Annotated in this window: 82 protein-coding genes and 5 pseudogenes; 40 read left to right on the forward strand and 47 right to left on the reverse strand. The window is 58.2% G+C overall.

All coding sequences use genetic code 11. The features are described 5' to 3' along the window. The coding region (locus EA797_RS20445) for an Arm DNA-binding domain-containing protein (protein ID WP_147456828.1) at window positions 1–374 on the reverse strand (374 nt) is incomplete at its 3' end. Window positions 375–1211: 837 nt separating this feature from the next. Between EA797_RS20445 and EA797_RS20450 the strand changes: the two genes are divergently transcribed. Next, entirely contained in the window at window positions 1212–1517 is a 306-nt protein-coding gene (locus EA797_RS20450; RefSeq protein WP_122168645.1) for a DUF736 domain-containing protein, read from the forward strand. 112 nt (window positions 1518–1629) lie between these two features. Here the strand turns inward: EA797_RS20450 and EA797_RS20455 are convergent, their stop codons facing one another. The 3 genes from EA797_RS20455 to EA797_RS20465 are packed head-to-tail and all read right to left on the reverse strand — an operon-like array spanning window position 1630 to window position 5002. Continuing rightward, window positions 1630–2538, reverse strand: coding sequence for a plasmid partitioning protein RepB C-terminal domain-containing protein (locus EA797_RS20455; RefSeq protein WP_122168647.1), 909 nt, complete (start codon window positions 2536–2538; stop codon window positions 1630–1632). After that, a complete protein-coding gene (locus EA797_RS20460; protein ID WP_122168789.1) occupies window positions 2538–3422 on the reverse strand; it encodes a plasmid partitioning protein RepB C-terminal domain-containing protein in 885 nt (294 codons plus the stop codon). The genes EA797_RS20455 and EA797_RS20460 overlap by 1 nt, the downstream gene beginning before the upstream one ends. A gap of 26 nt (window positions 3423–3448) precedes the next feature. Then, window positions 3449–5002 (reverse strand): recombinase family protein, encoded by a 1554-nt coding sequence (locus tag EA797_RS20465; protein ID WP_425275596.1) that lies wholly within the window; start codon window positions 5000–5002, stop codon window positions 3449–3451. A 118-nt stretch (window positions 5003–5120) separates the two neighbouring features. Between EA797_RS20465 and EA797_RS20470 the strand changes: the two genes are divergently transcribed. The 3 genes from EA797_RS20470 (at window position 5121) to EA797_RS20480 (ending at window position 7420) form a co-directional block, all read left to right on the forward strand. Beyond that, window positions 5121–5477 (forward strand): hypothetical protein, encoded by a 357-nt coding sequence (locus EA797_RS20470; protein WP_122168651.1) that lies wholly within the window; start codon window positions 5121–5123, stop codon window positions 5475–5477. Between the two features lie 135 nt (window positions 5478–5612). Beyond that, the gene (locus EA797_RS22200) at window positions 5613–5858 is read left to right on the forward strand and encodes a DUF1652 domain-containing protein (RefSeq protein ID WP_122168653.1); all 246 of its coding nucleotides are present in this window, start codon (window positions 5613–5615) and stop codon (window positions 5856–5858) included. Between the two features lie 413 nt (window positions 5859–6271). Next, entirely contained in the window at window positions 6272–7420 is a 1149-nt protein-coding gene (locus EA797_RS20480) for a hypothetical protein (protein WP_122168655.1), read from the forward strand. 201 nt (window positions 7421–7621) lie between these two features. On the opposite strand, the gene EA797_RS20485 is transcribed toward EA797_RS20480, so the two are convergent. Continuing rightward, window positions 7622–10720: an error-prone DNA polymerase gene (locus EA797_RS20485; protein WP_122168791.1), complete on the reverse strand. Its 3099-nt coding sequence runs from the start codon at window positions 10718–10720 to the stop codon at window positions 7622–7624. Between the two features lie 97 nt (window positions 10721–10817). Between EA797_RS20485 and EA797_RS20490 the strand changes: the two genes are divergently transcribed. Beyond that, window positions 10818–11240: a hypothetical protein gene (locus EA797_RS20490; RefSeq protein ID WP_122168657.1), complete on the forward strand. Its 423-nt coding sequence runs from the start codon at window positions 10818–10820 to the stop codon at window positions 11238–11240. Window positions 11241–11343: 103 nt separating this feature from the next. Here the strand turns inward: EA797_RS20490 and EA797_RS20495 are convergent, their stop codons facing one another. After that, the gene (locus EA797_RS20495) at window positions 11344–12141 is read right to left on the reverse strand and encodes a GntR family transcriptional regulator (protein WP_122168659.1); all 798 of its coding nucleotides are present in this window, start codon (window positions 12139–12141) and stop codon (window positions 11344–11346) included. 66 nt (window positions 12142–12207) lie between these two features. Between EA797_RS20495 and EA797_RS20500 the strand changes: the two genes are divergently transcribed. The 4 genes and pseudogenes from EA797_RS20500 to EA797_RS20515 all read left to right on the forward strand — a co-directional run bounded on the left by EA797_RS20500 (window position 12208) and on the right by EA797_RS20515 (window position 16349). Further along, window positions 12208–13965 (forward strand): IlvD/Edd family dehydratase, encoded by a 1758-nt coding sequence (locus EA797_RS20500; RefSeq protein ID WP_122168661.1) that lies wholly within the window; start codon window positions 12208–12210, stop codon window positions 13963–13965. Window positions 13966–14039: 74 nt separating this feature from the next. Further along, a complete protein-coding gene (locus EA797_RS20505; RefSeq protein ID WP_122168663.1) occupies window positions 14040–15392 on the forward strand; it encodes a GntT/GntP/DsdX family permease in 1353 nt (450 codons plus the stop codon). Between the two features lie 226 nt (window positions 15393–15618). After that, window positions 15619–15841 (forward strand): annotated as a pseudogene (locus EA797_RS22075) (DUF2188 domain-containing protein). A gap of 139 nt (window positions 15842–15980) precedes the next feature. Next, window positions 15981–16349, forward strand: a complete 369-nt coding sequence (locus EA797_RS20515; RefSeq protein ID WP_122168665.1) for a DUF6968 family protein — start codon at window positions 15981–15983, stop codon at window positions 16347–16349. A gap of 290 nt (window positions 16350–16639) precedes the next feature. Here EA797_RS20515 and EA797_RS20520 read toward each other — a convergent pair whose 3' ends face one another. Together EA797_RS20520 and EA797_RS20525 are read right to left on the reverse strand one after the other, a co-directional pair. Next, a complete protein-coding gene (locus tag EA797_RS20520) occupies window positions 16640–18304 on the reverse strand; it encodes a sensor domain-containing diguanylate cyclase (RefSeq protein WP_122168667.1) in 1665 nt (554 codons plus the stop codon). A gap of 146 nt (window positions 18305–18450) precedes the next feature. Further along, window positions 18451–18609, reverse strand: a pseudogene (locus EA797_RS20525) (ATP-binding protein); the annotation flags it as partial. A 281-nt stretch (window positions 18610–18890) separates the two neighbouring features. Here EA797_RS20525 and radC point away from each other — a divergent pair. Further along, the gene (gene radC, locus EA797_RS20530; RefSeq protein ID WP_122168671.1) at window positions 18891–19397 is read left to right on the forward strand and encodes a RadC family protein; all 507 of its coding nucleotides are present in this window, start codon (window positions 18891–18893) and stop codon (window positions 19395–19397) included. A gap of 136 nt (window positions 19398–19533) precedes the next feature. Beyond that, the gene (locus EA797_RS20535; protein WP_369426646.1) at window positions 19534–20178 is read left to right on the forward strand and encodes a DUF4256 domain-containing protein; all 645 of its coding nucleotides are present in this window, start codon (window positions 19534–19536) and stop codon (window positions 20176–20178) included. Between the two features lie 172 nt (window positions 20179–20350). Here the strand turns inward: EA797_RS20535 and EA797_RS20540 are convergent, their stop codons facing one another. After that, the gene (locus tag EA797_RS20540; protein WP_167468839.1) at window positions 20351–20557 is read right to left on the reverse strand and encodes a carbon storage regulator; all 207 of its coding nucleotides are present in this window, start codon (window positions 20555–20557) and stop codon (window positions 20351–20353) included. Window positions 20558–21007: 450 nt separating this feature from the next. On the opposite strand from EA797_RS20540, the gene EA797_RS20545 reads away from it, so the two are divergent. Together EA797_RS20545 and EA797_RS20550 are read left to right on the forward strand one after the other, a co-directional pair. Next, window positions 21008–21448 carry a hypothetical protein gene (locus EA797_RS20545; RefSeq protein ID WP_122168677.1) on the forward strand — a complete coding sequence of 147 codons (441 nt, stop codon included), beginning with the start codon at window positions 21008–21010 and terminating at the stop codon, window positions 21446–21448. A gap of 203 nt (window positions 21449–21651) precedes the next feature. After that, complete coding sequence (locus EA797_RS20550) at window positions 21652–22350, forward strand: hypothetical protein (protein WP_147456829.1); 699 nt, start codon at window positions 21652–21654, stop codon at window positions 22348–22350. A gap of 794 nt (window positions 22351–23144) precedes the next feature. Here EA797_RS20550 and EA797_RS20555 read toward each other — a convergent pair. The 3 genes from EA797_RS20555 to EA797_RS20565 all read right to left on the reverse strand — a co-directional run bounded on the left by EA797_RS20555 (window position 23145) and on the right by EA797_RS20565 (window position 29156). Continuing rightward, window positions 23145–25010 (reverse strand): polysaccharide deacetylase family protein, encoded by a 1866-nt coding sequence (locus EA797_RS20555; RefSeq protein ID WP_167468840.1) that lies wholly within the window; start codon window positions 25008–25010, stop codon window positions 23145–23147. 197 nt (window positions 25011–25207) lie between these two features. Further along, entirely contained in the window at window positions 25208–26389 is a 1182-nt protein-coding gene (locus EA797_RS21730) for a hypothetical protein (RefSeq protein WP_147456830.1), read from the reverse strand. A gap of 1639 nt (window positions 26390–28028) precedes the next feature. Then, window positions 28029–29156: an MBL fold metallo-hydrolase gene (locus EA797_RS20565; RefSeq protein WP_244214177.1), complete on the reverse strand. Its 1128-nt coding sequence runs from the start codon at window positions 29154–29156 to the stop codon at window positions 28029–28031. A gap of 17 nt (window positions 29157–29173) precedes the next feature. Between EA797_RS20565 and EA797_RS20570 the strand changes: the two genes are divergently transcribed. Together EA797_RS20570 and EA797_RS20575 are read left to right on the forward strand one after the other, a co-directional pair. Beyond that, window positions 29174–29722: a TetR/AcrR family transcriptional regulator gene (locus EA797_RS20570; protein WP_122168685.1), complete on the forward strand. Its 549-nt coding sequence runs from the start codon at window positions 29174–29176 to the stop codon at window positions 29720–29722. A gap of 10 nt (window positions 29723–29732) precedes the next feature. Next, entirely contained in the window at window positions 29733–30599 is an 867-nt protein-coding gene (locus tag EA797_RS20575; protein WP_122168687.1) for an SDR family oxidoreductase, read from the forward strand. 252 nt (window positions 30600–30851) lie between these two features. Here EA797_RS20575 and EA797_RS20580 read toward each other — a convergent pair whose 3' ends face one another. From EA797_RS20580 to EA797_RS20610, 7 genes are all read right to left on the reverse strand, one after another. Then, entirely contained in the window at window positions 30852–31190 is a 339-nt protein-coding gene (locus EA797_RS20580; RefSeq protein ID WP_122168689.1) for an antibiotic biosynthesis monooxygenase family protein, read from the reverse strand. Window positions 31191–31218: 28 nt separating this feature from the next. Further along, on the reverse strand, window positions 31219–32208 hold the full coding sequence (locus EA797_RS20585) for a zinc-dependent alcohol dehydrogenase family protein (protein WP_122168691.1): 990 nt from the start codon (window positions 32206–32208) through the stop codon (window positions 31219–31221). Window positions 32209–32356: 148 nt separating this feature from the next. Next, window positions 32357–32659 (reverse strand): ArsR/SmtB family transcription factor, encoded by a 303-nt coding sequence (locus EA797_RS20590; RefSeq protein WP_122168693.1) that lies wholly within the window; start codon window positions 32657–32659, stop codon window positions 32357–32359. Window positions 32660–32716: 57 nt separating this feature from the next. Continuing rightward, a complete protein-coding gene (locus EA797_RS21735; RefSeq protein WP_147456831.1) occupies window positions 32717–32986 on the reverse strand; it encodes a hypothetical protein in 270 nt (89 codons plus the stop codon). 427 nt (window positions 32987–33413) lie between these two features. Further along, window positions 33414–34256, reverse strand: a complete 843-nt coding sequence (locus EA797_RS20600) for an isocitrate lyase/PEP mutase family protein (protein WP_122168697.1) — start codon at window positions 34254–34256, stop codon at window positions 33414–33416. A 646-nt stretch (window positions 34257–34902) separates the two neighbouring features. Next, complete coding sequence (locus tag EA797_RS20605) at window positions 34903–35307, reverse strand: type II toxin-antitoxin system VapC family toxin (RefSeq protein ID WP_122168699.1); 405 nt, start codon at window positions 35305–35307, stop codon at window positions 34903–34905. Window positions 35308–35328: 21 nt separating this feature from the next. Beyond that, a complete protein-coding gene (locus EA797_RS20610; RefSeq protein WP_122168701.1) occupies window positions 35329–35580 on the reverse strand; it encodes a type II toxin-antitoxin system Phd/YefM family antitoxin in 252 nt (83 codons plus the stop codon). Window positions 35581–35735: 155 nt separating this feature from the next. Here EA797_RS20610 and EA797_RS20615 point away from each other — a divergent pair, with 155 nt between their 5' ends. Then, window positions 35736–37268 (forward strand): Fic family protein, encoded by a 1533-nt coding sequence (locus EA797_RS20615; RefSeq protein ID WP_122168703.1) that lies wholly within the window; start codon window positions 35736–35738, stop codon window positions 37266–37268. Between the two features lie 126 nt (window positions 37269–37394). On the opposite strand, the gene EA797_RS22170 is transcribed toward EA797_RS20615, so the two are convergent. The 5 genes from EA797_RS22170 to EA797_RS20645 form a co-directional block, all read right to left on the reverse strand. Further along, window positions 37395–37607, reverse strand: coding sequence for a type II toxin-antitoxin system Phd/YefM family antitoxin (locus EA797_RS22170; RefSeq protein WP_122168705.1), 213 nt, complete (start codon window positions 37605–37607; stop codon window positions 37395–37397). A 62-nt stretch (window positions 37608–37669) separates the two neighbouring features. Next, a complete protein-coding gene (locus tag EA797_RS20630) occupies window positions 37670–38722 on the reverse strand; it encodes an asparaginase (protein WP_122168707.1) in 1053 nt (350 codons plus the stop codon). 243 nt (window positions 38723–38965) lie between these two features. Further along, complete coding sequence (locus tag EA797_RS20635) at window positions 38966–39235, reverse strand: hypothetical protein (protein WP_122168795.1); 270 nt, start codon at window positions 39233–39235, stop codon at window positions 38966–38968. A gap of 100 nt (window positions 39236–39335) precedes the next feature. Further along, window positions 39336–40037 carry a hypothetical protein gene (locus EA797_RS20640; protein WP_122168709.1) on the reverse strand — a complete coding sequence of 234 codons (702 nt, stop codon included), beginning with the start codon at window positions 40035–40037 and terminating at the stop codon, window positions 39336–39338. 648 nt (window positions 40038–40685) lie between these two features. Then, window positions 40686–41189: a ProQ/FinO family protein gene (locus EA797_RS20645; RefSeq protein WP_122168711.1), complete on the reverse strand. Its 504-nt coding sequence runs from the start codon at window positions 41187–41189 to the stop codon at window positions 40686–40688. Window positions 41190–41406: 217 nt separating this feature from the next. On the opposite strand from EA797_RS20645, the pseudogene EA797_RS20650 reads away from it, so the two are divergent. After that, window positions 41407–41791, forward strand: a pseudogene (locus EA797_RS20650) (nucleotide pyrophosphohydrolase). A gap of 20 nt (window positions 41792–41811) precedes the next feature. After that, on the forward strand, window positions 41812–43668 hold the full coding sequence (locus EA797_RS20655; RefSeq protein WP_122168714.1) for a DUF2075 domain-containing protein: 1857 nt from the start codon (window positions 41812–41814) through the stop codon (window positions 43666–43668). Between the two features lie 113 nt (window positions 43669–43781). Here EA797_RS20655 and EA797_RS20660 read toward each other — a convergent pair. Further along, window positions 43782–44678 (reverse strand): annotated as a pseudogene (locus tag EA797_RS20660) (phospholipase effector Tle1 domain-containing protein); the annotation flags it as partial. 159 nt (window positions 44679–44837) lie between these two features. Between EA797_RS20660 and EA797_RS22080 the strand changes: the two are divergent. Genes EA797_RS22080 through EA797_RS20685 form a run of 5 tightly spaced genes read left to right on the forward strand, consistent with a single transcriptional unit; the run spans window position 44838 to window position 49674 of the window. After that, window positions 44838–45314: a hypothetical protein gene (locus tag EA797_RS22080; RefSeq protein WP_234463466.1), complete on the forward strand. Its 477-nt coding sequence runs from the start codon at window positions 44838–44840 to the stop codon at window positions 45312–45314. Window positions 45315–45342: 28 nt separating this feature from the next. Then, window positions 45343–46302 carry an MvdC/MvdD family ATP grasp protein gene (locus EA797_RS20670; protein WP_122168718.1) on the forward strand — a complete coding sequence of 320 codons (960 nt, stop codon included), beginning with the start codon at window positions 45343–45345 and terminating at the stop codon, window positions 46300–46302. Further along, window positions 46290–46952, forward strand: coding sequence for a hypothetical protein (locus EA797_RS20675; protein ID WP_122168720.1), 663 nt, complete (start codon window positions 46290–46292; stop codon window positions 46950–46952). The genes EA797_RS20670 and EA797_RS20675 overlap by 13 nt, the downstream gene beginning before the upstream one ends. Window positions 46953–47000: 48 nt before the next feature. Next, entirely contained in the window at window positions 47001–48599 is a 1599-nt protein-coding gene (locus EA797_RS20680) for an ATP-dependent nuclease (RefSeq protein WP_122168722.1), read from the forward strand. Further along, on the forward strand, window positions 48592–49674 hold the full coding sequence (locus EA797_RS20685) for a UvrD-helicase domain-containing protein (protein WP_122168724.1): 1083 nt from the start codon (window positions 48592–48594) through the stop codon (window positions 49672–49674). Before EA797_RS20680 ends, EA797_RS20685 begins: the two co-directional genes overlap by 8 nt. A gap of 227 nt (window positions 49675–49901) precedes the next feature. Here the strand turns inward: EA797_RS20685 and EA797_RS20690 are convergent, their stop codons facing one another. Then, window positions 49902–50408 (reverse strand): hypothetical protein, encoded by a 507-nt coding sequence (locus EA797_RS20690; RefSeq protein ID WP_122168726.1) that lies wholly within the window; start codon window positions 50406–50408, stop codon window positions 49902–49904. Between the two features lie 311 nt (window positions 50409–50719). Here EA797_RS20690 and EA797_RS20695 point away from each other — a divergent pair, with 311 nt between their 5' ends. From EA797_RS20695 to EA797_RS22085, 3 genes are all read left to right on the forward strand, one after another. Further along, window positions 50720–55594 (forward strand): NACHT domain-containing protein, encoded by a 4875-nt coding sequence (locus tag EA797_RS20695; RefSeq protein WP_122168728.1) that lies wholly within the window; start codon window positions 50720–50722, stop codon window positions 55592–55594. Next, window positions 55591–56994 carry a hypothetical protein gene (locus tag EA797_RS20700; RefSeq protein WP_122168730.1) on the forward strand — a complete coding sequence of 468 codons (1404 nt, stop codon included), beginning with the start codon at window positions 55591–55593 and terminating at the stop codon, window positions 56992–56994. The genes EA797_RS20695 and EA797_RS20700 overlap by 4 nt, the downstream gene beginning before the upstream one ends. Before the next feature lie 604 nt (window positions 56995–57598). Further along, the gene (locus EA797_RS22085; protein ID WP_244214178.1) at window positions 57599–57778 is read left to right on the forward strand and encodes a hypothetical protein; all 180 of its coding nucleotides are present in this window, start codon (window positions 57599–57601) and stop codon (window positions 57776–57778) included. A gap of 99 nt (window positions 57779–57877) precedes the next feature. Here the strand turns inward: EA797_RS22085 and EA797_RS20710 are convergent, their stop codons facing one another. Both EA797_RS20710 and EA797_RS20715 read right to left on the reverse strand, forming a co-directional pair. Beyond that, entirely contained in the window at window positions 57878–58390 is a 513-nt protein-coding gene (locus EA797_RS20710) for a hypothetical protein (RefSeq protein ID WP_122168734.1), read from the reverse strand. A 137-nt stretch (window positions 58391–58527) separates the two neighbouring features. Beyond that, a complete protein-coding gene (locus tag EA797_RS20715) occupies window positions 58528–59241 on the reverse strand; it encodes a DUF5710 domain-containing protein (RefSeq protein ID WP_244214181.1) in 714 nt (237 codons plus the stop codon). A 320-nt stretch (window positions 59242–59561) separates the two neighbouring features. Between EA797_RS20715 and EA797_RS20720 the strand changes: the two genes are divergently transcribed. Continuing rightward, window positions 59562–61358 carry a DNA/RNA helicase domain-containing protein gene (locus EA797_RS20720; protein ID WP_122168738.1) on the forward strand — a complete coding sequence of 599 codons (1797 nt, stop codon included), beginning with the start codon at window positions 59562–59564 and terminating at the stop codon, window positions 61356–61358. Window positions 61359–61640: 282 nt separating this feature from the next. Here EA797_RS20720 and EA797_RS20725 read toward each other — a convergent pair whose 3' ends face one another. Genes EA797_RS20725 through EA797_RS20740 form a run of 4 tightly spaced genes read right to left on the reverse strand, consistent with a single transcriptional unit; the run spans window position 61641 to window position 64481 of the window. Continuing rightward, a complete protein-coding gene (locus EA797_RS20725; protein ID WP_122168740.1) occupies window positions 61641–62369 on the reverse strand; it encodes an amino acid ABC transporter ATP-binding protein in 729 nt (242 codons plus the stop codon). Next, a complete protein-coding gene (locus EA797_RS20730; protein ID WP_208644478.1) occupies window positions 62356–63006 on the reverse strand; it encodes an amino acid ABC transporter permease in 651 nt (216 codons plus the stop codon). The genes EA797_RS20725 and EA797_RS20730 overlap by 14 nt, the downstream gene beginning before the upstream one ends. Beyond that, complete coding sequence (locus tag EA797_RS20735) at window positions 63003–63668, reverse strand: amino acid ABC transporter permease (protein ID WP_122168744.1); 666 nt, start codon at window positions 63666–63668, stop codon at window positions 63003–63005. Before EA797_RS20735 ends, EA797_RS20730 begins: the two co-directional genes overlap by 4 nt. A 27-nt stretch (window positions 63669–63695) precedes the next feature. Further along, window positions 63696–64481, reverse strand: coding sequence for a transporter substrate-binding domain-containing protein (locus EA797_RS20740; RefSeq protein WP_122168746.1), 786 nt, complete (start codon window positions 64479–64481; stop codon window positions 63696–63698). A gap of 458 nt (window positions 64482–64939) precedes the next feature. Between EA797_RS20740 and codB the strand changes: the two genes are divergently transcribed. Genes codB through codA form a run of 3 tightly spaced genes read left to right on the forward strand, consistent with a single transcriptional unit; the run spans window position 64940 to window position 68687 of the window. Then, the gene (codB, locus tag EA797_RS20745; protein ID WP_122168748.1) at window positions 64940–66220 is read left to right on the forward strand and encodes a cytosine permease; all 1281 of its coding nucleotides are present in this window, start codon (window positions 64940–64942) and stop codon (window positions 66218–66220) included. After that, window positions 66217–67455 carry a PucR family transcriptional regulator gene (locus EA797_RS20750; protein ID WP_122168750.1) on the forward strand — a complete coding sequence of 413 codons (1239 nt, stop codon included), beginning with the start codon at window positions 66217–66219 and terminating at the stop codon, window positions 67453–67455. Before codB ends, EA797_RS20750 begins: the two co-directional genes overlap by 4 nt. Beyond that, window positions 67452–68687 (forward strand): cytosine deaminase, encoded by a 1236-nt coding sequence (gene codA / locus EA797_RS20755; RefSeq protein ID WP_122168752.1) that lies wholly within the window; start codon window positions 67452–67454, stop codon window positions 68685–68687. Before EA797_RS20750 ends, codA begins: the two co-directional genes overlap by 4 nt. A 212-nt stretch (window positions 68688–68899) precedes the next feature. Here codA and EA797_RS20760 read toward each other — a convergent pair whose 3' ends face one another. From EA797_RS20760 to rutR, 8 genes are all read right to left on the reverse strand, one after another. After that, on the reverse strand, window positions 68900–69826 hold the full coding sequence (locus EA797_RS20760; protein WP_122168754.1) for an ABC transporter permease: 927 nt from the start codon (window positions 69824–69826) through the stop codon (window positions 68900–68902). After that, window positions 69826–70962 (reverse strand): ABC transporter permease, encoded by a 1137-nt coding sequence (locus EA797_RS20765; protein ID WP_122168755.1) that lies wholly within the window; start codon window positions 70960–70962, stop codon window positions 69826–69828. Before EA797_RS20765 ends, EA797_RS20760 begins: the two co-directional genes overlap by 1 nt. After that, window positions 70955–72529 carry an ABC transporter ATP-binding protein gene (locus EA797_RS20770; RefSeq protein ID WP_122168757.1) on the reverse strand — a complete coding sequence of 525 codons (1575 nt, stop codon included), beginning with the start codon at window positions 72527–72529 and terminating at the stop codon, window positions 70955–70957. Before EA797_RS20770 ends, EA797_RS20765 begins: the two co-directional genes overlap by 8 nt. Beyond that, on the reverse strand, window positions 72526–73629 hold the full coding sequence (locus EA797_RS20775) for a BMP family ABC transporter substrate-binding protein (protein ID WP_122168759.1): 1104 nt from the start codon (window positions 73627–73629) through the stop codon (window positions 72526–72528). The genes EA797_RS20770 and EA797_RS20775 overlap by 4 nt, the downstream gene beginning before the upstream one ends. A gap of 27 nt (window positions 73630–73656) precedes the next feature. Next, window positions 73657–74043 (reverse strand): VOC family protein, encoded by a 387-nt coding sequence (locus tag EA797_RS20780; protein WP_122168761.1) that lies wholly within the window; start codon window positions 74041–74043, stop codon window positions 73657–73659. Next, on the reverse strand, window positions 74040–75050 hold the full coding sequence (locus EA797_RS20785) for an isopenicillin N synthase family dioxygenase (RefSeq protein ID WP_122168763.1): 1011 nt from the start codon (window positions 75048–75050) through the stop codon (window positions 74040–74042). Before EA797_RS20785 ends, EA797_RS20780 begins: the two co-directional genes overlap by 4 nt. Before the next feature lie 323 nt (window positions 75051–75373). Next, complete coding sequence (locus tag EA797_RS20790; protein ID WP_122168765.1) at window positions 75374–76030, reverse strand: cysteine hydrolase family protein; 657 nt, start codon at window positions 76028–76030, stop codon at window positions 75374–75376. Between the two features lie 33 nt (window positions 76031–76063). Beyond that, window positions 76064–76738 (reverse strand): HTH-type transcriptional regulator RutR, encoded by a 675-nt coding sequence (gene rutR, locus EA797_RS20795; protein ID WP_208644479.1) that lies wholly within the window; start codon window positions 76736–76738, stop codon window positions 76064–76066. A gap of 330 nt (window positions 76739–77068) precedes the next feature. Here rutR and rutA point away from each other — a divergent pair, with 330 nt between their 5' ends. From rutA to rutF, 6 genes are all read left to right on the forward strand, one after another. After that, window positions 77069–78157 carry a pyrimidine utilization protein A gene (rutA, locus tag EA797_RS20800; protein WP_122168799.1) on the forward strand — a complete coding sequence of 363 codons (1089 nt, stop codon included), beginning with the start codon at window positions 77069–77071 and terminating at the stop codon, window positions 78155–78157. Continuing rightward, window positions 78157–78903: a pyrimidine utilization protein B gene (gene rutB, locus EA797_RS20805; protein ID WP_122168767.1), complete on the forward strand. Its 747-nt coding sequence runs from the start codon at window positions 78157–78159 to the stop codon at window positions 78901–78903. The genes rutA and rutB overlap by 1 nt, the downstream gene beginning before the upstream one ends. 62 nt (window positions 78904–78965) lie before the next feature. Further along, window positions 78966–79352: a pyrimidine utilization protein C gene (rutC, locus tag EA797_RS20810; RefSeq protein ID WP_025243723.1), complete on the forward strand. Its 387-nt coding sequence runs from the start codon at window positions 78966–78968 to the stop codon at window positions 79350–79352. A 105-nt stretch (window positions 79353–79457) separates the two neighbouring features. Next, entirely contained in the window at window positions 79458–80255 is a 798-nt protein-coding gene (rutD, locus tag EA797_RS20815) for a pyrimidine utilization protein D (RefSeq protein WP_122168769.1), read from the forward strand. Window positions 80256–80267: 12 nt separating this feature from the next. After that, a complete protein-coding gene (locus tag EA797_RS20820; RefSeq protein ID WP_122168771.1) occupies window positions 80268–80858 on the forward strand; it encodes a malonic semialdehyde reductase in 591 nt (196 codons plus the stop codon). 13 nt (window positions 80859–80871) lie between these two features. Continuing rightward, a complete protein-coding gene (gene rutF, locus EA797_RS20825) occupies window positions 80872–81399 on the forward strand; it encodes an NADH-dependent FMN reductase RutF (protein WP_122168773.1) in 528 nt (175 codons plus the stop codon). Window positions 81400–81799: 400 nt separating this feature from the next. On the opposite strand, the gene EA797_RS20830 is transcribed toward rutF, so the two are convergent. Next, the gene (locus EA797_RS20830) at window positions 81800–84001 is read right to left on the reverse strand and encodes a TonB-dependent siderophore receptor (protein ID WP_122168775.1); all 2202 of its coding nucleotides are present in this window, start codon (window positions 83999–84001) and stop codon (window positions 81800–81802) included. 448 nt (window positions 84002–84449) lie between these two features. Between EA797_RS20830 and EA797_RS20835 the strand changes: the two genes are divergently transcribed. Together EA797_RS20835 and aldA are read left to right on the forward strand one after the other, a co-directional pair. Then, the gene (locus EA797_RS20835) at window positions 84450–86606 is read left to right on the forward strand and encodes a PQQ-dependent dehydrogenase, methanol/ethanol family (protein WP_122168777.1); all 2157 of its coding nucleotides are present in this window, start codon (window positions 84450–84452) and stop codon (window positions 86604–86606) included. 16 nt (window positions 86607–86622) lie between these two features. Beyond that, on the forward strand, window positions 86623–88059 hold the full coding sequence (gene aldA / locus EA797_RS20840; protein WP_122168779.1) for an aldehyde dehydrogenase: 1437 nt from the start codon (window positions 86623–86625) through the stop codon (window positions 88057–88059). Window positions 88060–88148: 89 nt separating this feature from the next. Here aldA and EA797_RS20845 read toward each other — a convergent pair whose 3' ends face one another. Together EA797_RS20845 and EA797_RS20850 are read right to left on the reverse strand one after the other, a co-directional pair. Then, window positions 88149–90062 (reverse strand): sigma-54-dependent Fis family transcriptional regulator, encoded by a 1914-nt coding sequence (locus tag EA797_RS20845; protein ID WP_122168781.1) that lies wholly within the window; start codon window positions 90060–90062, stop codon window positions 88149–88151. 159 nt (window positions 90063–90221) lie between these two features. Then, window positions 90222–91613, reverse strand: coding sequence for an MFS transporter (locus EA797_RS20850; RefSeq protein WP_244214179.1), 1392 nt, complete (start codon window positions 91611–91613; stop codon window positions 90222–90224). 61 nt (window positions 91614–91674) lie between these two features. On the opposite strand from EA797_RS20850, the gene EA797_RS20855 reads away from it, so the two are divergent. Next, window positions 91675–92115, forward strand: a complete 441-nt coding sequence (locus EA797_RS20855) for a helix-turn-helix domain-containing protein (RefSeq protein ID WP_122168785.1) — start codon at window positions 91675–91677, stop codon at window positions 92113–92115. A gap of 184 nt (window positions 92116–92299) precedes the next feature. On the opposite strand, the gene EA797_RS20860 is transcribed toward EA797_RS20855, so the two are convergent. Then, window positions 92300–92623 (reverse strand): hypothetical protein, encoded by a 324-nt coding sequence (locus EA797_RS20860; protein WP_208644475.1) that lies wholly within the window; start codon window positions 92621–92623, stop codon window positions 92300–92302. A 392-nt stretch (window positions 92624–93015) separates the two neighbouring features. Between EA797_RS20860 and EA797_RS20865 the strand changes: the two genes are divergently transcribed. Next, entirely contained in the window at window positions 93016–94272 is a 1257-nt protein-coding gene (locus tag EA797_RS20865) for a sensor domain-containing diguanylate cyclase (RefSeq protein WP_122168787.1), read from the forward strand. Between the two features lie 35 nt (window positions 94273–94307). Here the strand turns inward: EA797_RS20865 and EA797_RS22090 are convergent. The 3 genes and pseudogenes from EA797_RS22090 to EA797_RS21920 all read right to left on the reverse strand — a co-directional run. Further along, window positions 94308–94591: pseudogene (locus EA797_RS22090) on the reverse strand (MFS transporter); the annotation flags it as partial. A 59-nt stretch (window positions 94592–94650) separates the two neighbouring features. Continuing rightward, window positions 94651–98046: a PAS domain S-box protein gene (locus tag EA797_RS21915; protein WP_244214182.1), complete on the reverse strand. Its 3396-nt coding sequence runs from the start codon at window positions 98044–98046 to the stop codon at window positions 94651–94653. 628 nt (window positions 98047–98674) lie between these two features. Then, window positions 98675–98916, reverse strand: a 242-nt coding sequence (locus EA797_RS21920) for a hypothetical protein (protein WP_208644477.1), incomplete at its 5' end; no start/stop codon positions are given.

A 98916-nucleotide genomic window follows, 5' to 3' on the forward strand; every position in this document is an offset into this window, starting at 1 on the left:
TCCAGGTAACGTCGTGCTTGTGCGGCCGAACCCTTGCGGCCCTGCGTGAGACGAGGAGTTCGAAAGGCGTCCCAATCGTTCGCAACTTGTCGAAAGGACACCAAGCGCGGCGATTGTTCCGGCTGTGCCCTAGGATCAATCCCAGCTGCAACCTTCCGCCGAGCCTCCTCTCGGCGCAACCGCGCGTCCTTGAGCGACACTTCAGGGTAAGTGCCTAGCGAGACGCGGTGGGCCTTACCGCTTGCTCGGTACCGGAAATACCAGTACTTGCCGCCTCGAGGATGGACGAACAATGCCAGTCCATCTCCGTCAGCGACTGTGTACGCCCTGTCCTTGGGCTTGGCTTGGCGTACTGCCGTATCGGTGAGCGCCATGTGTACATCTCCAGAACTCGAACTCGTGATGTACGCATTTTTGTACCTAATGTGCCGCCTTGGTACAACCTGCTACGAGGTGCTCTGAGAAAACAACAGGCACAAAAAAGCCCCTATTACGGGGCTTTCAAGGATTTCCGAGTCCTCATGAGAGGCCAGGAAACCATTAGATGGTGCGGACGGAGAGACTCGAATAATTAGTGTAAGCTACTGAATTTAAAGGTAATAAGCAAAGTCCAGCTGTAGTTAGGTACACATTTTCGTACACATGAGGGCACGCTGGATACGAGCGCTAAATCACTAACCTGCTGCTTTCTCCAACCCTACGAGCTGCGCCTTCTTGACGCATGCTACGCCGACGTTCAGCTGTTCACTTCGGAAACGATTACCACCGCACCGCCATTGGATTTCCCTCTTAATACGCCCAGCCTAGATGGAGTTAGCCTCACTAGGTCGCTGTTACAGCCATGGTCGATGAACATTGGCCGCAGAGACTGTTAGGGCTTCTCGCAGGCGAGATTCTCCTAAAGGCACAGGCTCGAGCAACCACTTCGGAATGTGGCGAAGACCTGAGAGATGGCCTGGCCCAATTCGGTTGGTCAGCCCCTGCGTCCTTGAGTCGTCGTGAATCCTGGCAGGATCGTGCCTGGGCCCACAACCGTTCGCGCCGAACATTTTCCCCGCCGGCGAGCGGCTTCCTCGCGCGACAAATTGTTCGGTGCTCACGGTCCTTCTCTACGTTTCGGCTGCCACGGCAGTGCGTCCGGCCCTCCCCCGCCGACCGGTTCACAACAAGGACGCGATGGGCGCGACCTTGAATCCGAAAGGAGTAACACCATGGCCAACATCGGCACCTTCACCCCGTCCAAAGATGGCTTCATTGGCACTCTGCGCACCCTTACGCTTCAAGCGAAGGTCAACATCGTTCCAAACAACAAGAGCAGCGACAACGCTCCGGATTATCGAATCGTCGCAGCTGGCGGGCACGACATCGGCGCCGCTTGGGAAAAGCTCAGCCAATCCGACCGCCCCTACCTTTCGGTCAGCATAGATGACCCGGCACTCCCTGCTACCGTCTACGCTAACCTCATCGAGGGCGACGATGGTAGCCACTCTCTAATCTGGAGCCGAAAATCCGAATAGTCAGCATCCGCGCCCTGTCACAACAGGGCGCGCATACAAATAAGGCAAGGCGGACATGAAACGAACCACATCTTAAGTCGGCTGCAGACTGTACTGTCAGGACTTTTCCTCATCACTCCCGTTCCAGATGCCGTGCATCAGAACTGACCGCTTCCATGATCGATACCAGTTCTTCCAATAAGTCGGCGTGGTGTTGCTGCAAATAAGCCGCAATTGCATCATTGCGCAGGATGCGTAACAAATATCCCTTCGCGACCACCAGAATCAGCATCGTCTCACCCAAGGTGTCTTCCACCTGCTTGTAGTCGTGCTGGAGATTTTCCATCTCCCGTTCCATACGCGCGATGTCCAGGGCGCTGGTCTCTGCAGACGGTTTTTTCCGTTGTTTGTCGACCAACATTTCCGGTCGAGTCGCCGCGAGCACCATCTGTGCGTAGCTGAGCGTAAAGCAATTGGCCGAGATCATCATTTCGACCGTTTCGATCTGCCGCATCGGCTTCATCTTTCTCAACACGCGAAATATGTCCTGCGCGACCATTCTGACCTTCAGCATCTCAACGACTTCTGGTGCGATGCCTTCCAGCAGATTGCGTCTGTGGTGGATGCGCGCGACATTTACACCGAGTACTCGGGCAATCCGTGCCGGATCAATTCCTTTTTTCAGCGCTGCAAGAATCATCTTGTGTTCTTGAATGGGCGTTAACCGATTGATCTGACGGTTATAGGTGAAGCCTTCATCATCGGTTGATATCAGGCACAGCGCCTCGACCCCACCAAGCTGCTTAAGCGCCTCCAACCTGAGGTGTCCATCGAGCAGGATGTAGGATGCAGCGCCTTGATCGAAAACCGGCTGCGGGTGCACAGCCAACGGCTCTACAACGCCAAGTTCACGGATGGAGCTAAGAATGCAGGCGTACTTCTTGCTGCCTTGGATCCCCTTGTCCATCTGCCGTGTCGGCAATATGCGATCCAGCGCGATCGAGACGATCTGCTGCTCGAAGCCCTGCTTCACCTGTCTCATCAGCAAGCCTCGCCATGGATACGATCGGCCAATGGTCGAGGCATATCCTGGATATCTTGATTACGAAGCAGTGCAGTGAAATAGTCATCGGCCAGCAGTTTTCTCACGGCTGTGACGATAATCAGCAAGCGCTGCTCATTGATATCCGCCTTTTTGATCATCACCTTCTGGCGTCGGACTTCGGCCTGGTAGGTGCTGAGTAGTTTTTGAGGCGTGGTAGGTCGATCCGTATGCCCGTGTTGCCCATAGCGCTTGCCAAGTGCGCTGCGCCTGTCGATCAATCGTCGCACCTTGATCAGTTGTTCACCCTTGAGCACGCCGGTCTCGTAAGCCTCGATCATCGCCCGCTGAATTTCCCCATCATCAGAACGGGCGATTTCCGCGGCGATTTTGATTGGCAGCCATCCCTTTTCAACCGCTGAGATCAGTCGCTCTTCTCCCTGGCGCAGCAACAGCAGGATGCAGCTGACATAGGTGTGATCTAGACTCGTTTTGCTCGCGATATCTTTAACCGAGTAGCCCCGCTCCGACAGAATCTGAATTGACATCAGCAGGTCGCGATTGGAATGTTTTCTGCGAGCGAGATTTTCAACAAGGCTGATCAGGAAGCGATCAGCCTCGCTTGCGCTCACGACAATGCAGGGGATGCTTTCTTCACCAAGTGCCTGGAACGCTTCGAGACGCCCCTGCCCGCAGACGACCTCGAAGTGTTCACTGCCTGCAGCGTCGTTGACACACGTCACCGTGATAGGCCGTTTGAGCCCTATCGTGGCGATGTTTTCTACTAGCTTGGCGAACACTTGCTTGTTGCGTACGCGAGGGTTAAGCACCTTGATCTGTTCTAACGGGATAAGCCTGATAGTTGAGGCATCGGAAATATGCAGTACCTTCTTGGTCGATAAGGGGGTCGTCACGCTGCCCTCCTGTGCGCACTGCGGCGTGACAATTGCGCAATAATTTCCAGAGAATCGAACCGATAGATCTCTACGTCCGCACGGTTGTTTTCGGCGACTCGCAATTGGGAGGCCGTCATGTCAACTGTTGGAAGCACGTAATAATCAATCGCGCGTTGCTCACCTTCGCTCATCCGCACCGCAACCGTCAGATCAGGTCCCAATCCCAGATCAAACCGAATCTTCCATCGTCTGGCCCCTGCAGAGGTGAATTGGCATCTACACAAAACGATAGAGAGCCGGATTTCCTGGTTGATTGCCAGCATCCCGGTATCGGGCTCAATATCAACACGCCCTCCTACCGCGCGAATCTGTTCGATCGTCTGCTGTAGAAGATTAGGATGTAGCAGGCGCAGCCGTCTGTTGGCTTCCAGGTACTGATAGTCCCGGCCGGGGCTGTAACCGATCAGTGAATAGCAGCGCAGCAGACTGCCGAATCGGTATGTGTAAGCACTACTCGATGGGCAGCCCTCTGCCTCGTCAATAACGAGCCCTGACAAGCAGCCGCAGCGCTCATGAATGATTTTGAGCAGGCGGAGCATTTCCTCATCCGGCATACGGTAAGAACGCCCATTAATGATTTCTCTCGCGGCCCTGAACTGCAGCTCGCTCACGATCGGTGGGAAGGTTCCATCGGCCCTGACCCAGTTCTGTGGGTCGTTTCGCTTACGTGCTTGCTTGAGTTTGAAGGACGTGCGATTCCATACGTTGTTGCCAATGTACTTTTCATTGATCAGCACCTGGTGAACAGCGCCGCGCGTCCATGGCCGCGACCGATCGGTCAGGACGCCGCGAGCATTGAGCCGCTGCGCGATTTCGCGCTCGCTTCGGCCTTCATCAACAAATAGCCTGTAGATTTGCCGGACGACGTCCACCTCCTCCTTTGGGCCGGGCACAAGTATCACTCGGTCAGTCTGAATACTCTTGTGCTCGCCTAGTTCCAACTCGTACTTCGGAACCCCGGCCGCATCGACCAATTGACGACGCAATCCGTATCCGGCCGGGCCTCCCTGTCTATAACCCATTTCGATCAGCCGAGACTGTCCTGCGAAAACCTTCACCGAGAGTTCCCGGCTGTACTCCCCGGCCATCATCCGCTTGACGCTTTTAATGATATTGGACACAGGGGAGCCGTCGTTGCTGAACTGCTCGGCGCAATATTGAACCGAAACGCCCATTTGACGGCATCGGACCTCGTAGCTGGCGCTGATATCAGGGTCTTGAAATCGCCCCCAACGGCTGACGTCATAGACCAATATCGTCGTATAGCTGGCCTGTCCACTTTCAACGTCTTGAAATAGCTGCTTCAGGGCATCGCGGCCTTCCAGTAGAAGCCCGCTCTTGCCTGCGTCCGTGTACACCCTCGTTATTTGCATGGCATGGGCGGCCGCATAGAGCTTGATCGTGTCGAGCTGGTTTTCGGTTGAGTACTGCTGGTGTTCAGTCGACATCCGCACATACGCGGCTGCTAGCAACGGCCGAGGCATATCGCCTGTGGCTTCAACGGTGATAGTTGGCATCGACAACTCGCTCCCGACAGGATCATCGTCTCGGTAACGGCATAGGTATTTGTCAGTCGCCTCGAGCCGTTTATAGCTTTCGAAACGATAGAAGACCGAGGGCGGAAAAATGAGTACGAAAACGGGCAAAGTTTTTCTGAACCATGAGCAGTACGCGGTGGACATCGCCACAGCGCTACGAAAAGAGCTTGGCAGCACTCACCAGGCCGCCAAGACCTTAATGCGATGGACTAATGCAAACGAGCGGACCGTAAAGAACTGGATGGCGGGCGCAAGTGGGCCCCGTGGAGAGCATCTAATCGCACTGATCAAACATTCGGACGTCGCTCTGGCGGCAACCCTGGCAATGGCCGACCGCCCATTCGCTGGAACAGTTCTAGAGTTACCACTGCTTCGAAGAAAGCTGCAGGCAGCTGTAGAAGGTATTGACGCCTTTCTTTATCTGGGTGGCGTGCAGGTGCGATGAGCGTAATAAGACGCCTAACTTGAAGATCTGAATGCCCCTGGACGTTCGAACGCCTCACAGCCTGAGCGGGACGCGCTTTACCTGCTGGCTGTTGGCCGCTACCTTGCCGCGCTTGGACAACACGGAGGTTTTCCAATGATAACGAGTCGTCAATCCTTGGCCGCACGCGTCGAACTTCAGCGCGCATTTTCGCCGCTTGCATGCAGCTATCTGCATGAACGGTCGAGCGTTCGACTGCGGTTCTATGAGCGTGACACTGGCCAGACGCAACTGATCGTGGCGGGAATTCCAGTATCACAAGTTGCAACGAGCCAAGGTTTGGCCAAACTGATTCTTGAACTGCGCTATGAGCTTGACGGCTCAACATTCGATCGTCGCTAGGCTTCTTAGTCGTCCTCCCTGCGCAACAAGCTCGGCGAATCGCAATGGCGCATAACCAGTTTTCAGCAACCCTTAACAGTGCTCCGACTTAGAAGATGGGCGCATTAGAAAGGGAGTCTGAAACAAGCGATCCATTCGGGTTACGGTCACCTGGCAAAACCGATCTTTCGGATGATCCCCCAACGGGCTCGTCGGTTCAGTATTCATTTGCGGACCAGATGTTATTGGTAAGGCCACCTATTAGCCCCTCCTTACCCAACCTCGCAAAATTTAGGCTGGGCCTTTAAAGCAATACTCAGATGGGCGCAGGGGCCTCATGGGTCAAGCAGCAGTAGACGCTACAGCCAATACCCAAATTCCGACCGGTTCGAGTATGTGCGAATAAGCAGGACACTCCCAATTGGAGAAACACCATGCTCAGTTCAAAGATGCTGGCACTTGCGGTTATCGCTGCAAGCTCGACTCAAACTTTTGCTCAGGACAACCTTGTAGTCGTCGAGCAAACCGGAATCAACCTAACTGCAACAGCCTCCCAAATTGATGGTGTCGGCAACGCAATCAGGCAGTTTCAGGTCGGTCGGCTAAACGGTGCAGAAGCCACTCAGGACGATGGGTTGGATAACGCTATCACCCAGTCTCAAGGTGCAGAGTCGAATATGGCGTTTGCCAGACAAACCGGCGGCGCCGATAACCTTATTCTTCAATACCAGGCGATCGGCTCACATAACGAGACGGGTGCGTTTCAACGGGACGGGACTGCAGCAAGCACAGTTTCATTCGGTCAGCATGGTAATGATAACTATGCCAGCGCCACGCAGGCGCGAGTGCGCAGCTCTGCCACCCGTGCGCTGCAGGTCGGAGCGGACAACGCCTTCTATAGTGTTCAGCTATCCAGTACGGATGCCCAAGGAAGCGTCCGCCAGCGCGGCGATTTCAACTATGCATCCATCGGTCAATCGCTGAGCGCCAACGTTGACGTCTCCATATGGCAAGAAGGCAATTCGAACCAGACCACAATCTGGCAACTTAGCGCTAGTGAAGCTAATGCCGATACCGAGGTTTTTGGTGATAGGAACATGGCGTCCATTGTTCAGGGTGGCAGCCATCTGGATGCGACGACGCAGGCTTATGGCCGAGGCAACAGCGTAATTATCTCTCAGTCCGGAACACATATTGAGACGACGGGTGAGCAGCGGGGAAACGACCACTCTATGTCGGTCACCCAATCAGGCGACCGGCTGAGCAGCGCGTCCCGCCAATTTGGGAGCGACAACACAATAACTATCGCCCAAACGGGCGGCGATTTGACCGCAGACCTCGAGCAACAAGGCGGTAGCAACGACGTCCTTGCCAATCAGATGGGGACAGCCCAGGTACTGGAATTGGCTCAGGATGGGGAGCGCAACCTGATCAACGCTACCCAGCTCGGGTCAAATAATAACGCCGCGATAACACAGATAGGCGCTCAAAACGCGGCTGAAATCGGACAGCTTGGCTCCAACGATACCGCCAACATTGCTCAAAGCGGTACAGGCAATTGGGCTGGCGTGATTCAGCGTTGATGGAGCAGCGCGGCAGTACGCGACTGCTGGCCAGCGTGATTGCCTTTTTCGTGCTTCACACAGCCATAGCTCGCTAATCACGTAGTTGATACCGGAAGAGCTGCCAAGACCGGTTCCACGAACTAGCTAGCGGGCCAAAGCGCACGCAAGTTGAGCCAACCTCATTGCTCGACATTCGCCCTATCATCGCCCGATTTCAAATCACTGGAAATTCCGGCTGCGCACGTCAAGGCCGGTGAGCAGGTGGGTCAGGTTTCGCATCCTTCCGGCGATGATATGCCGCACACCGCTCTGGTACTCCAAGCGTCCGTTCACCTGCATAAGCTGCGACTCCAGAAGCTCGCGTCGCTGACGCTCTCCGAGGTCAGCCCAAACCACGACGTTCATCATCCCGTGCTCGTCTTCCAAGGTAACGAAGATCACACCGCTTGCAGTCGAGGGTCGTTGCCTGCCCGTGACGAGCCCGGCCACCGCAATATGACGGCCATGCTCGACGGCGGCCAAATCGCGCGAACTTTTGCAGCGCATTGATCGCAAAGTCTCCCGCAACAGGGACAACGGGTGCGGGCCAAGGGTGGTGCCCAGGGTGGCGTAATCGGTATACAGGTTCTCGGCGACCGAGGGTGCCGGAAGCGCAACATCTGTCTCCGGCTGACTGTCTATGGCGGCGAAAAGAGGCAACTGCGGTTCAATACCAGCTACGCCCCATCTAGCCTGATGACGGTGCCCTGCCAGCCCTTGTAGCGCACCCGCGTCGGCCAGCTGTGCGCGAGCACGGTTATCAAGCTGGGCCCGTACACAGAGGTCTGCAGTATCCAAAAAATTCCGCTGTGCCCTGACAGCCTCAATACGACGCGCATCCTCCTCTCGAAACCCTCGAATCATCCTCAGTCCAAGGCGGATGGCGGGTTGTTCGCCCTCATCGGGCTCGAGCGTGCAATCCCAGTCCGAGTGAAGTACATCAACGGCGCGCGTTGAGATTCGGTGCCGGCGGGCATCCTGAAGAATTTGATCCGGGCTGTAGAAACCCATGGGCCAGCTGTTGATCAAGGCGCAAGCGAAGGCCGCCGGCTCGTGGCATTTGAGCCAGCAGCTGGCATAGGTCAACAGCGCAAAGCTTGCGGCGTGCGACTCGGGAAATCCGTAGCTGCCAAACCCTTTGATCTGTTCGAAAACCTTCTCGGCAAATTCGACAGGGTAACCACGCGCAAGCATGCCCTCCATCAGGCGCTTCTGGTGCGGTTCAAGGCCACCGTGGCGCTTCCATGCCGCCATGGACCGGCGCAGCTGGTCTGCCTCCCCCGCACTGTAGCCTGCGGCAACAATGGCCAACTTCATCACCTGCTCTTGAAACAGCGGAACGCCCAGGGTTCGCTCGAACACTTCCTTGAGGTCCTCGGATGGATAAACGACCGGCTCCTCCCCGTTTCTACGCCGCAGATAGGGGTGGACCATGTCACCAACGATGGGACCTGGACGTACGATAGCCACTTCGATGACCAAGTCGTAAAAGGTTTTGGGTTTGAGCCTCGGGAGCATGGCCATCTGCGCTCTGGATTCGATTTGAAACACCCCGACCGTATCGGCCCGGCTGATCATCCGATAGGTGTCCGGATCCTCGGAAGGAATCGTCGCAAGCGTCAGATCACGCCGATCGTAGCGGCGCAGCAAATCGAGCGTTCGGCGTATGGCAGTCAGCATCCCGAGCGCGAGCACATCAACCTTCAGCAACCCTACGGCATCCAAGTCATCCTTGTCCCATTGAATGATCGTACGTTCAGGCATCGCTGCGTTTTCTACCGGAACCAGGGTGTCTAGCGGCTGTTCAGAAATGACGAACCCGCCCGGGTGCTGCGATAGGTGACGAGGGAAGCCGATCAGCTCATTGGTGAGCACCAGTACCCGATGAAGGACTGGGCTGTCCGGATCGAAGCCGGCCTCTAGAAGACGTTCAACTGGCGGCAGCCGATCTGTCCAGCGGCCACCGCAGTCGGCCAGCATCTTGACCTGTTCGGCAGGCATACCCAGTGCTTTGGCGACATCCCGAACCGCACCAGCAAAATGGTAGGTGCTGGCCACCGCGGTCAGTGCTGCGCGCTCGCGTCCGTAGCGCTGGTAGATGTACTGAATGACTTCCTCGCGCCGCTCGTGTTCGAAATCGACGTCAATGTCTGGCGGCTCGTTACGCTCTCGAGATATGAACCGTTCAAACAACATGTTCATCCGAGATGGGTCAAGCTCGGTAATACCCAGAGCAAAACACACTGCCGAGTTTGCTGCCGATCCACGACCCTGGCAAAGAATCGATCGCCCACGGGCGAACTGAACAATGTCCCTGACAGTAAGAAAATAGCTTTCGTAGCCAAGCTCGGCGATGAGGGTCAGCTCGCTTTCAAGCTGGGTACGGGCTTTGTCAGGGACACCTTCAGGCCAGCGCCAGCGAGCCCCCTCCTCGGTCAGCTGCCGCAACCAGGCGGTCGGTGTGGTATTCGCGGGGACGACTTCGTGAGGGTACTGGTAGCGCAACTCACCAAGATCGAAGGTGCATCGTTTCGCAATGCGAAGCGACTCGACAAGCATTTCGCTGGGGTAGAGTTCAGCGATATCCGCAATTGGTCGGAGGTGCCGTTCACCGTTCGGATAAAGGTGGCAACCCGCTTCGGCCACCGGCACGTGATGGCGGATGGCAGTAATGGTGTCCTGGAGTGCGCGCCTACCTCTGGCATGCATATGAACGTCGCCCGCAGCGACCATTGCGATGCCAAGCGCACGCGCCACAGCGTTCAACTGTGACAGGCGTGACGCATCGTCTGGGCCTCTGTGTAATTCGACGGCAAGCCATACCCGACTGGGGAACCGCTCAACCAACCATCGTCCCTGCGCATCACTGCCCCCATCGATGGGCACCCATAAGCAAAGCAGCCCCTCAAGTGGCGATGTAAAGTCGTCAGGCCTCAGGCTGTAACGGCCTTTATCGGAACGGCGACGAGCAAGGGTTATCAGTCGACAAAGCGCCTGGTACCCGGCCAGGTTTTCGACCAGCAAAATGATCTTGAGTCCGCCAACCAGCGTGAACTCGCTGCCTATGATTAGCGGCAGTCCTACTTCCTTAGCCGCCTGCCAAGCCCGAACGATGCCCGCCAGCGTGCACTCATCGGTAATTGCCAGGGCGGCATAACCGTGGAGCTTGGCCCTATCGAATAGTTCTCGGGCACTGGACGCGCCTCGCTGGAAACTGAAGTTCGACAGACAGTGGAGTTCGGCGTAGCCCAGCGCGCCGGTGGAGTTAGAAAGCGTCATGGCAACCGACATCTAAACTGTATGGATATACAGTAGATCGAAATCTGCTATCTCCGGTCAAACGAAAGAATCGTGTTCAAGACAGCCGGAGGGGACCATGTGTGGGGGCGTTGAAGCGCGGGATGCTGAGAAAAGTTACAAGGTGTATTTCCCATCTCCCAAGGCTGCCATCCCTGTACTGGGTCAAGGTGGCGAGGATCTGGGGTGGGTGCGCTGGGGCCGACGCAAGGGCGAACCTGGGGCAAGCCCAGAAGGTGGATGGGCGAAACTTGAGACCATTGAGCGTGGGGGTTGGGAACGCTACAAGCCCCAACGGGTATTCGGTATGGTTCAGGGCTACATGGAGAAGGACGCCGCTCGCACTTCGCATTGGTTTGACGTGGAGCCAGGGCACGCATTGCAGTGCCTGCTCGTAGGCGAAGGAGATGATCGCAGGCTCTATGTTGTGACGAGCTCCCCTCCCTCCGAATACTCCTGGATCCATGATCGCTGGCCGTTGGTCAGCCCTCTTCCCCATTGAATCCGATCATCTGTAACGAGCCGAAAGGTGCATCCCTCAGCATTAATGCAATGTCACGGCTGCGGACTGTTGCTTGGGTCTACTTAGCTCGAATACAAACGCCCTAGCTGTTAGAGCTGGAAAGTGCACCAATTGGCTTGGCGCGTAACCTTTGCGCTTGAATATAGGCGTCCTTTGACGGGGCCAGATGCTCTCGACATAGCCCCACCAGGCACTCCCTATCGGCACCGCGTAGGGCATCTATCAGCTGCCAGTGCTCCTGACGAGAGCGCTCCAACTGCGCTGGCATGACGATGGTCGATGAACGTATGGAATGCGCTCGCTGGGCATGGCTGGTGATGGCTTCGACAAGCACGGGATTGTCAGCAAGGCTAAAAAGCTCACGGTGAAATCGTACATTTAGCCGAAACACCTGCCGCAGGTCGCCCTGCCTGACCGCATCATCGTGAGCAGTCTGTATAGCCAGGAGCGGCTGGAGCCGCTCTTCAGAAACGGGCAAATTGATCAAGCGCATGCAGTGAGTTTCAAGTAGCTCACGAACTTCGTAAAGGTGCTCAACCTCCTCTACCGTGTACGCCTTCACCAGGGCGCCGACGTTTCGCTTGCGTTCGACTAGCCCCATTTGCTCAAGCTCACCGAGGACGTTACGTACCACATGACGCTTGAGGCCGAACCGGGCCATTAACTCATCCTCAACCAGCCGCTCGCGTGGGTGAAGTGAGCCAAGCACGATCTCCTCCTCAAGCGTAGCGATTACCGATTCCGGACTGCACGGCCCCTCTGGGGGCGTTGATGTCTGCGTTTCATTCAAGGTCGCATTCCAGGTTTCATAGCTAACGGGCCGACTATAGAGGGATTCTGGAGGCTGCTCAACGAACAGTCCGGAGCGGGTTGTCAGCATCTACAACTCATGGCTAAATGGGCCCTCACGATTATTGATAATAATATCAACAAAAGGTAAAGCCTGATGGTGGACAAAAAAACTGACGGCGCCGTAGTTACTCCTACGGGGCTTCGCAAAGGTCTGACGAACTATGGAGATACAGGATTCTCCCTTTTCCTTCGCAAAGCCTTTATCAAGGGCGCGGGCTACACCGACGATGCGCTGGACCGCACCATCGTTGGCATCATTAACACGGGAAGCGGATTCAATCCCTGTCACGGCAATGCGCCCCAGTTGATCGAGGCCGTTAAACGCGGCGTGATGCTTGCCGGTGGCCTGGCCATCGATTTCCCAACAATCTCGATTGGCGAGAGCTTCTCGTCCCCTACGAGCATGTATCTGCGCAACCTCATGTCGATGGACACCGAGGAGATGATTTGTGCGCAGCCCATGGACGCCGTCGTACTCATTGGTGGATGCGACAAGACCGTACCGGCGCAGCTGATGGGGGCAGCATCGGCAAATATCCCTACTGTTCAGCTGATCACCGGCTCCATGCTTACAGGCGGTCATCGCGGCGTTAGGGTTGGTGCCTGCACCGACTGCCGCCGCTATTGGGGACAGTATCGGGGCCAGGAGATTGACGAGGCGGAGATCGTCGAGGTGAATTCAAGGCTCGTCGCCAGCGTCGGGACCTGCTCGGTAATGGGTACTGCAAGCACAATGGCCTGTATAGGCGAAGCGCTTGGCATCGTGCTCCCCGGCGGCGCGACGCCGCCGGCGGTTACCTCCGACCGCATGCGAATCGCCGAACTCACCGGAAAGCAGGCCGTCGAGATGGCCCGGACCGGACTTACGCCAGACAAGATCCTTACGCCCAAGGCTTTTGAAAACGCCTTGCGCGTGCTGCTGGCCATCGGCGGCTCGACCAATGGAATCGTGCACCTGACCGCAATTGCCGGGCGCATGGGCTACGACGTTGACCTGGAGGCCTTTGACCGAATGAGCAGGGATACCCCTGTGCTCGTGGATCTGAAGCCGTCCGGCCAACACTATATGGAAGATCTACATCGCGCAGGCGGTTTGCAGACAGTGCTTCGCGAGCTGCGCCCGCTGCTTCACCTTGATGCGCTCACCGTTACCGGCCGCACTCTCGGCGAAGAGCTGGACGATGTGCCAGCTTTTACCCAGGAGGTGGTGCGTAGCGTAAATGATCCGATCTATCCGGTCGGCGGCATCGCGTTCTTGCGCGGAAGCCTCGCCCCAGAGGGGGCCATCATCAAGCAGTCGGCTGCCGATGCGACACTGATGGAGCATGAAGGCCGTGCGGTCGTCTTTGAGAACTCCGAAGACCTGGCACTTCGACTGGATGACCCGGATCTCGACGTCAATGCTGACGACATCCTGGTGCTCAAGAACATCGGTCCAATTGGTGCTCCCGGCATGCCCGAGGCGGGGTACCTGCCTATCCCCAAAAAGCTCGCGCGAGCGGGTGTAAAGGACATGGTGCGCATATCCGATGGCCGCATGAGCGGCACCGCCGCCGGCACCATTGTTCTGCATGTAACACCTGAAGCGGCGCTGGGCGGGCCTCTGGCTCTCGTACAGAGCGGCGACAAAATTCGGCTGAGCGTTTCGCAACGCAGCATTGATCTGTTGGTGGCCGATGAGGAATTGAAGCGCCGTCGCGCCGCACTCGTGTTGCCAACGCCCCAGAATGCCGAACGTGGCTACCGCAAGCTGTTCTTCGAGCAGATCACGCAGGCAGATAAAGGCTGCGATTTTAAGTTCCTGCGCCCGCCAACCATGCACGGCCGAATCCCCACCACCCCGCACGACTGAAATCTCCAAAACCTTCCTGGCGCGCCGGCCTATCCGGCGCCTTTACGCTCCTCACAATAACAATCGGAGTTTGTATGGAAAGCAACGCCCTAATACTGACGGTCACTGCATCATCGATCGTCGCGCTGCTCCTGTTGATCGTAAAATTCAAGCTGCAGCCTTTTCTTGCCCTGATCCTCGTTAGTCTTGGAGCGGGCCTAGCCATCGGTATGGCGCCACAGAATCTGCTCGATTTCGTCGTCAAATCCATGGGAGGCACACTGGGCTTCGTTGCATTGATCATCGGCCTAGGCTCCATGTTTGGGGAGATGCTGCGCGTCTCCGGGGGCAGCGAGCGCTTGGCCCTGACGCTGATAAATAAATGCGGCGATCGCACTGTGCCCTGGGCATTGGGACTTGTTGGTTTTCTCGTCTCGATCGCGGTATTTATCGATGTAGCCATCGTTATCTTGGTACCGCTGATCTATGGCATTGCCAGGCGCACCGGCAAATCGTTGCTCTACTACGGCATTCCGCTGTGCGCAGGGTTGAGCGTCACCCATACCTTTCTGCCGCCTACGCCCGGCCCGATCGCTACCGCAAGCATCCTTGGCGCAGACCTAGGCTGGGTCATCATCTGGGGCGTAATTGCGGGACTACCAGCGATGGCTGTTGCCGGCCCGCTGTTCGGAAAATTCATCTCCAATCGAATCTTCGTGCCGGTGCCCGAGTACATGGTGCAGGGCGAAAGCAAGTTCGATGACCCAAGCAAGCTTCCGGCATTCAAAGGCGTTGTTCTCACCTTGCTCCTGCCACTGGCATTGATCCTCGGTAACACCTCGGCCGAAATGCTGTTGGCCGAAGGCAACCCGTTGCGCGACACATTGATGTTTATCGGAAACCCGATCATCGCGCTCCTTCTGACCACGCTCCTAACCTTCTGGGTATTCGGACACAACCGAGGTTACTCGGCCGACCAGCTGCAAAAAATTGCGACCAAGGCGCTGGAGCCGGCCGGGATCATTATTCTGATCACGGGTGCGGGCGGTGTGTTCGGCAAGGTTTTAGTCGAGTCAGGCGTGGGCAAGATCCTGGCTGACGCCATGCAGGACATGAACATGCCACTAGTACTTTTCGGCTTTACCACCGCAGCCATCATGCGCATTTCGCAAGGGTCGGGCACGGTGGCAATGATCACTGGCGCAAGCCTGACCGCACCAGTCGCGCAGCTACTTGGCGCCAGTCCCCAGATGCTTGCCCTATGCACTATTGCCATTGCCTGTGGCGGGGCCGCCTTCTCCCATGTCAATGACTCGGGGTTCTGGATGGCCAACCGGTACTTCGGGATGAGCGTCTCAGACACCCTCAAATCCTGGACCGTAATGAAGACACTGGTCGGGCTTACCGGGTTATGCATATGCCTGGTGATTAGCCTATTCATTGCATGAAAGCTAGCGGTTGGCATGCCCTCAGCGATGAGCGATTGCGAATCTGTCGTTTCGGCGCGATAGCCCCAAAAGCGAGAAGCCGTGCTCAATGCGCGGCATTGCTTGCCGGTGCTATCTGCTGTTTCGTTTGCTCAAAGACATGGCGAATACGCGGTTTGCATCCTGTGTCCGGACAACCATAGCGCTCAGAGCTCTGTTGATACACGACCGTCCAGAGGACCACATGATGGACAATTACCATATCTACCCACTGGCGCTGGCTGGGAGCTGCGAAAGGCAGGGGCAGCTAAAGCATCCAAAACAGCCAGCACTAAGGGCGAGCTAATCACGCTCTTGGTTTTTTTTATCGAAGGTGAGACCGCGTCGATCAAGATTCATAGAAAGATGGCGCGATTCAGGAAGAGCGCACCTATCACAGGCAGGGGATCTTCGTCAGACGGAAAAGCTGACATGGCGTTTAATCCATCATGCTCTGCTTAACGGTGCGTCAGTTTATTCATTATTTTAGTCCGGTGAACATAACGGCACCCCTCGCCTCCCACTTCTGCGTGGGATGTAATTACGAACGCTATACGAGGCCCTAGGTTGATGAACACCCTTCCCCCGGTCCCTAATACATTCACCCATGTGGTCGCCAGTAGAACGTTCGAGAGTAGTAATCCAACTAATCCGCGCTATCTGTTACTGGAGATCGGCCTTCCAATCCAGGACGTCGTAACGGCGTCGGGCAACGATTGGAGGTGTCCGATTCGTGTTACTGAAACAGAACTTGAGAGCGTCGTTTCGGTATGTGGGGTGGATTCGTTCCAGGCGCTGCACCAAGCCTTCAGATGGGTGACGGCTGAAGTGCAGAAACGCGAGCACGACACGGGGTTGCAGCTGCTGTTTCTTGGGATGCCGTACGATCCCGAAACACACCTTCCTAAGACCGCCACACCTAAACCCGATCCCAGTTAACGGCTGCTACCGCGCCTACGGCTTGGTGGCTACTGCCATACGGCACTTCGCCAACCACGCGAACCGCCGTATGGCAGCACCTGCAGTAGCCGTATAACAACGGCGCAACCCTGAACCTGGGCAAGTGCATCGCAAAGCCATTGAGGTGTGCAACGGGCAACACGATGCATAAATTGCATCACCACCAGGTCAACGCGTATCAGTCCCGATCTTCAAATCGGATGTTAGAACGGCCATCAGGAGTGCGTACTACTTTGAAGCCATAACGTTACAGGCTTCACCGCCGCTTGCTAATACACTGACGCCTCGGCCAGTGGCTCCTTGTCTGATCGAACGGTCATTCGGTGAAATTGGAACTGTGACTTGCCTGCGCGTTTTGCTTCATAAAGCGCTGCATCAGCCTGAGCCAATACCTCATCGAACTCGTTGTTAGTCCATACTGCACCGCCGACGCTGCAACCGACCTTTACGAGCTGGCCGCCCAGCGTTACCGGCTCCGCCAGCTTCAAGATGATACGTTGCGCGGTACGCTGAACGCTGTCAAAGGTGTCGCCAGCTTTTAGCCGAAGCAGGACGACGAACTCGTCACCTCCATGACGAACAGCAATGTCTCCATCGCGCACTGCAGCCAGAAGACGCAGACCGACCTCGTGGAGCAAGGCATCTCCAATAGCATGGCCGAAGCGATCGTTTACCGGCTTGAACCCGTCAAGGTCCAGACACAGAACCCCAAAATTGGGACGAGTGACGGCATCGCTGCGCACCGCCTGTACGAACTTGTCCAAGGCCGCCCGGTTGGGCAATCCAGTGACGGTATCGCGGTAGGCGATCCCCTCTACCAGAGCCAGCTGGCTTCGCTTGCGAGTAAGGCTCTCCACTAGGTGGCGAATAGCGATGCTGAGCGTCTCAACTTCACGCGTACCCTTAAGCAATGGGATGGTTACATCAGCGCCTTCAGAGAGCCTGGCTGCAGCACTGGCGATCTGGATGACCGGCCCTGTAATCATGCCCGCAGCAAACCATCCGATCACCGCGAAAGCGAACGATAATACACAGCCCCACATGAGTATTTCGTTGCGCACGGCTAGGGCCTCGGCAAAGGCGACTGATGCGGGCTGGCGAGCTACGACCGTCCAGCCAAGTCCCTCGTAATCGTCTACTCCGACGCTCTGGGCTGCCCCAGTCAGGTAGACGGTGCCGTCCTGCCAAGGCTGGACCGACCATCCCTGACGAACACTAGTGTCGACCTGCACACCAAGCGTCTCGCCAATCATTTCCTTTGGGCCTAGCAACACAGTCCGGTCCTTGCTTATTACCAGAAACTCCAGTCCTGGCAGGCGCCGCTGCAATGGCTCGAAAAGCGATCTGCCTACCTCATCGGCCCACTCCCACGATAAATGTGTTGCGAGCACGCCCACCAAACCGCCGTCACCATTGCGCACCGGCATACTGATATCGACAAACTTCATCGCCTCGCCGGATGGGTTGGGAAGAAGCTTCGCAAGCAAGACAGCCTCGTGCACGTCTCCAACGAACGTCTGATCCAGGCCGTTCATGAAAACTGGGCGTTGAGAAATATCTGCTCCTTCCAACAATCCGGATGTCGACGCAGCGACCGTACCGTGCGCATCTGTAAGTCCTATCCAGGAATAGCTTGGGAATTTCTCTTTCAGACGGTTAAGCAATAACCGAGCTTCACTGATATTCGCAGGATTACGCAGCGCCTCAAGCTCGCTTAGCACCGTGAGCTCTTTTGAGCGTCCACTCATGTCGCGGTCCAGGCGATCAATCATTGAGTATGCCAATTCGGCCAACTGAAGGCCGGTCTGAGCTTTGAGCCTAGAGATGGATGACTCACCAATCACAGTTCCAAAGACGCACGTGAGCACGAGCGCGACCAATGCCAAAACGAGAGCGAACCGAGCACGCATACTGCGAAGAGGAGCCAACAACATGGAACGCCACCGATTAATAGAGTCACTATGCCAGTATACCCAGCGTCATCGTACAACGTATCGGCTGCACGCTCTCGTTCTTCAATGCGTTCGCGGTTGACGGTTTTACGGTCCACATATCGGCAAGTAGCCGACTCCGTTAAATATCAACCGAGCGGAAAACTGACGGTGAATGACGTTCCACTCGTCTCATCCGAACTCACAGATACCCGGCCGCCGTGCGCCTTGACGATCTCCCTGACGATAAACAAACCAAGGCCGACACTACGGACCCCGTTTTCAGCATCCGCGCCGCGGGTTATCGGTCGAACAACCGAGCTGCCAGGTTGGCTTGTTTTTCAGCAGCGCAAACAATTCCTTGAGCCGGTAATCCGTAATTCTTTTTCAGAGCGCATAACGGTGCACCCCCATTTGGGACGGCGATCTTGCTGGTTTATTTCATCTTGCCACGGCGTGCTCGTCGTCAAGGGCTGCGCGCGCATCGCACGCTTGCGGCTTTCGCCGGCAGTGCCCCTGTGACTGCTTGCGCTGCGCCGTGCCGCGTCGGTTCCGGGCAATACCGCCCGAGCAACCGGAGCACGCTGTCATGTCTCAATTCTCTTTTACAACTGATTGTTCCCTCCTCGTCCGCGACGGCCAGGGCCGCTACCGTTTGGCCACAGCCGATCAGATCCTAGAAGCAGCACGCCATGTCATCGATACGAAGATTATGAACGGAGCGCCGTTCACGTCCCCGGACCTGGTGAAGGACTACTTGGGCGCAAAGCTCGCAGGCTACGAGCACGAAGTCTTTGCAGTGCTATTTCTCGACAGTCGCCATCGCTTGATCAAATACGTCGAGATGTTCCGGGGAACAATCGATAGCGCTTCGGTCCATCCACGAGAGGTCGTCAAAGAAGCACTGAAGCTCAATGCAGCGGCAGTGATCTTTTCACACAACCATCCAAGCGGGCATCCGGAGCCGAGCACGGCGGACAGGACACTGACCGGACGGCTACGTGAAGCGCTAGGGCTCGTGGATGTCCGGACGCTCGATCACATTATCGTCGCAGGTCACGACAGAGTGTCCTTTGCTGAGTCAGGGCTGCTCTAACAGCAGCGGGGGCTTCGGCCCCCAGGCCGATTAGCCAAACAACGGCAATCGGCCTCGCTACGAATTCGATGGCTTAGGAAGCACGAGCTTCACAATATCAGCAAGCGTCACAACGCCTTGCAAGCGACCCTCGCTCATGACCACCCATATTGCGCACTGCCCTTGTAGCGAATATGTGGGCAGCCTAAGTCACCATCTATGCTGTTGGTGTACCCGCCTGAGGAAATGCACCGGCATGGAAACAAACAAACGAGACGAGCTGCTTCAGATCCTGAAGGATCGTTTTGAAAACAACGAAAACCGCCATCCGGATTTGGCCTGGGGTGATATCGAACCAAAAATCGTATCCAGGTCCGACATTCTGCTTTCGCTCAGCTTGATGGAGTCAACAGGTGGGGAGCCGGATGTTGTCGCTTTAGATTCTGCGCAAAGCAGGTACACGTTCTGCGATTGCTCAGCCGAGAGCCCAGCCGGTCGCAGAAGCCTGTGTTACGACCAGGCGGCACTTGACCAACGCAAGGCCAACAAGCCTCAAGGCAGCGCCGTCGAGGTCGCGGCCAAAATGGGCGTAGAGTTGCTGGACGAACACCAATACCAAGCGCTGCAGCTGTTCGGCGAATTCGACACCAAAACCTCCAGCTGGGTAACGACACCGAAGAACATCCGCTCGCTTGGAGGCGCACTTTTCTGCGATCGCCGCTACGGTATGGTATTCACCTACCACAACGGCGCGCAGTCTTACTACGCGGCCAGGGGATTTCGCGGGATCCTTTACGTTTGATCGTCGGTGCGCCTTCGCCTTTCTGAATCAACCATCAACAAGCCGTTGGGCTCGGGCATCTTGCGTGAGCCCTGGCTTGGCCTGATTAGCGAGCTTTGAGAGATAGGAACATCAAAGCGCTCGCATCCATGGCGGCGCCGTTCATACCTCTACCGCCCCCTCCGACAGACGATCAAAGCGCCTCGAGTTCGCTGCGTAAGATTTGAAGATCCAGAGGAGCATCAATACCGATTCTGACCTGCCCGCCGCTGATTTGCCCTACATGCACAACGATGCCGTCGAGCAGCAACTGCGCCAAAAGATCATCCGGATCGGTACCGGGCTGAACTCGAAGAGTGATTTGCTCGCCTTCAGAGCGAGAGAGAACCAGATAGCCCATCGTTGCGTCCTTGCTTAGGGTCATAAAGGGACATTGTTACCCGGCGCCTTTGCTTGGAAAAGCCCTTCAAAAGAAAGACACAGCCAATATTTGTGAGCCGTTCAACAGAGCGTGCCGTGCTTCGCAAAAATTCGCGCCTATGAAAGTTATTTGCCTGCAACCGCTTCTTCGCACAATAAGATCATCGCGGCGTACGTCGCTTGATTAGCTACGATCGAAGCCACGGCTGCTGATTGGTTCGGTTTGATTTTCAGGGCTATGGTCTTGAAGGTCCTAGGCGCCCCGATTATCAGGCCTGCGGGCGTCGTCGTTTAACCACTTGGCTGAAACTGCTCTGGCACGCCCTGCAAATCTTAAGAATTGTGATCCGGGACCTTCCTGCCTCAAGTCGCTTGGCTAGCATGCGCATCCTTTTTTTTCCCATCACGCTAAACCGCAAAGGAACTGCCGATGAAACGACCAATCCTGCTTGGTCCCCTCCTCGCGCTGGGTATGTTGTCTGGTTGTGTTAGCTACGAGCCTGAAACCTGGCTAAACAGGGGCCCGATCACCATAGACGCCAGCAGAACTGGGTACTGCTACACCGATGCCAACCTCATTGATGGCAAACGCATATCGGGCACGCTTTGCGCAACGCCGACATCTGGGTTCCTGATGAAGGGCGAACCTGAAATCCAGTTTGGCCCGTGGGGCATGAAATTTATGAAGGAGCTGGTTAGCAATACGACACAGGGGGTTGAGTACGACTACCAAGACAAGCGCGTGCGCCTTCAGTGTTCGCCGGTGTTGAACAGTGCAGGTCAGGAGACGGGGCGTGACTGCACCGTGACGATGAATGCTCAACATCTGGTCAGTGCGACCTTCCTGTTCGTGCCTCAAGCGGCCCAATAAACAGACGTTTGCCATCGGAATTTCCCGAGCAGCGCGGACGCGCACCACCCAGACTCGTTACTCATGGATGACGCCACATGTCTACAAAACTGTTTCCAATCTGCCTAACCGCGTTCTTCATAGCCGGATGTGCAGACAAGGCTCCAAGCAATGAACCCCTGTCGCTCGCACAGAACGAAGAGCACCTGGTTGGTATCTGGGCCATGGTGCCGCTGCGTAACGGCATCGCGAATGTCGTCGAGTACAGGGCTGACGGCAAGGCATTGCTGCACCCTTTCAACTGCGCGGAGCCGGGACAGCCTGAGGTGGAACAATCGGACTATCACGTGGCTGATGACGGTCAGACGATCCACGTCAGCTCGGCACTTGATGAGTTCGATCTGAAGGTGCTGGAGTTCAACCGTCGCACGATGCGCCTCGGCCTGCATGTTGCGGGCTCCGACCTGACATTTGCGTATCTCAAAGTTGAGAAAGCGGCGCCGCTGTGCGCGCTGTATCAGATGGAGAATCTGCAGGCTAAGGCGACCCCTTATCAGCAGAGCGATTTCGTCCCTGCCCCACGTGTACCCGCTCGCCCGGACCTGGATCGCTTCCTCGGCAAATGGGCCATTGACACCGGGCAGGTGCAGATCGAAATTCGTCGCGATGATGACGGAGAAGCTTTTCTCTACCAAGCCAACAGCGAGAACTGGCGTCACCTTTACAACGCAGTGCACTGGGTGGGCGATGAGCTGCATTACCAAAGCTACGCGTACTCGGAAAAGGAGTCGCTATACCGACATCCTTACCACAAGTCGCAACATGCCACGATCATGCAGGCGCAGCCCGACGGCCTTATGAAACACTCATTTTTTATTGGTGAAACGAGGCACGATCTCGTGCTGAAGCGGGTCTCCGATTAAAGAAACCACCAGAGCGCGAGCTGACTGTCGCTCACCGGTGGTCCTGTGTTGCAACCCGAATGCAGGTAGTCCCTCGATTCGCGGAGCACGCGTGCAGGGGTCCCGATCGCATTTATTGCATTCACCGGCACGGTGCTCGAAACGCTGCGCGTGCCGTTTAGACGTGACGTCGCTGCGCAATTTTGCTCCGTGCGCGGCGACGGGGGATAGTCCGTGATGCCCGCCAACCTATTGCGTCATCTCTGAGCAACTTCGAGTCGCCACCATCGTGCTGAGCAAACTGGCGCAGCCGGCTCGGTAACGCGTGAGCAATAAAAAACCCCGCCGAAGCGGGGTTCTATAGCATGCGGTCTTTCCATTTGTCCTAGGCACCGCACTCCTCGCGGCGATCCCTTGGCCATCCAGGCTCGGTGCGCGTCCTGCGTCAATGCGTGCGCACTATGGGGCTAGCGGCCAAGAGTATCTACGGATTAATCGCGACGCAGAGCGTAGGCGAATGCTTACAGCCGAAGCATTTACGATGGTCGGCGCTGTGCGAAGGCTAGACCCTCGGGCGATAAGCCAAGTCATCATCGAAGCGCTGAAAATCAGCAAAACCAAGGATTATTTCCGGACTGTAATCGACCAACTCGAGAAAGGTCGCCGGACAGGTAGAGCGCTTGTCCGAAGACCGTGGGGGCGGCCATTGAGCCAGACGCATCGGGAGCATGGTTCCAGGCGAGGCTTATCATCCTCACGGAAATGAGTGTTGCGTGTCCATATGGGGAGCGATGACGCATGCCGCTTCGAGGTAGCTATTTACCTAGGCTAATCGTCATGGTGCCTGCGGGAACCTCGTTGATCAGCCATCGCCCGTCGGGCAGTCTTTGCATGACGCTGTCAGGGTACGGCCGTAGGTCTTCTGGCAACTCAAACGCTAGCCCTTTTATTGGCTCTGGAGCTTTAACTTTAAGTTCGACGCCCCCGTCTTGCTGCTGTACATCGAGTTCAACCTTATCGCGTGCAGCCCACCAGCTGCCGTATTGTTTCAGGGTACCAAACCAAGCGATAGGTTTGAGCCGTGGAAGAATTTGCTCCAAGAAGCGGTATTTATGGTCGACCTCATTGGGGTGAAGCAGCATCACAAAACTGGCGCCATACCGCGCAAGTTTTTCGGCAAGCTCAACTGCTTCCTCGACTCGCTGATCCATGATTGGCGGTATCTCATCTTCGACCGCAATTGGGAACTCGAATACCGACGTTTCGCTGCTATACATTCGCTGAGCGTTAGTGCGAAACGGCAAATGTGTGGTCAGATTCCCGGCGGTTGCCGAGCTCGAGAAGCGATAGCCTGATGCGGCCAACGCCTCCGGGAGGCGCGGCGGTGTTGCCAGATAGCCCGGGCGGAAGGAGACCACCTGGCCACCTGTCAGCTGCTCCAGCAAAAAACGGCTTACCCTGAGCTCCCCCAACACTGTTGCACCTCGGGTGTCCCCAAGCGACTTAACGCGCGGCTGGTAGAGCGGATATTGCTCGGTCCCATCACCAAGCGGCACCGAGGCGTACATGTCAGAATGGCTTACCGAATGACTCGCAATCTCCATGCCGGCCTCGACCAAGGCATCCAGCGCAGCAAGGGTACGATCGTTGAAAAATCCTTCGTCTTGAAAGTCGCGGTAATACTTCGTTTGAAGGAAAAAGGTGGCCGGTACCCCTTCCCGTACGAGCAAGTCTCGGTAGGCAAGCAGGTTGCCCATGGACTCAACGTAATCCACATCGAAGGTCACAACCGCAGCAAGTTGTCGGCCTTCCGGTACGGAGGCCATCGTGATGGCTAGCGGCTCGTGCTCCCGATACACCGCCTTGAGCCAGCGCAGCCAAACATCCACGGATGGCTCGTAACCGTTTGCATATGCGCGGTAGCCTTGGTCGTTGCGGTCGTTGTGCGCTCGCATGATGAAAAAACCGAGGTCAAAACCCAACGCATAGGCGCTCCCACCTGCTTCGTTGTCGCCTTTTACCATCGCAGCCGATCCATCTTCGAACCTGGCCAATATCTGCTGCGCTTTTTCATAAGTTTGCGTGCCTGTCCAACTTGTCGATAGCTCCGGCTGTCCAAGCAGTACTGTCCGTTCGTTCGGATCACTGATCCACTCAAGGGTCGGCACGTCCTCGAAGATGATGCTGTGGTGGGATCGAGACTCTACCGTCGATTCAAAGCCGAATAGATCCTGCACGCCACCGCCTAACACCTGGGTGGCTATGAGCGTTCGGCCTTTTTCCACATGACGGCGAAGCGCCATTCGCCCAGCCTCATCAAGCGTGCGCCCGGAAATCAATGGATACACCAGCACGACGTGATGACGAGTGGCCTCGGTGACGTCGTCGGTGATAGTGAACGGCACGCCAATACTTTTGAGACCGTGCGCCAGGCCGAGCCAGGCGGAATCCTCATCGGTCAACAAGATTGCAAGACGAGAGCGTTCTCCGCCGGAATAGCCTTTCCAGTCAGAACGCGCCTGCTCTGAAACATAGCTCGGTTCGCCTGGCCCATTGAGTTTATCCAGGCGATCGAACGTATTTCGATCGATAAAAGCAGTAGCGGCCGCTATCAATAAACTGACGATAAACACAGCAGCAATGACACGTGCTGCAAAGGCGGGCTTGTCCCAGAACGGCACGAAAACCTCATCGGTAAAGGTTGGAGACCAGCATATCGAAACGGTACGAGTCAGGCGACTTTCGGGGCACCGCCCGCCACGAGCCATCTTCGCGCAATGCGCATCAGCGTATTTTCTCAGCTACCTGGAACTGGCGACTCGCTGTTCACGCCGCCACAAGGTGGGCCTGAAACATTTCGTTCGCCGAACACGATTTTTCAAGGCTGTTGCTCTGTTGGGAAATGTTCCCAAGCTTGCCAATCGATGCCCCCTACAGCCAATGGCTGCAGCGCGGTCCGCCAGCGGCTGTTCTGCTCCTGCAGCAAAGCCTGCGAAGCATCAGCCCACGTTTCGTCAGGCGCCAGCTCAGGTTCTACGCTCTGCGCGAGTCGAAAGTGCACTGCAGGCCAGCGTCGTGCAATTTTCTCCGTGAGTTCAGCGCTGCGTTCGGCGCTGCGGGTGTAAATCATAAGGCTCACTCTATTAACACCGAGTGATGGTAGCTCGCACGGTGCGCAGGGCATCCCACCCATCTCCTCGGTGAACCAGCGATAATGGCTCGATATTTCGACAGGCCAAGGGCTGGCGGTTGCCACTTGCTTTAGCGTGTCCAGCCATTCGCGCACGTGCTGAGGCGCGACCGGCCAGCCACGCTGCTCAACCTCTAAGTCCAGGTGCAGAGCTGCGAAACCCACCGAACCGAGCTTAGAAATGATCGCAATCAGCGAAGCTCGGTGTTCTGGCACCATCCAGTCCGGATCGCCCAACAGCAGCACAGGCTCAAAGCCATGCCTGTCGAGTGCCATGACCGTCGCATCGAGTATGCGAATAATATCCGGCTGCGCGAGTTGTTCAGCGCTTAGCCCGATATAGAGACGCTTGACGCCCGCACGCGCAAGGCGGGCCATTGCTCGATCCCGGGTAGCAGAGCTCAGTAGTGCTCGGCTATCCCAAATGTAGACGCCTTGGTCCCAGCTACGGGGGGGTTTAGAGTCTGCCGAGTTCGCGTTCAGAGGTGTCCAGTGAACCATGTCGCCTCCGATAAGCGCAGTGCGTTGAGCATCGTCGGTAAACAACAGCTGCAAGCCAGACAATTGCTGCCAAACCGTGTACCAGCGATCTATTAGCTCTAACGCGGCCCGATAAAGCTCCAATTCGCTCATCTGGAGCGCTCCGATGTTCAGCTCAGCACCGGCCGCGTTGCTTAGCTGCTCGGTTAGCGCAAGCTTGGCGATATTGAACCGCTCTTGTGCGGGCGACAGACTCAACGAGGCCCTGTGCTGTGCAATAAGTGCATCCTGCAGTGCTTGAAGAATTGCCCCATTTTCAGCCCGCAAATGCTCTCTTGAGCCCAGGCCTTGTTCTGAGCGCTCCGGATCTCTGACTGTTTCGTCGCTCATTCGGTCGCTAGACGATGAGAGCGTCGGGCTGGCAACGGGAGCGTCGCCGGATCGTGAGATCCCATGCCTGCCCGCTGAGCCCTGGGCCGAGCTGAACCCAGATCGCTTGTGGCTCAGCTCCGCTGCGCGACCGTAAACAGGGTGGTTCAGATCAAGCCGTTGCCTCCAAGTTTCAATTGGCTGAACCGTCAATGAGAGCGGCTCGGCAATCGGCTCCATGAACTCAATACTACGGTGACTCAGCCGTTCCAGCAGGACCTTGCTCGCTGTAAGGGCTTGGCCAGAGGCAAGACACTCCACTGTAACAGCCTGCCATCGGCTTTCTAACAGCATTGCTTCGGAAGCCAGAAGCGAGCCACTGTGCACACGCTCTGCCAGTTCAGCGCGCGCCTGCGCCGGCCTGGTTCCCAGGCTTTGGCACCAGCGCAAGGTTTCGCTGGCTCGCCACCAATCAGCGTAAGCGGCGCTCACAATCAACCGCTGCTCTGCACTGGCGAGCTGCTGAATCGCTTTCTGATGTTCACGCTCGCTACTTACCGCGCTCAGTTCACTTACATGCCGACGTAGAGCGCTGAGCAAGGGGTGGCGGATGGCCAGGCTGTAAGTTAGGGCGTCATTATGAGATTTGTCGGTGGGGCGATTTACATGCCCCGAGCCGTTTTGCTGCCATCCGGCTTCAGTGTTGGGCGGCTCAGGCAATTGACCCGGCATAGACAAGTCGGCCATCGCCCCATGTACCGACGTCCTAGCGGATATCCCATTGAGCAGGTGATCCAGCGGTAGAACCTCGGCGGGCGCAGCAAAAGCCAAACAGCTCAACAAGCCGCCCCCAAGAAATCGACGCATTGAATAACCTCTTGGCTAGGCGCATATCCATCACAGCATCCTGCTGTCCGCTTAAAGACGGCCAGCATCTGGATACTGAAGGCACACAGTCAACAGTGGGCTCAAGCGCTTTCAATCACAATAGCCGGCCAGATGGGTCGGTCGGGCTGGGCTTCCGATGTCTAACAATCAGCGGACGAGAGTCCCGAGAAAATCACGTGCCTGGGCAAGACCTACAGTTATGGCTTAAACAGCGGTCTGCTCATCGCCGACACGATTAGCTTGCTGGCCTGGACGGTTGCGGCTCAGGGAAAGACACCCGCGTCCGCCCTGCCCGACTTGGCCTTGCGCAGCTCGGACACCAGCTTTGCATCAAGGATGAGCCTCAACAAAGATCGACTTGGCGGGTCTGGATCTGCGTCCGCGGTGCATCAACGCACTATCCTCGGCACCTGGCATGGCCAGCACGTCGACGATGCTTGCGTTACCGCCAGCAAGGCGCTGGAAGTCTTCGATACAGAGCAACAATGTGCAGGCTGCCCTGCTCCAATTTCCAAGCAGGACCGGAGAACGCAGCCGAGTCTCTGCGAAATTCAAATCTGCTGACGTGCTGATAAGTTTCAGATCTCATGTAGATGCGCGCGCTTCAATTTAGGCTAAGCGTTTTTAGACACTCTGGGCCGATAGTTGCCGGTCGTCAGGGACTGCTCTCTGCCATGAAGCGGGCATTTTGTATCGAGGACATGTCGATCCCTTGGTTCGCGCCGACGGGGGAAGCGCTGCGAGGTTAAAGCAAGAGCGATGCTGCACATTTTTAGGGCATGTGCGGAACCCCAAGTTCTAGATTTCTCCACCAACAGGTTGGTCCATCAACCTGTGAGGGTTCAATCACCTCGCCTAAAGATGGGGTGATGACACGAACACCTTGCTCAGTTGCGAGCCTGACGAGTGTCTCTGGAGGTTCGTACCAAGCATGCAGCGCAAGGTCGAAAGTACCCCAATGCACCGGGAGCAGCGTTCCGCCGCCTAGTTTATTGAATGCTTTGAGTGCGTTGTCTGGGCCCAAGTGAAAAGCCGCATAGTTTGGATGAAACGCACCGATTTCAATGATTACGATATCAAACGGGCCATACATTTCGCCTATATCGCAAAAGTGCTCAGTGAGCCCAGTGTCGCCAGAAAAGAAGACTCTATGGCTGTCCGATTGGATAACCCATGATGACCATAGCGTGGCGTCTTGATCGGCTACGCCTCGTCCCGAACTGTGTTGGCTAGGGGTTGCGATGAAGCGCAACCCTTGAAGGTCACATGTTTCTCCCCAGTCCAACTCGTAGATACGGTAGGGAGGAACTCCCATTCGTTCGAGACGCGCTCCCACTCCCAATGCTGTGATGATGGGAACTCCAGGCATGCGCGCGATACCTGCAATCGTAGAGGCGCACAGGTGATCATAGTGATCATGCGAGAGTACAACAGCATCGAGAGGTGGTAATTCAGTCAGTGTGGCTGGCGTAGGGTGGAAACGTTTCGGTCCGGCAAACGAAAACGGCGATGCGCGCGCGCTAAATACCGGGTCTGTAAGAATCTTACGGCCATCTAGCTCGATTAAGACGGTGCTGTGGCCAAGCCAAGTGGTACGTAGGCCAGTGCCGGCCGGGCGAAGCCATGCTTCATGGGGACGGACTAGAGGCAATGATTGCTTCGGGCGTCGCTTATACCCGTTGAGCAAAAGCTCCGGAAGCAACCTAACTCCGGCAACTAGATCTAGGTTCAGTGTCACCCCTGTATTACAGAAGTGGCGACCATCAAACTGTGGCGAGGCCCTTACGCGCTCCAGCCGAAGCCCATTGAATTTCATTTTCACCTCCCGCCATGAAGCAAAACCCAATTCCACGCCGCCCATCCACGGGTTGCCATAAACATGTTGACATATGGAGTACATTTTGTCACTTTGTCGAAATGAAGACGAATTTCCCAGATGAAAAAACTCAAGCTCGGCAGAAACAGATTTTGGTGGCTGCCCGCTGGTGCTTCCTCAATTATGGCTTTGCGAAAACCACTTTTGACGACATCGCCAAGCGTGCGGCGCTCTCTCGGACGCTGATCTATCGCGTTTTCAAAAGCAAAGAGGACGTTTTCCAGGCTGTCTTTGTTGACTGGCTTTTGGCTCGACAGCCTGCAGCAAAAGAAGCGGCTGAAGGATCAGGAAGCCCTAGTGAGCGATTGCTCGCTGTCTGTCGTGTGCTTGCACTTGAGCCGTGGGCCGAGATGGCTGGGACCCTCAAAGGCGGTGAATATCATGAAATTTGTAAACGAGTTGCTCCTGACAGCGAGGAGCGCTACCGAAAATTTACCCATGAATGCGTGTGCGAAGTACTTGGGGATGCATCAGTCGCAGAAGTTTTTCTCCTGGCTTTAAATGGGCTATTTGCCGACGAGCCTGAGCCAGACGTACTTGAGCGGCGAATCATACTTCTCGTTTCGCACTTTTCTCGGCCGACAATATAGGCGAACGGTTATGACCTTCACAGGTGAGCGAACGGAACTTGTCGTTATAACCGGTGCATCTAGCGGAATTGGCGCAGCGACAGCGAACGAACTTGCTCGTCGCGGTTTTCACGTCTTGGCAGGAGTTCGTAATGATCGAGATGCAGATACTATTCGTGCGATTGGCATTGAGCCGGTCATACTTGACATCACCGAACCCAGGCATATCCGTGCATTAGCAGAACGAGTAGAAGGGGATGCTCTGGGACGCAATCTGCGCGCGTTGATTAATAATGCGGGAGTTGGCGTCAATTCACCTGTAGAGGTTTTTGAGTTAGACGAATGGAGAAGTTTGTTTGAGGTTAATCTATTCGGACAGGTCGCCACCATACAGGCGCTACTGCCGGCCTTGATTAGATGTAGAGGGAGAGTGATCAACATCAGCTCTGTAGGGGGCAAGGTAGCCATGGGCACATATGGCCCTTACGCGGCCACAAAGTTCGCTCTTGAAGCAGTAAGTGATTCATTACGTCGTGAGATTTCTCATTTGGGTGTACACGTAGTGGTGGTCGAGCCGGGAGCTGTGAAAACAAAAATTGCCGGACAAGCGATTGCCAAAGCCAATGATATCGCGTCTTCTATGACCCTTGAGCAATCCCAGCGATATGGTCAGCTGATACAAGCTATAACTGCTCAAACGGCAGCAATTACTGATAAGTCAGGACTTCCCGCTAGCGTCGCGGCAAAAGTTATCGTTAAAGCTGTCACGGCGCGGGTGCCTCGCACACGTTACCCCATTGGCCGCGAGGCTACACTACTCCCTCTGTTAGGTTTGCTGCCTGATCGACTGCTCGATCGCATTCTAAATTCTATCTTACGGCCTTATTACCCTTCGTAGTTCTAGTAATTGCTAGAAGTTCAGTTTGGCATTTCTTAATTCTTGCCTTTTTGTCGGAAGGTCCGTTCGGATAGCTGATACTGGGAAATTCAGGTTGCGCACATTGCCGACCTGACCGGACCTGACAGCCTGGACTTCGAAGCAGCACTGTCAGACCCAAGCCGAACGTGGCAAACAATAGCGACAACAAAGCTGCATATCTCTCTCACAGCAATCAACTTCCGAACCACCTACGACTCATTGATATCTGGATCAAGATGTCAAAGAACTGAGTTGCTCATCATAGGCTGGAATCGTAAAAAATGGTGCGCCCTCGATATGGTAAACCTTCGGCTCTTCCGAGAAGTACTTCTCTAAACCCATCATGAACATGCGGTGGTCCTCACTTGCTTCAAACCCCGGAGTGTGATCCTCAAGCGATTCCCACCGCACGATCAGGTTGAACAGCTGGGGAGTTTCGATGCCTGGCGCGAGCAAGTGCCCGCCATAACCCTTTGCACGGCTAAGCAAAGGCGCAACTTCAGCAAATGCATGTTTGAACCGATCAATGTGTTGTTCATGAACAGGTAGCAAAGCGATTTCATAGATCATGGCGCACGTCCTCAAATTGGATACTTAGTTAAAGATCTGCACTAACGACATGATTCTGCGAATCGACCGCAATCGCGATTTTTCCCCGAAGACCGTTGTTTGGGCGTTCCAGCAGCGCATGGGCCAAGGGGATGTCGGCAAGCGAGTAGACCGCGCCAACATGTGGCCGCAGCTGACTGCGCGCTATCAAAGCACTCAGTTCATCAAGCTTGCCGCGGTTCTGTCTCGTGAAAACAAAGTGATAACTGGCGTTCTTACCCCAGGCCTGAACCAGGTTTTGCGGTTGCGCGATGTCTACAATCGAAACCACTCGACCAAGTTGCGCGAGCGCATCTGGGCTGCGCGACAAGGCATTGCCACCGATGGTGTCAAAAACCACATCAACTCCGTTGCCACCTGTTTCCCGCAGCACAGCTTCAACGTAATCTTCCTTTTCGTAGTCGATTACCACGTCGGCCCCTAGACCTCGCACGAAGTCACCGTTCGCCTCGCGCGCGGTTGTAAGCACCCTCGCACCGATGGCTTTTGCCAACTGAATCGCTACATGGCCAACGCCCCCTGCACCGCCGTGCACCAGGATGCTCTCCCCCACTCTCAGCCCCGCGCGTACGACCAGTGCTTCCCAGGCCGTGCCACCTACTAGGGTCAGGCTCGCTGCCTCCAAGTGACTCAACGTCGGAGGCTTCCTTCCGATAATGGCCTCAGCGGCAACGTGGTACTCGGCATAACTACCAGGGCCGTCAAAGATTTGCGGGGTGTACCAGACTTCATCTCCTGGCACGAAGCTCGTCACACCCGGGCCGACTGCCTCGACAACGCCGGATACGTCATGCCCGGTAATGGTTGGAAGTGGCACCAGGTCCGAGTAATCGCCACGTCGGACCTGGAAATCCAACGGATTGATGGACGTTGCGTGGACCCGTACCAGAACTTGTCCAGCTTGCGGTACAGGCTTGGGCACCTCGCGCAGCTCGAATGATTCCGGCCCGCCAAAAGATTTAAGGATCATCGCTTTCATAGTAATTTCTCGCTTCTGAATAAAGGGATATCGGGAATTACCGATATACGTTATTAGAGATACGCGCCTTTACTGGTGCATTACCTCGAGGTAGTCCTGCTTCGGCAAAAAGGGATATCGGGATTCGTCGATTCGACGGGGTAAAAATTTACAGCTCTTTCCCTATGAGTTCGGCTAGCGCACTGATGGCCTCTTCATTTCGTTTGTAGTAGGTCCACTGCCCGATTCGCCTGACTTTGACCAAGCCCGCTCGTTGCAGGGTCGATAGGTAATCAGACACTGTCGACTGCGACAACCCAACGCCTTCCTGGATACTACTGACGCAAACGCCCACCGTATGAACGTCCCCTTCATCCTGTGGAGGGAAGTTCTTCGCCGGGTCCTTCAAACCTTTCAGGATTTCAAGGCGCGTCCGATTTGAGAGGGCTTTGAACACTTCGATCAATTCCATGGAATGGATAATATCGGTATTTCGCGATTGTTCAATGCTCACCGCAAAACCTTCGTGTCACGCATGGCCGAGCCCGGTGCGGCTGCTGCCATCTTCTGCCAGAAGCTCACCCAAAGGGGTGCGATCGAAACCATCATCAGCGAACTGGTCTGCCTGCGGCGTCCGGTCAAAACCATTTTCGGCAAGGCTACGGCTAACGGCAGTGGCTTGCTGTACGGCTTCAGCGCCGTGCGCTTCACCCACCGATGGCTGTGGACTGGTTGCCGGAATGGCGAAAGCAGATGAGGCCACGCTGGCCAGTAAGAAACTCACGATTAGCTTTTTCATGATGCTGTCCTCGGTAGGGTGGGTACGGGACCTATGCTACGGGCGAGGAGAAAACGGACAAACGCGAGCGTATCAATAGTGCTAATCGACGGTCGTGATGCCCAATTCGATCGTCATTGATGGGTCGCATCATGCAATCGCATGACTTAACGGCGCTGATGACTTAAACGCTTCAATCAGCGCCGGGTTCAGCCGGGGGTGGCGTTTCGTTGATAGGTGATAGATAAAGCGGGAGTTGCATTTTCACCGTCCGCAATGACGGACCCAAAGCGTTGATGAGCTGCGCAATCGCCTGCTACGGCGAAGACCATCTTGAACAAGTGATCGGCTCTGACAGCGCCGCGTCTGCACCTACCGGCTGTAAGCACGTTGGCTCCTTAACCAAGTGTCACCGCCGAGCCCTTTTCAAAACAGAGCGCAAAGGGGGTCATCGCGCCTGTGTCGAAGCAGCGGCCGAAAAGAGGTCGTTGAGCTCGCTCCCGGTTGGCGAGTTCGCAAACGCATCGAACCGGCCTTCGCTCAGAGCTTGGGCCGCAGAATAAAAGCCGTGCCAGGCCGCGCGCGCCAAAGCGCCGCCAACACTGACGCGCCTGACGCCCAATGCGGACAGCTCACTTACCGTCAGGTCGCTGTTCCAACCGATCAGTACGTTGACGGGCTTGGGCGCCACGGCCCTGACCACTGCGGCGATCTCATCGCGCGTTTTGATCCCCGGCGCGTACAGGCAGTCCGCGCCAACTTCTGCGTAAGCTCGCAGACGCTTGATCGTGTCTGGCAAATCGGGGCGACCGACAAAGTAGTTTTCGGCTCGAGCCACCAATAGCGTGTTGGAACCGCTCGCATCGATCGCCTCGCGTGCTACGCGCACGCGTTCGACAGCGTCCAGAAAATCGCGAACAGGCTCGCGCGGGTTACCCGATGAGTCCTCGATCGACAGGCCGGCAACCCCCGTCGCTACTGCTAGCTGGACGCTCTCGAAAACATCGCTAGGTTGTTTGCCATAGCCACTTTCAAAGTCGGCGTTCAACGGCAGGTCGGTGGCCTGGACCATGTGCCGTATATGATCCAGCACGGCGTCACGCTGCATATGGCCGTCAGGCTTTGCGTTGGACCACGCGTGACCTGAACTCGTCGTTGCTAATGCCTTAAAGCCCATGCCGCCCAGCAGTTGCGCGCTGCCGGCATCCCAAGGATTGGGTATCACGAAACATCCGGATTCGTGCAGCGTCCAGAACACATCACGCTTTCGTTCTACCGAGGGGGTGACCATAGGAAATCCTCTGTTTGCAGTGATGGCGAGTCAAGGAATCACGGGGGCTGGCTAAGCCAGGTTAGCACCACGAAGCAGCGCCATCGCTCGTGACGTTGCGCAACATCCAGGTGGCTCAACTGGTGCTGGATAATCCCCCATCATGGCTCCCTTCAGGCTTTTAGCTAAAGCAGATCATCTTCTTTCCCACCCGAAGCACCAGATTCAAAAGACATCCCTGCAGGTTTCGGCATGGCAAATATGTCGACTACGTGACCGCAGGTGCATCACGCCCGGTCGATAAATTGCTCGGCCACCTCTACCGACAACTGAGGGAAAACCGATCAACGCCCTAATTGTCGACTCAGCGCAACCAGCGCCTCCGGCGGCCCTTCGGGAACTCTCGGCGAGGCCAGGGATGATAGGGGGTAGAGCATCCCTCTCATCCCTGGCGAATAGTACGGGTGTCGGTGTGGGTTCAAGGGTGCGCTGCGCCCGTACCTCCGTTCGCCAGACAGGTAAAGCGCTTGTCCGACGAGCCTGGGGTACGGCCCTTGAGCAGGGCGCACCGGGAGTAAGGTCCAGGCATGATCAGGCGCGCTCAAGAAAATGTCTGCCGTGGGCGGCTTTGGCCGGTAACGACCAAGGCATTCTTACCTTGACGATCTCATAACCCCTCGTCCCAGGGGTTAAAGATAGGAACGCCTGTAGGCGCAAAGTCGGCCACATTCCGGGTGACGACTGTCATCCGATGAACGAGCGCGGTTGCGGCAATCAGCGCGTTGCGCTCGGATCGAGGGTCAGGCACATGTAACCTGGCGCAACGGAGCGCCACTGCGGTGTCGACTGGCAGTATCCGCCCGCTGAACCCTGGCAATACCTGCTGGTCGAGCCACGCTCGCAATACAGCACCCTGCGCTGCATCGCGCCGTTCAATCTGAAGCACGCCCATTTCCAGTTCCTGAATGGTAATGGCCGACAACAATAGCTCGCTCGCCTGAACCGTCTCGGCCCAGGCGAAGACACCCGCATCCGCCCCGCCCGACTTGGCCTTGCGCCGCTCGGACACCACATTTGCATCAAAGTACGAGCATCAGGAAGGATCAACTTGGCGGGTCTGGATTTGTGACCGAGGCGGCTCGAACGCAATATCCTCGGCACCTGGCATGGCTAGCAAGTCGATGATGCTCGCGTTACCGCCAGCTAGGCGCTGGTACTCCTCGATCGAAAGCAGAACATGTGCAGGCCTGCCACGATCGGTGATGAACACAGGACCGGAGAGCGCAGCCCTTTTAGCACCGCTGGTGTCTTGATCGAATTCGCGGCTGCTTAACGTGGTGGGCATGGTCGATATCCCCGAGACGTTACGTGGGCATGTTGCTTCATTGCCGGATGGTCAACGTGACTCTGCCAACTCATGGTATGGGCGGCAAACTATAAGTTTTTCACTGAAATGCGTGTAAATTATAGTTTTCTCGCGCTCCTTATAGGAAATTTGCCATGCGGCAACCCATTGAACGGGCCGGATACAGCTGGCTGATCAACGCCCTCGATCTTCGCTGCGTGCCGCTTGATCATGAGTGCGTCATAGGCTCGCGCCCAGCGCTCACACAGTCCGCCGGTGGCGTGAAAATAGAGGTCTTCACCAAAGGATACGCCAGAGAACAACGCCCTATCGATCAGATGCTGTTTGCGCTCTCGTACGAAGGGGTAAATCTGGGCCTCCTGGAGCGCGCCTTCCAGATTTCCGCTGTCCGGGATGACCTGGCTGCTGCACTCGCCGAGAAGCCAGCCAGCGGCTATCTGCGCCGGCTCTGGTACATCTGTGAAACCATTGCAGGTCACCAGCTGCCTCTGCCCGATGCCGCGCAGAACATTCCCTATGAACACATGCTTCCGCCGGAGAAGTATTTCACCGGCCCAGAGCAATTGTCGCGCAGACATCGCGTGAGAATGAATCTGTTGGGAACGCCGCAGCTTTCAGCCCTGATTAGCCGCCAGGGCTGGACCGACGACAGTCTTCTGAACATGCAAATCGTCGAGCGCATGCATCACCAGATGATCGATTTTTCGGTCACCGAGATTGCGAGAGCGGCTCAATACCTGCTAACGACCGAGACCCGCAGCTCATACGAGATCGAGCATGAGCGTCCGGCACCTGACCGAATCTTGCGATTTGTGCGAGTGCTGGAACAGGCGGGGCAGCGTCCGCTGGACGAAGAGTTTCTGTTCGACATCCACCGGATAGCCCTTGGCACCGGGCGACCCGATCCGTCCATCGGCGCATACAGGCATCTGCAGAACTGGCTCGGCCGCGGCGATCTCATCCACCTGATTCCGCCGGCACCGGAAAAAGTGCCTGAGATGATGGAGCAATGGTTCGTCATGCGTGAGCGCGTCATGCGCGGTGACGCACCAGCGCTAGTGAAGCTAAATGCAATCGCGCACAGCTTCATCTACATCCATCCTTTCATGGACGGCAACGGCAGGCTGTCCCGCTTCATCATGCAGGACATCCTGGCCAATGAGGGCCTCAAGATGCAGGGCATCATCCTGCCTATTTCTGCGGGGCTTCTGGTCAATCTGGACAGCTACATCGGCGCACTAGATACATTGTCACGGCGGCTACTTAGCGCCACGCAGTACCACCGACGGGACTTGGCAAGCGATCCTGAGCTGGACGAGGAGAATGCCCATCTATTCGCCCACCTGGACTTCACTGAGTTGCAGAGCGAGGTCAATAAGAGCGCGGCGAAAGTCCTCGATGGGCTCATGCGCGATGAGGTCAGCCATCTCGTCCGACGTGATAGGTTCAAAGACCAGTTAAATCGCGAGTTGGATCTGTCGAATCGGGATCTTGAGCTGCTTATCGCGGTGATCTATGAGAACAACGGGCGTGTCTCCAAGCGTAAGCGGACCGGCTTGTTCCAGCACCTGACAGATGAGGATATTGCGCTAGCAGAGAGCATCCACGCCGATCTACATGCGCCGGAGACACCAAAGTCTGAGGTGACTCAGAATCCCTTGCCGTAGGCTTCGCTCAGGACTGATAGTCGAATAGCAAGCCCGAGGGGTAGTGCTCGGCTCGAGGATCAGGCGATGACACCGACATCCGCCCTGCCCGTCCTGGCTTTGCGCAACTCGGACACCACATGTGTATCAAGGACGAGCACCAGGAGAGATCGACTTGGCGGGTTTGGATGTGCGCCGCAGCGGATCGAACGCAATGTCCTCGGCGCCTGACTCCTCGATCGAAAGCAGACCAGGTGCAGGTCTGCCCCGATCGGTGATGAACGCAGGACTGGGGAGCGAAGCCTTCTTAGCCCCGCTGGTGTCATGGTTGAATTCGCGACTGCTTATCGTGGTGGGCATGATCGATACCCCCAAACATAACGTGGGCGCGCTACTACATTTCAGGGAACGGTCAGCCCGTCTTACATAGCGTCGAAGGCGGCTTGCAGGTCTTCTTGCCCCGACTTCCCGCTTTGCAGAAGCAGCATAAGGAGAATTCGCGCTTTCTGTGGGCTCAGGTTTCCGGCCATGACGGCGCCCGCATCTGCGGTCGTTTTACCGCCACCCTCGAAGCCATAACTGGCCATAACGCGCCCGTTATAGACGCGCGTCGAGATCACTACCGGTACCTGCTTACCCAGCGCGTACTTCACCGCCTCGAACATCGGCTGGTTCATGTTGCCCATGCCAAGTGCCTGCACCACGATTCCTTTCGCGCCCTGGTCGACGGCGCTGCGAATCAGACTGCCATCGGCGCCGCCGTACATGGCAATAATTTCCACTTTTGGCATGGTGTCGGCTTGGATCTCGATGTGCTGTCGGCGCAGCGGCTCCCTCGCAAAGATCACGCGGTCAGGATAGACCTCTCCAAGAAATCCGTAGTCCCCAGACTGAAAGGTTTCAACGTTGGCGGTATGAGTCTTGGTTACATGCCGCGCAGCGTTGATCTGGTTGTTCATCGCCAGCAGAACGCCCTTGCCCTTCGCTTGCTCATCAACAGCAATACGCACTGCATTGAGCAGGTTGCGCGGGCCATCGAAGTCCGACGATGAGGCGTTGCGCTGCGCTCCGATAACCACCACCGGTTTGTCCGACTCGATGGTCAGGTCAAGCCAGAATGCGGTTTCTTCAAGCGTATCAGTGCCGTGCGAGACGATTACGCCTGACACCTCTGGACGCTGCAGTGCAGCGTTCACCGCTTTGGAGAGCTCAATCCAGCGCGGCGGATCCATGTAGTCCGAAGGCACGTTCGACAGGTTGTCGACTTCAATCTTCGCGAATTCCGCCACCTCCGGCACCGTTGCGAGCAAGTCATCTCCGGAAATGGCAGGCACGGGCGCCTTTTTGACCGGGTCGATCTTCATGGCAATCGTTCCGCCAGTAGCAATGAACTGAACCGTGGGCTTTTCCTGCGCGTAGGCGTTGCCAAGCAGGGCCGCACAGAACCCGGCAATTAGAAATGGGCTTTTGCTCATGGCAGTTCCTTACCGATTATTCATATGGGGGTAAGGAAACTGACAAGCTATCTTCAGTTTGGTTGGGGATCTGCCGGCTGGCCGAAGCGCTACCTCACGATGCCCCGAAAACTGGCTCGGTAGTTGGTCGGCTGGCAGTACCTGCTGGGCCTGGTCGCCACGGTGGGTCGAACAGCCGTGCGCTATGAACTGAAACACCCGGTAGAAGTAGATCCGATACTCGGTGCGACAAATGCTCAAGACCTACGCACCGGCCCTCCGGGCTCCTGCACCCAACTTGAAGGGAATGCCAACCTTCACCTTACGCCGCGGCAGCGACACACCAAGAATATGCTCCGAGCCATCGGCAAGCTCAGCGACAATGAAACCGTTTCTGGACACCACGACGGTTTGGCCGGTGGACTTGGCTCGCTCATAGGCCTGTCTCGTCGCAATCGAGGCCATGAGCGGGATCTGCGCTTCGAGTTCGCGTGTGGCTTTCTCTGAAAGCCCTTTTTCATCAGCGTTCGTCATGATTCCTCCTCCCGTGCTATCGGGCAGCGCTTGGCTGGGCGACTCCATGGCAAACATCCATATCCATAAAAATTCGGCGCCCATAGGCGCCGAATAATCATCACTTAGGGCTAGTTGCGACGTGTAAGCGCTCCGGATCGTAAAGCGCGAGGTGCTTGGCGATGCACATGTCGAATGCCTCGACGAGAAACAAGTGCGGCTTGTCTGCCAGCGGAGGAACCAGGCAGCGGCTCGCAACGCGCTGACCCAGAATTTCAGCGTCAATGTAAATCAGGTTAACGGGGGATTTCTCAGGGTTCTCTTCTTCGCTGTAATAAGCTCGGACGTGCTCCTCTTTTTCGGTCTGGTCGAGCAGCGCACTGTCGATTTTCGTGGTCAGCACCTGGCCGGCTGGAGGCGACGAGCGCGTCATCAACGTTGCGCCGATCGGCCCGCCGAACGCAGCACCCAGTGAGCCCTTGCGCAAATGTGACTGCAGGTTAGCGTAGGTGACAAAGTGCATGACGTTGATCGCCGGCTTCGTCGCCAGCGCAGGAAACGCCTCGTATGCGCGATGCGTGAGCAAACGCGGGCCGGTAGGATTCGTAGCAGAGTCTGCGACCCGATAGATGCCATATGCGCTACTGGTTATCAGCAGGCTGAAGATTTCCTTTTCCGACTCGATTGTTGGACGCATATCCTTGATGACCACCGAGTTGGATTGCTCCAATCCGGAGAATGTGGGAGGCGGCAGCGCCGGCTGAGTGGCGCAACCGCTAGCGGCCAGAGCGGCGGAAATGGCAAAAGCGTAGAAAAAGCGCATGAAGACTTCCAGATGTCGTGGTTTTCGGAGTTCAGAGCCGCGTTTGCACCACGAAATGACGATCCAAACGCGCTCAGCGGATGAATGCTCGCTCAGTTACCAGTAATTGCTCAATGACCGCCAGTCAGTTGACGTCAAAAATACCGAGATTAAATATTTATACTAACGGGTGGAGCGTCACTGATAGCGCCAAAAGCACCGTTGCATGCTGCTGATATGATTCGCCCACGACAGGCTGACCGACCACTAGGCAGGCTCGGCGCAGCATCACAATCTCACAGCGCTCTCACGCATGACCGCATTGCCTGTTCTCTTCAAGGATCTTCTCGTGTCCATCAATGCCGTGCTCGCACCGGCAAGCGAGTCGGGCGTTTGGAGATCAATGCGTGGAACCGATCGCTCGGTGGCAAGTAGTTGACGAAGAACGCCGCACTGCCCATGACCTATGAGACGAAGCTGGTTCGCTCGACACGCGGACCAGCTTCTCGCCCTAGCTCACAGGCTCCGGTGCCTTCGTCGCTGACGCGGGAGTGATGGGCGGCGAATGGTTTCGGTCATTAGCGCTCCCTCGAATCGCCTAGTCACAGCTCTTACGCGCCCTGCCAGTGTCTGGGCTGATTGGGCGTGTTGGTGCCGAGCGCAATTGTGCTAATCGGTGGTCTTTTCTTCAGTGGCATCGGCTGCTGGCATACGCTCTTTCGGCTTTGACTGGGCGCGTCGCGCTTGTCCGCGTTGCCGCTTAGCCTGCTGCTTTGCGTGTAGCGCTTGAGTGGCCGTCACCGTGCCAACCGCCTGGCCGTTTAAGTCCAGACGCGGAGCATTCTCCACCATGCTTGCCCAGTATCGGCTCCCTTTGCACCAAGTCGCGATGCCCAACTTGAGCTGTTCGCTGGATATTCCAAGCAGCTTCAGGTGTTGCTCGGCATCTTTGAGAATGCCCTCCTTGAGGGGAACCTTGGGGGCCGGGTTGACTGGGAAGGCCAGCGGAAAGCGCTTCTGCAATCGCCTTATCGCCACCAACGCAGGATCTTCCTCGCGAGGCTTCGTTTGCAAGGCAGGTTCCCGCTTGCGCTGCTCCGTGCTTTCAGCGTTTTCCTGCTGCTTTTCAGCCCGCAGGCGGTCACGTAGCTCAGCTAGTTGCTCAAAACCCATCGTTTAGCTCGCCGCTTCATGGTTGATCGTGGCGCAAGATTATCCCATGCAGCCATTCGGAACAGCCTCGCCAGGAGGCAACACATCAACAAACACCCTCGACCGTGTGTGTAGCCATGGGCATGGACCGCACGCGCTCAACGCCGGGGCTTGCACCCTTACAAGCCCTTGAGGCTCACGTATGATATTTCGTCCCTCCTGACACCAAGGAATCCACGTGCCCACAGATGCCCCGCTCTCCCCTGCGCTCATCGACACGACGCGCCTTGCCGAGGCCCTCGAGGCCCTTCGCCGATGCGCGCAACTGGGCGCAGTTTCATTCGCCCAAGAACCTGACCATGGCCCTGACCGGGGAAACCGGTGAGCTCTCCGAGATATTCCAGTGGATGACCGAAGAGCAGTCGATCACGGCGGCGCAGACACCTGAAACCTCTCAGGCGGTGCGAGACGAGTTGGCTGATGTGTTGATGTACCTGGTTCGTCTGGCCGATGTTCTTGGGGTCGACCTGGATGAGGCCGTGCAGGACAAGCTCAAGCGCAATGGCGAGAAGTATCCGGTGGACAAGGCGCGCAACACGAGCAAGAAATACGACCAGCTCTAGAACCGGCCAAGGAAGACCGCGTGATCGTTTACGAAGCAACCAAACAGCAGTTCTTGCACGACACCGACAATGACGACATCGAGGACGTGATCCTCGCCCACTTCACCGCTCGCACCGGCAAGCGGGTCGGGCGTTCGGAGATCGATTCCTGGCGGGGATCGCTCGGCTACATGGCCAAGGTGCTGCGAGATGAGGGGTTGCCTGCCGACACCGGGCTTGCCATCGAGCTGCACATCCCGCAGTCGTCCAAGCGCATCGACTTTACCTTGACCGGCCGGGACGATGCAGGCGGCAAGAACGCCGTGCTGGTCGAGCTCAAGCAGTGGAGTACGGCCAAGGTCACGGCCAAGGATGCGATCATTGTCACCGCCCTGGGCAAAGGTCTGAGGGAGACGGTTCATCCCTCTTATCAAGCCTGGTCGTACGCCTCGCTGCTGGAGGGTTTCAACGAGGCGGTGTATGACCAGAGCATCTCGGTCAGGCCCTGCGCGTACCTGCACAACTACGTGCGTGACGGCGTCATCGACGCGGCCCATTACCAGCCTTACATCGACAAGGCGCCGCTCTTTCTCAAGGGCAAGGATGAGCTAGAGCAGCTACGCGCCTTTATCAAGAAGTACATCAAGTACGGTGATGACAAGGCGGTGCTGTACGAGCTCGCCAACGGCAAGATCAGGCCGTCCAAGGCACTGGCGGACTCACTTAAAGGGTTGCTGGCCGAGAAGCCTGAGTTCGTGCTGATCGATGATCAGAAAGAGGTTTACGAGGCGGCCATTGCGGCGGCCAAGGCGGCCTCCTCCGCCCAGTCGCGGGTGGTCATCGTCGAGGGCGGGCCCGGAACTGGCAAGACGGTGCTGGCCATCAACCTGTTGGTGCATCTCACCTCGTTGGGACTGGTAGGCAAGTACGTGTCCAAGAACGCCGCGCCGCGCAAGGTCTATGAGACGAAGCTGGTCGGCTCGATCACGCGCACTCGCTTCTCGCACATGTTCACCGGCTCCGGTGCATTCGTTGATGCCGAGCCAAATGTCTTCGACATGCTCATCGTTGATGAGGCCCACCGACTCAATGAAAAAAGCGGGCTGTACGCCAACCTCGGTGACAACCAGATCAAGGAACTTATCGGTGCCGCCAAGTGCACGGTTTTCTTCATCGACGAGGACCAGCGCGTCACCCTGAGCGATATTGGTAGCAAGCAAGCGATTCGGGCGTTTGCCGAAGCCAAGGGTGCAGTGATTGAGGAGTACAACCTGGCCTCACAGTTTCGCTGCAGCGGCTCGGATGGATACCTCGCCTGGCTCGATCATGTGCTCGACATCAGGCTGACGGCCAACGAGCGGCTCGATGCGAGCGAGTATGACTTTCAGGTGTTCGATACGCCTGATGCGCTGCATGAAGCGATCGAAGCGCGTAACGGGGAGAACAAGGCACGGGTGGTGGCAGGCTACTGCTGGCCTTGGCGCAGCAAGAAGGATCCGCTGGCCGATGACATCGTTATTGGTGACTACCGCCGGCAGTGGAACCTGAGCCAGGACGGGAGCCTGTGGATCATCGCCGATGAATCCATCGAGCAGGTCGGGTGCATACATACCTGCCAGGGGCTTGAGGTCGATTATATCGGCGTGATCATCGGGCCCGACCTGATCGTGCGCAACGGTGAGGTCATCACCTCCCCCGATCAACGTGACAAGCAGGACCGCTCGATCCGTGGCTACAAGAAGCTCATGAAGACGCATCCGGATCTTGCCAGGCAGGAAACCGATCTGATCATCAAGAACACCTACCGCACGCTCATGACCCGCGGCATGAAGGGGTGCTACCTGTATTGCACGGATGCGGAGACGGCTGAGTATTTCAGGGCTGGGTTGGCCAGTTGAGGCGGGGCGTCGCCCGGCGTTGCCGGGCTGCGCTGGTTAAGCGAGCCGGAGACCGTCTCGCCCCTTCGGGCTTTCATCCTGCCCTTCCTGCGGTCGGCAGGCGCAATGCTTCGCTACACCATTATGCTTAGCGCCACATGCCCCCTGTTATTTTCATAACAGTTCCAAGCATCATTAGCATAAACATACAGATAGCCAGACTTATCAGGGGTATAGACACAACCATCACCAATCAAAAACGTTTCCGGCCGTAGTAACCCCTCCTTACTATCTACCCCGCAGCTATTGGCAATTGCGCCAACCAAACTAAACCAGTCGTAATCCTCGTGCCGTTTAGTGAACTTGAAATCGGCTTGTGAATTCCTGAAAAGCCTTCCATACCAGCTTTCGACTTTACCGGCAGCGCTTGCTAGGAGATGCGCGACCTCCGCTGCCTGAAATCGACCGTCAGCTGTTCCAGACGGACCGCAGCTAATCGTTCCGTCCAACCACTCCCCAGAAGCGCTGAACTCATACTGGACGCCAGCTTGTAACCAAACACCAGTTTCGTTCCATGGAACGCGAGCCGAGACATCTATGATTAAAGGAAGAGGTGAGGAGACACGCCGTCCTTTTCTATAGGGAGATTGAGTAATTGGCGGATCGTCTCGACGCTTGATTGCAGAAATATGAAACGATGGTTCGTCTTCTTGAATATTTGGAATGCTCCTTGGCTGGGTTGGGAGCAAGCTGAATACCCCATCACAAGAGTCATGCATCATGTCATGGTAATTCGGGCTGACTTGGTCGACCGCGCTGGTAAACTTCAATCCGTGCGATGAAGCTTCGTCGATCATCCACTTCAACGCAGCGTCAGCTAAACCACTCTCTCTGTAGCCACCGCCAACATCCGAATGCACACCGGGAAACCAAAGTTGCTTAACATCACTTTTAGGCGGAACTCCGGACCAGAGCGTCGGCTGGAATGATGCGCGCTTCTCATCCATGGCCAATGCGTAAAGTTGATGTAGCTCATGCCGGGAACTGTCCTTGTGAGTTGAATGCTAGGGCGCTGCCTCGACAGGCATCGTACGACCGAGGGCCCGCAGGCGGAAACCACATTGTTTGAGCCATGATGTCAAAGTACTATCAGAACAGCCTCCAGCAACCGATTTCAATGGGCATTGTGCATGCACGATACGATCAGAACGGACACACACACTCCCCGCAACTCCCGAAGCGAGAAAAACACATCGCCGTTCTTAGCAAAGGCTGGCACACCTCGTACAGGTGACGATCAACTGCCTGGGTATTACTCCGAAGAGGAGCAGATGTGGGTGGTCGACACAGCGCAAGGCACACAGCCCATCATCAATGAGCATGCGCTGTCGCAACTGCTGACCAAGACGCGGGCGCACGAAGAGGAGGATGACGATTCCTACCTTGCTCTTGAGCTGATGACCAAAACGTATCTACAGATCGAGAGTGACGATGACACCCAGCCATCGGGCTTCAACAACCTTTTGCAGCTAACGACCAAGACCGCCTCAAATCAAGAAGCTGATGACAATCGCTCGGCGTGCCAGCTGCTTGAGCTGGTCACCAAAAGCAAGGTTCAGCAGGAGGCCGATGACGATGGCTTCCAGTCCTTTGGATTTCACTGCTGACCAGGACGGACTGGGTTAGGGAAAACGCATGCTGTTGTTAGTCACAAATCGCCGCGACATCACGATTGACTATGTGGTGGCCGAGCTCAAGCGCCGGAAGACGCCATTCTTTCGCCTGAACACCGAGGATCTGCCATCAGCCCGCTGCACGATGTCTGCGTTTCCCAGAAGCGCGTGGTCGCTGCTCTTCGGAGAGCACGAAGTCAGCGGTTCGGACGTTAAAGCGGCGTACTTCAGACGTCCTGCCCCACCTGCCAGCAACCTCACGATTACCGATAATGGCGAGCGCGAGTATGCAGAGGCAGAATGGGGGGCCTTCCTGAAAAGTTTGTATTCGCGCCTGGAAGGCCTATGGCTAAACGCGCCCATGGACATCTTTGCGTCGGAGGACAAACCGAGACAGTTGATGCTCGCAAGCGAGATCGGCTTCCACGTGCCACAGGTCATGATCACCAACGACATCACAACGGTGCGCAAGGTCATCCAGGAAGGGCCAGCGATCGGGAAGCCCCTTCGGCAAGCGTTGATCAATGGTGAGCAGGAGCGAGTTATTTTCACGACCCGGCTAGAACGCCTGAATGACAGTGACCTAGACGCCATTGCAATGGCGCCGTTCATCGTTCAGACCGAGATCAAAAAGCAGTACGACGTCAGGGTAACGGTCGTAGGCAGCCAAGTCTTCGCGACCGCGATCAGGTCACAAGAGCATGAAGAAACCAAAGTGGATTGGCGTCAGGGGAGCCGGCCTGATCTGAAGCACGAACGCATTGAGCTTCCCCGCGAAGTAGAGGAGCAATGTGCAGCGCTCATGAAACGCCTCAACTTGCGCTATGGGGCAATCGACTTTATTTGCGACCAACAAGGAAAGTTCTGGTTTCTAGAGATCAATCCGAATGGTCAGTGGGCCTGGATCGAAAACCTCACCGGGTACCCAATTGCCGCTGCGATCGTAGATCAGCTTGAGGACATCGCACGATGCCAAAGCTAGTTCCACAGTGGCTATGGCCCCGCTTGATGCCTCTATCGCCGGAAGACGAAGCCCGTCAGAAGAAATGGCTTCAAGGCGAGCAAGAAAAGATCAACCAGGGAGCCTGGCTAGAGAAGAGCGATGTCGCGCTGGAAGAGGCCCGTAGGCTCTTTGACGCCGAGCATGAACGTCGTCGGGCAGCAGACAGCAAGGCTGGCCTTTACCTCGCCGCTATCACCGCGCTAATGCCGATTTTGGCGACCATTGTGCCAGGCCTCTGGGACGAGCAAATCAGCAGGGCATTGAGAGGCACCTTGCTGGGTATCTTCATCTGCGCGCTGCTCTTTCTAATGCGGGCTGCCTTATGGGCTCTGCAAACCATCACGGCCACCGCTGCTGCCCAATTAGGCGCAGGCGACATCGCTAAAACCTTCAACTCGGAGAAGCCCGAAGAGAACCTAGTGAAGCAGTTGCTGAGTGCCGTGGTTTACAACTACCCCGGTACAAACCAGAAAATCAGCTGCATCAAGATGACGCACGAGTTCCTGCTGCGTGCCTTCTTCTGCTTCTTGGCATTCCTGGCTGTCCAGGCCGTCTGGCCAGCAACAGTGTGGACGATTGGCCGGCTTCATAACGAGATCATCACCCCGCTCATGAGCTGTTTTCCATAGGGCTCACGCCACTACCCAAGGCTTTTAGCCTCGACACAAGGACAGCAAATGATCACGAAGATCAAGATTCAGGGCTATCGAATCTATGGCGACTTCACGCTGCAGCCAAACAAGAAGCTCAATATCTTGGTTGGTGGAAATGATGCCGGCAAGTCGACCCTGCTGGAGGCGATCGGCCTCGCTCTGAACGGGCGCATCGGTGGTCGATCCGCACAAGAGGAGCTGCATCCGTATTGGTTCAACAAGGAGCTCGTCGACGAGTTTCTGAAGCGCTGCGCGTCGGGGGAAAAGCCAGGTCTCCCTGAAATCTTAATCGAGCTGTTCCTGGAAAACCGGCCAGAGCTGCAATTTCTCTGTGGTGCTATCAACAGCGACAGAAAGACCAATGCCTGCCCAGGAATTTCCTTTAAGGTCGTTCCCAACCCCGAGTACGAGGAGGAGTTAGCGCAATGGCGTGAGTCACCTACCGCGCTCATTCCCGTCGAATACTACAAAATCGAGTGGCGGCATTTTGGGGACGAGGCGCTTATTCGGCGCCCACGCCAGATAGCCGTTGCGATGATCGACTCTCGCACTGTCCGATCGAGCTCAGGAATCGACTATCACCTGCGACAGATCCTGAGCGACCATTTGGAGCCAAACGAAAAGGCCAAAATTGCTCAGCAATTCCGCTTGGTCAAAGAGTCGATGACTACTGAATCCCTGGGGGAGGTGAATAACCGACTCCGCGAAATTCGGGCGCCTCTCGATAACCAGGTCATGGCTTTGGCCATGGATCAGAGCTCCCAATCATCCTGGGAAGGATCGGTCGCACCGCATGTGAATGATGTGCCATTCGCGCTGGCAGGTCAGGGGCAACAAGCCTCCATTAAGATCTCATTGGCCATGCAGCGCCTGTCCGAGCAGACCAGCGTCGTCATGATTGAGGAGCCAGAGAATCACCTTTCTCATACGAGCCTGAAGACCTTGCTCTCGCGCATCGACGATGCCGCAGGCGAACGCCAGTTATTCATCTCTACGCACAGCGCCTACGTACTGAATCGGCTCGGCCTGGACTCGCTGCGTATTTTTTATAAGGGTTGTTCGTCTGAGATCACGGGGCTCAGCCCCGATACGGTCAGTTACTTCCAGAAACTGCCTGGTTACGACACGCTACGCATGGTGTTGGCTCACAAAATTGTCTTGGTGGAAGGGCCTTCGGACGAGATTCTCTTCGAGCGCTTCTTCCGTGACATGTGTGGGGCGCTGCCGATGCAGTACGGTATTGATGTAATGAGCATGCATGGATTGGCACTGAGGCGCTGCCTCGAACTCTGTGCCGCAATTGATCGCCCCGTCGCAATCCTTCGAGACAACGATGGGTGTGACCCAGTGGTTCTTAGGGAACCCGTGGCCGATCTTCTTCAAGCCGGTCGACGTGAGCTATTCATCGGTGCAAAGGAAGCAGGCCGTACGTTGGAGCCGCAGCTGATTTCATGCAATAGCGCTGAGACGTTACGCAGGGTGCTTGGCATTACCGAGCAGGCCGATCTTGCTAAGTGGATGACCCGGGAGAAGACAGAGGGCGCGCTGCGAATAGCGTCATCAACAGAGACCATCGCTGCGCCGCCATACATGGCTGAGGCTACGGCATTCATCCATGGCTAATAATTTCCTGACGCTAGCCGTGGCGGGCGCTCGAAAGACACAAGGGCTAGTAGAGCACTGCAAGGCACTGCCTGCCGATCGTAAGGTCTTGCTCATCACGTTCGCACAGACCAACCAGATCGAGCTTCGCGAACGAATTAAACAGCATGCCGGCGATCGCCCTGCACTAGAGGTCTCAGGCTGGTTCAGCTTTCTGCTGCGCCACTTCGTCAAACCCTTCGTGCCTTTTGTTTTCCCCGGAAAGCGTTGTATGGGGTTCAACTTCGATGGTGATCCGGGGAGATACGCCTCTGGGGTGGGGCGCTTCTTCGACTCTGCGAGCAATGTCTACGCAAGGGAAATTGCCCGCCTATCCCATGAACTGATAGGTAAAAGCGGCGGTGCTTTGATTCATCGTCTTGAGTGTTTGTACGACGAGATTCTGATCGACGAGGTGCAGGATTTGTCAGGGTACGACTGGAGCATCTTGGAGGCACTATTTGGTACGCGCATAGAGATCCGGCTCGTGGGGGACGCACGCCAAGCGGTCTTTTCCACAAACCCACACAGCAGGATGAAGAAGGCTTTTGCCTACTCCAAATCACTTGGTTGGTTCAGAGGGCAGCAGGAGGCAGGTCGCCTAGAGATCACCTACAGCTCCATCACCTGGAGGTGCTGCCAGGCGATCGCCACATTCTCCGACACTATTTTCGAGCCAACCTGGGAGTTCCCAGAAACAACCTCCGAGAATCACGAGGCCACGGCGCATGACGGGGTCTTTCTAGTGAGGAAGGAGCACGTCAGTCAGTACGTCGATACATTCCAACCTCAGTGCCTTCGCAACAGCATCAGGTCGGGCAGAGAATTCGATCTTGATTACATGAATTTTGGTGTGTCGAAGGGGCGAACCTTCAACCGAGTGCTTATCTATCCCACCAACCCTATTGGCAAATTCATCAGCAAGGGTGAGTACCTCGTACCACTGTCGGCAGCTGACTTCTATGTAGCGGTCACACGAGCCCAGCAGAGCGTGGCGATTATCCTTGATAAGCCTGGCGCGTCGCCGCTTCCCTATTGGTCACCCTCGGACGCTTGAACGTAGGCAGCTGCGTTGATCCGAAAGCAGCAGCATCATTGCCTAAGAGCAGCCTGCTCCGAGCAAGCTACGCAGCCCAAGAGAAAATAGCGCGACTGGCTCTTGGGAGCGCCTGGGGCTGCTGTGATACGCCCTGCCTAGTATCGACCTAGAGTAAAGCGCTGCGACAAGAGACCGACGGTTCGGGGTTTCTTTGCTGATACTCGGCACCGATACAAAACCGCGATTTAGCGATTGTCTCCCGCCAGCTTCATCACCCGGTAGTCTTGCACAAGCACCAACTGCTCCATCATCTCGAAATCGGGATGTTCACCCATGTACTCTCGCAGTTCCTCGAAAGCATTGGTCGACAGGGCAATCGCGTACTTCCTCGCCTCGCCTTGCGCTAACTGGGGGATATTGAGCGCAATTGCATCGAAAAGCCCCTGTGCAGCCTCGCGCTCAAAACTCTGTAGAGGCTCATCACTTACCGGAGTGAGATCGAGCGTATTTCGAATCATCCCCATCGCCATCTCATTCAATTCTCGGATCTGAAGCCTTGCCGACGCGGCGAAAGGAACTGCATCGTTCTGCGCGAGATCGGTCAGGCCGCAAACCCGGCTGATTTGCGCATGGATGTCGCCTTTCTCCGTCGAGCCACTTTCGTCCTCAATCAGATACTTAAGCTGATCCAGTTCTTCAGTGATGGCCGCGACGATGGATGCTTCCCAATCTGAAGCCTGCGGGATGAACATTATCTACCTCCAGGTGTGTGGGCGGGAGATAGTACCCGCTGCAGGGGCTTTCGGTGACTCAGGAGCGTCTTGCTTGGGCGCTAATTGGTGCCGCTTTCAAAAGACCGCTTTCGGCCAATAGCGGTCAGTGGATCAAACCGAAATAATGCGTCGTCATGTTTATAGAGGGGCACCAGATGGATACGCAATGGCAGCAGACGTTACTCTGACTCCAAGCCCGCCACGACTGGCAGACTGAACTACACAGATTGCCAACGCCAGTGAACCCGGCTAACACTACGCAATTATCAGACGTAGACCGGAAACGTGCCTTGACCCATACGCCGCGGAATTCTCCCCCTAATTACCGGATTGGTGGTGGTGGTGCTGCCACTAGCGGCGGTATTCGGTTCCAACAGCAGCTTGGAGCACTGTTCTCGTCTTGGATTTTGGCGGGCGACCGGTTTGATGACGGCTTCTGCCTTGGCGAGGCGACGCCAGAATGGATCCGCTTTGAGACTGAGGCACCGGTCGACGACCTTCTGCTCAAAACCAATGTCGGCGGATACGTTGCTGTGCAGGCAAAGACAACTGCGAGCCTGAGTGAAGACCTAAGCTCGCCCCTGGGTAAAACGATCGTGCAGTTTGTTCGCCATTGGTTTGCCGCTCAGCATGGCGACGGCTCGATGGATTGGAACAGACCTCTCGATCACGCCCGCGACCGGCTGGTGCTGGCTGTGGGCCCTCAGGCCTCAGCCCAAATCAAGGTCGACCTACGGGCTGCGCTCCGCCTTGTTTCACAACCAGGCGGAGGCGCGCTTAACAAAGCGCAGCAACACGCGTTTCAAGTGTTCACCAGCCTGGTCGAAAGGGCATGGGCAAGTATCACCAAAAAACCGGTCGACAATAAACTGGTGCTTGAGTTGGCGAAGCTGGTGGTCGTCTTCACCTTTGACGGTGATCAAGGCCATGCCTTGGCGAGCGGGTCTCTTATCAAAGCCTTTGGCCCGGACAATGACGCCGCAGCTGCTTTCTCAGCCCTGTCAGATCTTAGCGGCCAACTGATGGTGCAGCGAGGCGGCGGCGATCTTTCCACATTGCGGCAATTACTCTCTAGCCGAGGCGTCGTACTCAGTGCACCTCCTGAGTATCGCTCCGACATCCAAGCCCTTAAACGGCATTCAAAACGTATCGCCGAAGCTCTCGCAAGCTATGAACTGATTGAGTTAGCCAATGGCGAGCCGCTGTCCGTCCACCGCGACTGCCAAGCCGCGGTTGAAGTCGCAGTACGCAACGGTCCTCTGCTTATCATCGGCGAGCCGGGCGCTGGCAAGAGCGCAGTATTGAATGCTCTTGCACGTAAATTGAACGACGACGGCGTCGATATCGTTCAACTCGCTGTTGATCGTTACTCGATCGAAAGCCTTGAAGGCCTGTCACGTGAGCTTGGACTACAGCACCCACTGCTCGATGTGCTCGAGGCCTGGGACGGATCGGAGCCAGGCTATCTGGTGATTGATGCATTGGATGCGACACGCGGAGGGCGCGGTGAAGGCGTATTTCGAGCACTTATTGAGCGGGTTCTTGAGCGAAACGGGCGCTGGAATGTTGTCGCGTCGATCCGTAATTTCGATCTGCGCATGGGACAACAGTTACGCGCGCTATTCAAAGGCACACCGCCGGAGGCATCGTTTGCGGACCCATCCTTCTCCAATGTTCAGCATATTCAGGTGCCGCCCTGGTCGGAAGTCGAGTTTGACCAACTCCTCCAGCAATCGCCCGCGCTGGCGACGTGTCTGGGACAGACTCCACCACGTCTGCGTGACTTGGCTATGGTGCCATTCAACACTCGGCTGCTCAGCGAGCTGATCTCGGGTGCTGCGGTCAAAAATTTAGACTTAGTCTCGTCTCAAGCAGACTTACTGCACCTCTATTGGGAGCACCGTGTTGTAGGCCACGGGTTTCAAGCAAGGAGCAGCCTTAGCCGCGTGGTCCAACTCATGGTTCAGGCGCGGGCGCTTCGCGCACCAGCACTCCAAGCAGCGGGTGACAACCCGGCCATGATTGACACCCTATGCAAAGAGGGGGTGCTTGTTGTCGTTGATAGCGAACGCTGGGTTCAGTTTCGACATCATCTGCTCTTCGACTACGCGGCAGCGCGGCTTGCTCTTGATCCGAGCGATATCGTCAGCGGTGCCTATCGGTTCAGCAAGACCGAAGCACTGGGACTGATGCTATCGCCAGCCCTTGGGTTTGTACTGCGCGAAATTTGGGAATCTGAGACGGATCACGCGCGTTTTTGGATCGCCCTGGGCTCCCTCATCAACGATGCGGATGGGGACCCGATCGTCCGCAGCACCGCCGGTCGATTGGGGGCAGAGTTTCCTACTTCGGCCCAAGATTGTCTTTGGTTGGGTAATAAAGCCATCGAGGGTGACAAGGAGGTGCTAAAGGCGCTGTCGCATGTCACCGGCGCTTTGGTCGTAAGGCTTGAAGACGAGAAGCAAATTGCTCTGGAACCATGGGCTTATCTAGCTGACTGCTTGGCAAAGGCACCAAACATCGCCGCGGGCACCCTTCGCTTTCTCCTCCACAATCTCATTGAGCGAGTCAAGGATGGCGCGTTCAGGCATATGCTCGGCAAGGCTGCGCGCGCGCTATTGGCTTACGGGCTAGCCCAGCCTGAACCCGGGTTTATGGTGAGATCCGCCATTGATTTCGTCATCGCCACCTATGGTACCGATCTCGAGGGCTCGCGAGCCCTGTTAGTCCAGTTGTTCAATCATGATCGACTGGATCGGTTTGGCCATGAAGAAGTGCCAGCGGTCTGCTACAAAATTGCAACGGTCGGCGACGTCGATCCAGAGTTCGTCACCAACTATGTCTACCGGGTTGTGTTCGACTACGAGGTTAAGGAGGATCACGAGACCCGGATCGGCCAGAGCCAAATCCTCAGCCTGACCTCCAACGCTCGGCAAGATTACGGGATGGCGCGGTGGTCGCTGGGCGAGTACCTGCCCAAGTTCCTACAAGTCCACCCACGATCTGCAGTCAGGGCTGTCGTCAATGCGGTTGAAGGATACGTCGCACGCGAACATGCCGTCTCTGACGAAGCCCTCGATATAGAGCTTCAGGTCAGTGGGCGATCAATCCGTCTGCGGGAAGACCGCAGCTACATCTGGGCGCATGACCCAAACAACCAATACGACCGGGATGCGGTAAGCCTAGTCTCGAAGTTGCGCTCGCACCTCAAAGCCGTCCCGGAGGCCGATGCTCTGGCTTTGATCGACATCCTGATCGATGAAGCTTCGTTCGCGCTCTTCTGGTCCCGAATGTTCCTCTGCGCGGTCGAGCGCGGCGATGACCTGGTAGACCAGCTCTGGCCCATTGCAGTGACTGAACCGTTCCTTGTTCTCCTCGACACTCGTAAGGACGCAATTGATCTCGTTGCAATAGGCATCAGCCGCCGATCGGCGCAGGAGCGACAGGCTTTCGAGCGTGCAGTTTTCGGGTTTGACTTCTCACGCTTCAAAGATCGCATCGAAGTGCGCCAGGCCTTCCTGAAGCGCCTTTTTATTGCGATCGGCCGTGACAATCTCGTCACTGACGAAGCTCGCCTGATCCTAGACGCGAGCCCCCAGGATCAGGCCACGAACGAGCGGCCCTTCGTCATTCGTACCGGGTGGGGCACACCAGAGGATTTTCACTGGATCGAAGGCCTAGACAAGAAAGCGCCAGAGAACTTGCCAGCCATTGACGCCATCAACGTCGCGAAGCAACTCCTGCGGCTCGAGCCGCAGCATGAAGATGTTAGAGCAGCCTCCCTCGCGGACTCGCTCGCCGCCCTGCAGGTCATACGAAATGTACTAGCAGACTATACGCCGCACGCAGGCCTACAACGGTATGCAGAGGCGATCATTGGCCAAGGCTGCGAAGTCATAGTATCGCGACAGCTGCTGGCATCGAAGGAGGCACCGCCCACGACTGAGCAAGACGCGACGTTTACAGCGCTGCTAGACATTGCCAGTAGATCCGAGAGTCCAGAGCTGGACGTAGACACAGAGGTTAATTTTGAAGCGTCTGCGTCATGGGGCAGCCCCGCGGCGCGAGTTGAAGCAGCGCAAGCCTATTGGGATCTGTTCGCGCAACGCACAGACCTCTATCCCGACCTTATGCAGCGGGCGGAGGAGTTGCTTTCTGATTGCCATCCTGCCGTCCGGCTAAACGCCTTGGTACGTCTCGTCCGAATCTGGGACCTCGACCGGGATCGATTCTGGCAGCTTTTGACAGACCGCCTAGCGCACGAACCTAACATGACCATCATCGAACATCTGGTCGGCGAAGTCGTCTCAAGGTTAATCCACACGGATCAACAGCAAAGTTTAGAGTTGCTGCTTATGCTGTCGCAGCGTGAGACGCCGGGGTCAGATCGAGAACGCCGGCTATTCAAGGCAATAGCAGGTAATCTCACAGTCCTTTGGGTCACCTACCAGTCGGCAGAAGCGAAGGTCGTTCTCGATAGATGGTTAGTTGTGCCCTGGAAGCACGCCGAAGAAGCAAGAACGATCCTAGTAACTCTGCGTGACGCCATAGTTGCTGGGATCGGCGAAATCTCCGACAAGAACTCCGGTCTACGCCAGCGCTCTCAGGCACTTGTCTCCGACATCGTTAATTCCGTGAATGCCCGGCTCGCCGGGCACATGGCAGGCCCTGACTTGGACGAGGCTGCGACCGCAGAGGCGCGAGAGTGCGCGAGCCTGATCGACACCGCAGGGATGCAAATGTTCTTCGCGACCGACGCGAGGGCCAGTCAACGGGACGGCGACGTCGCGCTTAACCAAACGGGGCTCGACGTGTTCTTCCGGGAAAATGCCGACCTCCTCAAACGGATTGGCGAGTACGCGCAGCCACACACCACCTATTACTTGCTCCAACTCGTAGAACGCCTAGTCGATGTGGACGCGGGTACGGCCTTCGATTTGGCGGCCAGCACCCTGCAGGCCAGTCGCCGATCGGGCTATCAAAACGAGCCTCTGGGCGTGGACCTTCTGGTTAGGCTGATCGGTGTGTTCCTCGCTGACCACAAGGAAATTTTCGACGACTCAACCCGACGTGCCGCCCTCGTTGACTGCCTAGAGATCTTCCTGGAGGCAGGGTGGCCGGCGGCGAGACGCCTACTGTATCGCTTGCCGGAACTGATCGAGTGAACCGGCTGGCGCTTCAGAACCTCTTCAAGCGAGGGCTCGGCGACCTGCTTGCGGCGGTCGAACGAGAGCTAGCAAGGCCACTGCGCGATCCGTTCGCCGAGCTCGACCCGAACCGCCGCCCCCACGAGCACGATACGCGGCTGCTCTTCGTCAATGATCTGCTCGGTCATCTCGGATGGCGACTCGGTGCCGGGGGCAATGTGCTTGAGGAAGCCCGTCTCCAGGCAACCACCACGAAGTTCATGGACTATGTCGGGGTGGTCGATATTACTGGCGCACCACTCTTGCTGGTCGAAGCGAAAGCGTGGGATAAGCCTGCGATCTCGGCTCGCGGGGATGGTCAGCACGCTAGCGAGGCCACACTGCTCGTTGCGGCGATCCAGCATATCCGCAACGGAAAACCTGAGAGTACATCGCCGATCATCGCTGAGTGGGACGGTTATCTGCGCCAGGTCTGCGGCTATGTACAGACGCTCAACGAGCGGTATCACCATAACTTGCCCAGGGCTATCATCATTAGCGGCGAGTGGATGGTGGTGTTCAGATGCCCAGTTGAAACTTTCCTACGCGTCGCGCGGCCGGATGACATCGCAATTTTCACCCGCGCGCAGTTTAAGGAGCGGGCGGAAGACATTTTCAAGCTTCTCCATCGATCAGCGCTAACCGAAGATGCGCCGGAGTCCTTACGTCCCGCACAGCTTCGGCAGTTCCTGGAGCTGAGCGATATCTCTGGAGTGTTTCAGGGCGTGCATGTTCACTATGAGCGAACCGGCAGCACGCTATTCGTTCGTCGGCCGCGCATTCTGATCTATCCAGCCCTATTCGTTGCCCGCAAGGACGACGCTATCTTCACGGTGATCGACAACGACACTCCCGTCGAACTTGACTACCGACGGGATGATGATGGCGTCGAAACGCTTGCTCCCCATTTGGATGAAATTGACGCGCGAGGAGCCGCGTTGATTACAGCATGCGGAACTGAGCTCAGCAGCGTGCTCTCCTCAGCCGAGCTTTCGGCGTTTCCAGGTTTCCGCAGAGAAGGGTTAGCGAAATCCCCGGTCGGCGAACTGACGGAGGCGGACGAATGGCTCGTCGCCACTGGAAGCGCGACGCACTTTCTACTCGCAGAGCCCCGTGTCCAAGGCTGTCGGTTCCATAGCTGGGCCGAATGCGGGGCTGATGCTGCAATGCAGTCCGCTATTAGCGCTCGTTCGGTCGATCCCCCGGCGTTCTTCGTGGACACTCAGCGCCATCACTGCGCACACCAAGTCGTTCAGGATCGTCGCGAAGATCGGTGCCTCATCCAAGCCATAGACAGCCGAACCTGCTGTCAGGCCTGTATGTTTCTGGAGCAGTGCTGGACAGAAGAGGAGCAAGCGGCGTTGCCCTGTGGCCATTAAAGGCATCTTCGCCTCTTTAGGGAGTTCAGTGTCTGTTTGGGTCGGAAGCAATCCAAATGAAACGACCGCTATTGGCCGAGAGCGGCCTTTCGAATTCGACATCAACAAGATTCACCAAGCCTCCTCTCAACTACGCCCCAGCATGTTTGCCCTTCACTAACCCCCGCGCTAGACTGCGCCGGTCGTGGTAAATCCCGCGACCGGGTGTGACAACCTGAAACCGTTCGAGGGCGCGGCAGCGCCATAAATGTCCGGCCGGCACTTCACTGTGTCTGGTTCCGGCATTCTATGGTGGGCCGTGCGGGGCAGGCTTCGGCCTGGCCGGTTCCCTCGGACGCCGGTTTGTCACCCCCGTGCGGTCCACCTCCATTCCGCGTGACAACGGGTGGTTGTGGCTCCTTAACCAGTTCGAGGAGCATAAGCAGAATGCGCTATCCCCTTTTTACGCCCGCGCTCCACCTTGATTCCTCAGCTCTGATTGATGTCGCCTCTTCGGAGGTGTGCCATGGCTGATCTTGAATCCAGGCTTCTCCCCTTCCCTCACCGTCCGAGAGCGCCTTCGGCGCCGTCATTATCTGTGTGTTCGTCTGCACGACAGCCCGTATTGGCTGACGCCGAACTTCGTGCCGACATCGTCAAGGATCTGCTGCAGCAGATTGGCGGACCTGACGGGTTCTATCCCCAAGATGTACGGCTGAAGATGACGTTATATGCCGCCGAGGCGCTGCTCGACGAGATGGTCGTGCTGTATCGGCGAGCTGTTTCTGGCACAGCGACAGGCTAGGCTAGGTCGCGGGCCGTCCCTCGTGGGCGGCTCGCCTCCTTCAAGCGTTAGCTAGAGCGCTCGGTTTGCTGAGCCCGTGCGTCGTCATGCGGATCTGAGCTAGCCGCTCTTGATTTGGGCATCACTGTTTTTTATCCAAGGGACAGTGCTGATGGCTTTGAATTGGCTGATCCCAACCGAACCGCGTCCGTTGCGTGCTTTTGACCCTGGCTTGGTCAGTAATACCTCAACAGCAGCGCGCTCAGCTTCGTACATCACAAGGGCATTCAGGTCCATATCCAATAAGACTAGCAGTACGGTATCGAAGGGCTGCCTGAGGTCGATCTTTCCGACCCGGCCCGTTGCGCGCTTTGGATCAGCGATGCAGCGTCCTTTAATTTGCACCCGAACGAGCTTTCCCTTTCGTATTTCGGTTGCGTCATTCCCAGCGGTTCGGGCCGCGTGCAGATCCAGACCAAGAATGGCAGCCGCTTCGAACTCTGCAACTTCGCCCGTAATGCCCAGCGGCTTACCAGTTAGCTGGCGGTAACGCACCGCAAGGAGTTTGGCCTGCTGCAGCAGCTCCACGACCTCTTGGTTGTCGTCGCCAGCGTCCTCTATTGCATGGCTCATGTTGCACGTCCTTGTTCGAATGGGTGAACGCTTCGGTCTGATTAGCTGTTTAGGTCGCAGAACCGAAGCCACTGTCAGCTGGTGTCGTTGCGTTAGGGCATGCCGAAGCTGAGGTATTAGGGCGGAAGTGGTGTTTGTTATTCGCCGCTTTTGCATTGCATGAATTCGAAGAAATCATCCGATGCGTAGCCCATGCTGCCGTTGCCCCCGAACGGTGCCTCGACCTTGTGCAGGACCATGGTGCTTGCTTGGGCAGGCGACGTTGGGAAAAACGCACCACCCGGCTCTGAATGCATATAGAAATCGCCGAGCTTCGCCCCGCAGTGCTCGCAATGATTCATGTAGTAGGTTTCGCCAGCCTGCTGGCTGTAGGCAGGCTTGTAGCGGTTTGTGTGGGACCGAAGCTGCGCTAATACCGAGGGAGACAAGCCATAGAGGTTTGACACCTTTCCTCTCTCACCGTAGCGCTGCCAGTAACCGCAGGGGCTGTCTAGGGTGAAGCCCTCATCCTCCTCGTCTGCGTATTCGAACTGCTCGTGCCCCTCGGGCAACATGAACGCATGCACACGCGTTGAGCTGCCGCATTTCCAACAAGCGGAATTCGATTCGACAAGAAAGTAATAAGGCGACCGGATGGCGTATTCGGGTTCGGGTTCTATATCCGATTCGTGATGCTGGGGGAGCCATCTCGCCAATGGTGCTGGATCTCGACCTTCTGGGACAAACCAGACCTTCGCCTGCGGATCCCAGCGGGCGCCGAGTGCTTTCGCCTCGTCTTTTTCGGAAAACGGAACGTCTAGGTCAACGCGAGCCATAAAGGTCCTCTTGTCTGGATTGAGCCGCTCGAGCACTGCCAAAGGCTCTGTTCCATTGTTCGGAGGACAAGAAGGTTGCAAACAGGCTGCGCAAATCGCAACCAATCACATCCACCTCGCAAATGACGAAATCGGAGTCTTCAGGTCAACTAGCTGCAGCCTAGCCTAGATAGATGCGCGATTGCGTCCGTGGATACCGTTTTCGCCCCCCAATACCGGCGCGCCAATGAGTTACGGTCGCCGCTAAAAACGAATCATTTGGTTCACCCGCTTAACCTTGACCTCACAGGACGTGGCCGTTAGCGTCGTGCGGCTAAGATTGAAGGCGGACGCACATCCGTCATGAAACAGGACTCATGAACGTGATGTACCCAGAAGAATCGAAGATGGCAGCGCTGGCCACCTTGCGCATCGAGGAGTTCTGCTCCGTAGCGGATACACCAGAGTTCATCGACCGGCTATGTGCCGAGTACCCGTCGAAGTTTCCTGATTCGACACTGTCTGAGGCTGAGATCCGCTCCTGGAGAAACTCGCTTCCTGCGCTTGCTGATCTGTTGCGACGCCAGGTTCCTCACCCCCAAGGGCATATTCTGATCGAATATCCAATGCCGGTTGGCTCCCTGCGAGCCGACTGCATACTGATTGCCGAGAACGAGAATGGACCTCAGGTCATCGTCGTCGAGTTGAAGCAATGGACGCGCGGCTCTGTGACACTGAGAGACGAGCTCGGCGTCTCGTGGCTGTTCGTTAGCGCCTCCCCTGCTTACACCACTATCCATCCGTGCGAGCAAGCCAACGTCTACCGCACTGCGCTAGAACACACTTTGGACTTCGGCCCGCTCTCACCGAGCTTTAGCTCAATGGCCTTTCTGCACAACTATGTGGAAGCGGCTGAGGGAGAGTTGCTTCGCTCCGAAATCTACGGTTTGCATCTGGAAAATTGCTTGTTGGTATCAAAATCCAACGGAAGAGAGGGCCTAGGCGCCCTGCTTTCTGAACTCAAGCGGCCTTCACAAGCCATATCTTTCTTGAATGAGCCGCAGCTGAAGTATTCGGACTCCTTCATTGTCAATTTCAGCGACAAGCTCAACTGCAGCGCGTTATTCAAAGCGACAAAAGGACAAACCGCAGCATTCAAGAAGATTGCGGCCACGGTTCGAAATGCCGAGGCGAAGACCTGCGTAATTGTCAAAGGGCTGGTGGGAACTGGAAAAACCGTCCTAGCCATGAAGCTCGTGCAGTACTTAATGCAGCTGGGCAAAAATCCTAAGTACTACGTTAAATCCGCGGCGATCGGGCAATGCATCAAAGATCTTGCTTTCGCCTCCGATGGCCGAGCCGAAACCGCTTATTTGGTCGTCGACGAAGCCCACCGCCTCACGAAGGAAAAAGCTGCGGGCCTGATGCGGAACAAGGATCTCGTCGTATTTTTCATTGATGACTGTCAGTGGATTAGTCCAACAGAGACATGCCGCAGTCGAGATCTTTTAGACGCAGCGCACGCGCGCGGCTTTGAGGTAATCACCCACGTGCTCGACGAGCAACTGAGATGTGGGGGAGCCAATCTGTATGTTCAGTGGGTTCATGATCTTGTCATTGGAGGGCAGCTAAAGGCGTATACGCCAGCTTCGACGTTTCCCGTTGAGGTCGTGAGCTCGCTTCAAGCCATGGAAGATTTGCTTACCGAACAGGCGGACCGAGGGCGCAATGCGACATGCCGAATGGTCGCGGGCTACTGCTGGCACTGGCAGACGGAGTCTACCCCCGGCACAGGCTACGATATCCATATCGATGGCTGGCGCGGCCGCTGGAACGAGCGCATGGCGTTCAAAGCTTGGAATTCAGTGCTGGGGTTCAATGAGGAGGTCGGTGCTATCTACACCGTTCAAGGATTCGAATACGACTATGTCGGCATCATCATCGGGCCCGATCTCGTTTTAAAAGGCGACCGCATTGAGGTTGAGTACGAGCACAACGCGGATAAATGGGTTAGGAACGTACGAAACGATCCAACCCTCCGAGACGAAGCCATCCGGAACATTTACTACGTGCTAATGACGAGGGCGAAGAAGGGAGTTTTACTCTACGCCGTCGACGAACCGTTACGTGAGTTCCTGCGGACAAGCATAGGACCCGTTGGCCCAGGTCGTTAGTGCTGAACAGCACAGTCGTCCGTACGTTCTGTTCCACTTGACAGAGGTGTAAGAGAAGCTGAACCAAGGCTTCAACCTGCTCCCTCATCGTACCGCCCTCGAATGTCATCGAATGCCCGGTGCAGGTGAAGAAGGAGCCGCGCACCCTCGCCCGAGGCATCGCCGTCGCTCAGATAGCGGTCCTTCGCCTCGAGCCGCACGCTGTCATCGGTTCGCTGAGCACCTGCGACGGTCTTTCAGAAAAATAATGCGCCCAGGACAAGCCGGTTGAGCACGGTTGCTTCAGCCAACCGAGCCAATGAATTGCTGCAGCTCGGCTGTCTGCGGATTGGCGAACAGCTCTCGCGGATTGCCCACCTCATGCACCTTGCCGTGGTGCATGAATACCAGCTTGCTGCCTACCTCACGAGCGAAACGCATTTCATGGGTGACCATCACCAGTGTCATGCCTTCGCTCGCCAGCTGCTTCACTACCGCCAGCACCTCATTAACCAGCTCCGGATCAAGCGCCGAGGTGATTTCATCGCACAGCAGCACCTTGGGCGACATCGCCAGCGCACGGGCGATCGCCACACGCTGCTGCTGACCACCCGACAGCCGCTCGGGATAGGCATCGAACTTCTCCGCCAGCCCAACCTTGTCCAGCATCTGGCGCGCCAGGCGCTCAGCCTCGGTATGGGGCAGTTTTTTCACCACTTTCACTGCCAGCATCACGTTCTCGCCGGCCGTTAGATGAGGAAACAGGTTGAATTGCTGAAACACCATGCCGACCTTCTGCCGCAAGCTGCGCAGGTCGGCGCGAGTGGCGTCCAGGTACTCTCCATCAACCTCGATCACGCCATCATTGATCGTCTCCAGCCCGTTCAACGTACGTAGCAAGGTGCTCTTGCCCGAGCCGCTGCGCCCGATGATGGCCACCACCTCGCCCTCCTCGACGCGGAGATCGATGCCCTTGAGGACATGGTTCTCGCCGTAGTACTTGTGCAGCGCCGATACGTTAAGCAGTGGCATTGAGCCTCCTTTCCAGGTGATACGCCGCAAGTGACAGCGGATAGCAGAGTGCGAAGTAGCCGAGCGCAACCAGGCCGTAGACCATGAAGGGTTCGAAGGTGGCGTTGGCCAGCATGCTGCCGGTCTTGGTGAGCTCGGTGAAACCGATGATCGAGGTGACCGCCGTGCCCTTCACCACCTGCACCGAAAAACCCACCGTGGGCGCCACCGCAACCCTCAATGCCTGCGGCAGCACGACGTAACGCAACGTTTCCATTCGGGTCATCGCCAGGCATTCGGAGGCTTCCCATTGGCCGCGCGAGACTGACTCGACGCAGCCACGCCAGATCTCCGCAAGAAAGGCACTGGTGAACAAGGTCAACGCCGCCGCCGCGGCGAGCCAGGCGGACACTTCGACGCCCAGCAGTGCGACGCCAAAGAACACGATGAATAGCTGCATCAGCAGAGGCGTGCCTTGGAAGAGTTCGATATAGCCGCGGGCGAGGATACGCAGCCAGCCGATCGGCGAGACCCGTGCCAGCATCACCAGCAATCCGACCACGCCACCGCAGACGAACGCCACCAGCGACAGCACCAACGTCCATTGCAGGCCGGTCAGCAGGTTGCGTGCGATATCCCAGAAGGTGAATCCCATCAGCGCGCCCCCACGACATAACGTCGTCCGATCCACCCCAGCAGTTGCCGGATCAGGATGGCCATTGCCAGGTACAACAGGGTGGTCACCAGGTAGGTTTCGAACGCACGGAAATTGCGTGACTGGATGAAATTCGCAGCGAAGGTCAGCTCTTCGGTGGAAATCTGCGAACAAACCGCTGACCCGAGCATGACGATGATGATCTGGCTCGACAGCGCCGGCCAAACCTTCGCCAAGGCCGGGCGCAACACCACGTGACGGAAGATTTCCATGCGGGTCATTGCCAACGCCGACGCCGCCTCGATCTGTCCAACAGGAACTGCCTGTACGCCGGCCCGAATGATCTCGGTGGAATAAGCGCCCAGGTTGATCACCATTGCCAGCACGGCGGCTTCCCACTCGTTCAGTCGCATGCCGAGCGCGGGGAGCCCGAAAAAGATGAAAAACAGTTGAACAATGAACGGCGTATTGCGAATCAGCTCGACGTAGAGCCCGAACAGGTAGTTAAAGGGACGGATGCGCCAGGCGCGCACCAACGCGCCCGCGATGCCCAGCCCAACCCCCAGTAGAGTGCCGATGGCGGTCAGTCCCAGGGTAAACATCGCGCCTTGTAGCAGCACGTCGGTGTTCGCCAGGACTGGACCGAAATCCATCAGATAGGCCATGGTCGGTCTCCGGATCCAATGGTGTTCTTACAGGTCAGCCGGCAGGGGCTGTTTGAGCCACTTCTCGCTGATTTCACTCAGCCTGCCGTCTTGTTTGGCCGCTGCGAGGATTTCATTGACCTTCTCCAACAGGGCTGGCTGGTCCTTGTTCAGCCCAACATAGGTTGGCGAGTTCTTCAGATTCAGCTTCATCACTGGCAGACGCTTCGGGTTGCGCTCGGCAATCGCTGCCATGACCACGTTGCCGGTGGCGATCAGATCGACCTGGCCGGATAGATAAGCGGCGATCGTCGAGTTGTTGTCTTCGAAACGTTTGAGCGTGGCGCCTTTAGGCGCGACCGCACTGAGCTCAATGTCCTCAACCGAGCCACGAGTGATGCTGATGGTCTTTCCATCGAGATCATCAAGGCTCGCCACCTGGGCTTCCTCTGGGCCGAACACGCCCAGGTAGAACGGCGCATAGGCTTCGGAGAAATCGATTACTTGCTCACGCTCAGGATTCTTGCCAAGGCTCGACACCACCAGATCGACCTTTCCCGTGGTCAGGAATGGAATGCGGTTGGTGCTGTTGACGGCAGTCAATTCGAGTTTGACGTTCATCTTGTCAGCCAACAGCTGGGCGGTATCGATATCCAAGCCACGCGGCTGCATGTCCGGTCCGATCGAGCCGAACGGTGGAAAGTCTTGAGGCACCGCCACTTTGAGCACGCCTCGCTTGGTAATGTCTTCCAGGCCTTCTGCGACGGCGGCGCCGCTGGCCAGTGTGATGCCCAGACACAGGGCAGTAAGCAATGAGCGAGTCGCGTTGAGCATGATCAAACTCCGATGTTTGGAAGACGCATCGGCTTTGCACGCGTCATGCCAGCCGAACTTCGAGACCTATCTGATGGGCTGGGGCGCGCCAACTGGTACGACTGGTCCGAACAGTTCGGTTCAAACACCGCGTTTCGCTCTATTGCGGTGCGCTTTTCTGATGCATTGCCTCAGTGCATGGCTCTGCCATCGTTATGCCCAGAAGTGCAGCCGATCCCTTGCTGAGGTCATGCCTTTCCACTCGGGCAAAAGCAGTGCAGCCGTTCATTGCTCTGCACCAAGACGATTCCTGCTCTTGTCGCTTCTCACAATGGAAACGGCGATTTATGGCTAAAAGCGAAACGCTCGCTGTGCGTCATGCACAACAGTTAACGAATATCGGCCTGATTAGGTGTTGATCACGAAGTGGCATGACCACTGCTATAGCCATGGCCTCACCCACCAGTGGAGTTAAGGACATGTCTCAAGCCCACCAAGACGATGACTTCCCCTTGAGCGAAGTGCCGGCCACGGCCCGCAAAGGACTGTTTTCCACCTCGATCATGCTGTTCGGCTTCACCTTCTTCACGGCAACCATGTTTGCCGGCGGTCGTATTGGCATGGCCTTCGACTTCACCACGCTGCTCTGGGCTGCAGTCATTGGCAACCTGTTGCTGGGCCTGTATGCCGCCGCACTCGGCCTTATCGCATGCCGCAGCGGGCTCAACTCGGTGCTAATGGGGCGCATCTGCTTCGGCGAGGTCGGAAGCAAGCTTTCCGATGTAATCCTTGGCTTCACCCAGATCGGCTGGTACGCCTGGGGCACAGCGACCATCGCGCTGGTGCTGGTGAAGATCCTCGAGTTACCCGAAAGCCTGACGGTGCCGCTTATGGTGCTGTTCGGCTTGGGCTTCTGCATCACCGCCTTTGTTGGGTACAAAGGGCTGGATCTGCTCTCACGCTTCGCGGTGCCGGCCATGCTGGCACTGCTCCTCTGCTCGCTGTGGATCGCTACACGCGACGTCGGCGGCCTGGACGCGCTGATGGCCATCGAGCCCAGCGAGAGCATGAGCCTGAGCATGGCCATCACCATGGTTTTCGGTACCTTCGTAAGCGGTGCTACACAAGCCACCAACTGGACGCGCTTCGCGCGCAGCGGCCGGGTCGCCGTCTTTGCGAGCCTGATCGGGTTTTTCATCGGTAACGGGTTGATGATCATTGCCGGTGCCTACGGCGCGATCGTTTACCAGCAGCCGGACGTGGTCGAAGTACTGGTTCTGCAGGGCCTCTCCATGGCCGCCGTGGTGATGCTGTTTCTCAACCTCTGGACCACCCAGGACAACACCATCTACAACTTCGCCGCCGCTGGCTGCAACCTGCTGCGCACCGGACGCCGTCGACTGGTCACCATCGGCGGCGCTGCAATTGGCACGCTGCTGGCGATCGGCGGCATGTCGGACCTGCTGGTTCCCTTCCTGATCGTGCTCGGTTCGATCATCCCTCCGATTGGCGGCGTGATCATGGCAGACTACTTCTACGCCCATCGAGGCCGCTATCCGCTGTTGGCCAATGCGCAACTGCCTGCCTTCAACTGGGTTGGTCTCGCGGCCTACTTCGTCGGCGCCGTCTGCGCCTACCTGTCGCCCTGGGTCGCACCCATCGTCGGGATTCTGGTTGCCGCACTGGCGTACGTCGGGCTGTTCGAACTGCAGCGTGCTTTGCTAGGCCGAAATGTAGCGCTGGCACAAACGCGCCCATGAGCCTTACGGTGGCGATGGTCCTCAATCTTCCCGGACTCGAAAGCCTGCGCCTGCGTGCGGGCGCAGCAGGTCTGGACAACCCCGTGCGCTGGACCTATGTAGCGGAGAACGAGGGCATTGCCGATTGGGTAGCTGGTGGCGAGCTGGTCTTCGTCACCGGAATCAACCATCCACGTGACGAAGCCAACCTGCTGCGCTTGCTGTACGAGGCGCAGGAGCGAATCGCTGCTGGCGTGGTGATACTGACCGGCGAAGAGTTCATCCACACCATCCCCGAGCGTGTGATTACCGAGGCCGACCGGCTCGGTGTCCCCCTGCTTGAGCAGCCCTACCAGCTGAAGATGGTGGTCGTCAGCCAGTCAATCGGCACGGCGCTGGTTCACGAACAGATGCTAGGACGCTCCCGCGAGCACGTCCTGCAGCAAATCCTCGAGGGCGACTACCAGTCGCTAGACGGGTTGTTGCGACGAGCCGATAGCCTCCAAGTATCGCTGGCCGCGCCGCGCCAGATAGCACTGCTCAAGCTGCAGGACAGCGAGCAGCTGTTCACGACGGAGCCGGCATACGATGCCGAACGGCGCCTGCAGGCGTCTCGACAACTGCTGCAACGCAAACTGGAGCAGGTCCTCAACGAACTCGGTGATCCGCTGCCTCTGGTGTGCCAGGGCGAACACTGGATTGCCCTGCTGCCAACCCGGGCGCTGCATCAGCCCAGCAACCGCGAGGTACTGGCGACAGCGCTGGATGAACTCAACTGCACGCTGGCGCCCTTGCGCCTGTTCGCCGGCATGAGCGCCAGCGGCCACGGCCCGGCGCAGCTTGCCACCGGCCTGGGGGAAGCCCGCCAGGCACTGCTCGTTGCGCAATCGTTTCCCGAGCGCCTGGGCCTGTGCTGTTTCAGCGACCTCGGCGTACTGGAGCTGCTCGGTGCCATTCGCGACCGCAGCTTGCTCGACCGTTTCGTCGACAAGGTGCTCGGAGCACTGATCGGCGACGACTCGCGGCACGAACCGGTACTGATGCCAACGCTGGAAGCCTGGTTCTACGAGAACGGCAACCTGGCGCTCGCCGCCCAGCGGCTGTGCGTCCACCGCAACACGCTCAGCTATCGCATGCAGCGCATCGAAGCGCTGACCGGCTGCTCATTCAACGATCCACACGACCGACTGAACGTGGCCGTCGCCCTGATGATCTGGCGACTGTCCTCTCCCCAACCGAACAGGAATACCGCATGAACATCATCAATGCCCGTCTGCGTGGCAAGGAAGGACTCTTTCGCGTCGAGCTCGACGGCGAGCGCATCGCCGCGATTGCCCCTCTGTCGAGCCCTTCTAATCCGGCAGTCGGCGACCTGGACGCTGGCGGCAATCTGGTCACCGCGCCTTTCATCGAGCCGCACATTCATCTCGACGCCACCCTCACCGCCGGCGAACCGAACTGGAACATGACCGGCACCCTGTTCGAGGGCATCGAGCGCTGGGCCGAACGCAAGGCCACGGTCACCCATGAGGACACCAAGACGCGGGCCAAGAAAACCATCGACATGCTGGTCGACCACGGCATCCAGCATGTGCGCACCCACGTCGATGTGACCGACCCGAGTCTCGCGGCGCTCAAGGCAATGGTCGAGGTGCGTGACGAAACGCGTCACCTGATCAACCTGCAGATCGTCGCCTTTCCGCAAGAGGGCATCGAATCCTTCGCTGGCGGTCGTGCACTGATGGAGGAAGCCATTGCCATCGGCGCGGACGTGGTCGGCGGAATTCCGCATTTCGAGAACACCCGTGAGCAAGGCGTTAGTTCCGTCAAGTTCCTGATGGATCTCGCTGAGCGCAAGGACCTTCTGGTGGATGTGCATTGCGACGAGACGGACGATCCACAGTCACGCTTCCTCGAGGTGCTTGCCGAGGAAGCCCGCATACGGGGGATGGGCGCACGCGTGACCGCCAGCCATACCACCGCCATGGGTTCATACGACAATGCCTATTGCTCTAAGCTGTTCCGGCTGCTCAAACAGTCGGAAATCAACTTCATTTCCTGTCCCACCGAAAGCATCCACCTGCAAGGGCGCTTCGACAGCTACCCCAAGCGACGTGGGCTGACGCGCGTGGCGGAAATCGACCGCGCCGGGATGAATATCTGCTTTGCCCAGGATTCGATCGTCGATCCCTGGTACCCACTGGGCAACGGCAACATCATGCGCATCCTCGAAGCGGGCTTACACATCTGCCACATGCTCGGCTATGAAGACCTGCAACGCGGCCTTGATCTGATTACCGACAACAGCGCTCGCACCCTGAATCTAGGCGAAGGCTACGGCATCGAAGTCGGCCGGCCGGCGAATCTGCTGATTTTGTCGGCACCTAACGACTACGAAATGATTCGTACCCAAGGCCACGCCCTGGCATCGATCCGCAACGGCAAACTGCTGATGCAGCGCACGCCATCGCGTGTCGAGCGGTGTTGACATCTCGCCAGTGCATGCCGCGTTGTCTGACCCATCAAGGCGTCAGACAACCCCTTACATCTACCGGTGACTTTCGCAGGCACTGGTGGCACTCGTCGCCCCGTGCCTGCGAGTTCTGCACACCATCCAGTGCATCGTATGTGCGCGTCGCAGCCTGTCGGATGAGAGCCGCCTCTACACACGAAGCGTCGGCCCTGACTCACCCGGTGTGCTCAGCGCCGCTCCTCTCGAATGAAGGGAATGCCCAGCGCCCCGGGCTGAGTGCCGGCGACATGCTTGCCGCTGGCGACCCAGATCATTACGGCAAGCGTCACCGCGTAAGGGGTCATCAGCACGAAGTATTGCGGCAGGCGCACCCCGGCGGCGGCCAGTTGTGGAATCAGCGCCTCGATGCAGCCGAACAGCAGTGCACCAGCCAACGCCTTCCATGGTGACCAGCGCGCGAAGATCACCAGCGCCACGGCGATCCAGCCGCGCCCGCCAGTCATGTCGGCGATCCACAGCTTGGTGCTGAGCACCGAGATATACCCCCCCGCCAAGCCGATCAGCGCTGAGCCGGCGAGAATCGCCGTCAGCCGATAGCCGAGCACGGAAATCCCTGCCGCGTCCGCGGCCTGCGGGTTTTCCCCGACGGCGCGCATTCGCAGGCCGGTGGTTGTCCGGGTGAGAAAGGCAACCACGGCAAGCACGATCAGTGGCGTCATGAGCACCAGCGGGTTCTGCACGAAGATCTTGCCCAGCAGCGGCAGCTCCGACAGCGGCCAGAGCTCGATGGCGCCCAGCCCCTTCACCGGCTTGTTGGTCCAGTCCAGCAGTGTACCGAGCAAGCCGGTCAGCCCCTGGCAGAAGAACACCAGTGCCAATCCTGCGATTACCTGATTGATGCGCAGCACCAGCACCATCAGCGCGAACAACAGCGACACCACCGCCGCCGCGCCCATAGCCAGCAACAGCGAGATCCCCGGCGTGCCATAGGCCAGCTGCGCGCCGATCCCGGCCAGCGCGCCGACCAGCATCAGCCCTTCGGCGCCCAAGGCCAGCACTCCAGCGCGTTCAGTGAGTATCAGACCCAGCGCCGCGAGGGCGAAAGGTACGGCGAAATCCGGCGTGTTGCCGAGCCAGTTGGCGATCATGTCCATCAGCTTTCGCCTCCCTGAACGCGGCGGATACGGTGGCGGATAAAGAAATCCGACGAGGCGACGCAGATCACCAGGATGGCCTGGATCAACTGCACCATGGAAAAGGGGATCTGATAGAAGACCTGCAGGCTGCGTCCGGCAACGAAGAGCATCGCCATTAGCAACGCCACCACCAGCGCGGCCACCGGATTGTTGCGCGCAAGAAACGCGATGAGTATCCCGGAGAATCCATAGCCCTGATAGAACGACTGGGTCAGCCGCCCTTCCTGCCCCGCCGTGACCAGAAACCCGGCGATCCCGGCCATTGCGCCGGAAATCAGCACCGTGGCGATGATCATCTTCTGCACCGGCACCCCTACGGCGCTGGCCACCCGCGGGTTGGCGTCCACGAAGCGCAGGTAGAGCCCAGCGCGTGAAATGCCGAGGAACCACAGCGCCAGCAGCGCGACAACCACGGCCAGCGGCACCGCCGCGCTGATGCCATCGAACAATTCGGGCAGGCGCTCGAACGACTGAAATTGCGGCGAATAGGGGAACGAGCTCTTCGGGTCCTTCCAGCTGCCGTAGAGCAGATGCAGCAGGAAGTTGAGGGCCAGGTAGTTGAGCATCAGTGTTGAAATGATCTCGTTGACCTTCAGCCGCAGCTTGAGCAGCACCGGCGCCAGCGCCCAGAGCAAACCGCAGAAGATCGCCGACGCCAGCATCAACGGCAGGCGCAACACTGGCGGGCCCACCTCGAACAGCGAGATCGCCGTTGCGCCGATGGCGCCCCAGATCATCTGGCCTTCGAGGCCGAGGTTCCAGAACTTGGCGCGAAACGCCATGCAGCCAGCCAGGCCGACCAGGATCATCGGCGAAGCCTGGAACAGCACGGCGGTAAGACTCTGCACATCGAACACCGTCATGATGACGAATTCGTTGAGCAGCTCGCCGGCCGGCACCCCTGCGGCGACGAGAATCGCGGCGGAGATCCCCAGCCCCAGCAACAGGGCTAGGCCGATGATCACTGCCTGCCAGTGCCAAGCCAGTTGCTGGCGAACTTCCAAAGCGTAACGCCGCGACAGTAGCGGCTGTTTCGGACGGCTCGCCGCCTGCGCGGCCTGCTCCAGCATCACGGGGCGTACCTGTTCATTCATGGCTCACCTCTAGACTGAGCTCTGCGTGACTGAGCCCGCCATGGCTAACCATGGCCCTACCGATGGCCTGGCGGTCGGCAGGCCGGTCGAATTCGGCAACGATGCGCCCAGCATTCATCACACCGATGCGATCGGCCAGGGCCAGCACTTCATCGAGGTCTTCACTGATCACCAGCACTGCCGCGCCCGCATCGCGAGCAGCACGCAGGCGGGCATGCACAGCCGCGGTGGCCCGTACGTCGAGTCCGCGGCTGGGGCTGTGCACCAGCACCAGTTGCGGGTCGCGGGAGAATTCGCGGGCGATCACCAGCTTTTGTGCATTGCCGCCGGAGAGCAGCGCAGCCTTCTGCTTGAGCGAACGCACGCCCTGCACGTCGAACCCCGCCACCGCCTCGGCGGCCTCGGCCTCCAGGCGCTTGCGCCGCAGCTTGAAGAACGAGCCGTAGCGCCCGCTGTGGATCTGCCCGACGCCAAAGTTCTCGGCCACCGACAGTTCCCCCGCCAAGGCTGTGCCGTAGCGGTCAGCCGGTATCGCGGCGATGCGCAGCGCGCGCCGTTGCTCTGGACTGGCACCGCGAAGATCGCCGAAGCCGGCCAGTTCCAACGTGCCTTCACAGGGTTCGGGCAGGCCCATCAGCACATTGGCCAGTTCACTCTGGCCGTTGCCGCCTACACCCGCGATGCCATAGATCTCGCCGGCGCGCAGGTTCAGCGTCACACCATTGAGCGCACCATGACCGCTCGCCCCCTTCGATCTGAGATTGCGCACCTGCAGTCGCACCTCGCCCGGCGTCGCCGGCTGGTACTCGCTAGCCGGTGCGGACTCGCCCACGGTCAGGCGCACCAGCTCGGGCACCGAAACCGTTTGCGGATCGAGCGTCTGGATCGTACGCCCGCCGCGCATCACGGTGACGCGGTCGGCAAAGCGCTTCACATCGCTCATCTTGTGAGTAACCAGGATCACCGCCGCGCCCTGGCGGGCAAAGGCGCGCACGGTCTCCAGCAGGCGCTCGGCTTCCTGATCGGTCAGCACCGCCGTCGGCTCGTCGAGGATCAGGATCCGCGCGCCAGCCAGCAGTACCTTGAGAATTTCCACACGCTGTTGTTCGGCCACGGAAAGCGACTCGGTGACCTTGCGCGGGTCGATGACAAAGCCCAGCTCAGCCGCCTTCTCGCTGATCTGCTGCTCCAGGACAGCCAGACGTTGGCGATGGCTGCCCGAAAAGGCGTGATTGCCGGGGCCCTCGGGCAGCGCCAGCTGGATGTTCTCGGCCACGGTGAACGGCTTCACAAGCTTGAAGTGCTGGTGAACCATGCCGATGTGGTAGCGGCTCGCATCACGCGGACCGCTGAGCCGCACCACGTTGTCGTCGATGAGCAGCGATCCGCTTTCCGGTGCATACAGGCCGGCAGCGATATTCATCAGCGACGACTTACCTGCGCCGTTCTCGCCGAGCAGCGCATGCACCTCGCCCCATTTGGCGGTGAAATCCGCCTGGGACAGGGCCTTGAAGCCGTCGAACGACTTGCTGACCCCGGAAAGCTGGATCGCGTTGAGGCTGCTCATTGCTGGGTGACCACTCCCTTGACGAACCAGTCCATCTGCCACAACTCAGGATCAGGCATGACCTCACCGGCGGCGATACGCTCGGTGCCGTCACGGTCCACCATGGGACCGGCATAGATTTTCTTCTCGCCTTTTAGCAGCTCCTCGCGGGCGGCCATGATCTTGGCCTTGTCCGCGTCGGAAACGGCCGGGCCGCAGCAGGCCGCATCGGTCCCGCCTTCGGCCATGGACAGCAGTGCGCCGTTTTCAGGTGGCGTCCAGTTGCCGGCGCTGATTTTCTTCAGCTCCGGTGCGAGGAATTTGTCCCACACCCAGACCGAGGAGCAGACGGTGGCGTCCGGCGCGAACTCGCTCATGTCTCGATGATGACCGGTGCCATGTACGCCGCGCTCCTGGGCGACGATCTGCGGCGTCGGGCTGTCGACGTGCTGGCCAAGCACGTCGGCGCCAGCATCGATCAGCGCCATGGCCGCGGCGCGTTCCTTGACCGGATCGTTCCAGGCGCCGGTGTACACCACGGTGACGGTCGCATCCGGATTGATCTGCTGAGCACCGAGGGCAAAGGCATTGACCGTCCAGTTCACTTGGCCGAAGGGGTTGGCGGCGACGAAGCCGAGCTTGCCGGTCTTGGATGCCGCGCCGGCAGCCATGCCGCACAGGTACTGGCTTTCGTAGGTTCGGCCGTAGAAAGCTTCAAGGTTGCCGCTGTTGGTGGTGCCCGAGCCATTGAGGAAAGCCACATCTGGATATTTCTCGGCCAACTCCTTGAATGTGTCCGAGTAGCCAAAGGCGGTGCCGATGATGACGTTGGCGCCGCGCTGGATCAGCCGGTCCACCGCCGGGCGGATGGACGAGGCATTCTCCGGCACGCTTTCAACGTACTGGATCTTGGTGTCCAGCTCGGTTTCGAGCTTTTGCCGCGCCTCGTCGAAGGCTTGCGTCCAGCCGCCGTCATTGCGCGGGCTGATGTAGAGCATGGCGATCTTCGCCGGTTTTTCGAGGGTCAGCCCCTGCCCTTCCTGCGCCGAAGCGGCGCCAACAGTCGTTGCCAGGCCGAGAGCCACCGCCGCACACAAGGTCCGTTTCATCTGATCGAGCATTTTTTGGGTCTTCCTGAGGTTGGCACGTCAAAGCATGTGGTTGATGCGAAACACGTTCTTTTCCGGGTCCAGCAGCACGGCTTGATACCAGTGGTAATAGGTCTCGTAGGGCGCCTTGATCAGCGTCGCGCCCATCGACCCGGCAATCGGCACCAGGCGATCGACTTCCTCTTTCGATGCGACGTCGATGTTGAGCAGGAACTTGCAGCCGCGGGTATCGGCGAACTCCTCGAGCTGCAGCAGCTCGTATGCCTCCATGGCATTGAAGCCGATGCAGGACTTACCGGTAGCGAGCCCGCGGAAGATCGGCGAGGCGATCTCGGGGATGTGCCTGAAGCCGAACAGCTCGCGGTAGAAGCCGCTCAGCGCTTCGATGTCGCGGGCGAAGACGTTGACGTAGGAAAGCGTATTCATGCGACCTCCAGGCCTTTGCCGAAGGTGGTCTGCTTGACGAACTTCGAGAGCAGGTTGTCGCCGGAGGTGACCGGAGCATGGCGCGGAGGATTGGCTGCGCTGCAGCAGCTCGGCAGACAGTCGATGAGTGCGTCGTAGTTGGGCTGATGGAAGAACACCAGGGACTGGCGCCCGTTGTCGGCGGGGCTGTCCTGCGGCGGGTTGACGACCCGATGCAGCGTGGAAATCCACTGATCGTTGGTCCACTGCATCATCAGGTCGCCGATGTTTACGGCGAAGCCATTCTCGACATAGGGCACATCCACCCATTCGCCCTGGCGATTGCGCGCCTGCAGGCCGCCCAGGGCATTGTCCGGCTTGACGATGGTCAGGCTGCCGTAATCGGTGTGAGCACCGGCGCGCATTTGCCCCGGCTCCACCGCACCCTTCACGTCCGGGTAGCTGAGGCTGCGGAACATGCTGATGTGCTTGTCGACCTTATCGTCGAAGAACGTTTCAGGCAGTTGCAGCGCCAAAGCGAATATCCGCATCAGCGACTGGGATAACTCGCTCATGGCGGCGAAGTATTCGCGGTAGGCGTGCTCGAAACCCTCGATACCGGTCGGCCAGACATTCGGCGCGAAATGCGGGCCGGCAGCCGCACCGCGGTAGTAGTCCTCATCCGGCACATCACTGGGGCCGATGGAAAAGGACTCCTTCAGATCCCCCGGCGCAGCCTCTTCAAGCGAATAGGACAGACTCTCTTCGGCGACCGCACTATAGCCGCGCACCATTTCCGGGCTGGGGCGGTCGACCTTGCGCTTTTCCGGGAGCGGCAGAGCGAAGAACTCGCGCGTCAACCGCGACACGCGCTCGATCAAATCAGTGGGTATCTGGTGATTGGTGATGACCAGAAAACCGATATCCCGGCAGGCCTGGTCGACGGCCTTGGCAACTTGGGCCTTGCCCTGCTCTGTGCCGGCAAAATACGGCGCAAGGTCGATGATGGGTACGTATTGCAGAGTCATGGTGCAGCACTCCTCTGACGCAAGGCTGAAACCCGAGCGCGTTGCCAATAACGCAAGCGCTTTTGGATGAAGGCCGTAGCGGGCCTGTCGTCCCGATTACATGTACGCAGGACCGACAGCGAGGAGAGAGCAGAAAGCGTGCCACTAAGTGTATTCACTTATACATCAATAGCTTAGCGTTTTGACGCAACTGAAGCGGATCGAATGGTCTGTTTCGGAGCACTTGGTTTGTGCGCCACGCACCAGGAGCGGCACAGGTTGGGGCGCGCAATACTCCCCTGCCCCAGTGGCCGCCCCGCCCACCTTCACCAAGCGCAGCGTCCTTAAGAGGCAGAGCCCTTACGGGGATGCCCGAGCCTCGCGATTACGTCTTCTGTCGTAGCGACTTCACCAAACTCGTAGGCAAAGGTGGTGAGCGCAACGCGTTGAACATCCCAGGCACTGACGGCGCCCCAACCGAGGTCGGGGTAATCCATAGCGGCGTTGGCGTCGCTCAGGACGATGACCTTGTATTCGCGGTGTACGGCGTCGCGGATGGTGGTGTCGCAGCAGACATTGGTAACGGTGCCACAGACGACCAGGGTGTCGATGTCCCGCGCGCGCAGCACCGTGTCGAGGTCGGTATTGTGGAAGCCGCTATAGAAGAGCTTGTCGACAATGGCGTCCCCCACCCGGGGTTCAAGCGCAGCAATGATCTCGATGCCCGGATCATCACGCGCGAGGATGTGATCGACGTTGGGGTATAGATCACGCATCCGGCCCGTATCGCTGCCATCGCCACGCACCACATGACGCAGGTAAATGATCGGCACCGCTGCGGCACGGGCGCACTCCAGCAGTGCAGCGATCGGCTGGATGATCCCGGTTGTGGCCGGGACATAAAGCGCGCCGCTCGGCTCGCAGAACACCTTCTGCATGTCCACGACGATTACAGCGGTGCGTCCAGGGTTCAGCGGCCAGGAAATCAGAGGTTTGCTCATGGTTCGGGTTCCTTGACGGAGCCCGATGCACCGTCAGCGCGGCCGAACTCCGTTGAGTATCAATGACTGCAGGCTCTGCAGCGTTTGTTCGAAGAACGTCGGGTCATCAAGCGTACGGCCGGTGACGGCTTCGATCTGCACGCGAAAGTCCGCGTAGTGCTGGGTGGTGGCCCAAAGCGAAAAGATCAGGTGATGGGGCTCGACCGGTGACAGCTTGCCGGCATCGATCCAGGCCTGGATAACCGCGACCTTGTTCTGCACAAGATCACGCAAGGGCTGTTCCAACTCGCCCAGCAGCAACGGCGCCCCTTGCATGATTTCCATGCAGAACAGCCGCGATTCGGCGGGATGGTCGCGAGACAATTCAAGTTTTACCCTCAGGTAATCGCTGATCGCTTCGATCGGATCCTGCTCGACGGAAAACGCCTGCAACGGTCGTAGCCAGACCTCAAGCAGCTGGCGCAGGACGTTGACGTAGAGTTCTTCCTTGCTGCCGAAGTAGTACAGCAGATTGGTCTTGGACACATCGGCCTGAGTCGCCACCTGATCGAGGCTGGTGCCGTGCAGACCGAAGCGGGAAAACAGTTCCAGTGCGGCTTGAAGAATTGCGCCGCGTTTGCTCTCGATCAATCGTGCGCGGCGGTTGAGTGCGCTGGCGCTAGGCTCGCGCACGGCGCCCTGCGCGTTGACGGTCTTGCTGGCGGTCAAGCGCCGACGCGGGGGTGTTGGGGTCTGGTCTTTCACTGCGTTACCGGTCGGGGTCAAACGGGTCGTTACTGTAGCGCGGCGCGAGGACACCGCGCACGAACGACGTTGGCCCGCCTCGGCGCTGCGCATTTTTTGCACATCAGGGATGCAATGCGCACAAACCAGGTGCTCCGTTTCGGACCAGGTGGTCCAGACATTTTCTTTAAAACAACCCAAGCGATTGAAAACAAATAAGAAACGGTTTTTGGCCTGCATCCTGCTAAAGCACCTATGACTCTGCCCGCCATGTTCGGGCAGCGCTTTCAGCCACGGCTTACAGAGGTGCTCCCCATGGATGTTGGTGTTTTCATTCCCATCGGCAACAACGGCTGGCTCATTTCCGAGAATGCGCCGCAATACATGCCTTCCTTTGAACTAAACAAGGCCATCGTGCAGAAGGCTGAGGGCTATGGCTTCGATTTCGCGCTGTCGATGATCAAGCTGCGCGGCTTCGGCGGTAAGACCGAGTTCTGGGAGCACAACCTGGAATCGTTCACCTTGATGGCCGGCCTCGCCGCAGTGACTAGCAAGATCCAGCTGTTCGCGACCGCTGCTACCCTGACCCTGCCGCCCGCCATCGTGGCACGCATGGCCTCGACCATCGATTCGATCTCAGGTGGCCGCTTCGGCGTGAATCTGGTGACCGGCTGGCAGAAGCCCGAATACAGCCAGATGGGCATGTGGCCGGGTGATGAGTTCTTTGGTACCCGCTATCAGTATCTCGGCGAATACGCCCAGGTGCTGCGCGACCTCTGGGAAACTGGTCGCAGCGACTTCAAGGGCGAGCACTTCCAGATGGAAGACTGCCGCGTCAGCCCCAAGCCCCAGGCGGACATGAAGATCATCTGTGCCGGCTCCAGCGACGCCGGCATGGCGTTCTCGGCGCAATATGCCGATTACAACTTCTGCTTCGGCAAGGGTGTGAACACCCCGACCGCCTTCGCGCCGGCCACCGAGCGGTTGCTCAAGGCCACCGAAAAGACCGGCCGCACCGTGACCTCCTGCGTGCTGTTTATGGTCATCGCCGATGAGACCGACGAAGCCGCCCGCGCTAAGTGGGAGCACTACAAGGCGGGCGCGGATCAGGAAGCCATCGCCTGGCTCGGTGAACAAGGCTCGGCGGACAAGACCTCTGGCAACGACACCAATGTGCGGCAGATGGCCGACCCGACCTCGGCGGTGAATATCAACATGGGCACGCTGGTCGGCTCCTACGCCAATGTCGCGAAGATGCTCGACGAGATCGCCACGGTGCCCGGCATGCAGGGCGTAATGCTGACCTTCGATGACTTTATCGAGGGCATCGAAGCTTTCGGTCAAAAGATCCAGCCGCTGATGCAGAGCCGCCGCCATATCGAGTCGCTGAAGGAGAGCGCCTGATGAACGCCATTGAATCGTTTTCCGGCTATGGCCTGGAGGCGCCGGGCGAGGCGTTGAAGTTGCCGGCGCGCCCCGAACCGCTGGCGATGAAGGCAAGCGAAACCGCGCTTATCGTGGTGGATATGCAGAATGCCTATTCCACCAAGGGTGGCTACCTGGATCTGGCGGGCTTCGATGTGTCGAGCACGGGGCCGGTTATCGAGAAGATTCGCCAGGCGCTGGCCACCGCACATGCCGCCGGCATTCAGGTCATCTTTCTGCAGAACGGCTGGGACAACGGCTACGTCGAGGCCGGCGGCCCAGGTTCGCCCAACTGGCACAAGTCCAACGCGCTGAAGACCATGCGCAAGCGTCCGGAGCTGGCCGGCACGCTGCTGGCCAAGGGCGGCTGGGACTACCAATTGGTGGACCAGCTCACGCCGCAGCCAGGCGACATCGTGGTGCCCAAGCCGCGCTACAGCGGGTTCTTCAACTCGCACCTGGACAGCACCCTGCGCGCCCGTGGCATCCGAAATCTGGTGTTCACGGGCATTGCCACCAACGTATGCGTGGAATCAACCCTGCGTGACGGCTTCCACCTGGAGTATTTCGGCGTGGTGCTGGCCGACGCGACGCATCAGGCCGGGCCGGAATTCGCCCAGCAGGCCGCGCTGTACAACATCGAGACATTCTTCGGCTGGGTCTCGAACGTAGAAGATTTCTGCAGCACCTTTGCCAGCGCCGAGGCTGCGGTAAGCGCCCTTTAACCCGGACGAAAACGCACCGCCTCGAAGCGGTCGCACCTATCGCCTTGCAAGAGATAACCGACATGCCCAAGCAATCCATCATCCCAGCCGGCTCCGGCAAACCCCTCGCCCCGTACGTCCCAGGCTCCATGGCCGACGGCGTGGTCTACGTCTCCGGCACCCTGCCCTTCGACAAAGACAACAACGTCGTCCACGTCGGCGACGCTGCTGCACAGACCCGCCACGTCCTCGAGATCATAAAAGGTGTCGTCGAGGCCGCTGGCGGCAGCATGGACGACGTTACCTTCAACATGATCATGCTCACCGACTGGGCCAACTACGCGAAGGTCAACGAGGTGTACGCCGAGTATTTCCCCGGCGAGAAACCCGCGCGCTACTGCATCCAGTGCGGTTTGGTGAAGCCCGATGCGCTGATCGAGATCGCCAGCATCGCCCATGTCGGCAAATGACATGCGCCCTGGAGGAGCAAGCGTGCTCGCGAACGCTTTTCCTACGAGCGGCTTCGCACGCTAGCCGCTCCTACGCAAGTGCCAACACCTCGCGGAGGTACAAACATGCACTACGAAATCCACGGCTGCCTGGACGCCGACGCACCAACGCTGGTGCTCAGCTCCGGTCTCGGCGGCGCCGGTGCGTTCTGGACACCACAATTATCGATCCTGGCGCAGGACTACCGGGTGCTGGTCTATGACCAACTAGGCACTAACAAAAGCCAAGCCTCGCTCCCTGAGGGTTACTCCATTAAATCCATGGCACTCGAGCTGCTGGACTTGCTGGACAGCCTAGACATTCACCACTGTCATTTCATCGGTCATGCCCTAGGCGGGCTGGTCGGACTGCAAATGGCCCTGTTGCGACCGCAACTACTGCAGAGCCAGGTGCTGATCAATGCCTGGAGCAGCCCGAACCCGCACAGCGCCCGCTGCTTCGCAGTCCGCAAGAGCCTGCTGCGAGACAGCGGTCCGGCAGCCTATGTACAGGCGCAGCCCTTGTTCCTTTACCCTCCGGATTGGATCGCCGCCAACAGTGAACGATTAGCCAAGGACGATGAACATGCGCTGGCGCATTTCCCAGCCCCGATTACGGTGCTGCGCCGGATCGAAGCACTGCTTAATTTCGATATCGAGGCCGAACTGGCAAGCATCCAGACGCCGACATTGTTGATCGCCAACCGCGACGACGTGCTGGTGCCTTGGAACCGCTCGCAGCACATGGCAAACGTACTGCCCAACGCTCGCCTGGAACTGCTGAAATACGGCGGCCACGCCTCCAGCGTCAGCGACAGCGAACCCTTCAATCGAGTCCTGCTGGACTATCTGGCTGAGCGATGCGGCCAGGTCGACGCAGCCTGAGGAAACCTAACCATGTCTATACCTATCGATCCTCAAGCGCTCGCCACGCTGTTCGCGGAAGGCCGTACGCATAGCGCCTGGCTGGACAAACCTGTGCCGGACGCCCTGATCGAACAGCTCTATGCACAGGTCAGCCTCGGCCCGACCGCCGTCAACAGCTGCCCGGGCCGCTTCGTCTTCGTGCGCACAACCGAGGGCAAGGCAAAGCTCGCGCCCTGCCTGTCCAAAGGCAACCTGGAAAAGACCATGAGCGCACCGGTCACAGTCATCGTGGCTTACGACGAAGACTTCCCCGAAACCTTGCCGGAGCTGTTTCCCTTCGCCGACGCCCGTAGCTGGTACGCGGGACAACCGGCACTGATCACCGAGAACGCGCTGCGCAACAGCTCGTTGCAGGCGGGGTACCTGATCCTCGCCGCCCGCGCGCTGGGGCTGGATACCGGGCCGATGTCAGGCTTTGATGCCAAGGCGCTGGATGAGGCCTTTTTCGCCGGTACGACCTGGAATTCCAACCTCTTGATCAACCTCGGCTACGCAGACGCCAGCAAACTGCGCGACCGCCTGCCACGCCTGCCCTTCGACCGGGCGTGCATCCTTGCCTGATGGAGAACCTACCATGCAACTGGCTGAACTCGACCTTGCAACCAATATGACACCACCGGTGCCTAAGCAGGATTACCGCGACGCCATGGCTCGCCTGGCGGCCGCGGTCAACGTGATCACCACCGATGGCCCCTGCGGCCGTGCTGGCTTCACCGCGACCGCGGTGTGCAGCGTGACCGATGACCCGCCGACGCTGCTGGTCTGCCTCAACCGTAGCGCCTCGGCCCACCCGGCCGTTATCGGCAACGGCAATCTGTGTATCAACACGCTGGCGAGCGATCAGCAGGTGCTGTCAAACCTGTTTGGCGGTAAGACGCCCATGGTGGAACGTTTCGGTGCGGCCAGCTGGTCGACTTGGGTCACCGGAGCGCCGGTGCTCGACGATGCCGTCGCCTCCTTTGACTGCCGTATCAGCCAAATTAGCAGTGTAGGTACACACGACATTCTCTACTGCGAGGTGTTGGCGCTTCGACATAGTGCCAGCGTCGACGGGCTGGTGTATTTCGATCGTCACTATCATGGGGTGAGCGCCGTGCTGTAGATCTCATTCACGGCTTGCTTACCGAGATTAGCTCCGATGCCAGGCCTGCCCCATTTCCTGACGTCGCAGGCCTATGCCCATGAGCGAGACGCATTCGGAGGGCAATCAGAAGTAAAACCGCGCCGCCCGGCTGCTCTTCGGCAGCACGCGCTATCACCACAGCCCCGCGGGCGGCGAAACGGCGCCAGCCAGGCTGCGGTGCTCGGCCAGGGGTTGCGCAACACACCCTGCCATAGCATCAAGCACGCTAATAACACCAAGCTCAGCAGTGCCAGGCTGCGGTGGCCATGGCCTTGCTGGCCACGACTGGCCCAGCGCGACTGAGAGTTGTCATCGCATTTTCCCCGCATGCAAAAAAGCGAAGAGTTGCCCCCTCGCCTTGCGCGGCCCAGATCAGGCATTACCAGCGCAGCGATACCGTTCCCAGGAGGGTGCGCTCGTCACCCCAGTAGCAGCGGCCCGCGTTGTTACAACCGGCTACGTACTCTTGGTCGAAGACGTTTTTGGCGTTCAGGTCAACCGACCAGTTCTTGTCGATCTCATAACCGATGGCCGCATCGACCAAAGTGACGTCACCAGTGTCGAGGGTGCCGTACAGCCTTTCGGCGGTATAGCCAAAGGTGCTGTCGAAGTGGCGCACACCACCCCCCAGACGCAAGCCACGCAAAGCGCCATCCAGGAAGCGATAGTTGGCCCAGACCGATGCCTGATTACGCGGCACGCCGGTCATCTGCCTATCTTCGAGCAACGACCCAGGTGCATCCTTAGTGATACGTGCATCGGTATAAGTGTAGGCTGCGGTGATATTCAGGTTGGCATTGATATCACTGTTGACCTCCAGTTCGACTCCCTTGGAGCGGCTTTCACCGATCTGCCGGTAATCATTGACCGCTGACTCGAAGTAGACGTCATTCTCTTTGCGCAGATCGAACACCGCGGCGGTGAACATAGTGTTCCAGCCCTTCGGCTCATACTTCAGACCCACTTCATACTGCTCAGCTGTGATCGGATCCAGGGGGCCACTGGAGCTGCTGGTCTGCTGCACCGGAACGAACGAAGTTGAGTAGCTGACATAAGGCGACAGGCCATTGTCGAACTCATACATCACACCGGTCTGCCAGGTGAAATCGCGGTCGGTGTAGTCCAGATTGGATTCAACGTTGCTGACCGGGCTAGTGGCATCACGCTTGTTACGGTACTGACTATCGACCGAGTCGAAGCGACCACCGAGCAGCAAAATCCAGTTCTCATATTTGCTCTGTATCTGGCTGTATAGACCCGTCATCTGCTGGTCGAGCTGGGAATTCTGGATGGTGAACGGTGTGGTCGGCTCTCTCGTCCAAACAGGATTGAACACGTCGATCGAAGGTACAGGGCCGGCGCTCCAGTCCTGATTGAAAGAAGTGCGGTCAAAGCTCGCGCCCAGCAACAGGGTGTACTGCACAGCACCGATGTCGAACTTGCCTTCGAGCTGGTTATCCAGCGAGTAGGTGATGGATTTGTTGTAGCGGTCGTAAGCAGTCATACCGACCGTAGTGCCGAAACCCGCATTGTTCAGGCTAGTCGGCCAGGTTTCATTACGCTGAATGCGCGACTGCATATAGCGCGAGTTCTGGCGGAACTGCCAATCGTCATTGAAGCGGTGGGTGAATTCGTAGCCGGCGGTCCAGACTTCACGCTCGAAGGTGTTCCAGTCCTCGTTGCCGAGAAAAGTGTCCGTGTCCAACTTGCCATTGGGGTTACTCAACAGCGTACCCGCCGCTGGCAGCCCCAGTTCGAGCTTGGTGCGGTCCTTCTGGTAGGTAGACAGCAGGGTCAGGGTGTTGAACTCGTCGAAGTTGAACGACAGCGACGGCGCGATATACAGGCGATCATCCTGCACGTGGTCGACCTGGGTGTCGGCGACACGACCCACCATCACGACGCGACCGAGAATATTGCTGGATTCATTGATCGGCCCACCCACGTCCACGTTGAGCTGGCGGCGGTCGTTGGAGCCATAGCTGAGTTGCACTTCGCCCTGGGATACCTCGGTCGGGCGCTTGCTGACTAGGTTCACCAGGCCACCCGGTGCGTTCTCGCCATAGAGAATCGACGTCGGGCCACGGAACACTTCTACCCGCTCCAGGCCATAGGGCTCGCTGGTGGTGTCGTAGCGGTTACCCTGCACGCGCAGGCCGTCGCGCAGCAGGCCGTAGCCGTAGTCTGTGGCATTGAAGCCACGAATAAAGAACAGGTCACCGGCCAGGCCATCACCGGCGGCGAAGGGTGGTGCAAAGATGCCCGGCACATAGCCGAGCACATCGGTCAGGGACTGCGACTTCTGGTCTTCGATACGTTTACGGGTGACCACGGAGACCGAACGCGGCGTCTCGGACAGCGGCGTACTGGTTTTGCTGGCAGTCAGGCTCTTGGCTGCCTTGTAGCCAAAATCAGGCCCCTGCGGCTGATCCTGCACACCGATGACGGTTTGCTCTGGCAATGCCAACGGGTCTACCGCAACGGACTCCTGAGCTAACGCCGCGCCCTGACAGATAGCAGCGACAGCTACGGCCAGCCATTTCAGCTGAAAACGTTCAGCACCTTGGACTGCCTTTGACATCTGTATTCTCCCCGTGGGCCCTATAGGCCAGCCAATCCGCTGGCACGCAAAAAATCGCTTGCTAGCCTAACTAATCCAAAGATGAAAGAAAATCATAATCGTTATCATTCGGTAATCGATTGCATCCCCTCGCCGCTCTCAACGAACATCGCCACGCCTTCAGCGGCCGCGCGCCCGGCTCCAGCACTGCGGCGCTCAGGTCGGCTGCGAAGATGTCGGCCCCCTGGGCAGCCTGGCGCCGTCTTCCCTGTCGCAGAGACGCGACAGTTGTCGCAGCCGTGCGGCGGTTCGGTTGCGACAGAGCGCTTTTACTTTGGAGGCATCTGGACGCTCTAAGCCCCGCCGCATCTGGCTTTCCGGCCACATTTGGATGACTGGCACAGCGGTTGCTCTCTCTGGAAGACCTGCCCCACGGGGCGGCCAGACCAATAACAAGAGAGAGCCTGCGATGAATCAATTCGATCCCTATTCGGGCCGACGGCCCACCGCCCTGCTTGGCGCCAGCCTTGCCGCCCTGCTGTCCCTGCCGCTGCACGCCGCCGACGTTGACGGCAAGCGCATCGCCAATGCCGACGCCGAACCCGGCAACTGGATGAGCCACGGTCGTGACTACGGCGAGCAGCGCTACAGCCCGCTGAAGAAGATCACCGACGACAACGTCGACGAGCTTGGCCTCGCCTGGAGCTACAAGCTCGACATCGACCGCGGCGTGGAAGCCACACCCATCGTGGTCGATGGGGTGATGTACACCACCGGCCCCTTCTCCATCGTCTATGCGCTGGATGCACGCACCGGCAAGGAGATCTGGAAGTACGACCCCAAATCCGACCGCTCCCGCGCAGGTGAAGCCTGCTGCGATGCGATTAACCGCGGGGTCGCCGTGTGGAAAGGCAAGGTCTATGTCGGCGTGCTCGACGGCCGACTGGAAGCCATCGATGCCAAGACCGGCGAGCGTGTCTGGTCGGTCGACACCCGCTACGACAGGGAGCGCAGCTACTCCATCACCGGCGCGCCACGAGTGGTCAATGGCAAGGTGGTGATCGGCAACGGCGGCGCCGAGTTCGGCGTGCGCGGCTACGTCACCGCCTACGACGCCGAAACCGGTGATCAGGCCTGGCGCTTCTTTACCGTGCCCGGTGATCCGGACAAGCCCGCCGAAGGCAAGGGCATGGAAATCGCCAAGAAGACCTGGCACGGTCGCGCCTTTGTCGAACAGGGCGGCGGCGGTACGGCCTGGGATTCCTTTGCTTACGACCCGGATCTGAACCTTCTGTATATCGGCGTCGGCAACGGCTCGCTGTGGGACCCGATCTGGCGCAGCGAGGGCAAGGGCGACAACCTCTTCCTCTCCTCCATCGTCGCGGTCAACGCCGACACTGGCGAATACGTCTGGCACTACCAGACAACCCCGGGCGACGCCTGGGACTACACCGCTACCCAGCACATGATCCTGGCTGACCTTGAGATCAAGGGAGAACAGCGCAAGGTACTGATGCAGGCGCCAAAAAACGGCTTTTTCTATGTCATCGACCGCGCCACCGGTGAGCTCCTCTCAGCCGAGAACATCGTGCCTATCAACTGGGCCAAGGGCGTGGATCTGAAGACCGGCCGCCCTATCGTCGACGACGAAGCCGCCGCATATTGGAAAGGTGAGAAAAAGGCCAAGCTGGTTCAGCCGGGCTTCTGGGGTGCACACGACTGGCACCCCATGTCCTACAGCCCGGACACGGGACTGGTCTACATCCCGGCACACATCATGTCCGCCTGGTATGAGCACGTGCCGGATGCGCCGGCACGCAACAAGTTCAAGAGCATGTACCAGCTGGGCCTGAAGACCGGGATGATGCCGGAGGACCCGGAAGGCCTCGGCAAGTACGCCGACACCTGGTCCGGCAAGCTGATTGCCTGGGATCCGGTCAAGCAGCAACAAGCCTGGGAAGTGCCCTACGTCACCATCTTCAACGGTGGCACCCTGAGCACCGCTGGGAACCTCGTGTTCGAAGGCAGCGCCGACGGCCGTGTCATCGCCTATGCCGCCGACACCGGCAAGAAGCTCTGGGAGCAGCCTGCTGCCAGCGGCGTCATGGCTGCCCCCATCACCTACAGCGTGGACGGCGAGCAGTACGTGACCTTCATGGCCGGCTGGGGCGGTGCCTTCTCCACCTTCGCTGGCGCCCTGTCGCTACGCGCCGGTGTGCAGCCCTATGCACAGGTGCTGACCTACAAGCTCGGCGGTACTGCCGAACTGCAGGAACCCGCGCCGCGTGAGGATGCGCCCACGCCACCGCCTTTGACCGCCGACGCGGCTACGGTCGAGGCCGGCGCCAAGCTCTATGACGGCTACTGCTCGCAGTGCCACGGCATCCACGCCGTCAGCGGCGGCGTGCTGCCGGACCTGCGCATGCTCTCGCCGGAAACGCACAAGCAGTTCCTCGGCATTCTCCACGGCGCGCGCATCCCAGACGGCATGCCCTCCTTTGGCGAGGCGTTCGATCAGGAGCAGATGGAGCAGATCCACCAGTACCTCATCAAGCGTGCCCACGACCGCATCGAGCACGGCCCGGACGACCTGCCGCAGCCCACCCAGAAAACGGCCAGCAACTGACCCTGAGGAGACCGACATGACTGATCCAATCACCTACCAGAACTACATCGACGGCGCCTTCGTTGCCTGCGACAACCACATCGAGGTGCGCAATCCGGCCACCGGTGCGGTGCTTTCACGCGTGCCCGAATCCGACGCCGCCACCGCCGAACGCGCCATTGCCGCCGCCCGCGCCGCGCAGAAGGGCTGGAGCCAGAAGCCCGCCATCGAGCGCGCCGGCCACCTACGCGCCATCGCCAGCAATATCCGCCAGAACGCCGAGCGTCTGGCCCGCGTAATCACCGAGGAAGGCGGCAAAATCCAGAGCCTGGCGCTGGTGGAAGTCAACTTCACCGCCGACTACCTCGACTACATGGCCGAGTGGGCGCGGCGTATTGAGGGCGAGATCATTACCAGCGACCGTCCGGGCGAGAACATCTTCCTGTTCCGCAAGCCGCTGGGCGTGGTGGCCGGCATCCTGCCGTGGAACTTCCCGTTCTTCCTAATCGCTCGCAAGATGGCGCCAGCGTTGGTGACGGGAAACACCATCGTGATCAAGCCCAGCGAGGAGACGCCGAACAACTGCTTCGAATTTGCCAAGCTCGTGGCCGAGACCGACCTGCCCAAGGGCGTGTTCAACGTGGTCTGCGGCAGCGGTGCCGGCGTCGGCAGCGCGCTGAGCACCAGTGACAAGATCGACATGATCAGCTTTACCGGCAGCGTCGGCACCGGCTCACGGATCATGGCCGCCGCCGCGCCCAACGTCACCAAGCTCAACCTGGAGCTCGGCGGCAAGGCCCCAGCGATCGTGATGAACGATGCAGACCTGGACCTTGCGGTTACCGCCATTCGCGCTTCGCGGATCATCAACACTGGGCAGGTCTGCAACTGCGCCGAGCGGGTCTACGTGCAGCGAGGCGTGGCCGAGCAGTTCATCGAGCGCATGGCCGTCGCCCTGGCCGAGACGCGCTATGGCGATCCCATCGCCCAGGCGGACGTTGAAATGGGCCCGCTGATCAACGAGGCCGGGCTGCGCAAGGTCGAGCAGATGGTACGCACCGCCCAGAACCAAGGCGCGCAGCTCGTCACTGGCGGCGCCGTGGCGGACCTGGGCAAGGGCTTCCACTACCAGCCGACGCTGCTCGCCAATTGCTCGCATGACATGGAGATCATGCGCAAGGAAGTCTTCGGCCCGGTGCTGCCTGTGCAGATTATCGACGACCTGGACGAAGCCATCGCCTTGGCCAACGACTGTGAGTACGGCCTCACGTCCTCGATTTACACCCGCGATCTGTCCACCGCGATGAAGGCGGCCGCTGGCCTGGACTTCGGCGAGACCTACATCAACCGCGAGAACTTCGAGGCGATGCAAGGCTTCCACGCCGGGGTGCGCAAGTCAGGCATCGGTGGTGCGGACGGCAAGCATGGCCTGTACGAGTACACCCACACCCATGCGGTGTATCTGCAGAGCTAAGTGACTTGAGGTGACCCAGAACCCCGCCCTGGCGGGGTTCTTGTTATGGGGCCGAGCGAACGTCTGGTTTGAAGAAAGCCTGCCAGACATCATGTGCGCAGCGCGGCCAGGCCGTAACGATGCAGTTTGCGATACAAGGTGGCGCGATTGATGCCGAGCGAACGCGCGGCCGACGTGACGTTGCCGCCGTGCTGCTCGAGTGTCGATTGCATGAGGGCTGCTTCGGCAGCGTCTCGGGTCGTCTCGAGCGACTGCGCCACCGGCGGCTGTTCGTTGGGCACCGACATGACCTCCGGCGGCAGGCAATCGAGACCGATCATTCCATCGTCCGCCAACGCGACCGCGCAACGCAGCACGTTGATCAGCTGGCGCACGTTGCCAGGCCACCCGTAAGCGGTCAGACGCTCCGTCGCCTCGGCCGTCAGCTCAACATGTTCATCCCCGGCCTCACGTTGCAGAACGCGACGGATAAGCCCCACGCGATCCGCCCGGTCGCGCAACGCGGGCAGCCTGACTGTCAACCCGTTGAGTCGGTAATACAGGTCCTCACGAAACTCTCCCGCCGCTACCATGGCTGGCAGGTCGCGGTGCGTCGCGCACACCAGCTGCACGTTCAGTGACACCGGCGTTGCGCCACCCAGCGGCACCAGTTCCCGCTCGGCCAGCACCCGCAACAACCGCGTCTGCAGATGCGCCGGCATGTCGCCAATTTCGTCGAGGAACAGCGTCCCGCCATTGGCCTGTTCCAGCTTGCCCTTCATCCCCTGACGGCTGGCCCCGGTAAAGGTACCGGCGCGATAGCCGAACAGCTCGCTCTCGATCAGCGACTCCGGAATCGCCGCGCAATTGAGCGCAACGAAGGGCCCCGTGGCGCGCACGCTGGCCTGATGAATCGCCCGCGCAAACGCTTCCTTGCCAGTGCCCGTCTCGCCGGTCAGCAACAGCGAGATGTCCCGATCAAGCACGCGCCGCAGCTTCTGGACGGAACGTTGCAGGCCCGGGTCTTCCCCAGCCAAGTGTTCAAGCGTCGGCTCTGCCGGAACGACGCTCAGGCCACGCTCGTTCCTGGCGCGCCGCGCAGCGGTGGCCGGCATACGCAGCGTGACCTCCAGCGCCGGCCCGCCGGCCAGGCGCAGAGACGCGCTACGCTGACCACCATGGGTCAGGGTGATTAGTTCATCCAGTGACATCGACAGGACATCCTGAACCGCCTCCCCCATCAGTGCGCGGTCTTGGCCGGTGGCCACAAAAGCCGCGCGGTTGGCTCCAAGGACCCTGCCAGTTGCATCAAGCGCCACCAACCGCTCATTGCCCAGGTCCCCTGCATCGCCGCCAAGGGTCAGCATGGCGCAACTGGCGTAGCGTTGGCGGAAGCTGGCGTTTTCGATAAGTCGCGCGTACAGACTCACCAACTGAAGCGTCAGGTACTGCGCCTGTTTCGGCCCGCCGCTGTTCAGACACGAGGCGTTGAGGCACCCCATCAAGGCGCCCTGGGCATCGAACAGCGGCGCCACCGAGCAACTCAACATGGCGTTGCTGCTAAAAAAATGTTCGTCCCGATGGATGATCAGGGGTTGGCAGGCGGCCAGCCCCGTACCGATGCCGTTGGTCCCTACCAGCGACTCGTCCCAGCAGCTGCCGACCACCAGCCCCGAGTCCGCGTAGGGACTGTGCTGGCCGGGGAGCCTCGCGTCGAGCGTGATACCTCGGTGATCGCTGAGCAGAACCGCAAACCCCGCTGGGTTCAGACGCCGCGACAACCCTTCCACACCCTGACTCGCAATGGCCAAAAAGTCATGGTGCTCCTCTTGATGCACGCGGATCTCGTGTTGCTCTAGCTGAACATGGGAGGCAGGTTGAGTCGGGTCGAGCCCGTGCTCATGGACGCTGCGATACCAGGACTCTGCAATCAGCCGATCCGGATTGGATGCTCGGCCGGCGAAGTGCGTGGCAACGAATGCTGAGAGCTCGGTTGGAAGCTCTGATGGCGGACGCGCGATCATGCGGGACTCCAAACAAGGCGCCGAGTCGGGCCATGCATAATTGTTCGTATCGGCTGCTGGAACAGCCTAAACCAAGCCTAGCACGGCCGTTTAGCGGGCTGGCTCCAGCAATACGTTCATCGCTTCGGGCAGCTGTCGGCCATTAGCGGCCTATCTTATTCAACATCGTCCGCTTCGATCCCGCACTGCTAACAGAGTGAGTAAGCAAAGACCTGCCATACTCAGGAATGTCACAGAGAAAGCACTGCTGATGGTTGTAGTGGTGTTATTGGCCAGTATTCGGCCACCCAGCAGCGAGGTAAACAGTAACGGAATCAAGGAGGCACCTGTCATGAAGCCAAGATTGCGCGACAGGCCGAGCAGCCCCGATAGCACGCCTCGGTTCTCCTCTGCGGCCTGGTTCATCACCCCCGTGCTGTTGCCCGCCAGAAACAGCTGAAAGCCCGGGGTCATTAGCAGCATCGCCAGCAGGTAGCCTGGCACTCCGATAAGAGCCGGCAATATGGCAAAGCTACAGAGGCCCATGGCCACAAGCATCAGGCCAACGAACAGCATTCGGTCAGTTCCGAACCGATCTGTGAGCCTGCCGGCCGGCGCTCCTGAGAGCGCTGCGGCGATAGGCCCTGCGGCCATAACCAACCCCGTCATGGCCTCGCTCAGGCCCAAACCAAACGTGAGAAATAGTGGGCCCACCACGAGCGTGGACATCATGATGCCGGCAACCAGAAGGTTCATCCACAACGGGGCAACGATGGCTCGTTCGCGAAAGAGCGCCACAGGGATAAGGGGGTGGGCAACGGCAAGCTCGGTGCGGATGAACAGCAGGAGCGCAACTGCGCCCAGTATCAACAAAGCCCACGGCTGAATGGCTATGCCGGCCCGGCCACCAGTGGCAGCAAGCGCAAAGCCCAGCAGTGCTAAGGATAGCCAGGCGGCGCCGGGCCAATCGATTCGGGTCGATGTTGCAGTCGGTGCGGTTTTACCGAGACCTGCAGAGGCCAGCACCAGCATGCCGGCGCCACAGAGTGCCAGCAGCACGAAGATGGAGCGCCAGCCGAGCTGACCGATCAGCAGGCCGCCAACCGACGGCCCCAGTGCCGTGCCAATGGCCGACATGGTGCCCAACAGACCCATTACGGCGCCTAGGCGCTGCTTTGTAATCAGGCTCTTGGCAATCGACATCGGCAGCGCCATAAGCACGGCCGCGCCCACCCCCTGCAGCGCACGACCGGCTATAAGCCAACCCAGGCTCGGGGCAACGGCGCCTCCGACACTGGCCAGGATGAACAACATGATGCCGGCGAGCAGCACGCGGCGATTACCGTATAGATCCCCCAGGCGCCCGGCCATCAAAATGGCCACGGTCACGCCGAGCAGATAGGCCAGCACGACCCATTGCACCGTCTGCACGCCAGCCGAGAACATCGTTGCCAGGTGCGGCAGCGCGACCGTCGCGATACTGTTCCCCATCGAAGCCAGCAAGATGGCGCCCCCCAATGCCGCGAGTGTTGGTGTGTTGGCCGCTGGGATCGCTTCCGGTTTCATACGCATTGTCTGCCTGTTGACGTCGGGACGGTCTACTATGCAACTTCAAGTCAACTTGAGGTCAAGCATGAAACTCGTCGACATCGGCGCACTTTCGAAAATTAGCGGCCTGCCCACGTCTACGCTGCGGTACTACGAAGAAGTGGGCCTGATCCATCCCATTTGCCGAAACGGATTGCGCAGGCAGTACAGTGAGGAGACGATTGTCCAGCTCGCCTTGATCGGCCTTGGAAAAGCCGCCGGATTTTCGCTGGAAGACATCGGCGGCATGTTCGACAAGAATCGAAACGCGGACTTGCCGCGGCCGACCCTGCTGCAGCGCGCCGATGAGCTCGACCGCCAGATTCTGCGCATGACGACCATGAGCCGCTTGCTCAGGCACGTGGCCGAATGCCCCGCAGACTCTCATATGAATTGCCCCCGATTTCGCAAGCTGTTGCGTGTGGTGTGCCCTTCGATGGCGCTGACTGGAATGCAACCTCGCGGAGCAGCGGGTGGTGAGGAATAGCTCATTTATTTATCGTGCGATCACATCTGCCGGTAATTTTTGGCTGTTCAAGGTCAGTCATTTGCCGGTGTCACCAACAACTGCCATTTATTAGCTCGCCTTCCGCCAAGGAAGAAACAACCATGTTCCGCAGGCGCGACTAAAGCAAACCGACAGTTGCCAAGCCGAATTCCTAGTGCCGTGCCTACGCCAGCGCCAGTACTTGCCCGTCGGCGGGAATCAGCAACCGATTGGCAGTACCTGCCTTAGCGGCTGCGCTCGCCAGCCCCTCCCGGGTGACGGGGCAGTGATTGATCGCCTCCAGATGATTCGCAATGACGGTCCCGGTGCACAGGCGAGTGAACTCGAGCACATCGGTCACTCCCATGATGACGTCACTACCCACGTCGAAGCGCGCCCCGCCAGCAGGCACCACGCTCACCTGCGGCTGATGTCTCACCACGAAGTCACGTACGGTGGAGGACAGAATTGTATCGCCTGCCAGGTACAGGCTGGGCTCACCAGGCATGTATTGGGCTGCTCGATAAGGCTGAGGGCCTGGAATGCATCGTGCGATAGGGTTGGGACAGCTTCATCTCTAGTGAGCTACTTTTTAAGTGAGAAGGTGAAACGATCTGCCCAACTGCTGCTGGTCTGTTGGGCCGAATTTGGACCTATTTACACAGCTGTGCGGCATGGCCTAGAACTGTAACTATAGAATTAAGGCTAGCAACCGATACCGTAGATCAAGACGATTTTGCGAAGAGTCGCCCGTGACCTGTGAATAAAGCACTGCCGATAGTCGACGTTTCTAACAAAAGTTAAGCCCTTCTCCGGCTACAGCGTCGACAAAGGGGGACGATACTGCGGTCGAGCCATGCCGCAGTGAACTTGTTGCTGAGCACATCGAAGCCAACAATCATGAGTACTTCGAACACACCGCTTCTTTGCGCCGTCTGGTCCACAGACGAGCTGGGCATCTGCGTCGCCAGTCAGGAAAGCCCTTGCGGACTTATCCCCGCAATGGAGGGCTTAACGTTACGTGCATGGCTGGCAGCGATACAGGCTGATGACGACCCAGAGATCGCGATGGACCTTGCGGTGGCGTTGGAGCGAGTGACTCCTTTTCAAATCGAAGCGCCCATTTATTGCATGGACGGAACGACGCGGCGTGTAATTATTTCAGGCCTTCCAGATTGCCGACTTGGTGCTTCTGGCATGCAGTACCAAGGCTTCATTCTGGACATAACCGGGCAACGCAAAGCATTGGAGGACGCGTTGCGCGCCGCGGCGGAATACCGTCTGCTGATAGAAAACAGCACCGATCTAATCGCCCACTGCGATACGGACGGCAGATACGTTTCGGTATCGCCGTCCTACAGCAGAATGATAGGTTGGCCGGTCAACGAAATAGTGGGCCAACTGGTGCTGGATTTCCTGCATCCCGAGGACCGCGCGCCTGCCGCGGATGCTCTGGTTCAGATCTTCAACGGCGCCGCGCTGCCGGACGCAGTGGAGGTGCGCAAGCTGCATCGCGACGGCTACTACATCTCGCTTGGCACCAAGGCCTGTAGCGTTATCGATCCTCACTCCGGCAACAGCATCGGTGCAGTACTGGTCTCGCGTGATATTACCCGTGACAAGGAAAAGCTCGGGAAGCTCGAGCAACTGGCTAGCCGTGACACGTTAACTGGATTGCCCAATCGGGCCTGGATCACCGATCGGGTCGGATGCATGCTCGCGCAGGGCTATGACCAGGCATACACGACCGTCTTTTTTATCGACCTGAACGGATTCAAGGCGGTAAACGATTCAATGGGACACGCAGCAGGAGATGCTTTGCTGCAACAGGTAAGCGAGCGGCTACAACGCTGCATGCGCCCAGGCGACTCGGTGGCACGCATGGGCGGAGACGAATTCGTAGTAGCAGCGGCGTGCGCCGACCGCGAGGTTGCGTCTGGAATCGCTCAGCGGCTCCTCGCCAGCTTCGAAATGCCATTCACCATCGATGGCAGAGAGGTGAAGATAGGGGCGGCTATTGGCATCAGCATGGCCCGGTTCGGGACAGCATCGACCCAACAATTATTCCAAAATGCCGATATAGCGATGTACCAAGCAAAGGCGCGGGGTGATGGATCATACCGATTCTTCGACCCCACTATGCCGCCCCCTACCTAATACGATGTTATTCGTAGATCGCGAAGGGTATTTGCTTATGTCTCGACGGCGTCGACGATGTTCAATTGTGCCTGCTGATGATCGACCTGCTGGCCGAGTCGCCATCCCAGATATGCCCGCAACAGCGCATAACCCGCCGCGATAAGTGCGGCCAGCCCAGCGCCCTGCCCTAGCAAGTCAAGCAGGCTTTTGCCCCAGCCGCTCCCGCATCACCTCCGCGATAAACCACCGTGTCGATGAAGTTTTTGGCCTTGTATTCTCTCTCAGCGTCCAACGGTGCGCACAGCATTTCCCTTCCCGGTCGTACGAACGCGTAATCCTCTGCCCAGCCTGGGGGGCAACTGCATATCTAATGACTGGTCGGCCAATAGCTGCCGCTTATGATTCGCCACCCAGATAAATGAGGCTTGCCGCGAGTTCGCTCTTGCGGAACGGTTTGGTAAGCCGCGCAAGATCCGGGTCCAGCCCTTCAAGCTCGGCATAGCCAGAAACAATCAGGATCGCCGTACCAGGTTTCGACGCGCGGACCTGCCTTGCCAGATCAGTCCCGCTGATTCCAGGCATGAGGTGATCGGTGACAAGGAGGTCGAACTGCTGCCCAGTGTCCAGCAGTTGCATTGCCTGCTCTCCTGACGCAGCCTCGATCACGCGGTAGCCGAGATCAGACAGCATGTCTGCGGTACTTGCGCGGACCAGCTCTTCATCATCGACCAGCAGCGCGACCCCACGTGTGGATCGTGGCTCAGGAGCCTCGACAGTGCTCAGCGCCACTGTCGGTTCTGCCATGCTGCGGGGGAGCCAAAGCTCCACATTCGTCCCCAAACCCGGCGAGCTCTGAATCGTGAGTGCACCGTTCAGCTGGGATGCCAGGCCATGCACCATCGAAAGGCCGAGGCCTGTTCCCTTACCGACTCCCTTGGTTGAAAAAAAAGGTTCAATGGCCCTAGCAAGCGTGGTCGCGTCCATGCCTATTCCTGTGTCTGCAACAGACAGGCACAGATAGTCGCCTGCCGTGAGCTTGGAACGGTGCCCATCACAGACGAACTCCGCATTTGCAGAAATCCGTATCGTTCCACCATCAGGCATTGCATCGCGAGCGTTCACTGAGAGATTCAAAAGAGCCATCTCAAGCTGGTTCGGATCCGCCATTGCAGCAGGTAGATCCTGCGGTGCATCGACCATCACCTTGATTTGCGGCCCCGTAGTGCTGGCCACGAGATCACCCATATCGCTTACAAGCTTTGCCACATCGACCGGAACTGCCTGCAGCGGTTGCCGGCGAGCGAATGCTAGCAACCTCTGCACGAGCGTCTTGGCCCGATCGGCCGATTGTATGGCTCCCGAGATCAAGCGCTGTTCTCGTTCGCCGCCGACGCCACGTCGTTGCAGCATGTCGAGCGTGCCGACAATTGGGGTCAGCAGGTTGTTGAAGTCGTGGGCCACCCCGCCAGTGAGCTGCCCCATTGCTTCCATTTTTTGACTTTGGCGGAGCGCCTCTTGGACGTTTTCCCGCTCGGCGATTGCCTGGGCAATCCGGCCCTCAAGAGTGGCGTTGAACTCGCGCAGATCTTCCTCAGCGGCCTTGCGGGCTGTGATGTCGACTGCAGTGCCAGTGACACGCAGGCAGCGGCCGCCCGTGTCGAACACTCCTCGGCCCTTAGCCGCTACCCAGCGAATAACGCCATCCTCCCGGCCGATGGTGCGGTAGTCGACATCGTAGAGCGCGCGACGGTCAGGGTCGGCCGCGGCTTTGAAGGCTTCAATAGTCCGCTCTCGATCCTCGGGGTGCAGACCATCATAAAAGTCGTTGAGTGTGACCGACACGCCAGCCGAAATGCCGAAGATCGCCTTGGTCCTCGGTGCCCAAATGAGCGTGTTCTGAACATTGTCCACGTCCCAGAAGCCAACTTCCGCGTTGTCTACGGCAAGACGCAATCGCTCTTCGCTCTTGCGCAGGCGCATTTCAGCGCCCACACGTTCAACGTGCGCCCAGCAGCGCTCGACCACCTCCCTGACGAGAGAAATCTCAAACGGCGACCAGTCTCGGGGCTGTTGATGATGAACCGCCATCATTGCAGTCAGTCGGCCATCCTTCACAAGCGGGCAGCAGATGATCGCGTCGATGCCGATGGCCCTGAACGTCTCGCGCCCCTCACCCTCACTAAGCTCTGAAAGGACGTCGCGGACGATTAATGTGCGACCGGCGCGCATGTCAGCCGCGCACCGTGGACCAAACTGTTGGAGGCTATAGGTTCCGGCCGAACTCTGGACACCCGGCGCGTTGTGATCACTGCGAATCCAAAATCGGTCTTGGTCGATATCAACATCCGCGTAGGCACAGCGAGAAACGTTGAGCTTTCGTCCCAACATCTCAGTCGCTACGAGCATCGCGTCTTCGGCGCTGCGGATGTTGAAGAGCTGGCTATCGAGCTCATCAAAAAAACGAAGTCGCGCCGCACTCTCTTGCAGAGCCGCTTGAGCCTCATGCTCGTCAGTACGATCCCGGAAGATCTTCACGAAGCCGCCATGATCCATGGCAAGCGGCATCATCAGTCCAGAGCCCCAGAACCGCGTTCCATTCTTGCGAACGTGCCAGCGTTCGTTGATCGCCCGCCCCTGGTTCTTTGCAAGCGCGAGCTCGTCAAAAAATACATGCGCAGCCTGGTCCATCACGGAGTAGAACACGTCGCCCTTGCGGCCCACTATCTCCTCGGCCCGGTAGCCAACAATTCGCTCGGCGCCCGTGTTCCAACTCGTTACCCTTCCCTGTGCATCAAAGGTGATAATCGCAAAGTCCTCTGCGCCCTCGACAATCTGGCGGTAGCGTGCCTCGCTGATCTGGATCGCGGCCTTCGCTTGAGCGCGGCGCACGAGGAGCCCAACTGTCCGAACAACGAAGTCGATGACCTCGGTATCTTCCGACAGCGGCTGGCGCGGCTCGCGGTGATACATGACAAAGTTGCCAAGCATGATGTCCTGCGCCGAACGAATTGGCATGGACCAGCAGACGTGTAGGCCATGTCCGCGGGACAGGTCGCGGAACTTCGTCCAACGTGGGTCCTTCGCAACATTGAGTGGAGCCTCGCGGGCTGCGGTATTGCATGAGTCAACGATCGGGCTCATGCAGATGCTATCGATCGCATCCTTATAAGCGCGCGGAAGGCTCGGTCCGGAGCAACTGTGCAACTGCCGCCCCTCATCGCTCGCAAGCAGGATGCTCCCAAGGAAACCGGACGTGGACAACGCCTCCACCTCACGGACAATCTCATCCAGCGTGACGTCAAGAGGTGTTTCTGCGACGGCCAGTTCCAGGATGCGGTGCTGTGCTGCCCCAAGCGCTGCCGCGCGATTGCGGGCCTGGGTAAGACGCGCGTTCTCAATGGCAATCGTCGCCAGACGCGCCAGACTTTCCAGCTGTTTGATGGTATCGGAGTCGTGGGTACGAACATCCGACCAGTAGGCTCCTAGCGCTGCGACCGGAACCGGCCTACCTATAGGCACCATAATGAGACTACGGACGAAGGTCGGAGCGTAGGCATTTTGCGGCACACGTGGATCGAGTCTAACGTCACGGATGGCCAGCGTCTTTCTGTGGCGCATCACCCATCCCGAAATGCAATGGTCAGCGGGAAAACTCTGACCTTGCCAAAGGGGGGATACAGCGTCTTCAGCTACGTAGAGGCAGCACCCGTCATTCTCAATAACAACTGCCACGCCCTCTGCGCCGACAGAGGCACGCGCCGTATCGCGGAGCACGTCTACGACCTCGCCCATCGATCCTGCCGTCACCAGTCGTTCACTGGCACTAAGCACATGAGCGAGGCGCTCATCGCCACGTAGATCTACCGAAACAGTAGGCAAGCCAATCTCCCGAGTACGGCCACAGATATCTCTTCCACGGACTGATCCAATATAATGTGTCGTGGGAACACTTCCCCAATTACTCGGGGTGTTCCACTGTTGGCCACTCACAAACGCGAGCACCAAAAATCATCAACATTCAGTGATGCCGATCTGCTGACGTGACACAGGATCGCTTAATTTGAGAGCGCCCGATATGGTTAGGTTGAAATCTTCCCTATCAGGCTTAAAAGCCGCTAAGCCCCGGCTGAGTTAAGAGTTGATTTCATCTCAAGCGCCCCGACAGGCTTGGGCATCACCAAACCTTCAACGAACCCGATGCTCGATACTTCATCGCTACTCGATATTCATTTGTGCTTGGGAAACTGATGCAAGACCAATAAGCGCGTACCCGTGGCCATCGCCTTGATCTCGGCATCTCGACCGTGCTTTGCATTAACTTGCCTGGATACCACCTCACTCAGCCGCCACCGATGACCCCGGCAGGGGCACGCTGGTACATATCTCGGAAGTCAGCCCGGACGATTTGCCAGCGCGGGCCTTACTCTGCAACTGCTGCAAGACTGATCGTGGTCCTCGTAGGAACCTTCACGAAAGTGGCCGAAACGCACCCTCCCCTCGGCATCGATAAAGCAGTGCGCAGGCCAGTACCTGTATCGAATGCGAGCGTTATCGCATAGGTGTTGTCTAGGGCTACCGGGTGCCCGATCTCCACCTTGTTCACCTCCGCTACAGCCCGGTATCGCGGACGCTTTCGCTCAGCAGGCTCCAGTCCCAGCAAGC

This window comes from Stutzerimonas zhaodongensis, assembly GCF_003696365.1.
GTDB lineage: Bacteria > Pseudomonadota > Gammaproteobacteria > Pseudomonadales > Pseudomonadaceae > Stutzerimonas > Stutzerimonas zhaodongensis.

Coding starts and splice junctions, on each gene's coding strand:
- EA797_RS21735 (WP_147456831.1), bottom strand. CDS start 32,986: ATGAAAAAGCTAATCGTGAGTTTCTTACTGGCCAGCGTGGCCTCATCT.
- EA797_RS20585 (WP_122168691.1), bottom strand. CDS start 32,208: ATGAAAGCGATGATCCTTAAATCTTTTGGCGGGCCGGAATCATTCGAG.
- EA797_RS20720 (WP_122168738.1), top strand. CDS start 59,562: ATGAACGTGATGTACCCAGAAGAATCGAAGATGGCAGCGCTGGCCACC.
- EA797_RS20765 (WP_122168755.1), bottom strand. CDS start 70,962: ATGAATGAACAGGTACGCCCCGTGATGCTGGAGCAGGCCGCGCAGGCG.
- EA797_RS22170 (WP_122168705.1), bottom strand. CDS start 37,607: ATGCCCACCACGATAAGCAGTCGCGAATTCAACCATGACACCAGCGGG.
- EA797_RS21730 (WP_147456830.1), bottom strand. CDS start 26,389: ATGAGCGACGAAACAGTCAGAGATCCGGAGCGCTCAGAACAAGGCCTG.
- rutD (WP_122168769.1), top strand. CDS start 79,458: ATGCACTACGAAATCCACGGCTGCCTGGACGCCGACGCACCAACGCTG.
- EA797_RS20565 (WP_244214177.1), bottom strand. CDS start 29,156: ATGTACTCCATATGTCAACATGTTTATGGCAACCCGTGGATGGGCGGC.
- rutB (WP_122168767.1), top strand. CDS start 78,157: ATGAACGCCATTGAATCGTTTTCCGGCTATGGCCTGGAGGCGCCGGGC.
- EA797_RS20470 (WP_122168651.1), top strand. CDS start 5,121: ATGAGTACGAAAACGGGCAAAGTTTTTCTGAACCATGAGCAGTACGCG.
- EA797_RS20845 (WP_122168781.1), bottom strand. CDS start 90,062: ATGATCGCGCGTCCGCCATCAGAGCTTCCAACCGAGCTCTCAGCATTC.
- EA797_RS20495 (WP_122168659.1), bottom strand. CDS start 12,141: ATGCTGACAACCCGCTCCGGACTGTTCGTTGAGCAGCCTCCAGAATCC.
- EA797_RS20865 (WP_122168787.1), top strand. CDS start 93,016: ATGAGTACTTCGAACACACCGCTTCTTTGCGCCGTCTGGTCCACAGAC.
- EA797_RS20545 (WP_122168677.1), top strand. CDS start 21,008: ATGAAACGACCAATCCTGCTTGGTCCCCTCCTCGCGCTGGGTATGTTG.
- radC (WP_122168671.1), top strand. CDS start 18,891: ATGTCTCAATTCTCTTTTACAACTGATTGTTCCCTCCTCGTCCGCGAC.
- EA797_RS20500 (WP_122168661.1), top strand. CDS start 12,208: ATGGTGGACAAAAAAACTGACGGCGCCGTAGTTACTCCTACGGGGCTT.
- EA797_RS20600 (WP_122168697.1), bottom strand. CDS start 34,256: ATGGTCACCCCCTCGGTAGAACGAAAGCGTGATGTGTTCTGGACGCTG.
- EA797_RS20455 (WP_122168647.1), bottom strand. CDS start 2,538: ATGAGACAGGTGAAGCAGGGCTTCGAGCAGCAGATCGTCTCGATCGCG.
- EA797_RS20520 (WP_122168667.1), bottom strand. CDS start 18,304: ATGTTGTTGGCTCCTCTTCGCAGTATGCGTGCTCGGTTCGCTCTCGTT.
- EA797_RS20640 (WP_122168709.1), bottom strand. CDS start 40,037: ATGCGCTTTTTCTACGCTTTTGCCATTTCCGCCGCTCTGGCCGCTAGC.
- EA797_RS20675 (WP_122168720.1), top strand. CDS start 46,290: ATGCCAAAGCTAGTTCCACAGTGGCTATGGCCCCGCTTGATGCCTCTA.
- codA (WP_122168752.1), top strand. CDS start 67,452: ATGAACATCATCAATGCCCGTCTGCGTGGCAAGGAAGGACTCTTTCGC.
- EA797_RS20685 (WP_122168724.1), top strand. CDS start 48,592: ATGGCTAATAATTTCCTGACGCTAGCCGTGGCGGGCGCTCGAAAGACA.
- EA797_RS20485 (WP_122168791.1), bottom strand. CDS start 10,720: ATGACGCTTTCTAACTCCACCGGCGCGCTGGGCTACGCCGAACTCCAC.
- rutC (WP_025243723.1), top strand. CDS start 78,966: ATGCCCAAGCAATCCATCATCCCAGCCGGCTCCGGCAAACCCCTCGCC.
- EA797_RS20540 (WP_167468839.1), bottom strand. CDS start 20,557: ATGGGCTATCTGGTTCTCTCTCGCTCTGAAGGCGAGCAAATCACTCTT.
- EA797_RS20590 (WP_122168693.1), bottom strand. CDS start 32,659: ATGGAATTGATCGAAGTGTTCAAAGCCCTCTCAAATCGGACGCGCCTT.
- EA797_RS20690 (WP_122168726.1), bottom strand. CDS start 50,408: ATGTTCATCCCGCAGGCTTCAGATTGGGAAGCATCCATCGTCGCGGCC.
- EA797_RS20645 (WP_122168711.1), bottom strand. CDS start 41,189: ATGGGTTTTGAGCAACTAGCTGAGCTACGTGACCGCCTGCGGGCTGAA.
- EA797_RS20550 (WP_147456829.1), top strand. CDS start 21,652: ATGGTGCCGCTGCGTAACGGCATCGCGAATGTCGTCGAGTACAGGGCT.
- EA797_RS20775 (WP_122168759.1), bottom strand. CDS start 73,629: ATGCTCGATCAGATGAAACGGACCTTGTGTGCGGCGGTGGCTCTCGGC.
- EA797_RS20480 (WP_122168655.1), top strand. CDS start 6,272: ATGCTCAGTTCAAAGATGCTGGCACTTGCGGTTATCGCTGCAAGCTCG.
- EA797_RS20855 (WP_122168785.1), top strand. CDS start 91,675: ATGAAACTCGTCGACATCGGCGCACTTTCGAAAATTAGCGGCCTGCCC.
- EA797_RS20790 (WP_122168765.1), bottom strand. CDS start 76,030: ATGAGCAAACCTCTGATTTCCTGGCCGCTGAACCCTGGACGCACCGCT.
- rutA (WP_122168799.1), top strand. CDS start 77,069: ATGGATGTTGGTGTTTTCATTCCCATCGGCAACAACGGCTGGCTCATT.
- EA797_RS20570 (WP_122168685.1), top strand. CDS start 29,174: ATGAAGACGAATTTCCCAGATGAAAAAACTCAAGCTCGGCAGAAACAG.
- EA797_RS20770 (WP_122168757.1), bottom strand. CDS start 72,529: ATGAGCAGCCTCAACGCGATCCAGCTTTCCGGGGTCAGCAAGTCGTTC.
- EA797_RS20830 (WP_122168775.1), bottom strand. CDS start 84,001: ATGTCAAAGGCAGTCCAAGGTGCTGAACGTTTTCAGCTGAAATGGCTG.
- codB (WP_122168748.1), top strand. CDS start 64,940: ATGTCTCAAGCCCACCAAGACGATGACTTCCCCTTGAGCGAAGTGCCG.
- EA797_RS20535 (WP_369426646.1), top strand. CDS start 19,534: ATGACCACCCATATTGCGCACTGCCCTTGTAGCGAATATGTGGGCAGC.
- EA797_RS20725 (WP_122168740.1), bottom strand. CDS start 62,369: ATGCCACTGCTTAACGTATCGGCGCTGCACAAGTACTACGGCGAGAAC.
- EA797_RS20680 (WP_122168722.1), top strand. CDS start 47,001: ATGATCACGAAGATCAAGATTCAGGGCTATCGAATCTATGGCGACTTC.
- EA797_RS20580 (WP_122168689.1), bottom strand. CDS start 31,190: ATGATCTATGAAATCGCTTTGCTACCTGTTCATGAACAACACATTGAT.
- EA797_RS20760 (WP_122168754.1), bottom strand. CDS start 69,826: ATGGACATGATCGCCAACTGGCTCGGCAACACGCCGGATTTCGCCGTA.
- EA797_RS20780 (WP_122168761.1), bottom strand. CDS start 74,043: ATGAATACGCTTTCCTACGTCAACGTCTTCGCCCGCGACATCGAAGCG.
- EA797_RS20515 (WP_122168665.1), top strand. CDS start 15,981: ATGAACACCCTTCCCCCGGTCCCTAATACATTCACCCATGTGGTCGCC.
- EA797_RS20740 (WP_122168746.1), bottom strand. CDS start 64,481: ATGCTCAACGCGACTCGCTCATTGCTTACTGCCCTGTGTCTGGGCATC.
- EA797_RS20450 (WP_122168645.1), top strand. CDS start 1,212: ATGGCCAACATCGGCACCTTCACCCCGTCCAAAGATGGCTTCATTGGC.
- EA797_RS22080 (WP_234463466.1), top strand. CDS start 44,838: ATGCACGATACGATCAGAACGGACACACACACTCCCCGCAACTCCCGA.
- EA797_RS20505 (WP_122168663.1), top strand. CDS start 14,040: ATGGAAAGCAACGCCCTAATACTGACGGTCACTGCATCATCGATCGTC.
- EA797_RS20850 (WP_244214179.1), bottom strand. CDS start 91,613: ATGCGTATGAAACCGGAAGCGATCCCAGCGGCCAACACACCAACACTC.
- EA797_RS20750 (WP_122168750.1), top strand. CDS start 66,217: ATGAGCCTTACGGTGGCGATGGTCCTCAATCTTCCCGGACTCGAAAGC.
- EA797_RS20860 (WP_208644475.1), bottom strand. CDS start 92,623: ATGCCTGGTGAGCCCAGCCTGTACCTGGCAGGCGATACAATTCTGTCC.
- EA797_RS20610 (WP_122168701.1), bottom strand. CDS start 35,580: ATGCCCACCACGTTAAGCAGCCGCGAATTCGATCAAGACACCAGCGGT.
- EA797_RS20735 (WP_122168744.1), bottom strand. CDS start 63,668: ATGGCCTATCTGATGGATTTCGGTCCAGTCCTGGCGAACACCGACGTG.
- EA797_RS20635 (WP_122168795.1), bottom strand. CDS start 39,235: ATGACGAACGCTGATGAAAAAGGGCTTTCAGAGAAAGCCACACGCGAA.
- EA797_RS20490 (WP_122168657.1), top strand. CDS start 10,818: ATGTGTGGGGGCGTTGAAGCGCGGGATGCTGAGAAAAGTTACAAGGTG.
- EA797_RS20615 (WP_122168703.1), top strand. CDS start 35,736: ATGCGGCAACCCATTGAACGGGCCGGATACAGCTGGCTGATCAACGCC.
- EA797_RS20835 (WP_122168777.1), top strand. CDS start 84,450: ATGAATCAATTCGATCCCTATTCGGGCCGACGGCCCACCGCCCTGCTT.
- EA797_RS22200 (WP_122168653.1), top strand. CDS start 5,613: ATGATAACGAGTCGTCAATCCTTGGCCGCACGCGTCGAACTTCAGCGC.
- rutF (WP_122168773.1), top strand. CDS start 80,872: ATGCAACTGGCTGAACTCGACCTTGCAACCAATATGACACCACCGGTG.
- EA797_RS20670 (WP_122168718.1), top strand. CDS start 45,343: ATGCTGTTGTTAGTCACAAATCGCCGCGACATCACGATTGACTATGTG.
- aldA (WP_122168779.1), top strand. CDS start 86,623: ATGACTGATCCAATCACCTACCAGAACTACATCGACGGCGCCTTCGTT.
- EA797_RS20785 (WP_122168763.1), bottom strand. CDS start 75,050: ATGACTCTGCAATACGTACCCATCATCGACCTTGCGCCGTATTTTGCC.
- EA797_RS20630 (WP_122168707.1), bottom strand. CDS start 38,722: ATGAGCAAAAGCCCATTTCTAATTGCCGGGTTCTGTGCGGCCCTGCTT.
- EA797_RS20575 (WP_122168687.1), top strand. CDS start 29,733: ATGACCTTCACAGGTGAGCGAACGGAACTTGTCGTTATAACCGGTGCA.
- EA797_RS20710 (WP_122168734.1), bottom strand. CDS start 58,390: ATGAGCCATGCAATAGAGGACGCTGGCGACGACAACCAAGAGGTCGTG.
- EA797_RS21915 (WP_244214182.1), bottom strand. CDS start 98,046: ATGGGCGAGGTCGTAGACGTGCTCCGCGATACGGCGCGTGCCTCTGTC.
- EA797_RS20820 (WP_122168771.1), top strand. CDS start 80,268: ATGTCTATACCTATCGATCCTCAAGCGCTCGCCACGCTGTTCGCGGAA.